The organism is Kitasatospora phosalacinea (genome assembly GCF_000716545.1).
Lineage (GTDB): Bacteria > Actinomycetota > Actinomycetes > Streptomycetales > Streptomycetaceae > Kitasatospora > Kitasatospora phosalacinea.
In genome coordinates this window covers 1-115,343 of record NZ_JNWZ01000044.1, presented here as the reverse complement: position 1 = coordinate 115,343, position 115,343 = coordinate 1, and the positions used below count along the sequence as shown (strand labels likewise).

Sequence of the window (115,343 nt, the reverse complement as noted above, 5' to 3'; positions counted from 1 at the left end):
ACCCGGATGATGGCCGAGAAGTGGCGCGAGGGCCTCAAGGACACCGACGCGGTGATCATCGCCAACGCGGACGACCCGCTGGTGACCTGGGCCGCCTCGTCCTGCAAGAAGGTGGTCTGGGTGGCCGCCGGGCAGGCGTGGAAGGAGGACGCCTGGTCGTGCCCGTCCTGCGGCGGCGTGATGCAGCGCCCCGGTGACGACTGGTTCTGCGGCGAGTGCGGTTTCCGCCGGCCGAACCCGCACTGGGCGCTCCAGGGCACCCACGTGATCGACCCGCACCGCGGTGCCTGGCCGATCCAGCTGCAGCTGCCGGGCCGCGCCAACCTGGCGAACGCCACCAGCTCGGCCGCCGTCGCGGCGGTCTTCGGGGTGGCCCCGCAGGTCGCGCTGCAGCGGATGCAGTCGGTGGCCGCGGTGGCGGGCCGCTACGACGTGGTGCAGTACCGCGGCCGGGACGTCCGGCTGCTGCTGGCGAAGAACCCGGCCGGCTGGCTGGAGACCTTCTCGCTGATCGACGGCCCGCCCGCGCCGGTGGTCCTCTCGGTGAACGCGATGGACGCCGACGGCACCGACACCTCCTGGCTGTGGGACGTCGACTACGAGCGCCTGGCCGGGCACCCGATCTTCGTGATGGGCCAGCGCAAGCTGGACCTCGCGGTCCGCCTGGAGGTCGCCAACCTGCAGTTCCAGGTGGTCGACTCGCTGGCCCAGGCGGTGGACGCCGCCCCGGCCGGCCGGATCGAGGCCATCGCCAACTACACCGCCTTCCAGCAGCTGCGCAAGGCCGTGGTGGCCTGATGAGCGACCAGTACTACGGCGGGCAGCAGTACGGCGACCCGCAGCAGCACCAGCAGTACGGGCAGCAGCCGTACGAGCAGCAGTCGTACGAGCAGTACGGCCAGCAGTACGAGCAGCAGCCCCAGCAGCCCCAACCGCCCCAACCGCCCCAGCAGCACCAGCAGTACGAGCAGCAGGCGTACGGCGACCAGCAGCACCAGCAGTACGGCGGGGACGCTCCGCAGCAGCCCGCGCCCCAGCAGCAGTTCGGGAGGTCTTCGAGGATGAGCGAGAGCAGCCTGCGGGTGGTCTGGGTGTACCCGGACCTGCTGTCGACGTACGGCGACCGCGGCAACGCGCTGGTGGTGGAGCGGCGGGCGCGGCAGCGCGGCCTCGGGGTGCAGCGGATCGACGTGCGTTCCGACCAGTCGGTGCCGACCAGCGGCGACATCTACCTGATCGGCGGCGGTGAGGACCGTCCGCAGCGGCTGGCGGCGGAGCGGCTGCGCAACGACGGCGGGCTGGTCCGGGCGGCCGAGAACGGCGCGATCATCTTCTCGGTCTGCGCGGGTTTCCAGATCCTGGGCCACGAGTTCGTCAACGACCTGGGCGAGCGCGAGCCGGGCCTGGGCCTGCTGGACGTGTGGACCGTCCGCGGCGAGGGCGCGCGCTGCGTCGGCGACGTGCTGGCGGACGTGAGCCCGCGGCTGAACCTGCCGCAGCTGACCGGCTTCGAGAACCACCAGGGCGTGACCCACCTCGGCGAGGGCGTCACCCCGTTCGCCACCGTGCAGGTCGGCCGGGGCAACGGCACCGGTGACGGCACCGAGGGCGCCTGGCGCGACACGGTGTTCGGCACCTACCTGCACGGCCCGGTGATGGCCCGCAACCCCGCCGTCGCCGACATGCTGATCAAGCTGGCGCTGGACGTGAACGCGCTGCCGCCGGCCGACACCACGTGGTACGACGCGCTGCGCGCGGAGCGGATCGCCGCGGCCCGCCCCGCGTAGCCGCCGGAACGGTCCCGCCCGGCCCGGCCGCGCGTTCATCCGCGCGTAAGCCGAGGTCACGGTGGTGGACGGCTGACCGCCATGTGGTCAGCCGTCCCGCCGCCGGACAACTTCATAGGAGAATAGGAGAGCCCGGACGCAACACCCTCCTCGGCGGTCGGGTCGCAGTTACGTGTGGTGCGTCGAGGAAGCCGCCCCCGCGTCGGTTTCGGCTCGGCCGGACGCAGGAACCGTATGCTGTGCAGCAGGTCAGTTTCGGGCGTTTCGTCCGATTCCCACCCACCAGTCCGGCCGTCCGATCCTGCTCGGGAGTTGGCAAAGCAATGCGTATTGGTGTCCTGACCAGCGGCGGTGACTGCCCCGGCCTGAACGCCGTCATCCGTTCCGTGGTCCACCGGGGGGTGGTCGACCACGGCGACGAGATCATCGGCTTCGAGGACGGCTGGCGCGGTCTCCTGGAGGGCGTGCACCGTCCGCTGACGCTCGACTCGGTGGGCGGCATCCTCGCCCAGGGCGGCACGATCCTCGGCTCGTCCCGGGTGCAGCCCAGCCACCTGCGCGACGGCGTGGAGCGGGCCAAGCAGTACTGCGCGGACCTGGGCATCGACGCGGTGATCCCGATCGGCGGCGAGGGCACCCTGAAGGCCGCGAAGCTGATGAGCGACGCCGGCCTGCCGGTGGTCGGCGTGCCGAAGACCATCGACAACGACATCGCCTGCACCGACGTCACCTTCGGCTTCGACACCGCCGTCTCGGTGGCCACCGAGGCGCTGGACCGGCTGAAGACCACCGCCGAGTCGCACCAGCGCGTCATGGTGGTCGAGGTGATGGGCCGGCACACCGGCTGGATCGCGCTGAACGCGGGCATGGCCGCCGGTGCGCACGCCATCGTGGTGCCGGAGCGCCCGTTCCACATCGACAAGCTGACCGAGGTCGTGCGCGAGCGCTTCGACCGGCAGAAGAAGTTCGCGATCGTGGTCTGCGCCGAGGGCGCGAAGCCCGAGCCCGGCACCATGCCGTGGGAGGAGGGCACCAAGGACATGTACGGCCACGAGCGGTTCACCGGCATCGCCACCCAGCTCTCCCGCGAGCTGGAGCACCGCCTCGGCAAGGAGGCGCGTCCGGTGATCCTGGGCCACACCCAGCGCGGCGGCACCCCGACCGCGTACGACCGCGTCCTGGCCACCCGCTTCGGCTGGCACGCGGTGGAGGCCGCCCACAAGGGCGCGTTCGGCCACATCACGGCGCTGCAGGGCACCGAGATCAAGCTGGTGCCGCTGGGCGAGGCCGTGGCCGAGCTGAAGACCGTTCCGGCGGAGCGCTACCGGGAGGCCGAGACCGTCATCTGACGGTCGGTCAGCGGCGCCCGGAGCGGCGCCACTTGAAGCGAATGATCCGATCATCACAAGATGATCAGCCGATGAGTCAGCGCGAGATCATCGGACCATCGTCTTGCGATGATCGGATCATCCCCCGGGGCGCGTCGCGGCCCGCCGCCCGGTCCCCCCGGCGCTAGCCTCACCGCATGGAGATCCTCGCCTACGGCGTCCAAGCAGACGAACAGCCGCTCCTGGAAAAGGCCTTCGCAGACCGGCACTCCCTGCGCACCCTGGCCGTGTTCCTCAACCGCGACACCGCCCCGCTCGCCGCCGGCTACCCCGCCGTCAGCACCAGCGTCAACGACGAGCTCGACGCCGAAGTGCTCGCCGTCCTCGCCGCGGGCGGCACCGGGGTGATCGCCCAGCGCTCCACGGGCTTCAACAACATCGACCTGGACGCCGCCGCCGAACTCGGCCTCACCATCGCCCGGGTCTCCCACTACAGCCCGTACGCCGTCGCCGAACACGCCTGGGCCCTCGCCCTCGCCGTCAACCGCCGGCTCACCCGCGCCGCCAACCGCTCCCGCGAGTTCGACTTCCGGCTCGACGGCCTCCTCGGCCGGGACATCCACGGCATGACCGTCGGCGTCATCGGCACCGGCAAGATCGGCGAGTGCTTCGCCCGCATCGCCGCCGGCTTCGGCACCCACCTGCTCGGCTGGGACATCGCCGAGAACCCCGCCTGCCGGGAGCTCGGCATGACCTACACCGAACTCCCCGAACTCCTCTCCCGGTCCGACCTCGTCAGCCTCCACGTGCCCCTCCTCCCCGCCACCCACCACCTCATCGACACCGCCGCGCTCGCCCGGATGAAGGACGACGCCATCCTGGTCAACTCCAGCCGCGGCGGCCTCGTCGACAGCACCGCCCTCGTCGAGACCCTGCGCACCGGGCGCCTGGCCGGTGTCGGCCTCGACGTCTACGAGGAGGAGACCGGCGTCTTCTTCACCGACCAGTCCATCCAGGGCATCACCGACGACACCCTCGCCCGCCTCGTCACCTTCCCCCAGGTCCTCGTCACCAGCCACCAGGCGTACTACACCCGCACCGCCGTCGACCAGATCATCGACACCACCGTCCGCAACGTCGACGACTACGCCGCCGGCCGCACCAACGAGAACACCCTCGTCCCGAAGGGCTGACCCCGGTCCGGCGCGGTGCGGCGAGGCGGCGGCCGCTCAGGCCGATTCGCGGCGGATGAGGGTGGTGGGCAGCAGGGTGCTGCGGCCCGGTCCCGTCCGGTTCTCGATCAGGGCGAGGACGTGGCGGGCCATCGTCGCGCCCTGCTCCTCCACCGGCTGCCGGACCGTGCTGAGCGGGGGGTGGGTGTGCTGGGCCACCGGGTCGTCGTCGAAGCCGATGACCGCGACGTCGTCGGGGACCCGGCGACCCGCCCGGCGCAGGGCGCGTAAGGCTCCGGCCGCCATCAGGTCGGAGGCGACGAAGACCGCGTCGAGGTCGGGGCGGCGCCTGAGCAGCCTGGTCATGGCGCGTTCGCCGGATTCGAGGGAGAAGTCCCCGAGGTCGGCGACGGGCTCCAGGCCGGTGGCCGTCAGGGCCTCCGTGAAACCCCTGAGCCGGTCCTGGCTGGCGGCCATGTCGCTCGGCCCCGCTATGGTCCCGATCCGCTGCCGGCCGGCCGCGAGCAGGTGGTACACGGCGGCCTGCGCACCGCCGTAGTTGTCGGTGTCCACGTACGGCGCCCCGTGCTCCGCCAGCGGTCGGCCGCACAGCACGGTGGGCACCCTCGCCGTGTCCAGCAGGGGCATCAGCGGGTCCGGGCCGTGGGAGGAGACCAGCAGCACCCCGTCGACACCGCGGCGCACGAAGCGGGCCGCGGCCGCGTACTCGCTGCGGTCCCGCACCGCGACGAACACCAGTTGGTGGCCGGCGGGGGCGAGGGCGCCGGACGCGCCGTGGAACAGCCGGGCGAAGAAGGGGTCCGAGAAGAACCGTTCGCTGGACTCGGTGATGATCGCGGCGATGGACCCGGTCTCCGGCCGGTGCGTCCAGGGCGCTCGGCGGCGCACGTACCCGAGCTTCGAAACCGCCTCCTGGACCCGGCGGTTGGTCTCCTCGCTCACCCGGGCCGAGCCGGTGAGGACGCGGGAGACGGTGGCTGTCGACACTCCGGCCGACCGGGCCACGTCGGCGAGGGTGGGCTGGCTGCCGACGGCATCGGCGAGGGTGGGCACGGACTCCTCCACGGGGTGCCGGGTACCGGGCGCCCGGGAACGGGGACGGGCCGGGACGCCGGGCATGGTCGGGCGTGGTCGGGCATGGGTCGGACCGGAGTTGAGCGGGTCGGAGCGGACGGGCCGGTCGGATCGCGGCGCGCCGGGTCGGGTCACCGGCCGTCGGGGTCGCTCGGCAGGATCCGCGGCAGCCGGGCCGCCTCGTCCGTCAGCAGCGCCGCCGCCCGCTGCTCGCGCTGTCTCAGCTCGGCCAGGCCGCCGCGGATCCGGTCCACCGACAGCGTGGGCGTCCCGGCGTGGAAGGCGTTGACCTGCTCCGAGAGCTCGGTGGCCAGCCGCGCGACGCCCGCGTACGCGGCGCGGACCGGTCCGCCGTGCCGGGTGAGTTCCAGGAAGCGGCTGAACAGGACGCGCGAACCCGCCAGCAGGGCGATGCTGTTGACGCCGGGCGCCCGGTACACGGCGTCGGCCGACGCGCGCTCGGCGGCCAGGTTCTCGCCGATCAGGTCGTAGAGCTGGAACCCGTCGCGGAACCGGGCCAGGAACGCCCGGTACGCGGACTCGAACCCGTCCAGGTCGGGGCCGGGACCGGGCCCGGGCAGCACGGTGGAGCAGTCGACGAACCAGCGCTCCGGCTCCTGGGCGTAGCCCTCGCGCAGCACGTCCCACCCCACCGTGAGCGGGAAGTACTCGTGGTCGTCGGAGGTGTTGTCGAGCAGCACCACTTCGGTCCCGCTCGCCCCGCACACCAGGAACGAGTGCAGCAGCCGGTGCTCCTCCGCGACGGTGCCGACCCGGCGCATGAACTCCACCCAGTGCGGGAAATGGTGCCGGGGCGCGTAGAAGAACACCGGACGCCCCGCGGCGAGTAACCCGGGCAGCTCGGATTCGAAACGGTCGAGGCCCACCGTGCCGGCCGAGAGCGTTTCGAACCCGAGCAGGCGCAGATCTCCGTCGGTCACATAGGGCGTGTCGAACGCCCAGCGGTCCTTTCCGCGCAGGTGGCAGTGGCGGTAGACGGCCGCAGTCGAACCCAGTGCCCGGTACATCAAAAGGTCGGACCACGGGGTGCTGCCCGCGACGTAGGCCAGGAGTTGCGACTTCCGGCAATGCAGGTGGTTGTTCGGGTCCTGAGTGCGGATGCGTTCGACATCCGGGATCAGGACCGTTCGATCGGTGAGCGCCACCGTTTTTCCTTCCCGCACGTGCAGGTCAGGGGCGGTCCTCCGTTTCAGCGCCCGACGGCGATGGCGGACGAAGACAGGCGGCTGTGGGGAAATCTTCGCCTCAGTCGCGGACACCGTCAAGGAGCCCCCGGCTCTCCCCCGGGCCGCCGCCCGGCCCGGCGGCACCGGCGCGAATGTAAGTTTCATCGGCCTTTGACCGGCAATCACGGGCGGTTGCATATTGCTGCTCGAACAGCCGATCACGACTTCAGCCCGCCGCGGGCGGGATTCGCGGCGGTCCGGCGGGCCGGTGTCGCGGACGCCGCTCCGGGCGGCGCGCCTCCTACTACCGGTGAGGACATACCTGTGCGGGTGTTACTCCATTTCGGCGGGCTGGGTGATCCCGGAGGTCCGCCGATGAGCAGGCTCCGCGAACTGTTCCGGCAACAGCAGAATTCCCGTTTCTTCGCCTCGGCTTTCGCGGGCGTCGAGGCGGCCCTGGAGATCGTGGGGCGCGCGGAGTGCGCCCGTTTCCTGCCCGGCGGGCTGCCGGTGCGCGACTGGCTGGCCGGCTCCGACGACCGGCCGGTGCCCGCGGCGGCGCTCGGCTCGGTGGCCGAGGGCGTGCTGCTGCACCTCTACCAGCTGTGCGTCCTCCAGCCGGGGCCCGGCAATCCGCTGGCCCGGGCGGGCGGCCTCCGCCCGGTGGGGGCGGTCGGGCACAGCCTGGGCAGCTACGCGGCCGTGTTCTCGGCCCTGCCCGTCGAGGGCCGGCGGGAGTACGCGGCGGCGGCCGGCCGCTCGATCGCCCAGGTCACCGTGGCGCTGCTGCGCTGCCACCAGGTCGCCCCCGCGGCGCCCCGCCCGGACGGCGAGCTGCTGCGCCGACACGCCGCGCTCGGGCCGGGGGCCGGTGTGCCCGGGGCGATGGCCGCCGTCGTGGGCCCGCGGCGACCGGCGCTCGACGAGGCGATCGGGCGCAGCGGCGACGGCCCGGGCGGGAGGGTCGAGATCGGCCTGGTCAACTCGCCCACCTTCCACGTCCTCACCGGCGGCGCCGAAGCCCTGATGCGACTGCGGCTCGCCGAGGGCGGGCTCTTCGAGCGGCCCGGCACCCGCTGGACGTACCTGGGCGCCACCGCGCCCTTCCACAGCACGGTGCTGGCGTCCGCCATGCCGCTGATCGGCCGGGACGTCGACCGCAACTGGCAGCCCGTCAAGGGCGACGGCCTGACCATGCCGGTCTACGGCACCGGCACGCCCGCCAACCTGCAGTTCTCGCCCCACGTGCTGCACGAGGTGGCCGAGCAGCAGATGTGCCGCACCTTCGACTGGCCCGCCGTGGTCGACGCCGCGACGGCGGATCCGGCTCCGGACCTGGTCCTCGACATCGGCCCCGGCGCCTCCGCCGCCGCGCTGACGCGGTCGCGGCTGCGCGAGAGCGGATCGGCCGCGCGGTTCACCTCGCTCTGACCGACCGCGGGACCGGACGGCGCCGCGGGCGGAGGACCGACCCGCGGCGCGAGACCTTCACACCACGAGAGAGGGAGGGCGCGCCGTGCGCTGCCTCGTTTTCCCCGGCCAGGGCGTCCAACGCCGCGGTATGGGCGCCGAGTTGTTCGACCTGTTCCCGGAGGAGGTCGAGGCGGCCGACGCGGTGCTCGGCTACTCGGTCCGGGAGCTGTGCGTGCACGACCCCGAGGGGCGGCTGGGCGACACCCGCTACGCGCAGCCCGCCGTCTTCCTCGTCAACGCCCTGGACGCGCGGCGGCGCCTGGCCGGGGAGGGCGCGGGGGCCGAGCCCGTCGCCTGCTACGCCGGCCACAGCCTCGGCGAGTACAACGCCCTGGTGGCGGCCGGCTGCCTCGACCTGCTGGACGCCCTGCGCCTGGTGCGGGCGCGGGCGGAGGCCATGGCCGCGGTGCGCGGCGGGGCGATGGCGGCCGTGGCGGGGATCGGCGCCGACGAGGTGGCGTCGGCGCTGCGCCGGGGCCGGGTGCGCGGCGTCTACGTGGCCAACCGGAACTCCGACCGGCAGACCGTCGTCGCCGGCGGCCGGGACGAGGTGACCGGGGCCACCGGTGTGCTGCGGGAGGCGGGCGCCCGGGCGGTGGTGCCGCTGCCGGTCAGCGGCCCCTTCCACACCCCGCTGATGGCGCCGGCGGCCAGGGCGTTCGCGGCGGCCCTGGAGGGCCGGACGTTCCGGTCCCCCGCCGTCCCGGTGTTCTCCGGCGTCACCGCGGCGGCCTTCGACCCGGCCCGCGCCGCCGCGCTGCTCACCGCGCAGATCACCGCGCCCGTGGAGTGGGTGCGCACCGTGCGCGCGCTGCGGGCCGCCGGCGTCACCCGGTTCGACGAGGCCAACGGCACCACGCTCACCTCCCTGCTGCCCGCGATCGCCTGAGCGCCCGGCCGCGCCGCGCCCGCCCGACCGGGCGTCCGCCCGCGCCGCGCCCGCCTGTCTGCTCACCCGTCCCGAAGGAGAAGACCTTGAGCTCGGACATCGCAATCGTCGGGATCTCGGTGGAGGTGCCCGGAGCCCGGGACGTCCACGGATTCTGGGACCTCGTCGTCGAGGGGAGGAACCTCACCGGCCGCTTCCCCGAGCACCGGGCCCGGAGCATCGAGGACTACCTGCGCTACGTCTTCGACACCACCGTCCGCTCCCCCGGGGACGCCGCCATCGCCTACCGCGACGGCGCCTACCTGGAGCACCCGGAGTACTTCGACGCCGAGTTCTTCGGGATGACCCCGAAGCAGGCCGCGACCACCGAACCCCACCTGCGGCACGCGCTGCGCGCCATGTACCTGGCCCTGGAGGACGCGGGCCACCAGCCCTCCCGGCTGCGCGGCAGCCGCACCGGCGTCTTCGTCGGCTTCGCCGTCAACCCCGGTTCGGCCTACCTGGAGTACCTGTCGAAGATCGACCGGTCGCTGATCCAGCCGGCGCTCACCGGCAACGTGCCGACCATGATGGCCAACCGGCTCTCGCACCTGCTGGACCTGCGCGGTCCGAGCATGGTGGTGGACAGCGCCTGCTCCGCCTCGCTGGTCGCCGTCCACCAGGCCAAGAACGCGCTGCTGCTGGGCGACTGCGACACCGCGGTGGTCGCCGGGGCGCGCATCGTCAGCGCGCCGATCGACCACCCGGACACCCGGATCGGCATCGAGTCGTCCGACGGCCGCACCCGCACCCTGGACGAGCGGGCCGACGGGACCGGCTACGGCGAGGGCTCGGGCGCCGTCGTCCTCAAGCGCCTCGACCGCGCCCTCGCCGACGGCGACCGGGTGTACGCCGTCATCAAGGGCAGCGCCGTGAACCACGACGGCGTCGCCGGCGGGGTGACGACGCCCGACTCGGCCTCGCAGGCGGACCTCCTCAACACCGCCTGGGCGAACGCCGGGGTCGACCCGCGCAGCATCGGCTACATCGAACTGCACGGCACCGCGACGAGGTTGGGCGACCCGATCGAGATCGAGGGCCTGCGGCAGGCGTTCGCCCCGCACACCGAGGACCGCCGGTTCTGCGCGGTGGGCACGGTCAAGGCCAACATCGGGCACCTCTTCGAGGGCTCCGGCGTGATGGGCCTGATCAAGGCGGCGCTGGTGCTGCGCAACCGCCGACTGCCGCCGCTGGCGGGCTTCGAACAGCCCAACACCCGGATCGACTTCGACGACTCGCCGGTGCGCGTCCCCACCGGTGCCGAACCGTGGAGCAGCGAGCACGGCCCGCTGCGGTGCGGCGTCAGCGCGTTCGGGCTGGGCGGCACCAACTGCCACGTGGTGCTGGAGGAGTACGCGGCCCCGGCGCCCGTCGGGCCCGGCGAGTCCGCGCCGCAGCTGTTCACGCTCAGCGCGCACAGCGAGGAGTCGCTGCGGCTGCTGCTGCGCGCCTACGCGGAGTGGTTCGACCGCGGCCTGTTCGACGGGGTGGGCCTCGCGGAGCTGTGCGCCACCGTCCGCCGCTCCCGCGCCGGCCACCGCCACCGGATCGCCCTCGTCGTCTCCGACCTCGGCGAGCTGCGCGCCCGCCTGGAGGCGCTGGCCGCGAACCGGCTCGTGGACGCCGCGCCGTTCCACTCCAGCCACCCGGACTGGGCGTTCTGGGCGCCCGACCCCGCCGGGGCGGCCGGTCCGGAGACCGAGGCCCGGGCCGCCGCCTGGGCCGCCGGGGCCGACCTCGAACCGGACGTCCGCCCCGGCGCCGGCCCGGCCCCGCACCTGGTCGACCTGCCGCCCTACCAGTTCGACGAGCGCCGCGCCTGGATCGACTTCCCCGCCGACTGGCGGGAGGCCCTCGCGCTCGGCGCCCCGGCGGCCGGCGGCCCCGCCACCCACCAGGTGGTGTTCCGGCCCGCCGACGGCCCCGCCCCCGCCGCCGACCCCGCGGCCCGGGTGCTCGCCCTGGTCGACGGCTCCACCGGCGCCGAGGAGCTGCTCCGCGAAGCCGGTCTGACGGACGGGCAGCTGGTGCGCCTGCCCGACGCCCTGTCCGGCCCGGACGCCGACGCCTTCTACGAGGACCTGGCCGTCCGCGCCGTGGACGAGGACGTCACCCACCTCGTCCACGCCCTCGGTTTCGAGGCCGACCGGGCCGGGGACACCGCCGCCCTCGACGCCCGCCTGGGCAAGAACCTCCACGGCCTCTTCCGCCTCTCCCGGGCCCTGATCGCCGAAGGCGCCCAGCTGCACCTGGCCGTGCTCACCCGCACCGCCCTGGCCTCCCGCCGCGCCGAGCCCGGCGTCGTCGTCGAGAACTCCACGCTGGCCGGCCTGGCCAAGAGCGTCAGCCGCGAGTACCCCTACCTCACCGTCTCCGTCGTCGACACCGACGGCGCCACGCCCGCCCGCACGGTCCTCGACGAGGTCCTCGGCGCGGAAGCCTCCGTCGTCGCGCTGCGCGGGGGCGTCCGGCTGCGCGAGACGTTCGCCGAACTGCCGGACACCGAGATCGCCGACCGCGGCGACTACCTCAAGCCCGGCGGCACCTACCTGGTCACCGGCGGCACCGCCGGCCTGGGCCTCGCCCTGTGCCGCGAGTTCGCGGCCCGCCGGCCCGGCATCAACCTGGTGCTGCTCAGCCGCTCCGGTGCCGCCGGCGCCGGGCCGGACGAGGGCCCGGCCGGCGACGGCGACTCGCCCGGGGCCCGGCTGCGGACCGCCCTGCGGGAGCTACGCGCCCTGGGGGCGGAGGTGCTGGTGCTGGCCGCCGACGCGGGCGACCCGGCGGCCCTGGAGGCGGCCGTGGCCACCGTCCGGGAGCGCTTCGGCCGGATCGACGGCATCGTGCACGCGGCCGGCATCCCCGGCGGGGAGGTCATCACGCAGCGCTCCCTGGCGGACTTCGAGGCGGTGGTCCGCCCCAAGGTCCACGGCGCGTTCGTCCTCGACCTGCTGACCCGCGACGACCGGCCCGACTTCATCGTGCACTTCTCCTCCGTCGCGGCCGTGTTCCCCGCCATCGGGCAGGCCGACTACGCCGCCGCCAACCAGTTCCTGGACACCCTGGCGGAGTCCGAGACCGACCCCGACTGCCACGTCATCGCCTTCGACTGGGTGTCGTGGAAGGAGACCGGCATGGCCGTCCGCAGCCACGCCAACGTCGACACCACCTTCAAGGCGCTGCCCACCGCGCTCGGCCTCTCGATCGCGGACACCGGCCTGCGCTCGGACCGGGCCCGGGTGTTCGGCGGCGAACTGCACTACGAGGGTGACTACGCCGACGCCCTCCCCGGCTACCACATCGCCCTCGACCCGCCGATCGCCGCGAAGATCGAGGAGGCGGCGCGGCGCCGCGCCGCGCACCGCGAGCGGACCGCCGGGCAGGTGCGCGCGGAGATCGAGCAGCTGCCGGTCGAGCTCACCGGCCGCCCCGACGGCCGGTACACCGACACCGAGCTGACGATCGCCCGCTGCTGGGCCCACGTCTTCGGGTTCACCAGCATCGACGTCGACGCCGACCTCTTCGACCTCGGCATCGACTCGATCACCGGGATGTCGCTGGTGGCCACCGTCGTCTCGGTGCTGGGCATCGAGATGCGCAGCAGCGACCTCCTGGTGGACCGCACGGTCGCCGCCCAGGCCAAGCTCGCCGACGAGCGGGGCCCCGCCACCGGCACCGGCACCGGCACCGACGGCCACGCCGGATGAGCGAGGCGACCCGTACCGGACCGTCCGGGGGCGGACCGCCCCCGGACGCCGCCCCCGCCGCGCAGGGCTCTCCCGCCGCGCAGGCCGCTCCCGCCGAGACCACGGCGGGAGGGGCCGCAGCGGGAGGGGTCGGGGAGCGGGGGCAGCGCGACCTCACCCGCGGCCCCGTCCTGCGTTCCGTGCTCGGCTTCGCCGTGCCCCTCACCCTGTCCAACCTGCTCCAGCAGACCTACCTGCTGGCCGACGGCGCCGTCCTCGGCCACTGGGTGGGGGTCGACGCCCTCGCCGCCGCCGGCGTGGTCCAGCCGGTCTACTTCCTCGCGGACGGCGTCTTCCTCGGCCTGACCACCGGTTTCGCCATCCGGCTCGCCCGCTTCACCGGCGAGCGCTCCCGGCGCGGCCCGGCCACCGTCGCCACCGCCCTGGCGCTGGCCACCGCGGTGTGGGCGGCGCTGTGCTTCCTGGCCGTCCAGACGGCCGGCGGCGCCCTGCTGCGGCTCACCGGGGCGCGCGGCGCGGTCCTGCACGACGCCCAGGTGCTGCTGTCGACGCTCAGCTACGGCTTCCCGGCCGTGTTCGCGGTCTCCGCCGTCTTCGCGCTGCTGCGCGGTCTGGGCGACTCCCGCGCCCAGATGCGGCTCATGATCGGCAGCAGCCTCGGCAACGCCGTCCTGGCCTGGTTCTACGTCGTGGTGCTCCACCTGGGCGTGGCCGGCGCCGGCCTCGCCACGGTCACCGCCGCCACCGGCACCGCCGCCGCCGGGGCGGTCCTGCTGCGCCGCCGGGGCGGTCTGGCGGTGCGCCGCTCCCACGGCTGGGCGGGCGTGCGGGCCGAGGCGGTCGCCGGGCTGCGGCTGGGCCTGCCCGGTGCCGCCCAGCAACTGCTCATCGCCCTCGGCATCGTGGCGCTGATCCGGATCGTCGCCCCGCTCGGCCCGTCGCTGCTCGCGGCGGTCACCGTGGTCGGCCGGCTGGAGTTCTTCGCCGCCACGGCGTTCCTCGACCTGTCGGGCGCGCTCACCGTCTTCACCGCCCAGAACCTCGGCGCCGGCCGACCCGACCGGGTCCGCCGCGCCGTGCGCCGGACGCTGCCCTTCACACTGGCGCTGGCGCTCGCCGTCAGCCTCGCCGTGATCGTGCTGCGCCCGGTCGTCGCCGCGGCCGCCACCACCGATCCGGTCACCCGGCACCTGGTGGAGCGCTACATCCTCGTCACCTACCCCTGCTTCGCGCTCTACGCCGTCATGGCCGTCGTGCACGGCGCGCTCAACGGCATCGGCCGCACCGTCGTGCCGCTGGTGTGCACGCTCGTGTCGTTCGTCGCCGTCCGGCTGCCGCTGTCGTACCTGCTGCGGGTGCGGCACGGCGCCGACGGCGTCATGTGGGCCGTCGACCTCGGCTGGATCGTCGGCGCGCTGTACACCGCGTTCGCCGTCCGCCGCCACCTGGGCCGTCCGGGCCGCCACCCGGCCGGGCGGCCCGCGTTGCCCGGGGTCCCCTGGCGGCGGGTGCTGGCGCCGCTGCTGTGCGCCTGCGCCGTCCTGGTGGCCGCCGCCGGCCGGTACGGCTACTTCCGGGACGAGCTGTACTGGCTCGCCGCCAGCCGCCACCTCGCCGCCGGCTACGACGACCAGCCGCCCCTGGTGCCGCTGATCGTCCGGGTCGAGACCTGGTTCGGCGGCGACTCGGTGCAGGTCGTGCGGATCGCGCCCATGCTGTTCGCGGTCGCCACCGCGCTGATGACGGTCCTGTGCGCCCGGGAGCTCGCCGGGCCGGACGAGCGGCGCTCGCACCGCGCCCAGCAGATCGCCGCTGTCGCCGTCTCGGCCTCCGTGCTGGTCCTCGTCGAGGGGCACCTGTTCACCACCGCCAGCTCCGGCCTCTTCTTCTGGTCGGTGGCGATCTGGCTGGTGCTGCGGATCCTGCGCACCGGCGACCACCGGCTGTGGTACGGCTTCGGCGCCGTGCTGGGCGTCGGGATGCTCAACAACGACACCATCGTGATGGTGCCGCTGTCGCTGCTGGTCGCCGCCCCGCTCACCGGCCGCACCCGGCTGCTGCGCGAGCGCGCCGTCTGGCTGTCCGTGCTCCTGGCGCTCGCCATCGCCTCGCCGGACCTGCTCTGGCAGGCGGCGCACGGCTGGCCGCAGTTCACGATGGCCGGCCACCTGTCCAGCTGGGCCAAGCGGCTCACCGCCCTGCCCCTGCAGGTGGAGGCCGCCACCGCGCTCACCTGGCTGTGGGTGGTGGGCTGGCGGCTGGCCTGGCAGGACACCCGCTACCGGCTGCTGGCCGTCGGCTACGCGGTGACCCTCGCGATCGTGGTCGTCTCCGGCGGCAACTTCTACTACCCCATGGGCTGGTACCCGTTGCTGCTCGGCGCGGGTGCCGTCCGGCTGGCCGACCGCTGGCCGAGCGGGCGGCGCTGGTTCGCCGCGTCCGCCGCGGCCGCCGCCGCCGTCACCCTCGCCCTGGGGCCGCCGCTGCTGCCGGTGTCCGCCTACCGGCACCTGATCGCGGTCAACCCGTTCAACGCGGACTCCATCGGCTGGCCCGAACTCGCCCGGGAGGTGGCCGAGGTGGAGCGCCGGCACCCCGGCGCCACGCTGCTCGCCGTCAACTACGGCGAGGCCGGGGCCCTGGCCCACTACGGCCCCGCCCTCGGCCTGCCCACCGTCTACGCCGACCACAACGGGTACAGCCACTTCGGCCGGCCCACCGGCGTCTCCGCCACCACCATCGCCGTCGGCTACGACCCCCGGGCCCTGCGGCCGTACTGGCGCAGCTGCGTCGTCGCCGGGCACGTCGACAACGGCCAGGGCGTCCCCAACATCGAGCAGGGCCTGCCGATCCTGGTGTGCACCGGGCAGGAGTACACCTGGGAGCAGCTGTGGCCGCTGCTCAAGCACTACAACTGAGGCCGCCCGGCCGCCCGGCGCGGGATCGGTCGACTCCGGTCGGCGCCGGCGGCCGGGGCGCTCGCGCGGGGTGGCCCGGCGGGGCGCGTCCCGGGCCTCGGGCAGGTGCGCGCCCCGGGCCTCGGACGGGGGCGCTCACCGGACCGCGGTAAGCGGCGCCTAGGCTTGGCCCGAACGAAACCGGACCAAACCGGACCGGGCCACACCGGGCCGGTCGGGCCGCCGCTCGCGCGGCCCGGTCGGCATGGACGAAAGCGGGGCCGCCCGATGGGCGACGGCATGACGGGGATGCACCACCACGGAGGCGGGCCACTCCCCCCCTTCTCCTTCTCCCGCGCCCTGGAGTGGTCGCCCGACTGGCCCTACCTGGTGTTCTGCGTGCTCGCCCTCGGCCTGTACCTGGCCGGCGCGGTCCGGCTGTGGCGGCGCGGCGACAAGTGGCCGGCCGGCCGGGTCGTCGCCTGGACGGCCGGTGTCGGCACGGTGCTGCTGGTCACCAACACCGGCCTGAACGACTACGGCATGGTGCTGTTCAGCGCCCACATGATGCAGCACATGGTGCTGTCCATGCTCTCCCCGATCCTGCTGCTGCTCGGCGCCCCGATCACCCTCGCGCTGCGCGCCCTGCGCCCGGCCCGCAAGGGCAGCGGCCGGGGCCCGCGCGAGCTGCTGGTCGCCCTGCTGCACTCCACCTACGTGCGGGTGGTCTCGCACCCGGCGTTCACCATCCCGGCGTTCATCGCCAGCCTGTACGTGCTGTACTTCACGCCGCTGTTCGACTTCCTGATGCAGTACCGGGTCGGGCACCTGGCGATGATGCTGCACTTCCTCGCCGTCGGCATGCTGTTCTTCTGGCCGATCATGGGCGTCGACCCGGGCCCGCACCGCCCCGGCTTCGTGATGCGGATCATCGAGCTGTTCATGGGCATGCCGTTCCACGCCTTCTTCGGCGTCGCGGTGATGATGGCCTCCGGGCAGCTGGTGACCACCTTCACCTCCGAACTGGCGCCGCTGGGCACCAACCTGCACGACGACCAGCAGCTGGCCGGCGGCATCACCTGGGCGTTCGGCGAGATCCCCACCGCGATCGTGCTGATCGCGCTGACCCTGCAGTGGGCCAAGTCCGAGGAGCGCCAGGCCCGGCGCCGCGACCGGGCCGCCGACCGCGACGGCGACGCCGAGCTGGAGGCGTACAACCGGTACCTGGCCTCGCTGGACAAGTCCGCCAACCGCGCCGCCGGGTAGCGCCCCGCACGGCACCGCGAACCGCCCGGGACGGCTTCCGTCCCGGGCGGTTCGTCTCGCTCCGCTCCCCGTTCGTTGCCGCGTCCCCGTTCCCGTGCGCGTCCGACCGAGGTGGTTCGGAGCGGTTCGGAGCGGTCCGGGGCCGGTCAGCCGATGCCCTGGCGGTCGGGGGTGAGGGCGAAGAGGCGGTTGTCCTCGTCGGGGACGGCGGCGGCGACGGTGCGCTCCAGCAGCCGGCGCTGGAGCAGCAGCGGGGGGCGGCGGCGCTCGGGGGTGATCCGCAGCAGGTCGTCGAGGGCGGCGGCGAGGCGGCGGGTGACCTGGGGCTGGGCGGCGGCGCAGATCCGGATCTCGGTGAACGCCAGGTCCACGGTGGCCTCCCAGCCCGGCACCGGCTGGACCAGCCGGACCGCGCCGTCCTTGTCGCGGTGGCGCAGCTCGCCGAGGTGGACGGGGGCGAGGACGGCGAGCAGCTGGTGGATCCGGTCGACGGCCTGCACGGCGGTGGTGGGGTCGTTGACGGCCGGGGACAGCGCGCGGACGGCGATGTCGACGAGCTGGCGGAAGCCGAAGCTGAGGTCCTGGTGCATGGTGCGGTCGACGCCGACGTTCAGCGCGGTGGTGATCCGGCGCGGCCGGGGCGGGGTGCCGCCGACCACGACCACGGTGGGGGTGCCGGGCGCGATGAAGTCGCCGATCCGGGGCACCTGGTACAGCACGGTGCCGTGCCGCCGGGCGACCCGGATCAGCCGGCGGATGTTGACGTCGCGCAGCACGCCGCCGCGGCCCTCGTGCAGCAGGACACGGCCCGGCGGGACGGATCCGGGCGTCGGGCCGAGTTCGGGGGCCAGCCAGCGGTAGGCCTGCAGCACGTGCAGGGACTCCCGGCTGACCCGGTCGATCACGTGCGGCACCCGCAGCAGGCGCAGCGTCGTCTGCACGTACAGCACGAACAGCGCCAGGCTGAGCATCACCATGGCGACCGCGACGATCGTGGAGACGATGGGCACCGAGACCGCGCGGGACGGGTCGGTGGTGTCGTCGTAGCCGAACTGGACGAGCAGGGTGTAGACGAAGGTGGCCAGGCAGGTGGCGAAGGTCGCCTTGATCAGGCGGCTGCGCACGTACAGGCGCAGCACCCGGGGGCTGAACTGGCTGGCGGCCATCTGCAGCGAGACCAGCGAGATGGAGAACACCACGCCGATGAAGGTCAGCATCGCGGAGCTGACGGTGGAGACCACGCTCTCGGCGGCCGAGCTGAAGGACAGCAGGGTGTCGGTGGTCTGGTCGGCGGAGGCCGCGGCGAAGATCTCCCGGTCCAGCAGGTCGGTCAGTCCGGCCAGCAGCACCGCCCCGACGCAGGTCAGCAGCGGGGCGAACCAGAACGCCTCGCGCAGGTGTTCGCGCAGCGGCGAGAGCGCCCGGTAGCGCGGCCGACGGCGCTTGGCGCCGTACTGCGACGTGCCGCGCTCCCACGCGCCCCGTCCGTCGGCCTGCCCGTCGTTCCGCTCGCCGGCCTGCCCGTCGTCCCGCCCGTCGCCGTGCCCGTCGCCGTGTCCGCCGCCGTGTCCGCCGCCTTGCCCGCTGCTCATCGGGCCAGGCTAGCGGCGGGTGCGGGCGGCGCCCGGGAGGGACGCGGGGGCTCCGGAGGGTCTTCCCGGCGGGTGCGGTGATCCGGAAAGGGGTAGATCGCGCGGGAGCGACGGCGGCCGGCCGTCCGCGACGGAGAGGAGCGGGTGTTGGACGCCGAACTGCAGAAGGCCGTCACCGGGCTGGACGAGACGCGGAACAGGCTCCGGGACGAGGTGACCACCCCGTTGCAGGCCGGCCGGGGCCGGTTCCCGGAGGCGGACGAGCACCTCCTGCTGGGGTCGCTGGCGGCCGTGGTGGAGTCGCTGCGGGAGCTCGCGGACATCGCCGTCGAGCGTCGCAGCACCCGGGTCACCAGCGGGCCCGCGCGGGCGGCGTACGTCCACCTGAAGGACGCCGCGGGCCTGCTGCGCGACGCCGAGCAGCAGGCCCGGCGGAACCGCTGACGCCGCTGACGCCGCCCCGGGCGGTCAACGGGTGGTGTGCGCACCGCCGTTGACGTGCAGGGTCTGGCCGGTGAGGTGGCGGGCCCCGGGCGAGGCGAGGAAGTGCGCGGTGGCGGCGATGTCCTCCACGGTGCCCGGGCGGCCGTCGTGGGTCTCCTCGATCAGGGCGCGGCGGCGCTCCTCGGGGATGGCCCCGCCGAAGAAGCCGGTGCCCTCGACGTAGCCCGCCGCGATGACGTTGCAGCTGACCCCGCGCGGCGCCAACTCGGCCGACAGCGCGGCGTTCCAGGCCGCGAGGGCGGCCTTCGCGGCCCCGTACGCGCCGCCGCGCCGCTCCGCGCCGATCGAGCCCAGGCTGATCACCGTGCCGCCCGGGGCCAGGACGGGGCGCACGGCCTCGGTGGTGAGGACGGCGCCGAGCAGGTTCTGCGCGAGGTTGGCCTGCCAGGCGGCCAGCAGGTCGCCGAGCGGGGTGCCGGTGGCGGGCCCGGCGGGCAGGCCGCCGGCGGCGTTGACCAGCACGTCCAGCGTCCGGAAGCGGGCGGCCAGGGCGGCGGTGGCCGCCGGGTCGGTCGCGTCGCAGACCACCCCGTGCGCGCCGAGTTCCGCCGCCGTCCGCTCCACCGCCTCCGCCCGCCGTCCGGTCAGGTGCACCTCGGCCCCGTCGGCGGCGAACCGGGCCGCGACGGCGCGGCCGATGCCGCTGGTTCCTCCGGTGACGAGCACGGTACGGGTCACTGCGTCCTCCTGCGGCCGCGACTGCTACGTTTAGCACTAAACATAGCGCGGGAGCAGCAGGAGGCAAGCCCATGGCCGAGCCGACCGACGGAGCCGGGAGCGCGGACGGGGCGCTCGGCGGGGGTGGACCCGGGGACGGGGACGGGGCGCCCGACGGCCGTTCGGCGGCGGCGATCGCGGCCGCGTGGCAGCGGGAGCGGCCGGGCACGCCGACCGACTCGATCGAGATCGTCACGCCGATCTGGCAGCTCGCCAAGCTCTTCGCGGACGACCGCAACCGGGTGCTGCGCGCGGCCGGGATCGACGCGGCCACGCTCGACCTGCTGGCGGTGCTGCGCCGCGCCGGAGCACCGTACGAGCTGACCACGCGCGAGCTGACCCGGCGGACGCTGGTCACCGCCGGGGCGATCTCGCAGCGGGTGGCCAGGGCGGAACGGGAGGGCCTGGTCCGCCGCTCCCCCGACCCGGCCGGCGGGCGGGCGGTGCTGGTCGCGCTGACACCGGACGGGCACGCGCTGATCGAGCGCTCGGTGGACGCCGTACTGGGCCGGGAGGCCACCCTCGTCACCGGACTGTCGCCCGCCGAACGCGCCGCGCTCGCCGGGCTGCTCGACCGCCTGCTCGCCGACCTGCGCGGACGGATCGGCCCCACCGGCTGACCGCCCGCGCGGGCGGGGCGACGGTGCGCGCGTGGCACCGGGGCCGCCGACGCACGGGGGCGCGGCCCGTCCGCGCGGGGGCAGCGGGGGCAGTGGTGCGGCCCTGTCCGGGGTGCGGGCGGGTCAGGGGCCGACCGGGAGGACGGTGCCGCCGGTGAGGCGGAGCAGTTCTTCGGCGGTGGTGGGGAAGACCGTGTGCGGGGTGCCGGCGGCGGCCCAGACCCGGGGGTAGTCGGAGAGGGCCTGGTCGACGACGGTCGGCAGCGGGCGGGGGTGGCCGGTCGGGGCGACGCCGCCGATGACCTGGCCGGTGGCCTCCCGGACCTGCTCGGGGGTGGCCCGGCGCAGCGGGCCGCGACCCCAGCGGGCGGCGAGGGCGGCGGTGTCCACGCGGTGACGGCCGCTGGTGAGGACGAGCACGGGCTCGCCGTCGGAGACGAACACCAGGCTGTTGGCGATCGCGCCGATCTCGCAGCCGAGCGCGGCGGCGGCCTCGGCGGCGGTGCGGGCGGAGTCGGCCAGCCGACGGACCTCCCCCGGGATCCCGGCGGCCGCCAGGGCGGCGGCGACCTTGGCGCTGCTGGCGTGGAGGGGGGCGGCGGTCGTCACTGGTTCCACGGAGGGCTCCTCGAAGTACCTGTCGTTCCCTATACGGAACGTTCCGTATGTGGAACGATAGACCTCGTGAGAGCAACGGATCAACCGGTTTCGACGAGCACCGCGGTCGTGGCGGCGACCGAGGCGGTGAAGGCGCCGAGGGCGACGGCTACCACCACGGCCACGACCTCGGCCTCGGCTCCGGCGAGTGCCGAGCTCTCGGCGCGGATCGGCCTGCGGCTGCGCGAACTGCGCACGGCCCGCGGCCTCTCGCTCTCGGAGCTGGCACGGCGTTCGGGCGTCGGCAAGGCCACCCTGTCGGGGCTGGAGTCCGGCTCGCGCAATCCCACGCTGGAGACGCTGTACGCGCTGACCACCGCGCTCGGCCTGCCCCTGAGCGCCGCGCTGCAGGCGCCCGAGCAGGCCGCCCGGGAGGGTGCGGCGGGGCGGGCACCAGGCCCGGCGGTGTCCGGGCGGGTGCTGGACGCCGTGCTGCTGGAGCGGTTCGAGGACGCGGCGGCGGTGTCGGAGACCTACCGGGTCCGGATCCGGCCGGACGGGGTGCGGCGCTCGGCGGCGCACCCGCCGGGGACGGTGGAACACCTGGTCGTCCTCTCGGGCACCGCGCTGGTCGGCACCGAGGAGGCGCCCGTCGAGGTCGCCCCCGGCGGGCACCACACCTGGGCGGCGGACGTCCCGCACCGCTACGAGGCGCTGGCGCAGGACGTCGAAGCGCTGCTGGTGGTGCGCCACCCGCACGGCTGACGGCCCGTCGGCCGCCCGCGCGGGCGCCGCGCCGTCAGCCGATCGGCGCCCGCGGCTGGATCACCCGCACGTAGCCGGTGTCGGGGCCCCGGTCGTACCAGGCGGCCCAGCTCTCCGCCTTCGACGTCGGCAGGTACTCCGGGGTCTCCTCCTGGGCCGCGCCTGTCGTCGACCGGGTGGTCGTGGTCGCGGCAGGCGGGCGGCCGGGCCGGAGCGCCGGGTGTGCGGGGCCGGGGCCCTCCAGCACCCAGCGGGCCTCCTCGATCGGCCCGAACCGGTTCATCGGCCGGGCCACCGGTTCGGTGCCGGTGCGCACCCCGGTGGAGACGAAGCTCGAACCGGTCTCCTGGAACTGCCACTCGCTGTCCGCCCGTTCCCGCACGCCGCTGTCGCCCGGCATCACCACCCCGCGAGGGTGGCCCCGATCGCGCGGGACATGACCGCGACGCAGAGCGCCACCGCCGCTCCGAGCCCCGGCGGCGTCCGTCGTCTCATCGTTCCTCCTGCGCACGGCGGTCGGGCCTCCGTGCTGTCGCGCGGGCCGGGCGGCTCCGTACGCCCGCAGGAGGGTCCGGGCCCGGCGGGCGCGCCCCTGGAGGCCGGGGCCGGGGCGGCGTGGGGCCGCCGGCGTTGTTCATGGTCCGGTCCGCGTGCGATCCTCTCCCGTCGAGGCCGCCGCCCCGTGGCGGCCCGGGCCGACGAGGGGGAACGGGTGGCGGGTACGGGTTGGAAGGCGCGGACGGTCGTCGGCGCGGGCGTCGAACTGCACTGCCGGGACTGGGCGGGCGACCCGGCCGGGCGGCCGGTCCTGCTGCTGCACGGGCTGGCCGGGCACGCGGGCGAGTGGGACGCGCTGGCCGGGGCGCTGGCCCCCGCGCACCGGGTGGTGGCGGTCGACCAGCGCGGGCACGGGCGCTCCACCCGCCGTCCGGGGAGCGTGGACCGGGCCGCGTACGTGGCCGACGCGCTCGCCGTCGCGGACCGGCTCGGGCTCGAACGGCCGCTGCTGGTCGGGCAGTCGCTCGGCGGCCACACCGCGCTGCTGGCCGCCGCCGCGCACCCGGACCGGTTCGGCGCCCTGGCCCTGGTGGAGGCCGCCGCCGGACGCTCTCCCGGCCTCCCCGAGCAGGTCGGCGGCATGCTGCGCGGCTGGCCGCTGCCCTTCCCGGACCGGGCCGCCGCCGTCGGGTTCTTCGGCGGCGGCCCGGTCGGCGAGGCGTGGGCGGACGGGCTGGAGCAGCGCCCGGACGGCTGGTGGCCGCGCTTCGACACCGAGGTGATGGTCGAGTCGCTGGCCCCGCTGGCCGCCCGCGACCACTGGGCCGACTGGGCCGCGCTGACCTGCCCGACCCTGCTGGTGCTCGGCCGGCGCGGCATCATCCCGGCCGCCGAGACGGACCGGATGCTGGCGCTGCGCCCGGAGGTCCGCGCGGTCAGCCTGCCGGGCGCGGGCCACGACGTGCACCTGGAACACCCGGCCGAACTGAGCCGCCTGCTCGCCGAGTTGCTGCACGACCTGGACGCCGGAGCGCTCTGAGCGGGCGGAACGTCGGGGCTCGCCGGAACTCTCCGGGGCGGATCGCCAGGGGTGGACGGCAGATTGCGGCCACGGCCGCCCCCTCTCCGAGGACGAAGCCCCGCTCGGCCGACGGATCGGAGAGCCGCCGGCCGAACAGACCGGGGCCGCCCGGCGGGGCCTCGAACGCCCGCACCCGGCGGCCGACGGTAGGTGAACTCCCGTGCGCGGCAGCGCGGTTCACGCCGGGATCGCCAACGACCCGGCGGGGGAAGCACGGTGCTCGGTCGCGAGTGAACTCCCTTGCTCCGCAACGGGTTTCACGCGGTGAGCGTCAGCGTCCCCTGCGGGAAGCGTTCGCCCTCGGCGGGGGCGCGCAGGGTGCGGGCGGTCTCGGTGAAGCCGGCCTCGCGGAAGAGGGCGCCGAGGGCGTCGACCGGCCAGCGGTGAGCGGTGGTGACCTTGTGGTCGAAGGGGACGGGGAAGTCGGTGTCGCCGAGTGCGGGGTCGGCGGCGAAGAAACCGGTGTACAGCTGCCCGCCCGGGGTCAGCACGCGGTGCAACTCGGCTAGCACGGTGGGGAGTTCGGCGGGCGGGAAGTGGATCAGCGAGTAGCGGGCGAGGACCGCCCCGAGGCTGCTGTCGGCGAGCGGGAGCGCCGTCAGCGAGCCCCGCACGAACGGCCGTTCCGGGTGGGCGAGTCGGGCCTGGGCCAGCATGCCGGCCGACAGGTCGAGACCGAAGGTGCGGACGCCGAGCCCGGCGAGCAGTTCGGTCGCCTCTCCCGGTCCGCAGCCGAGGTCGCCCACCGGCAGCCCGCGCTCCGCCACGGCGGGCGTGCCGGCCAGTCGCCGGATCGCCGCCAGGTCGCCCGCCCGGCCGCCGAGTTCGCCGCGGAACAGGTTGGCGTACAGCTCCGCCACCGCGTCGTACGCCGGCCCGACCCCGCCGTCCGGCACCGGCGGCTCCGTCGCTGTCGGTTCCGTGGCAGCCGACTCCGTCACCGTCGGATCCGTCCCCGTCATCGCCGCCCCCGCTCCTGTCGTCCGGAGGCCCCAGCCAACCACAGGTGCGGGTCGGGGTCGAAAACGTGTTGCGGGCGGGGGCGGCGGGGTGCCTAGACTCCGGTCATGGCCGCCGTAGCGATCTCTCGCCGATTTACCGGCCCCCCGGCTCCCGATGGGTGCCGCAGGGGGCGGGTTCCGTTGCGCCGGTAGGGAGTTCGGCGGATCGGTTCGGCCCGGCGGCGGGTCGTGCCCAGGGGCCGGGGGGTGTGGTGCTCCCCCCTGCGTCCCGTCCCGATCCGCTCTTCCGTCCTGGCCTGGAGTCCGCCATGTCCGTCCGTCCTGCCCGTGCCGCCGTCCGCCTGCTCTCCCCCGAGCAGCTCGCCCGTGATCTCGCCGTCCGCGACCTGACCGATCCGGCCGCCGGGCCGCACGCCCTGCAACTGGTCGTCGACCGCGCGGTGGCGGCGCTGGCCGGGCGCTGGGGCTGCCCGGTGCGGGTGCACCGGGGCGAGCGGGTGGTGACCGTCGCCGACAACTACGACCACCTCAACTACCGTGCGGACGACGTCACTCGGGACGCCCGCTACACCCGGTACGTCGACGGGGGGCGGATGCTGCGCAGCCACTCCAGCGCGCTGGTGCCGGGCGCGCTGCGGGCGCTGGCGGCCGAGGGGGCGGACGCGCCGGAGAGCGTGCTGCTGGTCTGCCCCGGCGTGGTGTACCGGCGCGACAGCATCGACCGGCTGCACAGCGGCACCCCGCACCAGCTGGACCTGTGGTACCTGACCCACCGCCCGGTCCCGGCCGGTCCGGCGGACCTGACGGGGATGATCGCCGCGCTCGCGGGCGCGCTGCTGCCGGGCGCCGAGTACCGCACCGAGGAGCGGGTCCACCCGTACACCCTGGCGGGGCGCCAACTGGACGTCGCGGCGGGCGGGAACGAGGGCGGGAGCGGGGGCGGACCCGGCGGCGGGAACAGCGGCGGGGGCGGCGGCGAGTGGGTGGAGATCGCCGAGTGCGGGCTCGCCCACCCCGAGGTGCTGGCCGGGGCCGGGCTGGGGCCGGAGTGGAGCGGGCTGGCGCTCGGCATGGGCCTGGACCGGGTGCTGATGCTGCTCAAGGGCGTCCCGGACATCCGGCTGCTGCGTTCCACGGCGCCCGGCGTCGCCGCCCAACTCACCGACCTGGCCCCGTACCGGCCCGTCTCGGCGCGGCCGGCGGTCCGCCGCGACCTGTCCGTGGCGGTGGACGGCGCCGACCTGGCGGAGGACCTCGGCGACCGCGTCCGGGACGCCCTCGGCGCGGACGCGGACTGCGTGGAGACGGTCGAGATCCTCTCCGCCACCCCCTGCCACGCGCTCCCCCCGCAGGCGCGGGCCCGCCTCGGGGCCCGCCCGGACCAGCACAACCTGCTGGTCAAGGTCGTCCTGCGGCACCTGCACCGCACCCTCACCGACGCGGAGGCCAACGCGCTGCGCGACCGGGTCTACGCGGCCCTGCACCAGGGCGCCGTCCACCAGTGGGCCGCCGGCCCGGCGGGCGGCGCCGCTCAGCCCCGGTAGGGCGGGGCGAGGGCCCCGTCCCGGCGCGGCACCGGCGCGTCGAGGACGGGGGCGGGGTGGGCCCGGCGTACGGGTGCGCGGATCGCGCCCGTGGCCGCACCGCCCGGAGCGTGAGGGCGATCCGTGCGTGCGTGCGACCCGGCGCGTGCGTACGGCCCGATCACCACCCGGCCGGTGTCGGCGGCCGGTGCCCGGCGCACGGATGCACGACCGCATCAGCCGGGCGCACGCGGGGAATCCAGCCGTTGACCGCACCCGCCGGCGGCGGCCCGCTCCGCCACCGCCCGCATCGAGGAGGGGCAACGTGGCACCGCAGAAAGCTCCGTCCGGCAAGCCGACCGGGATCGGCGGCGCGCCCCCGCCGCCGCCCGGGCCGGCCAACCCGCCTCCCCCGCACGGGAAGTGAGCCGGCCGCCGGGTCAGCGGCCGTAGCGGGCGACGCGCTCCCGGAGGGCGGTCTTGGCCCGCGGCCACTCCTCGTCGGTGATCGAGAAGATCGCGGCGTCCCGCAGCCGGCCGTCCTCGCCGGGGGCCCAGGAGCGCGACCACTTGCGCAGGACGCCCTCGAAGCGGGCGCCGACGGCGGCGATGGCGGCGCGGGAGCGCTCGTTGCGGGCGTCGGTCTTGAGGTCGACCCGGCTGACGCTCCACCGCTCGAAGGCGTGCTGGAACAGCAGCAGCTTGGACTCGGCGTTGATGCCGGTGCCCTGGGCGGACGCGGCGAGCCAGGTGAAACCGATCTCGACGGCGTACAGGACGTCGCTGTCCGGCAGGGTGCGCGGCTCCCAGAAGGCGGTGGTGCCGACGGCCCGGCCGGTGGCCAGCGAGATCTGCGCGTACGGGGCGAGCCGGCCGGTGGCGACCCGGGCGTGCTGGGCGTCGATGTAGTCGGCGACGCCGTCCGGCTCCGGCACCCAGGTGAAGCCGTAGCTGTCCCGGCTCTCCCCCGCCGCCCGTGCCAACTCCCCGGCGTGCCGGTGCTCCAGCGGTTCCAGCCGCACCAGTCCGCCCTCCAGCACCGGGCCCTCCAGTCGGTACACCATGTCTGCTCCACCCCTCGGACGCGCGGCCGCCCCGCCCCCTGACGGGAGCGGCCGGGTCGATCGCGTCGATCGCGTCGGTCGCGTCGGTCGTTGGGCAGCAGCGAACCGGGTGCCCGGTGCCGCGTCAACGGAGTTTCGCCCTCGCCCGCACCCGCGACCCGCCCACCGCCTGAAGACGGCCGGGGCCGGGCCGCGACGGCGGAGGGCAGTGCGTCGCGCTCGGCGGTGGCGGGCGTCAAGACCCCCGATGTTTGCACCGCTCACAGCGTCCGTCTAAGGTGGGTAATGTGAGTGCTGTAAACATCCTGGTCGAGAACGAGGAGGGTCTCCCGATGCCGGACGACCTGTTCACGCCGCTGCGCCTGGCCTCCGGCGCGGTGCTGCCCAACCGGATCGCCAAGGCCGCGATGGAGGAGAACCTGGCCGGTCCTGGACAACTCCCCGACCGGCGGCTGTTCGACCTCTACCGCACCTGGTCGGCCGGCGGCAGCGGGCTGCTGATCACCGGCAACGTGATGGTGCACGCCGAGGCGCTCACCGGCCCCGGCGGTGTGGTGCTGGACGGCGCGGCGCCGCTGGAGCCGTTCGCCGAGTGGGCCCGGGCCGCCAAGTCCGGCGGCAGCGCGGCGTGGATGCAGATCAACCACCCGGGGCGCCAGGTCCCGTCCGGGCTCCCCGGCGTGGTCTGGGGCCCCACCGACCGCGGTGTCGACCTCGGCCGGCACAGCGGGCGCTTCGGCCGGCCCACCGCCATGACGCCCGGACAGATCGCCGCCACCGTCGAGCGGTTCGCCACCACCGCCCGGCGCGCCGCCGAGGCCGGGTTCGACGGGGTGGAGGTCCACGCCGCGCACGGCTACCTGCTCTCGCAGTTCCTCTCCCCGCTGGTCAACACCCGCACCGACGCCTGGGGCGGCTCCCCCGCCGGGCGCGCCGGACTGCTGCTGGAGGTGGTGCGCGCCGTCCGGGCCGCCGTCCCGGCCGGTTTCGCCGTCGCGGTCAAGCTGAACTCCGCGGACTTCCAGCGCGGCGGCTTCGACACCGACGACGCCCGCGAGGTGATCGCCCGGCTCGCCCCGCTCGGCGTCGACCTGGTCGAACTCTCCGGCGGCAGCTACGAGAGCCCCGCGATGACCGGCCGCCCGGCCGACGCGCGCACCCGCTCCCGGGAGGCGTACTTCCTGGACCTGGCGGCCGACCTGGTGCGCACCAGCCCGCTGCCGCTGATGCTCACCGGCGGCATCACCCGGCGCGCGAGCGCCGAGCAGGTCCTCGCGGACGGCATCGCCGTGGTCGGCCTGGGCACCGCGCTCGCCGTCACGCCCGACCTCCCGCACCGCTGGAGCGCCCGCACCGAGGCGGTGCACGCCCTGCGCCCGGTCACCTGGTCCGACAAGGCACTGGCCTCCGCCGCGAGCATGGCCCTGGTCCGCCACCAGCTGCGCCGCCTCGCCCACGGCCGCTCCCCCGCACCGCGCACCCGCCCCGCCGTGGCCCTGCTGGCCGAGCAGTTGCAGCAGCGCAAGGCGCTGCGCCGCTACCGCGCCTGGCTGTCCGCCCGCCACGACGCCTGAACCGGACGACCCTTCCGAGCCCGCCCCGCCCGCTCCTCCCGGCCCCGGCGTGCCACGGACCGCACCCGCCCGCCCGGCCGTAGCTTCGACCCGGCAGCCCCTTCACCCCCCTTGGAGCACGGACATGGCAGCACCCGGCCGAGCACTCTTCGTCGTCTCCGCCGCCGACCACTGGACGCTGCGGGACGGGACGCGGCACCCGTCCGGCTTCTGGGGCGAGGAACTCGCCGTCCCGCACCGGGAGTTCGTCTCGGCGGGCTGGCGGATCACGCTGGCCACGCCCGGCGGGACGCCGCCGACGCTGGACCGCCGGAGCATGTCCCGCACCGCCGGGCTGCCCGGCACGCTGCGCGAGGTCGCCACGTACCTCGGCTCGATCCGGGAGGAGCTGGCCCGCCCGGCCGCGCTGGAGGGCGTCGACCCGGACGACTTCGACACCGTCTTCTACCCCGGCGGCCACGGCCCGATGGAGGACCTGTCGCACGACCCGGCCTCCGGCGCCCTGCTGACCCGCGCGCTGCGCTCCGGCAAACCGCTCGGGCTGCTGTGCCACGCCCCGGCCGCGCTGCTGGCCGCCCGCGACGAGGACGGCTCCTGGCCCTTCGCCGGCTACCGGATGACCGCGCTCTCCACCACCGAGGAGAAGCTCAGCGGCTTCGGCCGCAAGGCCCCCTGGTACCTGGAGGACCGGCTGCGCGCCGACGGCGCCCGCTACGTCAAGGGCCGCCTCCCGCTGCTGCCGTTCACCACCTCCGACCGCAACCTGCACACCGGCCAGAACCCCGCGTCCTCGGCCCGCCTGGCCGCCCGGCTGCTGGCCGCGCCCTCCCGCTAGGTGCCCGACCGATAGGTGTCCGACCGATAGCTGTCCGACCGATAGCTGTCCGACCGCTAGGCGTCCGGGCAGCCGGGAGCGGCGGGGCCGCTCCCGTCGGCGGCCCCGCCGCTCGCGGGGTACGGGGTGCCGGTCGTCAGGACCCGTTGGGGAGTTGGGCGAGGGTGGCGAGGAACTCGGTCTCGGCGGCGGTCTTGTCGAGGCCGAGGGAGGTGAGGACGCCGGCGCCGGCCTCGTGCTCGAGGAGGGCGAGCAGCAGGTGCTCGGTGCCGACGTAGTTGTGGCCGAGGCGGAGGGCCTCGCGCACGGTGAGTTCGAGCGCCTTCTTGGATCCGGCGTCGTAGGGGACGAGTTCGGGGACCTCCTCGACGGCGGGCGGGAGGGCGGCCAGGGCGGCGTCCCGGACGGTGTCGAGGGGGATGCCGCTGGTGACGATGTATGCGGCGGCGAGGCCCTCGGGTTCGGCCAGCAGGCCGAGCACCAGGTGTTCGGGGCGGACCTCGTCGTTGCGGGCGTCCTTGGCGGCCTGGTGGGCGGCGATCACCACGTTGCGGGCGCGCGGGGTGAAACGGTTGAAGCCCTGGGCGGTGTCGGCTTCGGCGACCTCGCCCGGGTCCTTGGGGACGAAGCGCTTCTGGGCGGCCTGGCGGGTGACGCCCATGCTGCGGCCGATGTCGGTCCAGGACGCGCCGGAGCGGCGGGCCTGGTCGACGAAGTGGCCGATCAGGTGGTCGGCGACGTCGCCGAGGTGGTCGGCGACCAGCACCGCGTTGGAGAGCTGGTCGAGCGCTTCGGGGTACGACTTCTTGATGCCCTCGATCAGGTCGTCGAGCCGGATGGAGGACTTCGGTCCGGAGGTGTCTGCCATGAGGCAACCCTAGGTTGACAGTCGAGGGGTGTCAACCCTTCGTTGACAGTGCCCGGCGAGGCCGGCTCCTACTCGCCGGTAGGGGGTGTTTCGGCCGAGTTCACCCACCGGCCGCCCGCTGTCTTGTCCGCGTCACGCGGGCCCGAGTTGACTGCACAACATCGACCGGCCCTCACTCACCGGAGACCTGATGACCGCGCCCCGCACCGCCCGCACCACCGCCGTACTCGCCGTTGCCGCAACCCTGTTGACGGGCACGCAGGGCGCCGCGCACGCCGAGAGCGGGCCCGTCGCCACCGTCGCCCCGCTGGACGTGCTCAGCTACAACACCTTCCTGATGAGCACCTCGCTGTACCCGAACTGGGGCCAGGCGCAGCGCGCGCAGGCCATCGCGGGCGCGGACTTCTTCGCGGGCCACGACGTGGTGGTGCTGCAGGAGGCGTTCGACAACGCCGCCTCGGACGCGCTGGCGGCGAAGGCCGCGGCCGCCTACCCGTACCGCACCCCGGTGGTGGGCCGTTCGACCTCGGGCTGGGACGCGACGTCCGGCGCCTACAGCGGCGCGACGCCGGAGGACGGCGGGGTGCTGCTGCTGAGCCGGTGGCCGATCCTGCGCAAGGAGCAGTACGTGTTCAAGGACGCGTGCGGCTCGGACCGGTGGTCCAACAAGGGGTTCGTCCACGCGCAGATCAACGTGAACGGGCAGCTCACCCACGTGGTCGGCACGCACCTGCAGTCCACCGACTCCGGCTGCGCGAGCGGGCAGGCCGCGGACGTCCGGGCGAAGCAGCTGCGGGCGGTGCGGGAGTTCCTGGACGCCGAGCGGATCCCGGCGAGCGAGCCGGTGGTGCTGGCCGGTGACCTGAACATCGACTCGCACGGCGGCGAGTACCCGGCGCTGCTGGCCGAGGGCGGCCTGGCCCCGGCGACGGCGCGCACCGGCTGGGCGTACTCCTTCGACACGGCCGACAACTCGATCGCGTCCTACCGGTACCCGGGCGAGCCGAAGGAGGACCTGGACTACGTGCTGTACCGGGCCGACCACGCCCGCCCGCAGCAGTACGCGAACACGGTGCACCGGTTCCACTCCGCGCCGTGGACGGTGAGCAGTTGGGGCACCTCGTACACGTACACCGACCTGTCGGACCACTACCCGCTGCTGGCGGGCTGAGGCGGGGACGGACGCGGACGAGCGCCGCCCGTTCGGGAGTTCCCCGGGCGGGCGGCGCTCGTCGGACTGCACTCGTCGGACTGCGCTCGGCGGGCGAACGGCGCTCGGCGGGCGAACGGCGCTCGGCGGGCGAACGGCGCTCGGCGGGCGAGCGCGCGGGCCTACTGGCGGGGCTGGGCGAAGCGGACCATGTTGCCGGCCGGGTCGCGGAAGGCGCAGTCGCGGACGCCGTAGGGCTGGTCCATCGGCTCCTGGAGGACGTCCGCGCCGGTGGCCCGGATCTTCTCGAAGGTGGCGTCGCAGTCGGGGGTGCGGAAGTTGACGGCGCGCAGCAGGCCCTTGGCCAGCAGTTCGGCGGCGGCCTGGCGGTCGGCGTCGGTGGCGCCCGGGTCGGCGACCGGGGGTTCGAGCACGACCTCGACCTCGGGCTGGGCGGTGGAGCCGAGGGTGACCCAGCGCATCCCCTCGAAGCCGACGTCGTTGCGCACCTCCAGGCCGAGGGCGTCGCGGTAGAAGCCGAGGGCGGCGTCGTGGTCGTCGACGGCGATGAAGCACTGCGAGAGCTTGATGTCCATGCCCCCGACGCTACTGATCCGCTGCGGCTTCCGCTTCTCCGTTCCTGACCGGCTCGGGACCGGGCCGCCGCGGCCGGCCGGTGTCGGTGCCGCGGATCGGGCGGGTGAGGTACATCGCCACGCAGGCGGTGATGTGTTCGGCGGCGCTGTGGTCGCGGGCCCGGTACGCGCTGGGGCTCTCCCCGACGAGTTCGGTGAACCGGGTGCTGAACGACCCCAGCGACGTACAGCCGACGGCCATGCACACCTCGGTGACCGACAGGTCGCCGCGGCGCAGCAGGGTCTTGGCGCGCTCGATCCGGCGGGTCATCAGGTAGCTGTACGGGGTTTCGCCGTACGCGGCGCGGAAACTGCGCTGGAAGTGGCCGACGGACATCAGGGCGACCTTGGCGAGGGCTGCGACGTCCAGCGGTTCGGCGTAGTCGCGGTCCATGGTGTCGCGGGCCCTGCGGAGGCGTTTGAGGTCGTCGATCTGCACGGGCCCAGGGTAGCCGCGGGGTCGGACACCGGGTGGGGGGGAATGTGCGGATGACTCGATGATCTGCCGACCGTTCGTCATATTCCGGAAAGGAAACGGCATCCGGGTGAGTCCGGGGCGGGTCGGATTCCCGTTCCGGCTTTTCCCGCTGCTAGCTTTTGAGTCACGCGAGGGGGCCTGGTGGAGCGGCCGAGCGGCGAGGCAACGGCTTGCAGGGCCGTTCACATGGGTTCGATTCCTGTCTCCACCTCCTCGCTTCCCTCGGTGTCCGCCCCCGCCCGGTTGGCCGGGCGGCAGTCGAGGAAGGAATGGCCCGATGGCCATCGCCACCATCAATCCGGCCGACGGCCGTACCGTCGAGGTCTTCGATCCGCTGGACGAGGCCGCCGTGGAGCGCCGACTGGCCCGGGCGCAGTCCGCGTTCGAGTCCTGGCGGCTCACCACGTTCGCGCAGCGCGCCGAGTTGATGCACCGGGCGGCCGAGCTGCTGGACCAGACCAACGAGCAGGTCGCCCGGACGATGACGCTGGAGATGGGCAAGCCGCTGGCGCAGGCCCGGGCCGAGGCGGCGAAGTGCGCGAAGGCGATGCGCTGGTACGCGGACCGGGCCGAGGCGCTGCTCGCCGACGAGCACCCGGCGCAGGAGGACGTGCGGGACTCGGGCGGGGCGTCGGCGTACGTGCGCTACCGCCCGCTGGGGCCGGTGCTGGCCGTGATGCCGTGGAACTTCCCGTTCTGGCAGGTGGTGCGGTTCGCCGCGCCGGCCCTGATGGCGGGCAACGTGGGCCTGCTGAAGCACGCATCGAACGTGCCGCGCACGGCGCTCGCGCTGGAGGACCTGTTCGCCCGCGCCGGGTTCCCGCAGGGCTGTTTCCAGACCCTGCTGATCTCCTCGTCCGCGGTGGAGGCGGTGATCCGGGACGAGCGGGTGGTGGCGGTGACGCTGACCGGCAGCGAGGGCGCGGGCCGTTCGGTGGCGGCGGTGGCCGGCGACGAGATCAAGAAGACGGTGCTGGAGCTGGGCGGCAGCGACCCGTTCCTGGTGCTGCCCTCGGCGGACGTGGCGGCCGCGGCGGAGCGGGCGGTGACCGCGCGGGTGCAGAACAACGGGCAGTCCTGCATCGCCGCGAAGCGCTTCATCGTGCATACGGACGTGTACGAGGAGTTCCTGTCCGCCTTCACGGAGCGGATGCGGGCACTGACGGTCGGCGACCCGGCGGCGGAGGGCACCGACGTCGGCCCGCTGGCCACCGAGCAGGGCCGCACCGACCTGGAAGTGCTGGTCGGGGACGCGATCGGGCACGGCGCCTCGGTCGCCTGCGGCGGCGCCCGGCCGGACGACCCGGCGCTGGCGGACGGCTGGTACTACCTGCCGACGGTGCTGACCGGGGTGACGCCCCGGATGCGGATCCACCGCGAGGAGGCGTTCGGTCCGGTCGCCACCGTGTACCGGGTCGCCGACCTGGACGAGGCCGTCGCGGTCGCCAACGACTCGCCGTTCGGCCTGAGTTCGAACGTCTGGACCACGGACGACGCGGACCGCGAGCGGTGCGTGCGCGACCTGCGGGCGGGCGGCGTCTTCTTCAACGGGATGACCGCCTCGCACCCGGCCTTCCCGTTCGGCGGGGTCCGGCGCTCCGGCTACGGGCGGGAGCTGTCCGGCCACGGCATCCGCGAGTTCTGCAACGTCACGACGGTGTGGTCCGGGAGCTGACGGCGGGGCCGGAGCGGTCCGGAGAGCCGGGCGGGTCAGGCGGTTCGCACGGGCCGGGCGACCCGGGCGGGTCAGGCGGTCCGGGCAGGTCAGGCGGTCCGGGCCGCGTGCGGGTGGGCGCGTTCGTGGCGGCCGAGGAACTGGACGGCGAACGCGACGATGGTGGCGGCCCAGATCACCGAGAACACGATCAGCAGCCAGAGCTGGTCGATCTGCGGCGCGACCAGGCCGAGGCCGAGCGACAGCCCGAGCAGGAAGACCAGCGAGGTGTTGTGCTTGGCCGCCAGCCAGGCGGTGAATCGGTGGACCGGGCCGGGCCCCGGCCCTCGGGTAGCGGTCGCGGGCATCGCGCTCACCTCCGAAGAGTTCGGCTTCTGTTCGAGTATCCCGCTGGTCAGCGCCCCCGGCAGCCCGGGTAGCATCGCGGCTGGTACCGGCGGAGGGGGACGGATGTCGATGCGCGGGGGGCTGCGGGAGCTGGAACGGCTGGCTTCCGGGCTGCCGGACGGCGCGGAGCTGTACCGGCTGCGCCCGGACGGGCGGGTGCTGCGCGCGGACCGGGCCGGCGCGCGGGAGCTCGGCCCGCACGACCCGGACAGCGGGCTGCTGCGCTTCATCGACGACCGGCAGTGGGCGCACTACTTCATCGGGGACGCCGCGACCTCCCCGGAGCGCCCGTCGAACGCCACCTACAAGCTGGGCCTGGTCGCCCCGCACAGTGCGTTCACCCCGCACGCGCACGGCGGCGAGCACCTGGTGCTGGCGCTCGGCCCGGCCTCCTGCGGCCTGTACGACGCGCGCCGGCGGCGGGTGGTGGAGGTGCGGCTCACGCCGGGCACGCTGATCCGGATCCCCGAGCTGATGCCGCACTCGTTCGGCAACCGGGGCGGCGACCGGCTGGCGATCCTGGCGGCCAACACCGGCTACGGCATCGACCACGAGGACTACGCGATCACCGCGGAGGCCGCCGAGCGGCGCGGCGACCCCGAACTCGCCGCCGCGCTGCGGGAGGTGACGGCGGCACGGCGCGCGGGCGCGCTCTCGCTCCGGGAGCGGCTGGCGCACCGGCTGCGGCTGGCGGCCGCCGCGCTGGAGGACGGCCGGTGAGGGCGGCCGGTGAGGGCGGCGCCGGGCCGAACCCGGCCGCGTCCGGTGCAACGTCCGGGCTGTCGGCGGCGTCTGATGGGGTGTCCGGTGGTGCGTGCGGTGACGGCGCGCCCTGATCCCTGACGACACGCCCCGATTCCCGCCCCGACCGAGGACGCCCGTCGACCTGGGAGGACGCCCGATGATCTGCCCGCACTGCCGCCGCGACCGCCGCCAACGGGAACGCGCCGGCCACACCTGCTCCAACTGCCGGAGGGTGTTCGCGCTCGACCCCAAGATCGATCCGGGGCGCCTGCACGACCTGAAGTTCCGCGAGCTGGTGGAGAAGTCCACCCCCGACGGGCTGCGGATCACCGTCGAGCAGCTGTACTGGATGAACGAGCGCCGCCTGTACCGCTTCCCGACCGGCCTGCAGCGGCGCGGCACCGTGACGGCCGGGACGCTGCTCGCGGTGGTCACGGTCATCACCGCCTCGCTGTCCGTCGGCATCGGCGGCCCGGCCCTCCTGCTGCTCGGCCCGCTCGCGCTGCTCTTCGGCTCGCTGTCCTACCGGCAGTTCCGGGGCACGGGCCGCTACCACCCGCCGCAGCCGTTCCGGCCCCGGATCGCGCTCAACGACTTCGAACAGCGGGTCGTCCCCCGCTGGCGCCAGGTGTACGGGTCGCTGCCGAACGGGCTGGTGGACGGTGCCCCGGCGGCGGCCGTCCCCGTCCGGCCGGAGGATCCCCGGGCCGTGGTGCTGTGCGAACTGCCGGGCGTGGTCGCGTTCCTGCGGGCCAACGGCTTCGCCGAGCGCCACGGGGTGCTGCTGCTGCAGGAGCCCGGACAGGTCCCGGCCGGGCTGCCCGTGGTGCTGGTGCGCGACCTGTCGCTGGCGGCGCTGGCCCGGGCGACGGAGCTGCGCGCGGGGCTCACCGGCCGCCGGGTGGTGGACTGCGGGCTGCTGCCGCGCTCCGTCGAGATGCCCGCGCGGATGGTCCGGCTGCGCAAGGAGGGCTCGCCGTGGCTGCGGCCGCCCGGCGTCCTGGCCGACTCCCGCGCGTGGCGGCGCCTGCCCGAGCAGGAGCGGAACTGGCTGTGCGGCAACTGGTCCTCGCCGCTGATCGCCCTGCCGCCGGTGAAGCTGATGGCCCTGGTGACGAAGGCGGTCGAGCGCGCCGTCGCCGCCCCGGCGGTGCCGCTCGCGAAGGCTCCGGCCGAGCGCGTCGAGAGCGCCGCCGAGACCAGGCGGCGGGCCGAGCGGATCGGCTTCCTCACCTGGCCGCAGCCGCTTCCGGCACCCCGCGCCGGGGCCGACGCCCCGGCGGCCGCCCCGCGCCGGACGGAGGGCGGCCGGTGATCGCGATACCCGACCGGCTGCTCGACCGGGCCCTGCGCCGGGCCGCCGAGCACTGCGGCCGCCCAGGGCGACTCGCCTTCACGGAGCGGCAGTTGTACTACGAGACGGACCGGGTGCTGTTCCCGCTGCACCGGGGGCCGCGCAGGTTGCGGTACACCGCCCGGCCGCTGCTCGCGGAGGCCCGGTTCGCCGCCGCGCTGGCCCGGCACCCGGAGCTGGACGTCCTGCCGGACCGGCCCGCGCCGCCCGCGCACCGGCCGGGGCCGGAGGGCGACCTGTACGACTACGCCTTCCCCCGGCTGCTGGTCTGCCAGGACGCGGGGATCGCCGGGATGCTGCGCGCCAACCGCCTGCACCTGGAGGGGGCCTGCCCGGTCCTCACGCCCGACCGGCTGCCGCTGGACGAGCGGCTGCTGGCGGCGGTGCGGCGGGCCGACGGGGCGGTGGTGCACGTCCTGCACGACGCCTCCCCCGCCGGCCTCGACCTCTTCGTCCGGGTGCGCGCGCACGCCGGGCCCCGGCTGCGGGTGCGCACCGCCGGGCTGCTGCCCCGGCACGCCGCCGCCCTGCACCTGGCCGCGCCGAGCGGCCGGCCCCGGTGCGAGGCCGAGGAGTTGCCCGCCGGGCTGCCCGCCGCCGAACGGGCCTGGCTGGCGGGCGGGCGGGTCGCCGAGCTGGCCGCCGTCCGCCCGGCCCGGCTGCTGCGGGCCGTCCTGCGGACCGTCCGGGGCGGCGGTTTCGCCCCGCCCGCCCGACCGGCCGCGCCCACCCGGGCCCGTGACACCGGCTTCCTGACCTGGCCGACGCCCTGACCCCCCGAGGACGAGGACGATGACCCAGCCACCCGAAATCACTTACAGCGACGAGCTGTTGGCCGACGGCACGGTGCACCGCAGGTACTCCGACGGCCGCAGCGAATGGCGCGCCCGGGGCGGTGACGGCCGGATCCACTGGCGGGACGACCGGGGCGACTCGGGCACCGACGAGCGCCTGGGCCGCGACCTGGTCAAGCGCGTCCACGCGGACGGCCGGGTCGGCTACGGGCGCGACATCGGCTACGGGCGCACGGTGTGGGGCCGGGGCCGGTACGTGCTGGTCAACCGCAGCTCCTTCCCCGGCCGGGTCGGCGTGGTGCTCGGCGCGCTCGGCCTGGGCGCGGGCATAGCGGCCGCGCACTGCGCGCCCGAGCTGCTCTCCGACGACGAGGAGGAGGAACTGCGCCGCCAGGAGGCCGAGCGGGCCCGTTCCGGGGGCGACGGCGGGGGCGGCGACGGCGGGGGTGACGGCGGTTCCGACGGGGGCTTCGACGACGGGACGGACGGGCACCGGGACGGCGACGGGTTCGACTCGGACGGGTTCGGCAGCGCCGGGGACGGCGGCGACGGCGGCGACCCGTCGGCCGACGACGGCTGGGACGGGGACGACTTTGGCTGAGCCGCTCCGGGGCGCGACCGTCCGCCCCGCACCGCAGCACCGCCCGGCCCGCTACGCGGTCAGCTCGCTGCCCGCCCCGGCCCGCGGCCCCGAACCGGGGCTGGTGGCCGGCCCGTTCGAGGCGGCGGGGCGACGGCTGTCGGCCGCGCTGCTGACGGGCGTGCCCGGCTTCGCGGACGGCCCGTTCACGGTGGACGGGCGCACCGCGGTCGGCGAGGTGACGCTGCACAACCGGGACGAGCTGCTGGCCGTGCTGGCCACCGCCGGGCGCCCGGCCGAACCCGACTGCCCGGACGGGGAGTTGCTGCTGCACTGCTGGCTGGCGCTGGGCGCGGACGGGCTGCGGGCCGCGGACGGCATGTTCACCCTGGCGGTGCTGGACGGCCCCGACCTGGTGCTGGTGCGCGACCACGCGGGTGCCCGCACCGCGTTCCACTGCCGGACGGCGGACGGCGGCTGGGCGGCGTCCAGCTCGCTGCGGGCGCTGCGGACCCGCCCCGACGTGGACACCGGGTTGGACCTGGCGGCGGTCCGCTCCTTCCTGACCTTCGCCTACCTGCCGGGCGAGGAGACGCTGCTGCGCGGCGTCCGCGAACTGCTGCCCGGCCGGGTGACCAGGCTGCGGCCGGACGGGCGGGTGGACGTCGAGGTGTTCTGGGAGCCGCGAGCCGGGGCGGACTTCCCCGAGCTGACAGAGCGTCACTATGCGGGCGTACTGCGGGAGTTGCTGGAGCAGGCGGTGGCGCGGCGGTTGCCCGGCGGCGGGCAGGAGGTGGCGGTGCTGCTGTCCGGCGGGGTGGACAGCTCGCTGGTGACGGCGCTGGCGGCGCGGCTGCACGGGCCGACGGTGCGCACGTACTCGATCAGCTTCGGCTCCGAACTGCCCAACGAGCTGGGCTACTCGGGGCTGGTGGCCGCGCACTGCGGGACGGCGCACCGGGTGCTGACGGTGCCCGGGGAGCAGGTCGCGGCGCGGCTGGCGGACACCGTGGCGCTGCTGGACGGCCCGGTCGGGGATCCGCTGACGGTGCCGAACCTGATGCTGGCGGAGGCGGTGGCGGGCGACGGGATCGCGGTGTCGCTGAACGGCGAGGGCGGCGACCCGGTGTTCGGCGGGCCGAAGAACCTGGCGATGCTGGTGTTCGAGCTGATGCGGGAGGACGGTTCGGCGCGGGCCCGGGCCGACGCCTACCTGCACACGTACCGCAAGTGCTGGGAGGACCTGCCGGTGCTGCTCACCGGCGAGGCGCTGGCCGCGCTGGAGCCGGCCCCGCACCCGCGCCGGCACGTCGAACCGTACCTGGACGACCGCCGGATGCCTTCGCTGCTCGACCAGTTGCTGCACTGCAACCTGCGGACCAAGGGCGCGCACCACATCCTCACCAAGGTGGAGCGGCTGACCGCCTCGCAGGGCGTGCAGGGGCGTTCGCCGCTGTTCGACCGGCGGGTGGTGGACCACGCGTTCACGACCCCGCCGGCGCTCAAGCTCCGTGGCACGGAGGAGAAGTGGATCCTCAAGGAGGCGGTGCGCGACCTGCTGCCGGACACCGTCACCTACCGGCCCAAGAGCGGCATGCGGGTGCCCGTGCAGCAGTGGCTGCGCGGCCCGCTCAGCGAGTTGGCGGCGGACCTGCTGCTCGGTCCGACCGCCCGGGCCAGGGGCCTGTTCCGGGCCGACACGGTGGAGACCTGGATGCGCGGCGGCGGGCTGCTGCTGCCCCGGCAGGGCGGCAAGCTGTGGCTGCTGCTCACCCTCGAACTGTGGCTGCGCGCCTACGACCTGTGAGAGCGACGGAGAGAAGCCGATGGAACTGATCGATCCCCGCACCGGAGACGTCCGCGGCGTGCGGCCCCCGGGCCGGGAGGCCGAGGTGGCGGCGGCGGTGGCCGGTGCCCGCGCCGCCCGGGCCGGGTGGGCGGCGCTGCCGCCGCGCGAGCGGCAGCGGCGGCTGGGCGTGCTGGCCGAGCTGATCGAGCGGCACGCCGAGCGGTACGCGGCGGCCGAGTGCGCGGGCACCGGGAAGCCGGTGGCGGAGGCGGCGGGCGAGGTCGCCGAGGTGGCCGACCTGTTCCGGTTCTACGGGGGTGCGGTGCGGGCCGCGACCGCGCCGGCCGCCGGTGACTACCTTCCCGGGCACCAGAGTTGGGTGCGCTGGGAGCCGGTCGGGGTGGTGGCGGCCGTGGTGCCGTGGAACTACCCGCTGCTGATGGCGGGTTGGCGCTGCGCGCCCGCGCTGGCGGCGGGCAACCCGGTGGTCCTCAAGCCCGCCGAGACCACCCCCGACAGTGCCCTGCTGCTCGCCGAGCACGCCGAACAGGCCCTCGGTCCGGGCGTGTTGACCGCCCTGCCGGGCGACCGGGAGACCGGTCGGCTGCTGGTCGGCGCGGGCTGCGACCTGGTCGCCTTCACCGGCAGCCCGGCGGGCGGCGCGGACGTGGCGGCCCGGGCCGGGCTCACCCCCGTCAGTCTCGAACTCGGCGGCAACAGCCCGGTGCTGGTGCTGCCGGACGCCCCCGCCGACACCTGGCGGCAGCTCGCCGCCGCGTGCACGTACAACGCCGGACAGAGCTGCGCGGCGCCCGCCCGGGTGATCGTGCTGGAGCCGGCGTACGAGGAGGCGGTGGCCGCGCTGGCCGCGGCGATGGCCGAGCGGTGGGCCGGGCGGGACTTCGGGCCGCTCAACAACGCCGACCAGGCGGCCCGTTACGACCGGATCCTGGCCTCCTCCGGCGCGAAGGCCGTGCACACCGCGCCCGGCCGCACCGACGGGCTGTGGCGGCCGGCCACCGTGCTGGCCGAACTGCCGGACGACGACCCGGCCGTGGTGCAGGAGGTGTTCGGCCCGCTGCTGACCGTCCAGCGCGCCGCGAGCCTCGACGCGGCGGTGGCCCTGGCCGAGGCCGTCCCGCAGGCCCTGGCCGCCTCGGTCTGGACCTGCGACCTGTCCACCGGCCTGGCCCTCACCGACCGGATCTCGGCCGGCGAGGTCTGGCTGAACTGCCACCTCGCCCAGTCCGCCGAGCTCCCGCACAGCGGCCGCCGCTCCTCCGGCGCGGGCACCGACCTGTCGGTGCTGGCGCTGCGCGAGTACCAGCGGGCGAAGACGGTGACGGCCCGGCTGGTCTGAGCCGCCCCCGGAAGGAGCGCCGGAGGGGGATGATCGGAGGATGGACGACGAGGAGCGGCTGACCGGCGGGCTGGCGAACGCGGGCGCGGTGGTGCGGCGCGGCGCGGTGGTGGAGCGGCCGGCGCCGCCGCACGCCGCCGCACTGCACGGGTTCCTGGCGGGGCTGCGGGCGGGCGGGTTCGCGGGGGCGCCGGTGGCCGTGGGGGCGGACTGGCCGACGGAGTTCGCCGATCCGGAGGGCGGGCCGCTGCTGTGCCACAACGACGTGTGCGCGGAGAACGTGGTGTTCCGGGCGGGCGGGGCGGCCGCGCTGATCGACTTCGACTTCGCCGCGCCGGGCCGCCCGGTGTGGGACGTCGCGCTGGCGGCCCGCTACTGGGTGCCGGTGCTCGACCCGGCGACGGCCGCCGAGACCGGCCGGGCGCACCTCGAAGTGCCGCGCCGGCTGGCCCTGTTCGCCGACGCGTACGGCCTCTCCCCCGCCGACCGCCTGGCCCTGCCGTCCGTCCTGGAGCAGGCCACCGCGGTCTGCCTGGGCTTCGTCGCCCGCAAGGTGGCCGCCGGGGACGCCGTGTTCGTCCGCCACTTCGACGGGTACGGCGGCTGGGACCGGTGGGACCGGCTGCGGTCCTGGCTGTCCGGGCAACGGCCGCTGCTGGAAAGGAAGTTGAAGGGCTGACGGTGGCGGGCCGCAGAAGGTGGCGGTTCGAAGGCGTTCCGGGGTGGGCGCCCCTCACGCCAAGGTCTTGCGCATCAGCGTGCAGACCGTCTCGTAGCGCCGGAGCGTGCCGTCCGCGTCCTCCACGTCCCAGCCGTCGGGGGCGCGGCCGTAGGGGCGGTAGCCGAGGCGTTCGTAGAGGGCGCGGGCGCGCGGGTTGGACTCCTCGACGCCGAGTTCGGCGACGGCCAGGCCGCGGGCGGTGATGCGCTGTTCGGCGGCGCGGATCAGTACCGTGCCGATGCCGCAGGACTGCAGGGCCGGGTGGACGCCGAGCTGCCAGAGCGTGCCGGCGCCGGGGGCGGTGGTGTAGTCGACGCCGCCGACGGCGACCGGGTGGTCGGCCGGGGTGCAGACCGCGAGGTAGTCGACCTCGCCGGCCTCGGCGCGGCGGATCTGGTGGACGAGTTGGCGCACGTGCCCGGGCGAGCCGGCCCAGCCGCAGGACGGCAGGTCGGCCTCGGTGAGGTCGCGCACCGCCAGGCGCAGCCTGATCTCCGTCGTCATCGTGTTCCCTCCGTCTCGGACCGGCCCCCATTGCAGCAGGCCGGCACCCGTGCCGTCGAAGGGGTTTCAGGGCCGGTCGGCCGGGAGCAGGCGGCCGGTGAGGTGGTCGACGGCGAGGTGGGCGTGCAGGCGGACGCCGGTGGGCAGGGTGTCGTCGTCGAGGTAGAAGTGCGGGTTGTGGTTGGGGACGATGCCGCGGCCGCCGGGGGTGGGGACGGGGTTGCCGGCGGCGTCGAGTTCGGTGTCCTGGGCGCCGAGCATGACGTAGAGGCCGCCGTAGGCGTTGACGAACTCGGAGACGTCGTCGTAGCCGAGGGTGGCGGAGGTCTCCAGGACGCGGTCGTCGCCGACCACCCGGCGCAGGGTGGGGAGGGCGGCGTCCAGCCATTCGGGTCGGTTGTCGACGGCGGGGACGTCCTGGAGGTGTTCGACGGCGGCGGTGCAGCCGTACGCCTCGGCGGTGTGCTCGGCGAGGCGGGTCAGGCGCTGCTGCACGTCGGCCATGTCGGTCTCGACGGCGCAGCGGACGGTGCCCCAGAGGGTGACGTGCTCGCCGATGATGTTGAAGCGGCCGATGTCCTCGACGTGGCCGATGGTGACGGTGACGGGGTGGTAGGCGTCGAGCTGGCGGTAGAGCTGGCCGATGCCGGTGACGATGGCGGCGGCGGGCGGCATCGGGTCGACGCCCTGCCAGGGGGTGGAGCCGTGCACCTGGCGGCCGGTCACGGTGATCTTGACCAGGCAGGAGGCGGCGTACTGGTTGCCGGCTCGGTAGCCGACGTGGCCCTTGGGGTGGGGGGTGAGGTGCATGCCGAAGACCATGGTGGGTTCGGGGTCGGCGAGGGCGCCCTCGGCGAGCATCCGGCGGGCCCCTCCGGTCTCGCTGACGGGCGGGCCCTCCTCGGCCGGCTGGAACACGAACAGCACGGTGCCGGGGAGCCGTTCGCGCACCCCGGCGAGGACGGTGGCGGCGCCGAGCAGCATCGCGGTGTGGCCGTCGTGGCCGCAGGCGTGCGAGACCGGGAACGGGCCGCCCGGGTAGTCGTGGTCGACCGCGCTGGAGGCGAAGTCGGCGCCGCACAGGTCGGCGACCGGCAGCGCGTCGGTGTCGGCCCGCAGCGCGACCACCCGTTCGCCGCCCCGGCCGCCGCGCAGCACCCCGACCACGCCGTGTCCGGCGATGCCGGTGCGGACTTCGTCCAGGCCGAGCGAGGCCAGGTGCCCGGCGATCAGCTCGGCGGTGGCGCTCTCCCGGTTGGAGAGTTCGGGGTGGCGGTGCAGGTGCCGCCGCCAGGCGATCACCTGGTCGGCCACGTCCGCGCTGCGGCGGTCCAGTTCGGCGTACAGGCTCGTCGCGTCCATGGGCGTCCTCCGGTCGGTGTCCCCCCGTTTCGGCCAGGGTCGAGCGTACGACGCGGCCGCCCGGCGGGGGCGGCGGCGCGGGCGGCGGCGCGGCGCGGGCGGCGGAGGAGGCGGCGGCGGCCGGAAACCACGGGGATGCCGAAGACCCGCCCCACCGGTCCGGGGGCGGTCCCGCGCGAGTCGGACCGCGCCGACCGGGTCGAGGGCTCCGCCGTCGGGACGAACCGGGAGCGGACGCTGTCGGCACCCTGCCGGGACGTCCTGCTCGACGGCTTCACGGCTTCACGGCTTCACGGCTTCACGGCTTCACGGCTTCACGGCCGTCCGGGCGCTGCGGCGGCGCGGGCAGTGGCCGGTGGAGGAACCGGAAGCCCGCTGCGACGACCTGCGCGAACTGCTGGTGACCGCCTGCACCCGGCACGGCCCGGTGGCGCCGGAGTTCGAACGCCGGGCCCCCCGGCGCGAGCCGGATCGGCTCGGTCCAGGGCCGGGGCCGGCGGTCGGGTTCAGGCGGCGCGGGGCGGGAGGTCCACCGGGTAGGGCTCGGCGAAGTCGGCCGAGCGGCTGACCCGCTCCCAGGCTCCGGCCTCCTCCAGCTGGCGGCGGGAGTGGCCGAGCGCCATGGTCACCGCGTCGGTGCCGAGCAGCAGGTGGCCGGGGGCACCGCCGCGGCGGACGGTGCGCACGATGATCTCCGCGGCCCGCACCGGGTCGCCGGCGGCGCCGGACTCCCCCTGGCGGACCCGGCGGTTCATCGCGCCGACGGTCTGCTCGTAGGGCTCGGGGACGGGGTGGACGGTCATCGAGTCGCCCGCCCAGTCGGTGGCGAAACCGCTCGGTTCGACGACCGTGAACCGGATGCCGAACGGCGCGGTCTCGGCGGCCAGCGACCGGGTGAACCCGTCGACGGCGAACTTGGCGGCCTGGTAGGAGGCGATGCCCGGGGAGCCGCCGACCCGCCCGCCGACGGAGGAGAACTGGACGACGGTGCCCGAGCCCTGGCGGCGCAGCGCGGGCAGCGCGGCCTTGGTGACGTGGTAGACGCCCCAGAAGTTGGTCTCGAACTGGGCGCGGAAGTCCGCGTCGTCGGCGCTCTCCACGGGCGACACGTTGGCGTACCCGGCGTTGTTGACCAGGACGTCGATGCGCCCGAAGCGGGCGAGCGCGGCGTCGACGGCCGCGCGGGCCTGCTCGGGGCTGGTGACGTCCAGCGGCAGGGTGAGCGCCCGCTCGCCGTACCGCGCGAGTTCGGCGCGGAGGGCTTCGGGGCGACGGGCGGTGGCGACGACGAGGTCCCCCGCGTCGAGGGCTGCGGTGACCAGGGCGCGGCCGAGGCCGCGGGAGGAGCCGGTGACGAACCAGACCTGCTGCGCGGTGCGCGCTTCTTCGCTCATGCATTTAGTACAACACCGTTCTCTTAATAACGCAACACCGTTCTCTTAGAACTTCCTATCATGGGGCCATGACTCAGCCAGCCTTCCGACGGGCCCGCAGCACCGAGGCCAAGCAGGCGCGGGAGACCGCGATCCTGGACGCGGCCCGCGACCTGCTCCGGGCCCGCGGCGTCCGCGACGTCTCCCTGGGCGACATCGCCGCCGAGGTCGGCATGCACAAGTCCGCGCTGCTGCGCTACTTCGAGACCCGGGAGCAGATCTTCCTCGAACTGACCGCCGAGGGCTGGCGGGAGTGGTCGGCGGCGCTGCGCGCCGACCTGGCGGCCCGCACCGCCGCCACCCCCGCCGAGGTCGCCGGGGACTTCGCCGCGACGCTGGCGGCCCGCCCGGTCTTCTGCGACCTGCTCGCGCAGGCCCCGCTCAACCTGGAGCGCAACGTCTCGCTGGAGGCGGTGCGCGCGTTCAAGCTCCTCACGCTGCACGAAGTGGCACTGATCGGCGAGGAGTTGGGGCGTCTGCTCGGCCTGGACGAGGCCCAGGTGCTCGACACGCTCGCCACCGCCACCGGGATGGCCGGCGCCCTGTGGCAGATCGCCAGCCCCGGCCCCCGGCTGCGGGAGCTCTACACCGGCGACCCCCGCCTCGCCCATGCCGTCGTCGAGGTGGAGCCCCGGCTGCACCGCGTCCTCACCGCCCTGCTGACGGGGCTACGCACCCCGCAACGGCACGTCCCGTAACGGCGCGTCCCGCAACGGCACGTCCCGTAACGGCGCACCCACGATCGCGGCAAGCCGCGCGGTGCAGGTCCTCGCCGCCGGCCGGGCCCGGGGCGGACCTCTTCCTGACCGTCGGCGCGGGCACCGGCCTGGACACCGGGGCCGTCGCGGAGCTCCCGCAGCCCTCCCACGGCCCGCGCGTCCGGTCGGTGGCCGGAGCGGCGACGGCCGCCGACGCGGGGACGAACCCGCCGACCCGCTGCACCGGCCTCCGCGTGGCCGTCCGGCGGCCCGACCCGCGTTCCTCCCTCCGTGCCGGGCTCGGTCCCGGTCGACACCGGCGTCCCGGCCGCGCACCGAGCGGCGGTGGTGCGCGGGCCCTCCCGCGCCTACGGCGAGCTGGACCTCTCCGGTGCCTCGGCGCTGACGCCGTTCGCCGAACCACGGGGCCGCACGGCACAGCGGACCGGCGTCTTCGCGCCCGGCCCCGCCTGACCACGCTTTGGGGGACGACCGTCCTGCGGGTGTTCAAGTGGTGCGGGGTGTGACCCGCGCGCGCACCGGCCGGGGCACCCGCCAGGACGTCGAACCGGCGCCGGCCGCTCCCCCGGCCGGCCGCTGACGCCGGGGAGCCGGAGGCGATCTCGGTTCTTCTCCGCCGGCCTGGTGAGTTTCGAGGAGACGGGTAAGCGCGGTGGCGCCCGGTGCGAACCGGGCCGACCGTGAGGAGGATCGCTCGTGAGTGACACAACGAGTTCGGCCAGTCCGGACCAGAACACCGCGGCGACAGCCGCCCGGACAGCACAGGAGAAGGCGGCGGAAGGAGCCGCCACCGTCGGGCAGCAGGCTTCGGAGGTGGCCGGCACCGTCAAGGAACAGGCCGCGAAGGTCGCGCAGGAAGCGGGCGGACAGGCCCAGCAGCTGGCCGGAGGACTGCGCGACCAGCTCAGGGAGCAGTCCCGGCTCCAGAGCCGCCGCCTCGCCGACAACGTCCGCACCCTGGCGCAGGAGCTGGGGCGGATGGGCGAGCACGGGGAGGCGGACTCGGTCGCGACTTCGGTGGTGCGGCGCCTGGCGGACGGCGGGCAGCAGGCCGCCGACCGGATCGAGGCGCGCGGGCCGGAGGGCCTGCTGGACGAGTTGCAGGGCTTCGCCCGCCGCAGGCCGGGGCTGTTCCTGGCCGGGGCGGTGCTGGCCGGCTTCGCCGTCGGCCGGGCGGGCAAGGGCGTCGGCGCGGCCTCCGGCTCCGGCGGCGACGAGGCGGCCAAGGCTCCGGCCGCGCCCGCGGCGGGCACCGGCGCCGGGTCGTCGCCGAGCCGCGCCTGGACGCCGCCGGCCTCGAAGCGACCCGTGCCGCAGACGGGCGGGGTCACGGACCCGTACGGCGCGTACGGTCAGTCCCAGCCACCGCACGTCACTCCCGGTTACGGCCAGGCTGCCCCGGGCGGTCCGCCGCCCCCCGGGCCCAGCGGCCAGTGGCAGCAGCCCGGCGCGGGGAGGTGAGCCATGGCCACCCTCTACGAGAGGCCGCGCGCTCCGGGCCCCGAGGACCTCGCCGGCACCCGGAGCCCGATGGGCCCGCCCACGGGCGCGCACCGGTCTCCGGAACCGCGGTCGGAGTCGGTCGGCGACGTGATCGGAGAGATCGCCGAGGACCTGACCGGGCTGGTGCGCGACGAGATCAACCTGGCGAAGGCCGAGCTGAAGGAGGAGGCCGCCAAGGCGGGCAAGGCCGGCGGGATGCTCGCCGGCGCCGGCTACGCAGGCCACCTGCTCGTCCTGTTCGTCAGCCTGACGGTGATGTTCGCCCTCGCCCACGTGGTCGACATCGCCTGGGCGGCACTGATCGTCACCGCCCTGTGGGCCGCCGTCGCGGCCGTGCTCTACGTCCTGGGCCGCAAGCGGCTCAAGGACGTGAACCTCAAGCCCGAACGGACCGTCGAGACGCTGAAGGAGGACGCTGCATGGGCACGACACCCGATGAACTGAGGAACGACGTGGAGGCACGCCGGGCGCACCTCGCCCACAACGTCGACCTCCTCGCCGACCGGATGGCACCGCGGAGGATCGCCCAGCGCCGCGTGGGCGCCGTGCGCCGTCGGTTGACCAGTGCGAAGGAGCACGTGATGGGATCGGTGAACGACACCGGCCACGGGGTGCAGCAGAGCGCCCAGGACCTGGCCGGACGAGTCGGCGACAGCGCCGGACAGGTGGCCGGCCGGATCGGCGACACGGCCGGCGAAAGCGCCGGACAGGTGGCCGAGGCCGTGCAGCAGGCCCCCGCGCAGGTGCGCCGCCAGACCCGGGGCAACCCGATCGCGGCGGGCATCATCGCCTTCGGGGCGGGCATGCTGGCCGCGACGCTGTTGCCGGTCTCCGAGACCGAGCAGCGCGCCGGCGCGCAACTGCGCGAGCACGCCGACGAGTTGGTCCAGCCCTTGAAGCAGGCCGCCACCGAGGCGGCGCAGGAGGTCAAGGACGAACTGCGCGAACCGGCCCAGGATGCCGTGGAATCCGTCAAGGCCACCGCCCAGGAGGCGGTCCACACCACCACGGACACCGGTCGGCAGGCCGCGCAGACCACGGCCGAGGAGCTCAAGCAGACCGGGCAGGAGGCCGCGCAGCAGGCCCGCGGCCAGGCTCGGGAGTGACGCCCGAGGGCCGGTACGTCCGAGGGCCGGTACGGACGGATCCCGTCCGGACCGGCCCTCGCCGCGCTCTCCGGCTCGGCGGTCAGTGCCGAGCGACCGCCAGGGCCAGGAGCGCCCAGGCGGCCCCCGTGGTCAGCAGGCCCGCGAGCACGCACCGGTTGCGGAGCCGTAGGTAGCGGTCGTGGTACTGCGCCCGCAGGCGGTCGCGCTCCTCCCTGAACTGTTCGAGCCGCTGACGGGTCGCGGCCGTGTGGATCCGGGTGAAGTGCTCTTCCACGTCCGCGCGCTGGCCGTCCGTCAGCCACGGCAGCAGCTCGGTGAAGTCCTTGGCCGCCTGCCGGGCCAGCCGGCTCTGGGTCTGCCAGTACAGGTAGCCCTCGAGTCTGCGCAGGCCCGCCTCCGCATCGGGTGCGGCCTCGCCGGGCAGGCGCCGCGTCCTGCCGGTGACGGGTCGGTCGCTCATCGCTGCGCGCTCTCCCCGCCGTGGCCGCCTTGGTGGACGGCGTCCTGGAGTTCGTCGGGAACCTCGGGGTGGTGCAGGTTGAAGGCCGGGGACTCGGAGCGGATCCGCGGCAGGGTGGTGAAGTTGTGCCGGGGCGGCGGGCAGGAGGTGGCCCACTCCAGCGAGCGGCCGTAGCCCCACGGGTCGTCGACGGCGACCTTCTCGCCGTACTTGGCGGTCTTCCAGACGTTGTACAGGAACGGCAGGATGGAGAGGCCGAGCAGGAACGAGCCGATGGTCGAGACCGTGTTGAGGGTGGTGAAGCCGTCGCTCGCCAGGTAGTCGGCGTAGCGGCGCGGCATGCCCTCGGCGCCGGAAGCCGGCCAGGAAGGTCATGAACGAGAAGAACGGCAGCAGCACCTGCCCGGTGACGAACATGTGGTGCGCCCAGACGGTGACCGACAGGCCCGCGATGGCGATGGTCGCGGCGATCAGGCCGGAGTAGCCGAACATCGGCTTGCGGCTGAACACCGGCAGGACCTCGGAGACGATGCCGAAGAACGGCAGCGCGATGATGTACACCTCGGGGTGGCCGAAGAACCAGAACAGGTGCTGCCACAGGATCGGCCCGCCGTTCGTCGGGTCGAAGACGTGCGCGCCGAACTTGCGGTCCACCTCCAGGGCGAACAGTGCGGCCGCCAGCACCGGGAAGGCCAGCAGGACGAGGACCGAGGTCAGCAGGACGTTCCAGGTGAAGATCGACATCCGGAACATCGTCATGCCGGGCGCGCGCATGCAGATGATCGTGGTGATGAAGTTGACCGAGCCGAGGATGGTGCCGAAGCCGGAGAAGGCCGAACATCAGCAGCATGATCGTGCCGTGCATGGTGAACGCCTGGTTGAACTGCTCGTTGGAGAGGATCTGCGTCCCCGGACGGGCCAGCTCGGCCCGCATGACCAGGGCGAGCACGCCGCCGATCAGGAAGAAGGCGAACGACGTCCCGAGGTACAGGCTGCCGATCGTCTTGTGGTCGGTGGTGGTGATCCACCGGATGATCGCGTGCCCGGGACGGGCGGGCGGCCGCGGCGCGGGGAAGGACGCGGGCGGCGGGTTGCCCTCGGTGAGGATGGTCATCGGAACTCCTAGTCGGGACGAACCCGCCATCCCTACCAGCGCCCCCGCCGCCGTCCCCGGTCGTGCACCGGCGCGTCGGCGAGATCGTCGCCGAACGCGTCGAAGTCTTCGTTTCGTGGCCGTACCGGTCGGTCGGCAGCCGCCCCCGCAGGCCACTCCGCTTCCGCTCCCCGACCGGTCCGCCCACCGGCGACACCACTCCTGCGGGTGACGGAAGCCGCCAACGGCCGTCCGGGGACAGTAGGTTGGATCACCCCGCCGGTCCGCGACCCTCGCCGCCCGCACGGCGGGAACGGCACGTGGTGCGCATCGGAACGAGGTGGTTGGGATGACCGGATCAGGTGCGGCCAGGACGTCCGTTCCCGAGCCCGTGGCCCACCGCGCGCAGGGCCCGGCCCGGAACGCCCTGACCACCACCGATCCCGACCGCTGGCGCGAGGCCGCGCGCGCCGCCTTCCGCACCACCCTGCGACTCGCCCACGACCGCGACCGGACGGAGGAGCGCCCGCACGGCCGCACGTTCCGCCTGCACCACGTCCGCGCCGTCGACTTCGACGTCTGCGACACCTACCTCCCCGGGCTCTGCACCCTGGAGGGCGTCCCCGAGCACCTGGTCGTCACCCACCTGGTCGACGGGCGGGCCCGGGCCGTCGGCCGGACCGCTCCGCACGCGGGCACCGGCTGGTGCGGCGCGGGCGACGTCGTCCTCACCGCCCTTCCCGGCGCCCCCTTCGTCCACCGGACCCGTCGGCTGCGTGCCCGGTCCTTCGTCCTGCCCCTGTCCCTGCTGCTCAAGGCCGCGCCCTCCCACCGCCCCGGCCCGCTGCACTTCCACCGCGCCCGGGCCGATGCCGCGGGCCGCGTCCAGTGGCAGGCGGCCACCTCCTTCCTCAGCACGCTCCTGCTCACCCGGGCCGCCACGCCGCTCGTCGCCGCCAGTGCCGCCCAACTCCTCGCCGCCACCGTCCTCGCCCTGTTCCCCAGCACCCTCACCGATCCCGCCGTCGACGCCCGGCCCGGCGCCCTCCCGCACTCGGTGCGCCGCGCCACCGCCTTCATCGACGACAACGCGCACCGGCCGATCGCCCTCGCCGACATCGCCGCGCACGTCCACCTCACCCCCCGCGCCCTGCAGTACGCGTTCCGCCGCCACCTCGGCACCACGCCGCTCGGCTACCTGCGCGAGGTCCGCCTGCACCACGCCCACCGCGAACTCCTCGACGCCACCCCGGACAGCGACTCCGTCAGCCGCATCGCCGCCCGCTGGGGATTCCTCCACCCCGGCCGCTTCGCCGCCCACTACCGCGCCGCCTACCGCTGTGCGCCCAGCACCACGCTCCGCACCTGACCCCCCGCGCGCCCCGGGCGTTCCGTCACCGGGTCCCGCGGGCCCGGACGGGGTGCGGGAGGCCGAAGCGCACCTGGTGCACGCCGTCCGAGAAGTGCGCCAGCGGCGGCCCGGCGGGAGCGGGCAGGCAGGCCGCGGCGGTGAGGTCCTGGGTGACCTCCTCGCAGGCGGCGGCGCGCAGCGGCCACGGCTCGTGCTCCACGGGGGTCTCCCAGAGCAGACCCGCGTGCCGGGTGTAGGCCCGCCACCTGGAGGTCAGCCAGAGCTCCGGCTCGGAGGGGCGGAGGGGCGGAGGGGCGGCCCGGGACGCAGCCGCACCCGGTAGCCGGTGGTGCCGCCGACGCGGCGTCCGGTGAAGTCGATCCGTCCGGCGTCCTCGTCGACCCGCAGCCGGCCGAGCCGGTACGGGGCGCCCAGCAGGGTGTTCGCGGCGGCGACGACCAGGGGGTGGGTCGCCTCCAGGGAGAAGAACCACAGCCCGTCGCGTCCGTGCGGCCCGCGGACGTAGGTGCGCAGGTTGGTCTCGGCGAACCGGGCCGGGCCGGGCAGCGGCAGGCGGCCCGCCAGGCGGACGTCCGCCATGGTGAACGGGGTCAGGCTCACACAGGCCCGGCCCTCCCACTCGTCGACGGTCAGCCCGGCGGGCAGCAGCCGCTGGACCGCGTGCGGCGGGTAGGACCAGTGGACGAACGCCAGCCGCAGCCAGCGCATGCGCAGCGCGGGGACGGCGATGTGCTGTTCAGCGGTTCTCGCCACCATGCCCGGCGCCTACCCGGTCCCCGGGATCCCACCGGCGTCCTCCCGCCCCGCACTGCCAGGGAGGATCTGACGGCTTCCACCCACCGCGCGCCGATCGAGGACCACCCGACCCCGTCGAACCGCGCGAACGCCACGACCGCGCCGCCGTCACCCCGCAGGCACGGATGGTCGAGGCCCCCGCCCTGCACCTGGCGGTGTCCCGGGTCCCTCGCGACGACCCGGGGGACGTCCTCACCCGGCGCCGGCTGTCAGCAGCGGGAAACTCCCGCAGGGCCGATCGGGTGACGGAGACCGTGTCCGGCCGCGATCGGCGGCGGCGGGGCCCGTCGACGCGGTTGAATCCCACGGGCCCGGAAAACAACAGCGTGAGGACGAACGCGATGACCGGCGAAGACATCCTCCTCGGCATCGCTCTGACCGTCGCCCTGGCGACCGGTTCGCAGATCCTGGCGAACAAGCTGCACGTGCCCGCCCTGATCATCCTCCTGCCCGTCGGCTTCACGGTCGGCGCCCTGACCGACGTCATCCACCCGGGGCAGCTCATCGGCCCGGACTTCCCCGCGCTGGTCTCGCTGTCGGTCGCGGTGATCCTCTACGACGCCGGCCTCGGGTTGAACCTGCGCAACCTCAAGGGCGAGACCCGTTCGATCGTCGTGCGGCTGCTGGTCATCGGCATCCTGATCACGTTCTTCGCCGTCTGCGCCGTCGGGCCGGCGCTCTTCGGGATCCCGCTGCGGGTGGCGGCGATGATCGGCGTGATCCTGGTCGTCTCCGGCCCCACCGTGGTCGGCCCCCTGCTCGAGTACGTGCGGCCGACGGACAAGCTGCGGCGCATCCTCATCTGGGAGGGGACGCTGACCGACCCGATCGGCGGCATCCTCGGCGCCGTGGTCTTCCACGCCGTGGCGACCTCCGGCCGGATCGACATCGGCCGGGGCTACCAGATCGGGCAGTTCCTCATCAGCATGGGCGTCGGCCTCGCGGGCGGCGCCGTCGGCACCGCCGTCCTCTGGCTGGCCCTGCGCAAGCTGCGGCTCGGCGAGACGCTCGGCACCCTCGCCCAGCTGGCCACGGTGGTCGTCGTCTCCGCGGGCTGTGACATCGCCCGCGACGACACCGGTCTCATCGCCGCCATCGTCACCGGACTGGCCGTCACCAACCTCCCCGGCCTGGACATGCCGGCCCGCAGGCCCTTCCTCGAGACGCTCGTCCAGCTGATCATCGGCCTGCTGTTCGTCTCCATCTCCTCCGCCGTCACCCCCGCCTCCGTCGTGCCCGTGCTGCTCCCCTCGCTGATCCTCGTCGCGGTCCTCGTCCTCGTCGTCCGGCCGCTCGTCGCCTTCGCCTCCTCCCGCCGATCCAACCTGACGGCGGGCGAGTGGGGCTTCCTCGGGTGGATGGCGCCGCGCGGCATCGTCGCCGCGTCGACCGCGTCCGCCTTCGCCGCCACCCTCGTGGCGAAGGGGCTGCCCGGCGCCTCCAAGATCCTGCCGATCACCTTCCTCGTGATCGTGGGAACGGTCCTGCTCTACGCCCTGACCGCCGCACCCGTGGCCCGCAGGCTCAAGGTCGTCCGGCCGACCCGGACCCGCCCGCTGCTCGTCGGCGGCGACCCCTGGGTGGTCGGCCTCGGGAAGGCCCTGCAGTCGGCCGGGCTCGACGTGCTGATGTGGGCCGGCCTCGACGAGGAGCGCGAACGGATCAGGGCGGCCGGCATCGAACTCGCGCACGGGGAGATGCTCGCCACGGCGACCAACCCCCGGGCCCGCCTGGAGGGCGTCACCGCCGTGTTCCTGCTCACCGACGACGACGACTTCAACGCCCTCGCCTCCGTCGTCGTCAAGGACAACGTCCAGGGCCCCGTCTACCGGGTGGGACCGCCACGGGACAGCCACGGCGTGGTCGCCCCGTACACCGGGGGCGACATCCTCTTCGGACTGCCCCTCGTCCGCCACCTCCTGGCGGCGCGCTACCGGCGGGGCGCGCGCTTCCTGCTCCAGTCCGGCTCCGTGCCCGTCCCGCCGGGCCACGACGTCCTCTTCGTCATCAGCCCCGACGGCCGGCTCGCCCCGGCCACCGGGACCAGGGCGATCACCCCGATGCCGGACGACACCGCCGTCCTGCTGGGCCCCGCGTGATGTCCTGGGCCACCCGCTTCCAGCTGCGGCAGTACGCCAAGGCGAGCCTGTGGATCGTCCCCCTGCTCGGGCTCGTGCTCGGCGTCGCGCTGGCCGAGGCCGCGACCGCGGCGGACGGCGCGTCCTGGCTGCCGAAGACCTGGGACTACTCCGCGACGACCGCGAGCAGCGTCCTGAGCTCGGTGGTCGGCTCGATGATCGCGCTGCTCGGCTTCGTCGTCACCATCGGCGTCCTCGTCATCCAACAGGCCACCGGCACGCTCTCCCCGCGCTACATGAGGCTCTGGTACCGCGACCGCCTGCAGAAGGCCGTGCTCGCCACCTTCACGGGCACCTTCGCCTTCGCCTACACGCTGCTGCGGAGCATCGAGACCGACTCCGTGCCCAACCTCGGCGTGACCCTGGCGGGCATCGCCGTCTCCGTGAGCCTCCTGCTCCTGCTGGTCTACCTCAACAGGTTCACCCACAACCTGCGGCCGGTGGCCATCGCCGACCTCGTCGGCCGCCAGGGCGAACGGGTCCTCGGCCGCGCGGCAGCACGCGTCCGGAACAACGCGGCGCCCGGCGGGGTGCCGGCCCTCGGTGCCCCGGCGGTCCTCGTCCGGTCGGAACGCGGCGGTGTCATCCAGGCGTTCGACGCGCCCGGCATGGTCGCGTTCGCGGTCCGGCACGACTGCGTCCTCGTCCTGACCGCCGCCGTCGGCGACTTCGTGCCGCCCGGCGGCGCCGTGGTCGCGGTCCACGGCACCGGAACCGCGCCCGGTCACGGCCGGGTGGCCGGTCTGCTCGCCCTCGGCGCGGAGCGGACGATCGAGCAGGATCCGGCCTTCGCCCTGCGCATCCTCGTCGACATCGCCATCCGCGCCCTGTCCCCGGCCGTCAACGACCCCACCACCGCCGTTCAGGTGCTGAACCACATCGAGGCGTTCCTGCACGCCGTCGGCCGCGTCGGACTGCGCGACCACTACGTGCTCGCCGACGACCGCGGCCGGCCGCGTCTGGTGGTCCCCGGCCGGTCGTGGGAGGAGTACCTGGAACTCGCCGTCACGGAGATCCGCGACTACGGCGCGACCTCCGTCCAGGTGTGCAGGCGCCTGCGGGCCCTCCTCCAGGGTCTCCTCGCCGAGTTGCCACAGGCGTGCGGGCCCGCCGTCCGCGCGGAACTCGTCCTCCTCGACGAAGCGGTCGACAGGGGGTTCGGTGACGCCCCCCGCCGTGCCCGCGCCCGGACCGCGGACCCGCAGGGCATCGGCGGACGGCGCCCCCGGGGTGCGGCCCCGGACGCCCCGACGACCGGCGGGGGCGGCCCGTGACCGACCGCCGTCCCGCGGCCGGGGCGCGTTCAACTAGGCTCGCGGGCCTCGAAGTCCGCGAGGGCGGCCTCGGCCGCCGCCAGGACGGCCTCGGTGCCGACGGCGGCGTCGACCGTCAGCCCCGGTTCGTCCGCCCGCAACGGCTCCAACGCCTCGTACTGGGAGTCGAGGAGGGCGGCGGGCATGAAGTGCCCGGTGCGCCCGGCGATCCGGGCCCGGGCGACCGCCGGGTCCAGGGCCAGGTGGAGGAACCACACGGCAGGTGCGGCCGCGCGGAACAGCCGCCGGTAGCGGTACTTGAGCGCGGAACACGAGATCACCAGGCCCTCGCCGCGCTCCCCGGCCGCCCGGATCCGGGCGGCCACGGCGTCGAGCCAGGGCCCGCGGTCCTCGTCGTCGAGCGCCTCGCCGGCCGACATCCGCGCGATGTTCGCGGTCGGATGGAGGCCGTCGCCCTCCACGAACGGCACTCCCCGACGGTGCGCGAGCACGCGCCCCAGGGTGCTCTTGCCCGAGGCGGCGACGCCCATCACCACCACGACCGTCGGCGACGGCACCGGTGTCCTCATCCTGCTCCTCACGGTCCTCACCCGGGCGGCTCCCCCGCAGCACCCTCCCGCAGCCAGGCCGCGTACGGCCCGTCCGCCGCCCCACGGAGGGACGCGATGCACCCGGACGGCCCAGGACCGGCCCGGTCGGAACCTTCTCGGGGAGGAGGGACGACGGGCCGCGGCTGATTGCGGCGACGCCCGGCAGCTGTTGGGATCGCCCCATGAGCCGCACCCCTGCCGCCTCCGCCCGGCCACCGGCCGTCCTCCTCCCCTACCCGCCCGAGCAGGTGGGCGTGGCCGGCCTGGTGGCCACCGTCTGGGACGGCCTGGGCGCGCCGCCTCCCGAACCGGTGCTCCGCGCGGCGGAGTTCTTCGTCGTCCCCTACACCCGGACGGCTGCGGCGCTGCCGCTGCTGGAGCGGATGCCCCGGCTGCGGGTCGTGCAGAGCCTGTCGGCCGGCGTCGACGACCTGCTGCCCGTCGTACCCCCCGGGGTGACGCTCTGCAACGCCCGCGGCGTCCACGACGCGAGCACCGCCGAGCTCGCGGTGACGCTGCTCCTCGCCGCGCTGCGCGGCGTGCCCGGCTTCGTCCGGGCGCAGGACCGCGAGGCGTGGGAGAGCCGCTCCGCCCCCGCGCTCGCCGACCGCACCGTCCTGCTGGTCGGCTACGGGTCCATCGGCGCGGCCGTGGAGGAGCGGCTCGCCCCCTTCGAGTGCGAGGTCGTGCGGGTGGCGCGCAGCGCGCGCACCGCCGCCCGCGGCCCCGTCCGGCCGCTGGACGAGCTGATGGACCTGGTGCCGCGCGCGGACGTGGTGGTGCTGACCCTGCCGCTGACCGCGCGGACCCGGGGGCTGGTCGACGCCCGGTTCCTGGCCGCGATGAAGGACGACGCGCTGCTGGTCAACGTGGCGAGGGGGCCGGTGGTGGACACCGCCGCCCTGCTCGCGGAGCTGGGGCGCGGGCGCATCGCCGCCGCCCTGGACGTCACCGATCCGGAGCCGCTGCCCGCCGGCCATCCGCTCTGGCGCGCGCCCCGCACCCTGATCAGCCCGCACGTGGGGGGCAACAGCTCCGCGTTCCTGCCGCGGGCGCTGCGCCTGGTCCGCGGGCAGTTGGAACGCTTCCTCGCGGGCGAGCCCCTGGACAACGTGGTCGCCGGCCCCGGCAGCTGAACCGTCGGCCGGCCGGTACTCCGCGAGGGGGACACCGCTGGACCGGACGGCCCAACGACCGGCGGGCCGCATCCCGTCCCGCGGGCCGTGCGCGGCAGCGTGGCGCCGTACCGAACGGGGCCGACGAACGGGAGAAGACCGTGACCTCACCAGCGGGCCAGCCGCATCCGGGACTGCCGCCCATCCTCCGGGGCCAGAAGGCCCTGGTCACCGGCGCGAACTCGGGGATCGGCAAGGCGACGGCGATCGGGCTGGGCCGGGCCGGAGCGGACGTGGTGGTGAACTACGTCTTCGGCCGCGAGGCCGCCGAGGAGGTGGTCGAGGAGATCAAGTCGTACGGCGTGCGGGCGTACGCCCACGAGGCGGACGTCTCCGACGAGGGCCAGGTCACCGCCATGGTCGGCCGGATGGTGGAGGAGTTCGGCACGATCGACGTCCTGGTGGCCAACGCCGGTCTGCAACGCGACGCCGCCGCCACCGAGATGACGCTCGACCAGTGGAACAAGGTGCTGGACGTCAACCTCACCGGCCAGTTCCTGTGCGCGCGCGAGGCCGCGAAGGAGTTCGTGCGCCGGGGCGTCGTCCCCGAGGTGTCCCGCTCGGCCGGGAAGATCGTCTGCATGAGCTCGGTCCACCAGGTCATCCCCTGGGCGGGCCACGTCAACTACGCGGCCTCCAAGGGCGGCGTCCTGATGATGATGCAGACCCTGGCGCAGGAGCTCGCCCCGAAGGGCATCAGGGTCAACGCGGTCGCCCCCGGCGCCATCCGGACCCCGATCAACCGCAGCGCCTGGGAGACCCCGGAGGCGGAGGCCGAGCTGCTCAAGCTGATCCCCTACCGCCGGGTCGGCGACCCCGAGGACATCGCCCGCGCGGTGGCCGTGCTGGCCTCCGACCTGATGGACTACGTGGTCGGCACCACGGTGTACGTCGACGGCGGCATGACGCTGTTCCCCGGCTTCGCGACCGGAGGCTGACCCGCAGGTGGACACCGCGACCCGGCTGCTCGCCGACGCCCCGGCGCAGCTCCTGCCCGCCCGCGAGCTGATGGCGTTCACCCTCGCCTCGCACATCATGCTGGTGCCGTTCGGCGTGGCGCTGCCGTTCATCACCCTGGTGATGCACCACCGGGGCCTGCGCCGAAACGACCCGACGGCCCTGCTGCTGGCCCGCCGCTGGTCCGCGGTGATGGCCGTGCAGTTCGCCGTCGGCGTCGTCACCGGCACCGTCCTGTCCTTCGAGTTCGGCCTGCTGTGGCCGGGCATGATGGGCCGCTGGGGAGACGTGTTCGGCCTCGGGTTCGGCGTCGAGGCCTGGGCGTTCTTCCTGGAGGCGATCCTCATCGCGATCTACCTCTACGGCTGGCGGCGGCTCAAGCCGTGGACGCACTTCTGGCTCGCCGTGCCGCTGCCGCTGGCCGCCCTGCTGGGCGCGTTCGGCATCATCGCCGCCAACTCGTGGATGAACACCCCCCGGGGCTTCACCCTCGACGCGGCCGGCAACCCCGTGGACGTCGACGTCCGCAAGGCGGTCTTCACCCCGATCTTCGGCCCGGAGTACTGGCACTTCACCGTCGCGATGTTCCTCACCGCCGGCTACGTCGTCGCCGGGGTCTACGCGGTCGGCTGGCTGCGCGGGCGCCGCGACCGCTACCACCGCCTCGGCTTCACCGTGCCGTTCACCGTCGCCGCGGTCCTCACCCCCGTGCAGTTCTTCCTCGGCGACAACATCGCGCGGCAGATCTTCCACAAGCAGCCGGTCAAGTTCGCCGCCGCGGAGCTGGTCTGGGACACCGACACCCACGTGCCGGAGTACCTCTTCGGCCGCCTCCAGGAGGACGGCAGCGTCAAGGGCGGCCTGAAGATCCCCCAACTCGACTCCATCCTCGCCGGGTTCAAGCCGGACACCCAGGTCACCGGCCTGACCTCGGTGGCCGCCGACGACCGCCCCACCGCGCTCCAGGCCACCATCGTGCACTGGGCGTTCGACATCATGGCGACCGTCGGCAGCGTCCTGATCCTGCTCGCGCTCTGGTACGCCTGGTGCTGGTGGCGCCGCCGCGACCTGCCCCGGTCGAAGTGGTTCTTCCGCTGCGCCGCCCTCGCCGGCGCCGCGAGCGTGCTCTGCGTGGAGTGCGGCTGGATCACCACCGAGGTCGGCCGGCAGCCCTGGATCGTCTACCAGAACATGCGCGTCTCGGAGGCGGTCACACCGACCGGCGCGGCCTCCCTGTGGACCATGTTCGGCATCGTCGTGGCGGTCTACGTCCTCGTCTTCGGCGCGTTCCTCACCGTGCTGCTGAAGATGCGCACCCGCTGGCGGGCGGCCGGCGACGGCACCGCCGCGGCCGAGCACCCGGAGACCGACACCCCGTACGGCCCGCGCCACGAACTCGCCGCCACCGCAGCCCCGCCCCCTTCCGCGGACCCCGGTGCCGACCGCCCCCGCGGGGGCGCCGAGTGACCGCCGACGTCCTCTCCTGGGTGCTCCTGCTGGTGATCGCCGCCTACGCGTGCGGCGGGGGCGTCGACTACGGCGCCGGGTTCTGGGACCTGCTGGCCGGCGGCGCCGGACGGGGGCGGCGCCCCCGGTGGCTGATCGACCACGCGATGGCCCCCGTCTGGGAGGTCAACAACGTCTGGCTGGTCTTCGTCCTGGTCCTCATGTGGACGGGCTTCCCCGAGTTCTTCCAGACCGTCTTCACCGCCCTGTGGCTGCCCCTGGCGCTCGCCGCCGTCGGCATGGTCCTGCGCGGCGCCGGGTTCGCCCTGCGCAAGCCCACCCGCCGCCTCGCCGCCCGCCGCGTCTACGGCGCCGCCTTCGCCGTCTCCTCCCTGCTCACTCCGTTCTTCTTCGGCACCGTCATCGGCAGCGTCGCCTCCGGCCGGGTCAAGCCCGGCACCACCGCCTCCGCCGACGCCTGGGCCAACCCCACCTCGGTGATCGCCGGGCTGCTCGCCGTCTGCGCGACCGCCGTGCTCGGCGCGGTCTTCCTCACTGCCGACGCCCGCCGCTTCGGCGCCGTCGACCTGGTCGGCTACTTCCGGCTGCGCGCCTGGGCGGCCATCGCGGCCCTGCTGGTCGTGGCCGCCGTCGGGCTCGCGGTGACCGGCGACGACGCCTCGTACGTCCACCACGGGCTCACCCACGGCTGGGGGCTGCTGCTCGTCCTGCTGTCGGCGGCCGCCGGAGCCGTCACGGCCGCACTGGTCGCCGGCCCCGCCCTCGGCTGGGCCCGGTACGGCGCGGTGGCGGCCGTCGCCCTGGCGGTCGCCGCCTGGGGCGTCGCCCAGCGGCCCTACCTGGTGCCGACCTCGCTCACCGTCCAGGACGCGGCGGGAGCGAGCGCCACCCTGCAGTGGATGCTGATCGTCGCCGTCGTGGCACTCGTCCTCATCGGTCCGGCCGTGACCGTGCTCTACCGGCTCGACACCCGGGGCGTCCTGGAGCCGCTGGCCGACGAGGACGTCGCGCGCTGACCCGTCCGCTCCGCCGCCGCCGGGCGGCGGCAGAGCGGACGGGGCTCAGGCGAGGCGTTCCGCGATGCGGTCGCCGACCCGCAGCGCGTTGGCGATGGCCGTCAGCGACGGGTTCACCGCGCCGATGCTCGGGAAGAAGCTCGTGTCGACGACGTAGAGGTTGTCGAGGTCGTGGGCCTTGCAGTCGACGTCGAGGGCCGAGGTCCGCGGGTCGGTGCCGAAGCGCACGGTGCCGGCCTGGTGGGCGGTGGCGCCGATCGGCATCCCCTTGTGCAGGTAGAGGCTGTGCGGCAGCAGGTGGTGCTCGTGCATGCCCAGGCGGCCGAGCATCTTCCGGAGCTTGTGCTGCAGCCGCTTCAGCCCTTCGACGTTGTTCTTCTCGTCGAGGGCGAGGTGGATGTCACCGTCGCTGTCGAGGGTGACGCGGTTGTCGGGGTGCGGGAGGTCCTCACCGCACAGCCAGAAGTCCACCGCGTGGTGGGCCAGCACCTCGAACGGCACGTCGGGCGAGGCGAGTCCGGCCCAGCGGGGCGCCTCGCCCTTGATCTGCTCCGAGTCCGACTTGCCGAGCATCTGGATCCCTCCGAGCGGGTAGTCCCAGTCGTCCGCGCCGAGGTACCAGTCGTTCAGCGCCAGGGTCTTCTGGAACTGGGTGTCGTTGGGCTCCTTGGAGACCGCCATCAGCGCCAGGTTGTTGTGCCGCATGTAGTGCCGTCCCACCACGCCGGAGCTGTTGGCCAGGCCGTCGGGGTGCCGGTCGTTCGCCGAACGCAGCAGCAGGGCGGCGGTGTTGACGGCCCCGCAGGCCACCGCGACGATGTCGGCGGAGTACTCGGCGACCGTCCCGTCCGCGAGTTCGGCGACCACCTTGTCGACGCTGCGGCCGCTCGGACCGGTCTCCAGCCGGCGGACGTTCGCCCCGGTCACCATCGTGACGTTCTCGTACTCCAGCGCCGGGTCGACGCAGATGACCTGGGCGTCGGCCTTGCCCTGCACCAGGCAGGGGAACCCGTCGACCCGGTTGCAGCGGATGCACACGCTCCCGTGGGCCGCGCCGCCCTCGGCGTCCTGGGTGAGGTTCACCCCGATCGGCAGGTGGAAGGGGCGCAGGCCCTGCTTCTCCAGGTCGTCGCTGAGCTGTTGGATGCGCGGTTCGTGCCGCACCGGCGGGTACTTGTACTGGGCGCTGACCGGGCCCTCGCTGGGGTCCTCGCCGTGCCGGCCGTGGACGAGGTAGAGGTGCTCGGCCTGCGTGTAGTAGGGCTCCAGGTCCTCGTAGCGGATCGGCCAGGCCGGGGAGACGCCGCCGTGGTGGCGCAGTTCGCCGAAGTCCTCGGGGCGCAGCCGGAACAGCGCGGCGCCGTAGAACTTGGTGTTCCCGCCGACGTAGTAGTTGACCTCGGGCGGGAACCGGTCGCCGTGTTTGTCGTACCAGAACTCGGGGGCCCGGTACTTGCCCTTGACGAAGACGGCGGTGGACTCCCAGTTGTCCCGCTCGCGGGGGAGGTAGCCGCCGCGTTCGAGGATGAGGACGCGCTTGCCGGTGGGGGCGAGGCGGTGGGCGAGGGTGCCGCCGCCCGCTCCGGTGCCGATGACGATGACGTCGTAGTGCTCGGTTCCTGCCATGGGGTCGCCTCGATCGTGGGTGGGTGCTGCGGACGGGCCGGTGCCGGCGGGTCCGCGGGTCAGAGGATGGCCAGGGGGTTGACGGGGGAGCCGGTGGCCGCGGGGAGTCGCAGGGGCGCGACGACGCAGAGGAACGACCAGCGGTCCGCCTCCTCGCAGAGCGGCACCAGGTCCTCGAACCGCAGGTAGTCCATGAAGTGCAGTCCCAGGGCGTGGATCCCCAGGACGTGCACGGGGAAGCCGACGCCCTCGGTGGGGCTGGGGGCGGTGTCGTTGTTGCCGTCGCCGCCCAGCACCGACACCCGGCGCTCGGCCAGGAACTCCACCGCTTCCGGGTGCAGGCCGACCCGGCTGTGCGCGGCGTCCCACGGGCCCAGTTCCTCGCGCCGGCGGCGGTGGCCGACCCGTACCAGGAGGATGTCCCCGGTGCCGACCCGCACGCGCTGCGCGGCCTCGGCGGCCCGCAGGTCGTCGGCGGTGACGTGGTCGCCGGGTTCCAGCCACGGCACGCCCCGCAGCCGGGGGACGTCGAGCAGCACACCACGGCCGACGATCCCGTTCCGCACGAGGTCGACGGAGAGGGCGGTGGCGCCCTCCTCGGTGACGGTGCTCGCGGGGACGCCCCCGTGCAGGGTCCCGTCGTAGAGGACGTGGCACAGGGCGTCGAGGTGGCTGTCCGCGTCACCGTGCACGTTCATGCCGAAGCGGTCGGTGGCGAAGTGCAGACCGCTCTCCCCGGCCGCCGCCCCGGGCGGGCCGGTGAGCCGGTGGTCGGCGGGGTGCGGGTTGTCGGGGGCGGGCCTGGTCTCGATCGGCGCGGCCATCGTCACCGTCCGGCCGAGGCGGACCTCGCCCACCGCCGCCCGGACCGACTCCGGGGTGAGGAAGGCCGTCGCGCCGCGGGAGCCGTCGGCGGCCGACCGCGCGAGGCGCCGGTAGAGCGCCGCGAACTCGGCCCGGCTCTGGAGCGGGCGCGGCGGGCGCCCGTCGTCCGGCTCGTTCCCTGCTGCTCCCATGCGCACTGCTCCCGGGCTGTGTCGGCCGCGTCGCCGGTCGAGGGGATTCGGCGGGGTGCGCCCCCGCCGTGACGGAGTCCTCCGGGACCGGGGCGGCCCCCGGTCCACTATCGGCCAGGGGCGGCGCGGGCGCCCGCCGTGCCGGAGGCCGCCGCGCACGGGCGGGTGCGGCGGGGGTCCGTCCTCGTCCGTGCCGTCCGTGCGCTGCCGTCCGTGCGGCCCGGGCCGTCACTGGGCCGTGGGAGTGACGTTCGACGGTGCCCCGGACCAGCGCGGACCGGGGCGGCGAAACGCCGGGTCGATCGTGGTACCACGGCGGGGAAGCCTGTCGACCGGCGCGTGTCGGACGCCGTCCGGGAGCGAGGAGCCGCCGAGCATGCAGACCGAGCCCGTCGAACCGCCCGCAGCCGGGCCGTCCGATCCGTTCGCCCTGGTCCGCACGCGCGGATACACGGTGCTGCTGGTGGCCACCGCGCTGCTCGGCGTTCCGATCTCGGCCGCGGCGTTCGGTTTCCTCGCCCTCGTCTCCGAGCTCCAGTCGCTGGCCTACACGGATCTTCCCCGGGGCCTGGGCTTCCACGGGACGCCGTCCTGGTGGCCGGTTCCGCTGCTCGCCGTGGCCGGGCTGCTGGTGGCGCTGGCCATCCGCCGCCTCCCCGGGTCGGGCGGGCACAAGCCGGCCGAGGGCCTGGTCACGAACAGGGCGCCGACCGCGGTGCAGCTGCCCGGGATCGCGCTCGCGGCGGTGGCGACCCTCGCCGGCGGGGCGGTGCTCGGGCCGGAGGCCCCGCTCATCGCCCTCGGCGGGGGCCTGGCGGTGTTCGCCGTCCGCGCGGCGAAACGGGACCTGCGGCCGAACGCGAGCGCCGTCCTGGGCGCCGCGGGCAGCTTCGCGGCGGTCAGCACACTGCTCGGCTCCCCGCTGATCGGCGCGTTCCTGCTGATGGAGGCGGCCGGCCTCGGCGGTGCCACGATGGGCGTCGTCCTGGTGCCCGGCCTGCTCGCCGCCGGTGTCGGCGCCCTGATCTTCACCGGCCTCGGGTCCTGGACCGGTCTGGGCACGTACTCGCTGGTCCTGCCGCAGGTTCCGCACGCCGACCGCCCCGACCTGGCCGGGTTCGGCTGGGCCCTCGTCGTCGGAGCGGCCTCGGCCCTCCTGGGAGCGGGGATCCACCGGGCGGCCCTCTTCCTGCAGGTCCGGGTCGAGCGGCGACGGGTGACGGCCACCGTCCTGACCGGCGCGCTCGTGGGGGTGGCCGCGCTGGTGTACGCCGAGTGGACGGGCCACGAGGCGTCCGAGGTGCTCTACTCGGGCCAGAGCGCCCTCGGCCCGCTCCTGGACGGCCGGTCCGGCTACACGGTCGCCGCGCTGATCGTGCTCGTGTGCTGCAAGTCGCTCGCCTACGGCCTGTCGCTCAGTGCCTTCCGCGGCGGCCCGGTCTTCCCCTCGCTGTTCGTGGGCGCGGCCGGCGGCCTGGCCTTCGCGCACCTGCCCGGCCTGGACGTGACGTCCGGCTTCGCGATGGGCGTCGGAGCGATGTGCGTCGCGATGCTGAGGCTGCCGATGACCGCCGTCCTGCTGGCGACCCTGCTCCTGGGGCTGGAGGGCCTCACCGTGATGCCGCTCGTGATCGTGGCGGTGGCGGTCTCCTACGTCCTGTCGCTCCGGCTCGCCCCCGCCCCCGCGCCGGAGGAGGCTCCGCCCCCGGCCTCCCCGTGAGCGGTGGCCGCAGGTCCGTCCGCGCTCCCGCCCGGCACGGCGGTCACACCCGCATGCCCCGGGTGCGGTGCGGTTCGACCAGCAGTCCGAAGATCACCAGGACGGACATCAGCATGGTGAACAGCGACCAGTAGGGGAAGGCCGAGATGAACATCATCTGGCCCACCAGGCACAGGGCGGCCAGCACGATGCCGGTGATCCGCGCCGCCCTGACCCCGAGCAGTACACCGAGGCTGGCGAGTACCTGCGTGATCCCCACGACGACCCAGATCCAGCCCCAGGCGGTGTAGTTGAAGATCAGCAGGCGGTTCCCGTGGTTGGCGGTCGTCTCGTAGTAACCGTGGTCGAGGATCGCGACGAACCCGTTGACGATGTCGAACAGTCCGCTCAGCATCAGGAGGATTCCGGCGAAGGCCACCCAGTGCGAACGCTCCAGCGGCGGCACGTCGGCGGTTGAGGTCGAGGGTGATGGCTGCATGGGTCCATCAGAGGCCGCTCGCACGCCGCCCTGCAAGGCGCCGTGGGCCGATGGTGTCACGGCCCCGGCCCGGCCCAGCCCGCCACGGCTCGTGGCCGTGGCCGCCGCCCGGGGGTGTGCCCGGGCGGCGGCCGCACCGCAGCGTCGTCTCAGCCCAGCGCGTGCTGCTTCTCGATGGCCTCGTCCAGGGTCGTCGCCGCCATGATGAGCGACAGGTGGGTGAACGCCTGCGGGAAGTTGCCGAGTTGCTCGCCGCTCGGGCCGATCTCCTCGGCGAAGAGGCCGACGTGGTTCGCGTAGGTGTGCATCTTCTCGAAGGTGTAGCGCGCCGTGCGGATGCGACCGGCCCGCGCCAGGGCGTCGACGTACAGGTAGGTGCAGAGGCTGAAGGTTCCCTCCGAGCCGCGCAGGCCGTCCGGCGAGGCGGCCGGGTCGTACCGGTACACGAGGCTGTCCGAGACGAGCTTGCGCTCCATCGCGTCCAGGGTGGAGAGCCAGCCCGGGCTCTTCGCGGCGAGGAAGCCCACGCGGGGGATCAGCAGCAGCGAGGCGTCCAGGACGTCGCCGCCGTAGTGCTGCACCAGGGCCTGCTCCGACTTGCTCCAGCCCTTGTCCATCACCTGGTCGAGGATGCTGTCGCGGGCGCTGCGCCAGCGCGGGATGTCGGCGGGCCGGCTGAGTTCGGTCGCCATCCGCATGCCCCGGTCGAAGGCGACCCAGCACATCACCCGGCTGAAGGTGAAGTCGTTGCGCCCGCCGCGGGTCTCCCAGATGCCCTCGTCCGGGCGGTCCCAGTTGTCGGCGAGCCAGTCCAGCGTCCGGGCGAGGCCCTTCCAGCCGTGGTAGCCCAGCTCCGTGCCGACGTCCAGACCCTCGGCCAGTGCGTAGAGGGACTCGCCGTAGATGTCGAGCTGGAGCTGGTCGGCGGCGGCGTTGCCCGCCCGCACCGGCCGCGATCCGCGGTAGCCCTCCCAGTGCTCCAGGATCTCCTCGGTCAGGTGCGGGTCGCCGTCGACCCGGTACATGATCTGCAGCCGCTCGCCGGGCAGGTCGGCCCGGTCGCGCATCCGGTCGCCCAGCCACTTCGTGAACGAGGTCGCCTCCTCGACGAACCCGAGGTCGAGCAGCGCGCGGACCGAGAGGGAGCCGTCCCGGACCCACGAGTAGCGGTAGTCCCAGTTGCGCTCGCCCCCGACCTGCTCCGGCAGCCCCATGGTGGCGGCGGCGACCGGCGCTCCGGAGGGGTGGTAGGTCAGGAGCTTGAGCGTGATGGCGGAGCGGTTCACCATCTCGGCCCACCGGCCCCGGTAGCGGGAGGTGTGCAGCCACTTCTGCCAGAAGTCCACCTCGCCCCACAGCTTGGCCGTGACCCCCTCCACGGTGAGCGGGGGCGGTGCCTCACCGTCGGCCGCGCAGGTGGTGAACACCGCGGCGGCGGACTCCCCGATGCTCAGGGTGACCGCGCCGCGGACGTCGTCCCCGTCGCGCTCCAGCGGGAAGCTGGTCTGGAGGTGCCCGGTGGTCCCGGGGGCGCGGAAGACGGCCCCCCCGCCGTGCAGTTCGAGCTCGTGCCCGGCCCGGCCGTAGTCGAACCGGGGCCTGCACTCCAGGACGAAGCGCACCGTGCCGCGCACCGCCCGGACCACCCGCATCAGGCTGTGGCGGTCGGTCGGAGTGCGGTTGGTGTTCGCCGGCATCCAGTCGACGACCTCGCCGACCCCGTCCGGCGACATGAACCGCGTGACCAGCACGCCCGTGTCCGGGTAGTACAACTGCTTGCACGACACGTCCGAGTGTTCCGGCGCCAGCCGGAAGTAGCCTCCGCCGTCGTGGTCGAGCAGCGAAGCGAAGACGCTCGGCGAGTCGAACCTCGGTGAGCAGAACCAGTTGACCACGCCCTGGGACGTCACCAGGGCGGCGGTCTGCAGGTCGCCCACCAGGCCGTGTTCAGCGATCGGAGGATAGCGGTGCATGTGCGTCCAATCCCGGGAGGGTTCCGACGCCGTCCACTATCCGGCAGGCCCCGGGAGTACGCCCGTTGGAACTTCGCCGCCCCGGCCGGAGGCGGGACGGCGCCCGCCGGGGTTCCTGCCCGCAGTGCGTCCGGGCCGCGCGTCGACCGGTCCTCCCGGGAGGACCGCGGAACCGGCGGGCGGACGAACGCTCCGGCCCGCGGACGGCCCGTCAGGACAGGACGTTGACCGCGCGCGCGACGACCAGTCCGAGCAGGAGCAGGGAGACCAGGGACTGGACCCCCATCACGACCTTGGCCCAGGGCGCGAGCGGCATCACGTCGGTGGGGCTGAGGGCGGTGGAGTTGGTGAGCGCCAGGTACAGGTAGTCGATGTACCGGGGTCGCCAATGGGGGGCGGCCACCGTGGGATTGAGCTGCTGCGGGAAGGCCAGCCCCGGCACGGGGGGCATGCCGTGCGCGCGGGCCGCGGACCCGCCGCAGTCGAGTTCGAAGTAGAGCAGGGAGAACGCCAGCACGGTGCCGCCCCAGACGCTGCCCCCGCTGCGCAACAACTCGGAGGCGGAGTTCGTCTCGGGGCCGCCGCGCACCAGGTCGTCGATCAGCTGGCCGGTCGACCAGACGGCCCCGCACGCCAGTACTCCCACGAGCGTGACGGACACCGCCCGCAGCAGGGCCGAGCGGCGGCTGATCCGGGAGGGGTCGGCCGCGACCAGCGCCAGCAGCAGCAGGCCCTCCACCGTGGGCAGCACCCAGCGCGGCGCCAGCCGCAGGTCGTCGGGCAGCAGCAGGGTCAGCAGGATCGCGGCGAGCACGGCCCCGGCCATCGGCCACCGGGTGTCGCCGTAGGGCTCCTGTTCCGCGAGTCCGGACGGCTCCTCCGGGGGGTGCGCGGTGCGGCGCCCGGTCACCGGGTCCGTCCGCCCGGTCGGTGGCGGCGGGCCGGGCCGCACCCGCGTTCCCGCCGCACGGCTCGCGGAGCGGTCACGGTCATGTCCTTTCACGGAGCGCATCCGCCTGGCGGCATCGTGCCCATTGTCCGGGCGCGCCCGGCCGGTCGGTCGGCGACACGCGCGGGCGGGTTGCCGGTACGTCCCGGACGGCTCCCGCGCCTCGCCCGCGAACGGGACCGGCGGACCGGCGGACCGGCGGACCGGCGGACCGGCGGACCGGCGGACCGGCGGACCGGCCGGGGACTCCGACGGGCTGTCGGCGGAGTGCTCCCCCAGCGGGGCGCGGCCGATCGGATCCGTACGTGCGCCGACGGCGCCCGGGTCCCCGGCCCTCGACGACGGCGTGGCCGCCCGCCGTCCGTCCGGTCGAGGCGTCGCAGCCCCCGGCGTCGTCCGGACACGTCCGACCCGCCCCGTGCCCGAACCGATCCGTCCGTCCCGGCGCACCCGCCGGCCCCCTGGCCGAGCCGCTGCCCGACGACGCCCGCGGGCAACGGGACGGTGCGGCCACGACCCTTGGGGGACACCCGGTCCAGGCTCCGCCGATACCGCCCCCGGCCTGGTCCGGGACCCGCCCTCCAGCCTGCTCGGCGGCGAGGACCACCTCAACACCGCCCTGCTCGTCACCTTCGACGAACACGGCGGCACCTACGACCACGCAGAGCCGAAGCACCGCCTACTGACGACGTGCCGCCGCCGCGTGGCCCTCTCGCCTCGGTGTGCAATGAACGTGGAACGGGGCGGCGGACGGCGCTCGACCAGCGTGCCCCCACGGGTCCGGCTCGGTACTCGGATGGCACACCCGGGAGGCGCGGAACGGGAGTTGAGCCTACGTTGACTGCCGGGGGGCCGTCCGAACGAGAGGTGTGCATTTCCATGGCTGGGAAGTTCGAGCTGTACGTGGACGAGTCGGGCAACCACCGCTTCCGCCTCAAGGCGAGCAACGGCTCGGTCGTGGTGACCGGCGAGCCGGAGGAGTCCCGCGAGCAGTGCCTGAAGAACATCGAGTCGATCCGCAAGCTCGCGCCGTACGCGCAGCTGCTGGAGGCTCCGGCCAACGCCTGACGGCGGCGCCGCACCGGCCGCGCCGGAAGTGCGAGCCCGTGCCGGACCGGTCGGTCCGGCACGGGCTCGTCGCCGTCGGGGTGCGGCGGGCCGGAGCCGGGGCATGCTGGGCGGGGACGGCCGGGCGCGAGCGAGGGGGTTGCGGTGAGCGGGCAGGAGATCATGGCGGCGGCGGGGGTGCTGTTCCCGGACCGGGACGGGCGGGTGCTGGTGGTGCGGGCCTCGTACCGGGCCAAGCACCCGATCGCGGTGCCCGGCGGCGGCTGGGAGCGGGCGGACGCCTCGCCCCGGCACACCGCCGTCCGGGAGGTCCGCGAGGAGCTGGGCGTCACGCCCGTCCTGCGCGAACTCGCGTGCCTGGACTGGTCGCGGGACCACGACCGGCCCCCGGTCGCGGCCTTCCTGTACTGGGCCGAGCCGCTGACCGCCGGGCAACTGGCGGCGGTCCGGCTGGAGGCGGCCGAACTGGACGCGATGGTGCACCTGCCGCCCGACCTGCTGCTGTCGGCCGTGCCGCCGCTGCTGTCGCGCCGGATGGGCGCCTGCCTGCGGGCGCCGCGCTCGGCCGCGCCGCTGGAGCTCGCGGACGGCCTCCCCGCCGGCCACTCCGCCCTGCACCTGCCGCCCCGCCCGGCGCCCGCGTACCTCGGCGCGGCCGCGCTGGAGGGCCTGCTGCCGCCCGGCGGCGGACGGGAAGCCCCGGCGCCGCCGATGGACAAGCAGGCGTACTACGCCAGCCGCCCCCGGATCCGGGCCAAGGCCAGGATGCTGTTCACCGACCCGGACGGGCGGGTGCTGCTGGTGCGGCTGACGCCCTGGCGGGACGAATCGCCGTGGGTGCTGCCCGGCGGGTCGGTCGAGGCGGACCGGGAGCTGCCCCGGGAGGGCGCCCGGCGGGAGGCCCTGGAGGAACTGGGCTGGCGGCGCGAGCCCGGACGGCTGCTGGCCGTCGACTGGGTGGGCGGCCACCCGTGGGACCCGCCGCACCTGACCCTGGTGTACGACGGCGGGGCGGTGGGGCCGGAGCTGCTGGCGGCGGTCCGCGTCCAGGAGGAGGAGATCGCCGAGTGGCGGCTGTTCACCCCGCAGGAGGCCGCGCGGGTGCTGGCCCCGCCCGCGGCCCGGCGGCTGGCGGCCTGCCTGGCGGTGCGCGCGCTGCCCCCGGCCGCCGGGCCGGCCGAACTGGTGGACGGCGCACCGCCGGTCGCCGTCCCCTGACCGGGGCCTTCGCTGCCTGGGCCGCTCCCCCGGCCGGCCGTCGGGGCCCGGCTCCCGTTCTCCCGGCCCCGCCCGGCGGTTCGCGGCGGGTGCCGGGGCCCCGGCCGGGTATGAATAGGCAGGTCGGAACGGTGCCCGCCGGTCCGGCACGGAGACCGGGAGGTACGGAATGGCGCGGTCGATCGACTCCGAACTCGACGGCCGCGCGGTGCGCTCGCTCGGCGGCGGCAACCGGTTGGTGCTGCACCTGGACGACGGGCTGCTGCTGACCATCGAGAACGACTTCCGGCTGCGGCACGGCACGGAGGTCGAGCACTTCTACCCCGCGCTCGGCCTCTCCCCCACCGGTGCGCTGGGCCGGCTCGCGGACGCCGCCATCACCGCGGCGGTGGTCACCCCGGCGGGCGGCCTGCAACTCGCCTTCGACACCGGCCACGTCCTCGCCGTCGCCCCCGACCCGGCTCCCGGCGGCCCGGCCCACCCCTGGCAGCTCTCCTCCCCCACCGGTCTGCTGGGCACCGGCGGCCCGGACGGCTCGTTCGCCTCCTGAGCCCGGCCGGCCCGCCCGGCACCCGGTGCGGCGGCCCTCCGATATCGGGTGCGGCGGCCGTCCGGCGCGGGGAACAATGACCGGATGGAACTGCTCGCGAGAGACGTGGACGTCCCAAGTCAGGCCCTGTTCCGAGACGTTGAGCCGCTGATCCGGGCCCTGCGGCCGGCCCTGAGCGGCCCGGGGTTCGCCGCGTTCGCCACCGAAGCGGCGGGCCAGGGGCTGGTGTTCACCGCCGCGTACGACGACTCGCCCTCCGGGAAGGGGCGTTGCGCGGCCGTGGCGACGCACCGGACGCTGGCGACCAGCCGGGGGCGGATACTCTTCGTCGACGACCTGGTGACCGATCCGGCGCTCCGCTCGAGTGGCGTCGGAGCCTGGCTGATGGGCGAGTTGGAACAACGGGCGGCCGGATCCGGCTGCGTGCGGGTGGAGTTGGACTCCGGCGTGGTCAACCAGGGCGCGCACCGCTTCTACCACGCGCGGCGGATGTCGGTGGTGGCCTTCCACTTCTCGCTGGACCTGCCGGACCACCGCTGAGCCGAGGGGGGTGGAACCCCGTCCCCGGTACCCGCGTCACTAGGATGACCGGGGATATCGGCAGGAACGGGGCGGGGCGTGTTCGGAATCATCAGGCCGTGTCGGCATCGGCTGTCGGAGCGGCTGCACGCCTCCTGGATGGCGCACCTGTGCGGCCTGTGCCTCGCGTTGCGCGACGACCACGGGCAGTTGGCGCGGACGGCGACGAACTACGACGGGCTGGTGATCTCCGTCCTGGTCGAGGCCCAGTCCCCGCGGGAAGCCGAGCGGCGCACCGCCGGGCCGTGCCCGCTGCGCGGCATGCGCAGCGCGTCAGTGGCGCGGGGCGAGGGCGCCAGGTTGGCGGCGGCCGTGTCGTTGGCGCTCGCGTCGGTGAAGGTCCGCGACCACGTCCAGGACGGTGACGGCGTCTTCGCCCGCCGCCCGATCGCCGCCGGCGCCCGCCGCGTCACCCGGCGCTGGGACCGCCAGAGCGCCGGCACCGCCGCCGCCGTCGGCTTCGACACCGCCGTGTTGTTGGCCGCCGCCGAACGCCAGCAGGCCGCCGAAACCGCCGTCACCGCCGGCGGGCCCCTCCTCCTGGCCACCGCACCGACCGAAGAGGCCACCGCCGCCGCCTTCGCCCACACCGCCGCCCTCGCCGGCCGCCCGGGCAACGCCGCCGCGCTCGCCGAAGCCGGACGACTCTTCGGACGGCTCGCCCACCTCCTCGACGCCGCCGAAGACCGCCAGGACGACGAGGCCCGCGGACTGTGGAACCCGCTCACCGTCACCGGCACCCCCCGGGCCGAAGCCGAACGACTCTGCCGCGACGCCGTCCACGGCATCCGACTCGCGCTCAAGGAGGTGGAGTTCACCGATCGCGCCCTGGCGCACCTGCTCCTCGCGCACGAGACCGGCGAGGCGGTGGACCGGGTCTTCGGACGGCGCGGCCACCAGCCGTCCTGCGCCAACGCGAGCGCGCACGGCTCCCCGCACCGCACCGACCCCGGGGCCCCGTCGGCGCCGGAGCGCTTCGACGACCCGGGGCGGCCGAAGCGTCCGCGTTCGCTGATCCCGGGCTGCGCGGTGTGGATGGCGATGGCCTGCACCTGCCAGTTGCTGTGCTGCGCCCATGACGACCCGTTCAGCCGCGAGCGGCGCGAGGGCTTCTGCCAGCGCCACGACTGCGACTGCGGCGACGGGTGCGACGGCTGCGGCAACTGCTGTGACTGCTGCGGCGACGACGGGTGCTGCAGCAGCTGCGGCTGCGACGGGTGCGACTGCGGCTGCGACTGCTGAACCCGCACCGGATCGGCCCCCCCGGGGCGGGAAGCGAAACGGCGGTTCGCGCAGGAAGCGTTCTCCGATGATCCTCGGATCACGAGAATGCCCGAGGATCACACCCGAAGACCACGACGGAACGGGTGGGCGGGGACAACGCCCGCCTCGGCTCCCGCGCCGGACCGGACGGAACCGAACGGAGGGACAGATCGAGTGACGGAACGTCAGGAGTTCACCAGGGCAGTCGAGTTGGACGACTGGGGCGGCTGGCCGGCGCTCCAGGAGCTCGGCGAGTCGGAGGACCCGTTCGAGGTCGCGGCGGTCGGGGGCATCTGGCGGCCGAAGGACCGGCACTTCGGGGTGCTGCTGGACGGCCGGGTGGTCGCGCACTCCGGGTCCGTGGTGGCGCCGGTGGAGGTCGGCGGGCGGCGTTTCGAGGTGGCCGGGATCGGCGGGGTGCTGGTCTCGCCGCGCCGGCGCGGCCACGGGCTGGCGCGGGCCGTCGTCACGGCGGCGCTGGACGCGGCACGGGCCGACGGGCTGGAGTTGGCGATGCTGTTCTGCCTGCCGGACCGGGCCCCGCTGTACGCGCGCCTGGGGTGGACGGCGCTGCCCGGCCCGGTGACGGCCGAGCAGCCGACGGGGCCGGAGGCGGTCCGGCTCGGGGCGATGTGGACCGGGCTGGTGCCGGGGGCGGTCTGGCCGGAGGGCGGGGAGGTCCGGCTGCACTCGCTGCCGTTCTGAGCGGGGCCGGCGCGCCCCGGGCGCTGTCGCCGGGGCGTCCTGTCGGCGCGCGGCTGACGGGGGGACAGCTCGGAACCGTTGCAGGGCTGTTGCGCCGTGAGTGAGCCGGATCACAGCCGCCGGAGGCGGTTCGTGGTCGACTCTCCGGATGGTTCTGATGCGGGCGGTTCGGGCGGGTGTGGGCGTCGTGGTGGCGGCGGGGGCGGTTGTGGGCTGCGGGTCGGTCGCGGCGGGGCCCGGGGCGGGGACGGCGGCGGCCTCGGGGAGCGCCGGGCCCTGCGGGGCGGCTCCGACGGCGGCGCCGGAGGGCTGGTCGCGGGACGGGGTGCGGATCCTGTCCGTGAGCGCGGAGTGCCTGGAGTACGAGGTGACCAACCGGGGGGCCGAGCCGGTCGACGTGTCGGTGTCGTTCGGCTGGTCGGGCAGCGGGGCCAGGCCGTCGTTCGACCCCGGGGCGACGCAGTCGGCGGTGGCGCCCGGGGCGTCCGTGCGGGGCCGGATCTCCCGGCAGGAGGGCGGCGGGATGCCCTCCTTCCCGCCGCTCTCGGCCTCGCCGACGCCCTCGGGACGGGTCGGGCCGGCTCCGGGGGTGAAGGTCGTGAAGGTGCGCAGCGTGCCGACGGCCGAGGCGCCGTCGACGGGCGGGGCGTGTCCGGCGTCGGGGGTGCGGGTCTACGCGGACCAGGGGGACGCGGCGATGGGGCTGCGGGCGGTGGGGCTGCACCTGGAGAACTGCGGGACGCGGGACGTGGTGCTGGACGGGTTCCCGCAGGTGCAGGTGCTGGACGAGGCGCACGCCCCGGTGCCGTCGGTGCGGGTGCTGGAGGGCGGTTCGGCGATCTCGACCGGGACGAGCACCGAGCGGTCGCCGCGCCGCTTCACCGTCCCGCCGGGTGGGAAGGCGAACGCGGGCCTGGTGTGGCGCAACACCAACGACGCCTCGTCCGACCCGGTGAACGCCCCGTACGTGCGGGTGCGGGCGGTGCCGGACGCGGCGCCGGTGATGGTGACGCCGGAGCTGGACCTGGGCACGACGGGGCAGCTCGGCGTCGGGGCCTGGGCACCGGAGGGGTCCTGACGCCCGGGCCCCGCGGGCGCGTCAGCCGACGTGGACGCGGGGGCGGCGGCCCCGGTCGGGTTCGGCCTCGCGGAGCACCTCGCGGGTGACGGGGGCGACTTCGCCCTGCCCGAACAGGAAGAAGCGCAGGAACTGGGCGAACGGGCTGCCCTCGGTCCACTCGAAGTAGATGTGCGGGAGTTCGCCGGTGGTGTCGCGCACGTGCAGCAGTATCGCGGCGAGCGCGTTGGGGATGCTGGAGTGCTCCAGGGTGAGGACCCGGTAGCGGCCGTGCAGGACTTCGCCGCGCACGTGCAGTTCGGCCTCGAAGTCCGACGGGTCGAGGACGGTGACCTCGACGAAGACCAGGTCGTCCTCGGCGGGGATGTCGTTGTCGGCGCGGATCTGGTGCACCTTGTCGCGGTACTCGGCGAGGTCGCGCCCGGCCGGTTCGTTGGCGATGAAGCGGATCGTGCGGTGCGCGGTGTCACGCACGAAGCGCTCCGCGACCTCGTCCAACCGCACGTCGGTGACCCGGAGTTCGAAGGCGCGGGCGAGCCGGGAGGCGAGCGAGACCAGCACGATCGCGGCGATGAAGCAGGCGCCGATCTTCACGCCGTCGGGGCGTTCGGCGATGTTGATCGCGGTGGTGTAGAGGAAGACCGCGGCGATCACCGCGAAGCCGACGGTCCAGCCGCGCTGGCGGGCGGCGCGGGCGGCGATGGTGACGGCGATCGCGGCGGAGGTGATCAGGACCAGGACGCCGGTGGCGTACGCGCCGCCCTGCTTGTCGACGTTCGCGTCGAACAGCCAGGTGATCAGGAAGGCGATGCCGGTGAGCACCAGCACCATCGGGCGCACCGCGCGGGCCCAGTGCGGGGCCATGCCGTAGCGGGGCAGGTAGCGGGGCATCAGGTTGAGCAGGCCGGCCATCGCGGAGGCGCCGGCGAACCACAGGATGGCGATGGTGGAGAGGTCGTAGACGGAGCCGAAGGCGCCGCCCAGGTAGTGGTGGGCGAGGTAGGCGAGGGCGCGGCCGTTGGCCGGGCCGCCGGGCTCGAAGTCCTGGGCGGGGATGAGCAGCGTGGTGATGAAGCTGGTGGTGATCAGGAAGCAGCTCATGATGACGGCGGCGGTGGTGAGCAGCTTGCGGGCGCCGCGGATGCGTCCGGTGGGGCGCTGCTCGGTGTCGTCCGGGTCGCCCTCGATGTGCGGCATGACGGCGACGCCGGTCTCGAAGCCGGACAGGCCGAGGGCGAGCTTGGGGAAGACCACCAGGGCGACGCCGACCATCGCGACCGGGTTTCCGTGCTCCAGGCTGAGCGCGTGCGTCCAGTCGGTGATCAGGGACGGCGCGGTGGCCACGTGCCACAGGCCGACGGCGACCACCACCACGTTCAGCACCAGGTAGACGGCGACCAGGACGACGGCCACGCCGATGGCCTCGCTGAAGCCCTTGAGGAAGACCGCGCCGAGGCCGGCGACCAGCAGCAGCGTGATCAGCACCTGGTGGCCGCCGAGCGCGCCGCTCAGGTGCGGGTTCTCCACCAGGTGGGCGGTGGCGTCGGCGGCGGACAGCGTGATGGTGATCACGAAGTCGGTGGCGGCGAAGCCGAGCAGGGCGAGGACGAACAGCTTGCCCTTCCAGAACGAGAGCAGGCGTTCCAGCATGGCGATCGAGCCCTCGCCGTGCGGGCTCTCCCGGGCGACCCGGCGGTAGACCGGCAGCGCGCCGAACAGGGTGACCAGCACCAGCACGATGGTGGCGACCGGGGAGAGCAGGCCGGCCGCGAGGGCGGCGATGCCGGGCTGGTAGCCGAGGGTGGAGAAGTAGTCCAGGCCGGTCAGGCACATCACCCTCCACCAGCGCTGGCCGTGCTGCTGGTCGGTGGCCTGGGCGTGCGGGCCCGGGTGCTGCTTGGCCATGTCGGCGAGGCCTTCGAGCAGCCAGGCGCGCAGCCGCTGCCGGACCGTTCCGGCGTCCTCGGGGGCGGGGTCGACCACTGTGCCGGCTCCTGTTCAGGGGTGGGGGCCCCGGGCCGCCGGACGCTCCGGCCCGCCGGGCGAACTCCCACGTCAATGTAGGTCACGTCCGCCGCCGTCCGGGGCAGGCTGGAGCGTAGCCCCACCCTTCGGCGCAGCCGACCACCAGACCCGGGGCGTTGACGGGTCCTTGGCGCGGGGTTGGCGTACGGTTTGCCCCCGTGCCGGGATTCGTGCCGGTTCGTCCGGTTCGGGACCATCGGACCCGCGGGCGGGACCGGCCGGCCCTGTCCGCGCGCCGCGCGGCTTCGAGACGCTGCCGGCGGCGCGACCGCCCACGGGGGGCCGGTCGCGCCGCCGAGGAGAGGAATCCGCGCGTGCCCCACCCGCGCCGCCCGTCCGTGCGCCTGCTGACCCGCCGCCGGCTCGACCGACGTCAGGACGCGCACCACCGGCGGGGCCGGGGTGCGCGGTGCAACCCGCTCCGCCGCGGGGTGGACCGTGCCCGGCGGCGGGCGGTCGCCCTGGCGTGCTGTGCGCTCGGCGCGGCCGTGGCGGCCGGTGCGGCGGCCTGGCTGTTCCCGGCCCGGCTGCTGCCGGTGGAGCTGGCGCCCGCCCCGTACGGGGTGGCGGGCCGGGCGCTGTCGGGGGTGCTGGTGTTCGGGGCGGTGGCGGGCGGCGCGGCGGTCGGGCTGCGCCGGCGGCTGCGGGGGCTGGAGCGGCGGGCGGCGGACTCCTGGGAGCGCGGCTGGCGGCGGGTGGAGCCGCTCTGGTCGGGGCGGGCGCTGCCCTGGTCGGACGGGAGCGGGGACGGGAACGACGGCGGGGGCGGGGGCGGCTGAGCGGACGGCGCCGGGCGGTTCGAGCACGTTCGGGCGGAGGGTGTCAAGGGCCGGTCGGGAGCGTGTCCGGGGCCGGGTCGGGGGCGGGTGGCCCTGTCGGCGGGCGGGCGGGGTTTGACAGACTGCCCCGGGTAGGGGGTCCGCGAGGAGGAGTTGCTGCGATGTCCGAGGGTTCGGCGCCGATCAGGGTGTTCCTGCTGGACGACCACGAGGTGGTCCGTCGCGGGGTGCACGACCTGCTGGATTCCGAACCGGACCTCCAGGTCGTCGGCGAGGCCGGGACGGTCGAGCAGGCGCTGGCCCGGGTGCCGGCGCTGCGCCCGGACGTCGCGGTGCTGGACATGCGGCTGCCGGACGGCGACGGCGTGACCGTCTGCCGCGAACTGCGCTCGCGCATGCCCGACCTCGCCTGCCTGATGCTCACCTCCTTCGACGACGAGGAGGCGCTGCTCGACTCGGTCATGGCGGGCGCGGCGGGCTACGTGCTCAAGCAGATCAGCGGCACCGACCTGGTCACCGCGGTCCGCACGGTCGCCGCCGGAAGACGGTGAAGAACCACATCTCCCGGCTGCTCGCCAAGCTCGGCGTGGAGCGCCGGGTGCAGGCCGCCGTCATCGCCACCCAGACCCTGGCCGCCCAGACCCCGACCGCCCGGGCCGGCGGCGCCGAGCGGGGGCGGTGACCCCGCCGGGTGTCCTTGCCGCTGACTAGGGTTCCCCCAGGTGGTCGGCCGGTTCGTGGCCGGTCGGTTCGGGTCTGGAGGGGCGAGTGCGGCGCTGGGAGCTGGTCGGCGGCGGTTCGGCGAAGTTCTGGGAGGCCGGGGCCGACGGCGCCTCGGTGCGGGTGCGGTACGGGCGGATCGGCACCGAAGGGCGGCTCCAGGTCAAGGAGTTGGCCGATGCGGCGGCGGCCGGGGCGCACCTGGCGAAGCTGGTCGCGGAGAAGGAGCGCAAGGGGTACCTGGCGGTGGGCGAAGGCGCTCCCGCGGCTGTCGCACCCGTCGGGACCGCGCCCGTCGCGGACGTACCCGCTGTGGACGTGCCCGCTGTGGACGTGCCTGCTGTGGACGTACCGGCCGCGGCCGCGTCCGTCGCGCCTCCCGCGCTCCCGGACGAGGACGTGTTCGTGCTGCCCGAGGTCTGGCGTCCGCTGGTGCTGCCGCGCCGCCGTGGCGGGGTGCCGGTGCCGCTGCCCGGGGCGTGGCCGGTGGTGGACGCGGCGGAGGTGGCCGCGCTGGAGGCCCGGCGGGTGGCCGAGCGGCGCGAGGCGATCGAGCAGGTGCTGACCGCCCCGGAGTCCGAACCGGGGCCGGTGGCCGCCGTCCGGGCGTACCTGGGCGGGGCACCGGACGCGGCGGGCCTGGCGGCCGTCAGCGCGATGATCCGGCAGCCGGGCGAACGGGACTGGCTGGAGCGGGAGTTCGAGGGCTGGCGGGCGCGCTTCGGCCTGGGCACCGCGGTGCGGGCCGCGCTGGCCTCCATGGAGGTGAACACCGAGTGGGTGCAGCCGGACCGGTGGCGCGCCAGGCTGGTCGCACTCGATCTGGAAGGGGCGGGCTACCACTCTGTGGCGCACCAGTTCCGGCTGCTGGCGGTCGCCCGGCGGGCCCTGGCCGCCGCGGACGGGGCCGAATACGCGTCCGTGCTGGAGGAGTTGGCCCAGCTGCGAGCCACCACGCCGCTGCGTCGGGCGGTGACCGCGTACCTGGTGCCGGAGCGGCCGGACTGGGTGGACGAGTGCCTGGCCGAGGCGTCGGTGTACGGGCCGAGGAGCGCCCAGGTGCTGCGCACGCTGCTGCTGTCCGCGCTCGGCAGCGCGGAGCAGGTGGAGCGGTTCGGGCCGACGGACATCAGGTCGTACCTGCACTGGGACCACCAGGTGGTGGCCACCCTCGCCGACGGGGTGGGGCCGGCCGCCGGACGGCTGGTGGCGGGTGCGCTGGACTGGCAGACGGTGGGCGAGGCGATGCGCCGGTACGCCGATTACCTGGCCGAGTTCCCGACCGACGAGGCGATGGCCGGGCTGGTCGGCCGGGTCACCGACAAGCACGTCCGTCCGGCGCTGCTGGTGGCGGCGGAGCGCTACCCGGTGCGGGCGGTGCGCGTCCTGTCGGAGGCCGCGCGGCGACCGGGGGCCGACGCCCGTGCGGCCCGGCAGTTCCTCAACGGGCAGGTGGCGGGGTTGCGTTCGCGGCTGCCCGAACTCCTCCCCCGACTGGACGAGGAGACCGCGGCGTTCGTGCTCTCCCTGGACGGCGCGCGGGAGCCGCTGCCCGAGGCCGGGCCCGAACTGCTGCCCGCGCTGCTGGTCGACCCGCCGTGGGAGCGGGCGCGCAGCGCCCGCGAGCCCAGGACGCTGACCGGCGCCACCGCCGACGACGGCCCGGAACTTCACTGGCTGGAAGGTGAGTTGGAGCGTTTCGCGGACGACTCCGCCCGCCGCTGGGAGTTCCCGGCGGACATCGACTGGGTCGCGGTGGCGAACCGGGCCCGGTCGGAGCCCTCGGTCTGGCAGCGCTGCCGGGTCCTGGCGCAGGGGCCGGCCGAGGTGGTGGCCCCGCTCCTGGAGTCCTGGCACCCCCAGGCGCTGGTGGACGGCGACGAGTCACTGCTGCGGCCGGTGCTGGCGAAGTACGGCACGGCCGCGCTGCGGCTGCTGCACGGCCCGGCGCTGGCCCGCCCGGCGCAGACCGCGCCCGTGCTGCTGCCGGTGCGGGACGCGACCGTGGCGGGCGTGATGGCGGATGCCCTGCTGCGGCTCAAGTCCGTTCAGCCGGTGGCCCGTTCGTGGTTCGCCCGGCACGGGGTGGCAGGCGCGCTGCTGCTGGTGCCGGCGGCGGTCGGCAAGGCCGGGCGGGCCCGGTCGGCGGCGGAGAACGCGCTGCGGCTGGTCGCGGCGGAGCAGGGTGCGCGGGCGCTGCTCGCAGCGGTGGCCGAGCGCCACGGCGACGAGGTCGCCGGGGCGGTCGCGGACGTGCTCGGCGCGGACCCGCTGGAGGCCGCGCTGCCGCCGAAGCTGCCCGCGTTCCCGGCCTGGCTGCGGGTCGGGGCGCTGCCGCAGGTGCTGCTGGCGGACGGGGGCGGCGCGCTGCCCCAGCCGGCCGTGCGCAACCTGGTGACGATGCTCCAGGTGGGCAAGGTGCACGAGCCGTACCCGGGCCTGGCGGCGGTCGCGCCGGCGCTGCGGGCCGACACGCTGACGGCGTTCGCCTGGGCGGTGTTCGAGGAGTGGTGGCAGGCCGGGATGCCCTCGCCGGACGGCTGGGCCCTGCACGCGCTCGGCGTGCTCGGCGACGACGGCACCGCCCGCCGGCTGGCCCCGATGGTGCGCGAGTGGCCGGGCCAGAGCGCCCACCAGCGGGCGGTGGAGGGCCTGGAGGTGCTGGCCGCGATCGGCACCGACACCGCCCTGGTGCAGTTGCACGGCATCGCCCAGCGGGTGAAGTTCAAGGCGCTGAAGGCCCGGGCCCAGGAGAAGATCGCCGAGATCGCCGGGACGCTGGGCCTGACGGCCGAGCAGTTGGCCGACCGCCTGGTGCCCGACCTGGGCCTGGACGCCGACGGCAGCACCGTCGTCGACTACGGCTCCCGGACGTTCACCGTCGGCTTCGACGAGCAACTGCGCCCGTACGTGCGGGATCAGGACGGCAAGCGGCGCAAGGACCTGCCCGCGCCCGGCGCCAAGGACGACCCGGAGCTGGCCCCGGCCGAACGCAAGCGGTTCGCCGCGCTGAAGAAGGACGTCCGCGCCCTGGCGGCCGACCGGATCACCCGCCTGGAGACCGCCATGGTCACCGAACGGACTTGGAGCGCGGGCGAGTTCACCGAGCTGCTGCTCGGCCACCCGCTGCTGGTCCACCTGGTGCGCCGGCTGGTCTGGACGGCCGACGGCACCGCCTTCCGGGTCGCCGAGGACAACACCCTCGCCGACCTCGACGACAAGGCGTACGCCCTGCCCGGGGACGCCACCGTCCGGCTGCCCCATCCGCTGCGCCTGGGCGCGGACCTGGCGGCCTGGGCGGAGCTGTTCGCGGACTACGAGATCGTCCAGCCGTTCCCGCAACTGAGCCGCCCGGTGGCCGCGTTCACCGAGGAGGAGGCCGGCGGGCACCGGCTGCGCCGGTTCGAGGGGCACACCGTCCCGGTCGGGCGGCTGCTCGGGATGACCGGGCGGGGCTGGCTTCGCGGCCAGCCGCAGGACGCGGGCGTGGAGCGCTGGTTCCACAAGCCGCTGCCGGACGGCCGACACCTGGTGCTCGCGCTCGACCCGGGCATCGCGGTGGGCATGGTCAACGAGTTCGGCGAGCAGACCTTCACCACGGTGTGGCTGGACGACGCGCCGGGCGACTACTGGCCGAACCGCCGCCGGAGCCGCGGGCCGCTGGCCGACCTGGACGCCGTCACCGCCTCCGAACTGCTGAGGGAACTCCAGGAGTTGACCGCGCACTGAACCGCGCACCGAACCGCGCGGGGGCGGGCCGCCGGTCGGCGGCCCGCCCCGCGGGCCGGTCTCAGGGCACCAGCGGCCCGGCCAGCACGCCCAGGCCCGCAGCGCGGTCCCCCGTCCAGGTCAGCGCCTCGGTCTCGCGCGGCTTGCGGCCCCACAGCACCAGCAGCAGGTCCTCGGCGGTGCCGGAGACCTCCGCGACCGGTTCGCCGGGCCCGTACGTCCAGGAACGGCCGCAGTCGGTGGCGGTGAGCCGGACGGCCCGCTCGGGGGCGGTGGCCGCGCCCCGGGCTATCATGCGGGCCGCCATGGTGTCGAAGACCTCGGCGACGCCGTCGGCGGCGAGTTCCGCGTCGATCGGCTTCGCCGCACCGAGCGCGTGGCCGGCGTCCCAGCGGTGCACCAGCGTCTCCTGGGTGCGGCGGCGGCGCCAGAAGCCGACCGTGTGCGGCGGGGCGATCGTCCACGCCTCGGTGGCGGGGTCGACCGACAGGGCCTCCACCAGCGCGTCCGCCGTCTCGGCGTACCAGGCCCTGATCGCGGCCGGGTCGCCGGGCGCGGCGCTCTCGTCGTACCTGTCGCCGCGCCCCTCCCGGACCGCCGAGACGACCCACAGGTTGCCCGCGCCCATGTGCCCGGCCAGGTCCGCCAGCGTCCAGTCGCCGCAGTGCTCGACCGGGGCCGTCAGGTCGCCGTCCAGCAGTGCGCCGAACTCGTCGAGTTCGCGCCTGAGTTCCACCAAGTAATCCGTGTAGTCCACCGCGCCAAGATACCTCCCCGGGCGGCGTTGTCCCCGGGCCTGGCTAAGGTCGGGCCCGGCCGGTACCGGCCGTTCGAGGATGCGGAGGAACGAGTGCGACACGGGGGACGATTCGACGGAACCGGCGGGCCGGGCGGGCTCGACGGACCGGGCGGGCTCGACGGGCCCGCCGAGCTGCCGGACGAGGACGCCTTCGTCCTGCCGGAGGCCTGGCGCCCGCTGGTGGCGCCGCTCCGCCGGGGCGGGGTGCCCGTACCGGCGGCGGCGGACCGGCCCGCGGTGGATCCGGAGGAGGCGTACCAGCGGGAGGTGCGGGCGGTGGACGAGCGGGCGGAGGGCATCGAACGGGTGCTGGCCGACGAGCTGTCCGACCCCGGGGCGGTGGCCGCCGCCTGCACGTACCTGAACGGGGAGGGGTGGGACGCGCTCGGGGCGGCGCTGACCGCCCGGATGCTCCGGCGGTCGGCGGAACCGGACTGCCTGCGGCGGGAGTTCGAGGACCGGGTGGCCTGGGCCGGACTGTCGTTCCAGGTCCGGGCCGTCCTGGCCGGCTTCGAGGCGGACCTCGCCTGGAACGGCGACCACCACCGGCTGGCCGTCCTGGACCTGGAGAGCGACGACTACTTCGACCTGAGCGCCCAGTACGGTCTGCTGGCGCTCGCCCGGCAGGCCCTGGCCGAGGCGCCCGAGGACGAATACGCCTGCCTCGTCGATGAGTTGGCGCAGCTGCGGACCACGCCGGTGCTGCGCGCGGCCGTCGCGCAGCTGGTGCCGGAGCGGGTCGACTGGGTGGACGAGTGCCTGGCCGAACTGCCCGCCGACCACAGCCGGACGGCCCGCGTGCTGCGCACGCTGCTGCTGCCCGCGCTCGGCAGCGCCGAGCAGGTGGCGCGGTTCGGGCCCGGGAACGACGGTTCGCTGCACCACTGGTCGCCCGGGCTGGTGGCCACCCTCGCTGACCGGGCCGGTCCGGCGGCGGCGCCGCTGCTGGCGGGCGTGCTGAACCGGTACGCCTACGGCGAGCGGGAGCGCGAATTCGCCGAGATGCTGGCCGAGTTCCCGACCGACGAGGCGATGGCCGGACTGGTCGGGCTGCTCGGCCGGCCGTACGTCCGCGGCATCCTGCTGGCCGCGGCGCAGCGCTTCCCCGTGCGAGCGGCGCGCGTGCTGTCGGCGGCCGCGCGGGTCGGCGGCGAGAAGGGGGCGGCGCCCCGGGAGCTGCTCAACCAGCACGCCGCGCTGTGGCGTTCGCGGCTGCCGGAGATCCTGGACCGGTTGGACGCGCAGAGCGCGGCGTACGTCCGCTCGCTGGAGGGCGCGCGGGAGCTGCTGCCCGAGGCGCCGCCGCGGGCACTGCCCGCGCTGCTGGCCGACCCGCCGTGGGAACTCCCTCGCACCGCCCGCAAGCCGGTGGCGCTGACCGGCCTCACCGCCGACCGGACTCCCCGACTGGTCTGGCGGGAAGGCGAGTCGGAGTCGTTCGCGGCCGATGACGACCCGTACTGGCGGTACCCGGCGGACACCGACTGGACGAAGGCCGCCGAACAGCTGCCGCCCGAACGCTTCGACTGGCAGGCGGCCCGGCTGCTGGCCTGGGGTCCGGCCGAGCTGGTGACGGGCCTGCTGGAGAGCTGGCAGCCGCCGGAGTACCTGAGCGGCGGCGCCCACCTGAGGCAGGTGCTGGGCAAGTACGGGACGGCGGCGCTGCGGCTGCTGCACCTCGCCGCCCGGGACAGGCCGGCGGACGTCGCCCCGGTCCTGCTGCCGGTGCTGGACGCGCGGACGGCGGCCCTGATGGCGCGCGCCCTGCTGCGGTTGAAGCCCGTCCAGCCGGTGGCCCGGTCGTGGTTCGCCCGGCACGGGGTGGCGGGCGCGCTGCTGCTCGTCCCGGACGCGGTCGGCAAGGCCGGTCCGGAGCGGCGGGCCGGGGAGCACGCGCTGCGCCGGGTCGCGGCCCGCGAGGGGGCGGAGGTGCTGCTCGCGACGGTGGCCGAGCGCTACGGCGAGCGGGCCGGGGCGGCGGTCGCGGACGTGCTCGGCACCGGCGGCCTGGTGCGCGCGCTGCCCGCCCGGATGCCGGAACCACCGGCGTGGCTGCGGCCGGAGGTGCTGCCGCAGGTGCTGCTGGCGGACGGCGGCGGCGCGCTGCCGCCGGCGGCGGTGCGCAACCTGCTGGCCATGCTGCAGCTGGGCAAGCCGCGCGAGCCCTACCCGGGCCTGCCGCTGGTCGTGCGGGCGCTGCGGGCCGACACGGCGGCCGCGTTCGCCTGGGCGGTGTTCGAGGAGTGGCGGCACGCGGGGACACCGCCCAGGGACAGTTGGGCGCTGCACGCGCTCGGCGAGCTCGGCGACGACGGCACCGCCCGCCGGCTGCCCCCGGTGCTGCCCCGGCTCTCCCACCAGCGCGCGGTGGACGGCCTGGACGCGCTGGTGTCCATCGGCAGCGTCGACGCCCTGGCCCAGTTGCACGGCGTCGCCCGGACCGCGGGATCCGAGGCGCTCCGGATCCGGGCGTGGGAGCGGGTCGACGCGATCGCCGAGTCGATGGGCCTGACGTCCGAGCAGCTCGCCGACCGCCTGGTGCCCGACCTGGGCCTGGACGCCGACGGCACCGCCGTCGTCGACTACGGCGCACGGACGTTCACCGTCGGCTTCGACGAGCAGCTGCGGCCGTACGTGCTGGACGCGGCGGGCAAGCGGCGCGCGAACCTGCCCCCGGCCGCGGCCAAGGACGACCCGGAGCTGGCGGCCGCCGGGCGCAGGCGGTTCACCGCGTTGAAGAAGGACGTCCGGGTCTTCGCCGCCGAGCGGACCGCCCGGCTGGAGGCCGCGATGGTCGCCGAACGGTCCTGGAGCGCGGCCGAGTTCACCGAGCTGCTGGCCGGTCACCCGCTGCTCGGCCCGCTGGCCCGCCGACTGCTCTGGACGGCCGACGGCACCGCGTTCCGGATCGCCGAGGACCGCAGCCACGCCGACGTCCACGACGCGCCGTTCGCGCTGCCCGGGGGCGCCGCCGTCCGACTGGCCCACCCGCTGCACCTGGGTGCGGACCTGGCGGTCTGGACGGAACTGTTCGCGGACTACGAGATCATCCAACCGTTCCCGCAACTCGCCCGCCGGGTGTGCGCGTTGACGGAGCAGGAGGCGGCCGGGAACCGGTTGCGCCGGTTCGAGGAGCGCACCGTCTCCGTCTGGCGGCTGCTCGCGCTGGCCCGGCGCGACTGGCAGCACGACGACCCGGGGTTCAGCCGTGGCGGCGTGGCGGGCTGGTTCTCCAAGCCGCTACCGGACGGCCGTCACCTGGTGCTGGAACTCGACCCCGGCGTCCAGGTGCACTCCCCCGCCGAGGCGGTCGAGCAGCGGCTCACCGCGGTGTGGCTCGACACCTGCCCCGGCCCCCGTTCCTCGGTGGAGGAGCCGGACGGCGAACGGTTCGGCACGCTGACCCCCGTCGTCGCCTCCGAACTCCTGGCCGACCTGGAGGAGTTGACGTCCCACTGACCGCACTGACCACACTGGTCACGCTGGTCGCGCGGCCGGAGACGGCGGGCACCGGGCACCCCGCCGTGCTCCGGGAGCCGGCCCGGCCGCGGACGCCCGCCGCGCCGGGCGGTCGGTTCCGGCCGCCCCGGCCGCGCGGCTCCGGCGGCCTGCCGGGGCGGGGCGCGGCGGGTGGGGCGGCCGGTGGGGGCGCCGGGGCGGGACGGGGTGGCGGGCTCCGTGGGGCGGGTGCGGGATCGGCCGGGATCCGCCGGGTCCGGACCCGCCGGGGGGCTGGGCGGCCGGGGTCCGGCGCTCCTACCATGTGAGTCGCCGCCGGGCCCGGACCCGGGGCAGCGGCCGCCCGCGGCCGGGCGCCGTTGCAGCCGGCGTCGATCGGACCGCACCGGGCGCCTCGGGTTCCAGTGACCGCGCCCGGGTTCCACCGCGCACCGCGGCGTCCTCGCGGTGACGTCGGGCTCCCCGCTCCGAACCGTTCGACCCGCCCGGCCCCGGACCCGGCACGCACCGGGCCCGGCACCCGTCAGCACGGCACGCACCGGCACGGCACGCACCGGCACGGCGGACAGCCGGCCCGGCGCGGGCCCGGTGCGGGTGCGGCCGGGCGGGAGTTCCCAGCGCACGCCCAGCACCCAGTCGGCACCCGTCCTCACCACCCTGGGGGTCACGCCCATGCCCGTCCGCTCCGCCGCGCCCCCGCGCGGCTCCTTCCGTCTCGTCCCGCTCGTCCTGGCCCTGCTGGCCGCCCTGCTGGCGGTGGCCGTCCCGGCGGCCGCCCCGGCGCACGCCGCGGTGCCCGACCGGTGGGGCTTCGCCTACCTGGACAACCCGACACCGCCGCCGGGCTACGCCCCCGATCCCTCGCGCCAGTGGGGCAGTTGGGCCTCCCCGGCGTCCAACCCGGTCAAGGTCGACCAGACCGGCGCGGGCACGTACACGGTGCACTTCCCGCTGATCGGCGGCGGCTCGGGCGGGGTCGCGCACGTCACCGCCGTCAACCGCACCGGCACCTGGTGCCAGGTTCAGGGCTGGGGTGCCGTCGGCACCGGGCTGGACGTCAAGGTGGCCTGCTACAACCCGGCCGGGGCGCCCGCGAGTTCGCCGTTCACGGTGCTGTTCAGCAGCAGCACCGGCACGCCCCCGCCGCCCGGCGGCGACTACGGCTACCTGTACTCGCTGCCCTCCGGCGCGCTGCTCTCGCAGTACAACTCCGCCGGCGGGGCGAACCTGTCCAGCCACGGTTCGACCGGCCTGTGGAAGGCCTGGCTGCCCGGCCTGGGCTCCTCGGTCGAGGTCGGCGACGTGCAGGTCACGGCGGTCGACGCGGTGCAGGGCGCCCGCTGCAAGGTCGCGGGCTGGTACCCGTCGAGCACCGGGCAGACCTTCCTGGTGGCCTGCTTCGACGCGGCCAACGCGCCGTACGACACCGCCTGGACGCTCAGCTACTCGGTGAAGCGGGCCGTGCACGGGCCCGCGTACCCGCCGAAGTCCTTCGGGTACCTCTGGTACAACGGCGCGGTGCCGGCCGGGACGAACTTCAACTCGGCGGGCGGCACCAACACGCTGAGCGTCGGCGTCCCGTCCGCGGTGCTGATGCCGGGCGTGGCCGTCCCGTCCGACCACGCGCAGGTCACCGCGTACGGCAACGGCCCCGGCTGGTGCCAGCTGGCGCTGCCCTGGACGCGCAGCTCGGGCACGGTGAAACTCGCCCCGCTGTGCTTCAACCCCGGCGGCTCGCCGGTGTCGGCGCCGTTCCTGCTGGCGTACACCTCGGCGTTCTGACGCACCGTCACCATCCGCCCCGACCCTGCCGGTTCCGGCGGTGTCGGGGCACCTGGCTAGGGTGGGGCGGTGATCGTCCATCGGGGTGCGGGAGGCGCGGTGCGGCAGGGGGAACCGGTCGGCGGGGGGTCGGAGGAGGACGCGTTCGCGTGGCCGGCGGCCTGGCACTCGCTGGTGCTGCCGCGGCGCGGCGGCGGCGCGTCCTCGCCGGCGGCGTGGCCGGGCCCGGCGGCGGTGGCCGCCGAGGACGCGCTGATCGACGGGCACCGGGACTGGTTCGACCGGGTCTGCGCGGCCGGCGACTCGGCCCCGGAGCTGGTCCGGGCCGCCCGGGCGTACCTGGGCGGCGCTCCGGACGCGCTGGGCGCGGCCGCCGTCGCCGCGATGCTGCCCCCGCTGTACGAGGAGGGCGCCGCGGGCGGGGCGGTGCTGGTGGACGCCTGGACGGCACGGCACGGCCTGGCGTTCGCCGCCCGCGCCGCCGTCGCGACGCTGGAGGTCGACTTCTGGCGCTCCGCGCCCGGCTACGCCGCCCCGTGCCTGATGGCGGCCAACTCCGGCTCGCACGGCTACGGCGCCGAACAGGCCAAGGCGCTGTGCCGGGCCCGGCACCTGCTGTCGGTCGCCGACGAACCCGCCCACCTGGAGGCCCTGGCGGCGGTCGGGGCGGAGCGGTCGGGCGGGTTCCTGCGGCGGGTGGGCGGCGCGTACCTGTTCCCGACGGCGCCCGGCTGGGTGGACGCCTGGATCGACGAACTGCCGCGCTGGCAGAGCGGGCCGCTGCGGTCGCTGCTGGTGGCCTCGCTGGGCAGCCGGGCGCAGGTCGAGCGGCTGGTGCCCGTCCTGGATTCGTACCAGTGGTCGGCGGAGTCGGCGGCGACCGCCGCGGACGGTCTCGGGACGGACGCGGTGCCGCTGCTGGCCGGGGCGCTGCGCCGGCTCGACAGCGGTGAGGCGGCGCACCGGCTGGCCGAGCTGATCCTGGAGTTCCCCGGCGACGAGGCGTTCGGGGCGCTGCTGGGGCGGGTGGACGACAGGTCGGTGGCGCCGGTGCTGTGGCGGGCGGCGGAGCGCTACCCGGTGCGGGCGCTGCGCCTGTTGGCGGCGGCCGCCCGGGACGACGGGGTCACCGCGCGCCACCTGCTGGACCGCCTCCTGCGCTCGTTCGCCGGCAAGTCGGAGGAGGTGCTGTCCCGGCTCGACCCGGCGACGGCCGCCTTCGTGCGCGCGCTGCCCGCCGCGGGCCCGGCCGCCCCGGAGGCCGGGGAGCGGGAGTGGCCCGCCGTGCTGGCGTCCCCGCCGTGGGAGCGGCCCCGCCCGACCGGGCGGCCGGTGGTGCTGGAGCTGCCCGCCGACGAGTCGTCCGCGCTGTGCTGGCAGGAGGGCGAGCGGGAGTCCTGGACGGCGGAGGCGCGCGAGTCCCACGACTGGCGGGTCCACCCCGAGGACACCGACTGGGCCGTGTTCGCGCCGGAGGCGTTCCGGACCGCCCGGAGCTTCGTGACGGCCTGCCGGCTGCTGTGGCAGGCCCCGGTGGAGGTGATGTCCCCGCTGCTGCCGGAGTGGCGGCCGCCGGAGCTGTACCACGGGCTGGACGTGCTGCGCCCGGTCGTCGCCAAGTACGGCCCGGCGGCCGTGCCGGTGGCGCTGCACACCGCCCGGATGCGGCCCGCGCAGCTGGCGCCGCTGCTGCTGCCGGTGCTGGACGTGGCGGCGGCCCGGCTGATGGCGCAGGGCCTGTCCACCCGCAAGTCCGTCCGTGCCACGGCCCGTTCGTGGTTCGCCCGGCACGGGGTGGCGGGCGCGCTGCTGCTCGTCCCGGACGCGGTCGGCAAGGCGGGCCCGGCCCGGACGGCGGCCGGGCAGGCGCTGCGGCTGGCCGCCGGGCGGCACGGGGCCGGGGCGGTGACGGCGGCGGCCGCCGGGCGGTACGGGGAGCGGGCGGCGGAGGCCGTCGCGGCGGTGCTGGCCGTCGATCCGCTGGTGGAGGCGCTGCCCGCGCGGCTGCCGCGGCCGCCGTCGTGGCCGGCCGTCGAGCTGCTGCCGCCGCTGCCGCTGCGCTCCGGGGCGGTGCTGCCGGAGCCGGCGGTGCGCCGGGTGCTGACCATGATGGCGTTGGCGAAGGCGGGCACCCCGTACCCGGGGCTGGCGCTGGTCGCCGAGGAGTGCGCGCCCGGCGCGTGGGCGGCGTTCTGCTGGGCGGTGTTCGAGGAGTGGCGGCTGGCCGGGATGCCCGCCGAGGAGAGCTGGGCGCTGACCCAGCTCGGCGTTTTCGGCGACGACGGGACGGCGCGCCGGCTGGCCCCGCTGCTGCGGCAGTGGCCGCGCCAGAAGGCCGCCCGGTGGGCGAACGAGGGCCTGGACGTGCTGGCGGCGATCGGCACGGACGTCGCGCTGGGGCAGTTGCACGGCATCGCGCAGCGGGTGCGCCAGCACGCGGTCCGGGTCCGCGCTCAGGAGAAGATCGCCGAGATCGCCCTCGAACTGCGCCTGACACCGGAGCAGTTGGCCGACCGCCTGGTGCCCGACCTCGGGCTGGACGCCGACGGGACCACCCGGCTCGACTACGGCCCGCGCTCGTTCACCGTCGCCCTGGACCCGCAGCTGCGGCCGTACCTGGTGGACGGGTCGGGCAAGCGCCGGACGGCCGTGCCCGCGCCCACCGCGAAGGACGACCCGGAGCTGGCGCCCGCCGCCCGCAAGCGCTACGCCGCGCTGAAGAAGGAGCTGCACGCCGTCGGGGCCGAGCAGATCGCCCGGCTGGAGACCGCCATGGTCGCTCAACGCGCCTGGAGTGCGGCCGAGTTCACGTCGCTGTTGCTGGCGCACCCGCTGCTCGGGCAGCTCACCCGCCGGCTGCTGTGGACGGCCGAGCAGAACAGCGGCCCGGACGCCGACGGCCGCACCGCCTTCCGGGTCGCCGAGGACCGCACCTTCGCCGACGTCCGCGACGAGCCTTTCGCCCTGCCCGCGGACGCGGTCGTCCGGCTCGCCCACCCGGCCCTGCTGGGCGGCGACCTGGCACCCTGGGCGGAGCTGTTCACCGACTACCTGGTCATCCAGCCGTTCCCGCAACTCGGCCGTCCGGTATGCGCGTTGACGCCCGGCGAGCGGGCCGTGGACCGTCTGGAGCGGTTCGAGGGACGCACCGCCGGGGCCGAGGCGCTGCGGGCCCTGGTCCGGCGCGGGAGCGGCTGGGCGATCAGCGACCCGGACCAGGACGGGCTCCGGCGGTTCGTCTACCGGCGCCTGCCGGGCGGCCTGCGGCTGAGCGCCACGCTCGACCCGGGCCTGCACGACGACCCGGGCAGCACGCGGCCCGAACAGGCCGTGCGGGAGGTCTGGCTGGGCACCCGCCCGGGCGAGTACCGCCCGGGCGGCAGCCACCGCCGCTCCTTCGCCGAGCTGGACGCCGTCACCGCCTGCGAACTCCTCGCCGACCTGGGGGAGTTGACTGGCGCCGCCTGACCTCCGCCGCCCGCCGCCGCCGACGCCGACCGTCGCGCCTCCCGCGTACCGGCCGGCCGCTCAGCCCAACGGGAGCGCGTAGACCGGCTCCTGCCCGTAGACCGCGAACCCGGCCTTCCGCAAGGTCGGCCCCGAGGTGCGCGGATTGCCCTTCACCAGGGCCATCCGCGCGCCGTGCGCCACCGCGTAGCGCAGCCGCGCCTCCAGCAGCGCCCGGTACACCCCGCACCCCCGCCGGGCCGGGACGACCACACCGCCGGTCAGCCGGGCCACCCCGTCCACCACCTGCACCCCGCCCGTCCCGGCCGGTTCGCCGTCCACGTAGGCGATCAGCCGCCCGCCCCGGCCCGCCGGGACGTCCCGCGCGCCCCGGGCCGCGACGTCCTCGATCCGCGCGGCGGGCGGGAGCGCACCGCCGAAACCGGTCACCTCGACCTCCGCGCCGTCCCGCGCCGTCGCACCGTCCACCGCCCAGCGCAACTCCGTCCCCACCGCCGGCGGACGCAGCGCCGGCGCGCCGCCGGACAGGTCCGCGGCCAGGATCTCCAACCCGATCTTGACCCGCCCGCCCCGCGCCGCCAGCTCCTCCCCCAGCCCTTCCGGGTCCCCCAGCAGCACCTGCCAGTCCAACACCGGCGCCCCGAGCGTCCGGGCCCGCGCCAGCACCGCCTCCACGGCCCCGCCTAACGGCCCCACCGCCCGGAAGGACACCACCGACAGGTCGAACGGGTAGTAGTCGGGCAGCCGCAGGATCGTGTACCCCTCCCCCGCGACGACCTCCGCGTCGTCCGGCATCCACACCCAGGCCGCCCCGGCGGCGGCGACCTCGTCGATCGATAGGCTCATCCGCCCAACCTAGCCACCGCCGGGACGCGGTTCGCCCGCCGTTGCAGAACCATGACGGTCTTCACGCCCCCTCCACCGGCGCCACCGCCCGCCCCGCCGGTCAGCCGGGGTGTCGGTGGGGCGAGCTACGTTGCGGGGGCGGTGGGACGGTCGGCCGGGGCGGGAGCCCGGGCACGGGTGGTCCGTGGGGGGTTGAGAGGATCGCTCCCGTCGGCCGCGAGCGTGCCGATGCCAGTGCCCCGTCTGCCCCGAGGATTGTGCGATGTCCGTTTCGACCCCCGTCCGTACCGACATGCAGCGGCCGCCCGCCGAGGTGCGTTTCGCGGGGGAGCTGGCGGTGTTGCGGGAGGGGGACACCGATCCGCGGCCGCCGGGGTGGGAGTTGAGCCTGCGAGCGGCGCGGCGGTTCGTGGTGGGGGACGAACGGGCCGGGATCAGCCGGAAGTTCGTGGGGAACGCGGCGCTGGTGGAGCGGGCGCTGGTGACGTTGGCGACGGACCGCGGGCTGATGCTGGTGGGTGAGCCGGGGACGGCGAAGTCGCTGCTGTCGGAGCTGATCGCGGCGGCGGTCAGCGGCACGTCCACGCTGACGGTGCAGGGCGGGGCGGCGACCACCGAGGACCAGATCAAGTACGGCTGGAACTACGCGCTGCTGGTCTCGGAGGGCCCCTCCACGCGTTCGCTGGTGCCCGCGCCGATGCTGAAGGGCATGGCGCGGGGGAAGGTCGTCCGGTTCGAGGAGATCACCCGCTGCCCGCTGGAGGTGCAGGACTGCCTGCTCTCGCTGCTGTCCGAACGGGTGCTGGCGGTGCCGGAGTTGGAGGGACCGGAGGGCATGGTCTTCGCGGCCGCCGGGTTCAACGTGATCGCCACCGCGAACACCAGGGACCGCGGCGTCAACGAGATGAGCGCCGCGCTCAAGCGCCGCTTCAACTTCGAGACGGTCTTCCCGATCGCCGACTTCGACACCGAAGTCGCCCTGGTGGAGGCCGAGTCGGCGGCACTGCTGCGCCGCTCGGGCGTCGAGCCGGCCCCGGACCGGGACCTGCTGGAGGTGCTGGTGGCGACCTTCCGGGCGCTGCGCTCGCCGGACGGCGCGGGGCGGGGCGCGTCCTCGGCGGTGCTGAGCACCGCCGAGGCGGTGTCGGTGGCGCACGCGGTCGGGGTGCGCGGCTGGTTCCTGCGCCAGGAGCCGGGCAGCGCGGCCGACCTGGTGACCTGCCTGGCCGGCACCGCCGCCAAGGACGACCCGGAGGACCTGGCCCGGCTGCGGCGCTTCCTGGAGCAGCAGGCCGAGCGCCGCAAGGGCGGCCGCTGGCGCGAACTGTACGACGCCCGCCACCTGTTGGCCGACTGATGGCACGGACCGCACCGCATCCGGAGGCGGTGTTCCTGGGCGTGCGGCACCACTCGCCGGCCTGCGCGGCGCTGGTGGCGCGCACCATCGCGGAGTTGCGGCCCGCGCACGTGCTGGTCGAGGGCCCGGCCGACCTGAACCCGCGGCTGGACGAGCTGCTGCTCGGCCACGAGCTGCCGGTCGCGGTGTTCAGCCACTACCGGGACGAGGAGCGGACGGCGACGTCCTGGGCGCCGCTGTGCGAGTACTCGCCGGAGTGGGTGGCGCTGACCGAGGGCCGGGCGGCGGGCGCGCAGGTGCGCTTCGTCGACCTCCCGGCCTGGCACCCGGCGTTCACCGACCGGGCCCGCCCGCTGGCCAACCGGTTCGCGGACGCGGAGGCCCGGTACGCGCGGGCCACCGATCGGCTGTGCGAGGCGTTCGGGACGGACTCGCCGGACACCCTGTGGGACGGCCTGGTCGAGCTGCCCGACCCGGAGGGCCTGGCCGAACGGCTGGACGCCTACTTCGCGTTGGTGCGCGGCGACGCGGCCGCGGACGAGGGCGACGCGGCCCGCGAGGCGTACATGGCGCGCTGGGTGCGGGCCGCGCTGGCGCGGGGCGACGGACCGGTGCTGGTGGTCACCGGCGGCTTCCACGCGCCCGCGCTGCGCGCCCTGACCGCGTCCCGCTCGCCCGAGCACGGCTCGCCCGAGGGCGGCCGGCCCGAGGGCGGTTCACCCGAGCACGGCTGGCCCGAGGTCCCGCAGCCGCCGGCGGGCTCGGTCGGCGGGAGCCACCTGGTGCCGTACTCCTTCCGGCAGTTGGACGCGTTCGGCGGCTACCAGTCCGGCATGCCCTCCCCCGGCTACTACCAACTGCTGTGGGAGCGCGGCGCGCAGGGCGCGGCGGACGGCCTGACCGAGGAGGTGGTGCGGCGGCTGCGAGCGGCCTCGGTGCGGGTGTCGACGGCCGACCTGATCGCGGCCCGCACCCTCGCCGAGGGCCTGGCGGCGATGCGCGGGCACCGGACGCGTTCGCGCGCCGACGTGCTGGACGGCCTGGTCTCGGCGCTGGTCGGCGAGGCGCTGGAGGAGCCACTGCCGTGGCAGGTGCGCGGGCGGCCGACGACCGGCACCGACCCGCTGGTGCGGGCACTGGTCGAGGCGGGCACCGGCGACCGGCTCGGCCGGCTGCACCCGGACACGCCCGCGCCGCCGCTGGTCCACGACGTGGCGGCCGAACAGGCCCTCTGCGGTGTCGAGTCGGACTCCCGGGCGACGGCCGACCTGACCGATCCGGCGGGGCTGCGGCGCAGCCGCTTCCTGCACCGGCTGCGGGTGCTGGACGTGCCCGGGCACGTCCGGGAGAGCGGGCCGACCGGTGGTGGCGACCCGGTGTTCACCGAACGCTGGGTCCCGTCACCGCCCGGTCGGGCGCACCGGCGCGACGCCGCGCTGATCGAGGCCGGCGCGTACGGGGCCCGGCTGTCCGACGCGGCGGCCGCGGCCCTGGCCGAGCGGGCCCGGGACGCGGGCACCGACCCGGCGGCGCTGGCCGGGTTGCTGTTCGACGCCGTCCTGTGCGGGGTCGGCGCGCTGGCCGACGAACTCCTCGACACGCTCACCGAGCGGATCGGCCGCGTCCCCGAACTCGGCGCGGTCGGCGAGGTGCTGGCCACCACCCTGGACCTGTGGCGGCACGACCGGGTGTACGGCGTGGCGGCCGATCCGCGACTGGCCCGCCTGGTCGACGCCGCCCTGCACCGCGTCCTGTGGCTGGCCGAGGGCCTGCACGGCGGGGGCGGCGTCGACCACGCCCGCCTGCGCGCCGCCGTCGCGGCCCGCGACGCCCTGCGCCACGCCGCCCCCGTCCTCACCCTCCCCCGCCCCGCCGCCCTCGCCACCGCCGCCCGCGTCGCCGGCGACCCCGCCGCGCCCCCGGACCTGCGCGGCGCCGCCCTCGGCCTGCACTGGTCGCTGACCGCGGGCGACGCCCCGACGGCGGCGCCCCGCCACGGATCCGGACACGGACCCGGACACGGACCCGGGGCCGGGAGCGAGGCGGCCGCCCGACAGGCGGGGGCGTTGGCCGGGGAGCCGGAGCGGTTGGGTGACTGGCTGGCGGGGCTGTTCGTGCTGGCCCGCGAGCAGTTGACCGGACCGGCTCTCGACACCGTCGGTGACACGTCGCTGTTCGACGCGCTGGACTCGATCGTCATCGGTCTGCCGCCCGCCGAGTTCCTGCACGGGCTGCCCGCGCTGCGCCAGGCGTTCGGCTACTTCCCGCCGCGCGAGCGCGAACGGATCGCCCAGCGCCTGCTGGCCCGTCGCGGCCGCACCGGCTCGGCCCGCGGCCTGCTGCGCACCACCGCCGACCCGGCCCTGCTGGCCCGGGCCGCCGGCCTGGAGCTCGCCGTCACCGACCTGCTGGACCGCCACGGCCTCGCCCCGGCGCCCCCGGCACCCCCGACTCCAACGTCCCCCGCCGCAACCGACGCCACCTCGGCCGACACCGACCCGTCCGACGCCGACCCGTCCGACGCCGTCCCGGCCGCCACCGCACCCGGCGGAGCCCCGGACCTCGCGCCGCTCCCCGACGAGGGCCTGGAACGCTGGCGGCTGATCCTCGGCGCGGCCGCCGAGCGCTGCACCGGCGGGCTCGGGAGGCGCGCTGCCGCGCAGGACGCCGCGCTGGAGTGGCTGTACGGGCGCGACCCGGGCGCGAGCCGGCGCGGGGTGCGCCGAACGGGCGGCAGCGGCTCGCGCGGCGGCAGCGAGGCGTCCCGGGTGACGCCGGTGGACTGGCTGGAGGACGTGCACCGGCTGTTCCCGAAGGAGACCGTGGAACGGCTGGAGCGGGACGCGGTGGAGCGGTACGGCATCGACGAGATCGTCACCGATCCGGAGGTGCTGTCCCGGGTGGAGCCGAGCCCGGCGCTGCTGCGCGCCGTGCTGCGCACCAAGCACCTGATGAACACCGAACTCCTCGCCCTCGCCCGCAGGTTGGTCGAGTCGGTGGTGCGCGACCTGCTGTCCCGGCTGCGCCCCGAGGTGCGCCGGGCGTTCACCGGCGCGCGGGCACCGGGCCGCAGCCGGTTCGCGCTGGCCCGGAACTTCGACTTCCGTTCCACCGTGCGGGCCAACCTGGCGCACTACCAGCCGGAGCGGCGGCGGCTGCTGATCGAGCGCCCGTACTTCCACACCCGGACGCGGCGCAGCCTCCAGCAGTGGCAACTGGTGCTGCTGGTCGACCAGTCGGGCTCGATGCTCGGATCGGTGATCCACTCGGCGGTGACGGCGGCCTGCCTGTGGAACCTGCCGGGGCTGCGCACCCACCTGGTGGCGTTCGACACCTCGGTGGTGGACCTGACCGAGGACGTGTCGGACCCGGTCGAGCTGCTGATGCGGGTGCAGCTCGGCGGCGGCACCGACATCGCCAAGGCGGTGGACTACGGGGCCGGCCTGTTGGACAACCCGCGGCGCAGCATCGTGGTGCTGGTGTCGGACTTCTACGAGGGCGGCGACGCCGGGCGACTGCTGCGCGGGGTACGGAAGTTGGTGGAGCAGGGCGTCACGGTGCTCGGGCTGGCGGCGTTGGACGAGGAGGCTGATCCGGTGTACGACCGCGAACTGGCGGGCCTGCTGGTCGGGTTGGGCGCGCACGTGGGTGCGATGACGCCGGGCGAGCTGGCGGCGTTCGTGGCGGAGAAGGTGGGTCGGTGAGCGCGCCCCGGGCGGACCTGCTGGCGCTGGACGCCGACACGCTGGCGGCGCTGGCCAACCGCGGTCTGGTGAAGCGGGCCGCCCGCGAACTGGAGTCGGGCGCCGGTGCGTCGGTGGCGCTCGGCGCGGACGGCGAGGTGTCGGCGTCGTTCCCGGACGGCAGCCGGACGGCGCTGCCCGTCGGCGTGCCGCTGGAGGCGGGGACGTGCAGCTGCCCGGCGTCCGGGGTGTGCCGGCACCTGGTGGGCCTGGTCCTCGCCTACCAGGCCGAGGCCCGTTCGCAGGCCCCGGACCCGGAGCAGTCAGGCCCGGAGCAGTCGGACCCGGAGCGGCCGGGCCCGGCCCAGGGCCCGCGGGACCCGGCCGGACAGGCTCCGGAGGCGGCCCGACTCCCCTGGTCCCCGGCCGAGTTCGACGACGACGCGCTGCTGGCCGCGTTCGGCCGGCCGGCCCTGGCGGCGGCCCGGCGGGCGTGGGAGCGGGGGATGCGGGCGTCGGTGCAGCGGATGGACCCGGAGCACCCGGCGCCGTCGGTGGAGCTGCCGAGCTGCACCGTCCGCTTCCCCGTCCCGCACAGCCTGAACTTCGCGTTGAGCGGGGCGACTTCGGCCCGGCACGGCGAGCTGGTGACGCTCGCGGCCTGGGCGTTCCGGGCGGCCGACCAGGACGGCACCCCGTCGGGCGCGGTCCGCACGGTGGGCGGGGCCCGCACCCCCGGGAAGGCCGGAGCACCGGAGCGAGCCGGAGCGCCCGGGGAGGCCGGAGCGCCCGGGGAGGCCCGGGAGGCCGAACCGTCCGGCGGGACGCGGGTCGGGGCCGCGGATCCGATGGCGGCGGTGACGGCGCTCGTGGACGAGCTGCTGCGCACCGGCACGGCCCGCACCGGCCCGGTGCTGCTGGCACAACTGGCGCGCGTGGAGGCCGAGTTGGTCTCCGCCTCGGCGCACTGGCCGGCCGCCGCGGCCGCCGAGCTGCGGGCCCAGGCGGAGGCGTACGCGGCCCGGGACACCCGCTACGACCCGGACCGGGTCGCCGAGTTGCTGGCCGAACTGCTGGCCCGGGGGCGGGCGGCGGACCGGGCGCTGGCGCTCGGCAGCGGCGAGAGCGCCGTCACGCAGCTGCGCCGCACCCGGCTGGTCGCGCTGGGCTGCCGGATGTCCGGCCGGGGCGGGCGGGGGCGGAGCGCGGAGGTCTTCCTCGCCCAGCCGGACGCCGGGATCGCCCTGGTGCTGCGCAAGCAGTGGACCCTGGCCGAGGGCCAGGAGGCGACGGGCGCCGAGCTGGCGGGCCGGCGGCTGCTCGGGCACTCGGTGCGGGCGCTGGCGGGGGCGAACCTGGTCAGCGAGTCGGTCTCGCGCAGCGCGGGGCGCACCGTCACGGTGGAGCGCGGCCGGATCGCCTCGACCAGTGTCACGCCGCTCGGCGACGCCTGGGCGTCGCTGCCCGGGCCGCTGCTGCTGCACGACGCGGCGGCCCGGCTGCGCGCGCTGGGCGGGCGGCCGCCGCGGCTGGTGCGGCCGCGGATCGAGGCGGAGAACGCGCACGTACTGGCCGTCGCGGAGGTCGGCCCGCTGGGCTACGACCCGGCCCGGCAGCGGTTGGAGGCCACGGTGCGGGACGCGGCGGGGACGGCGGTGATGGTGTCCGCCGAGCACGACGTGCTCTGCCCGGGCCGGATCGACGCGCTGGCGGCGGCCCTGGAGTCCGGCACGGTGACCCACGTCAGCGGTCTGCTGGGTCAGGTGGCGGGCCGCCCGGCGCTCGACCCGCTGGCGGTGCGCACCGCCGCCGGGCTGGTCCACCCGGACTTGGCGGCCGAGGGCGACCCGCACCCGTTCGACGCCCTGCCGCCCGTCGCCACCGACCCGCTGACGGAGGCGCTGACCGCCGCCCGCACCGCCCTCGCCGAGCTGGCCCGCACCGGCCTGGAGTCCGCCCTGCCCCGGCAACTCGCCCCGACCGCCGCGCACGTGCGCCGCACCGGGCTGCGCACCGCGGCCGCCCTGCTGGACGCGCTGGGCGCCGACCCGACCCCGGCCCGCTGGGCGGACGCCGCGATCCACCTGCTGACCGCCCTCGACCTGCACCGGGAGGAGACCGGGCGGTCCTGAGACCGGACGGTCCTGAGCACCGGCGTCCCCGTCGGACGGGCGCGTAGTACAGGCCGCCCGAACGGTCACGGGAGGGGACCGGATGGCACTGCGCCCCGGAACGACGGCTCAGTACCGGGTGGCGGCCGGGGCGTGGCAGCGGGCGGCGGCGCCGTCGACCGAGTGGCCGACCTCGACCCGGTAGCCGCCGCTGTCGGGGGCGTAGCCGGTGAAGTCGACGGTCAGCAGGCTGGGGTGGCCGTCGATGGTGCGGGTGAAGCACAGGCCGCCGTCCGGCCCGTCCGCGCCGGGCCCCTGCTGCCAGCCGTCGGCGACGGCGGCGCGGTAGTGCTCCCGCACCTGCTCGCGCGCGCCGGGGTCGGCGTAGGAGCCGGTGTAGGTGCCGGCCGCGTACGCCCAGGGGACGCCGGAGTGGTCGTCGAAGCAGCCGGAGTCGGTGACCGGGCCGTGCGGTTCGCCCCGGACGTCGGGCTCGGGAGCGGGCACCGCGCCGGTGGGCGGGCGCAGGGCGGTGAGCGCCGCGTCCATGCTGCGCACCCGTTCGCCGGCGCCCCGGCAGCTGTGCCCGGGGGTGAGCCCGTCGAAGGCTCCGAAGGCGCACCTGCCGGAATGACCATCTGCCAGGAGTCCACCGACCGGCCGGACGCGCCCGCCCGACCGGTGTCCGGAAAAAAAGAGGCGAACATTTCCGTTCTCCGTGTCGATCCGGGCCCGCGCCGTTCGTCCTTGGGATAGAGAGGGTCGAGAGAAGGCCCCCGGAACGAGGAGCAGGGCGATGGCGAAGTACATGTTGATCATGCGGGCGACGGACGAGACGCTGGCGAAGATGATGGAGACGCCCTTCGAGGAGATGCTCGAAACCGTGGGCCGGTTCAACGAGGAACTGATCCGGGCGGGCGTGCTGATCGCCGCCGAGGGCCTGGACGACGCCTCCCAGGGCGTGGTGGTCGACTTCGCCGGCGAGACGCCGGTGGTCACCGACGGCCCGTACGGGGAGACCAAGGAGCTGTTCGGCGGGTTCTACCTGATCGACGTCGCCTCGAAGGAGGAGGCCGTGGAGTGGGCCAAGCGCCTTCCCGCGCTGCCGGGTTCGAAGTGCGAGGTGCGCCGGGTGCCGAGCATCGACGAGTTCCCGCAGGACAACGAGTGGATCGTCAAGGAGCGGGCCTGGCGCGAGCGGACCGGTCAGCTCTGATGCCGCCGACCGACGGCGACGGCCCGCCGGACCCCGGGGCGGTCACCGAACCGGCCCGGCGGGCCGTCGCGGCGGTCTGGCGGATCGAGTCCGCCCGGATCGTCGGGGCGCTGGCCCGCTACACCGGCGACTTCGCGCTGGCCGAGGACGTCGCGCAGGAGGCGCTGGCGCAGGCCCTGGTGGCCTGGTCGCGCGAGGGCGCGCCCGCCGATCCGGTGGGCTGGCTGCTGACGGCGGCCCGGCGGCGGGCGATCGACGCCTTCCGCCGCCGGGCGGCGCTGGACGAGCGCTACGCGCTGCTGGCGAACCGGCTGTCCGAGGGCGAGGCCGACGCGGGCGCGCCGCCCGGACCGACCGGGCCGGACGACCTGCCGTGGGACCCGGACCGGATCGACGACGACGTGCTGGCGCTGGTGTTCACCGCCTGCCACCCGGTGCTCTCGCCCGAGGCCCGGGTGGCGCTGACGCTGCGCGTGGTGAGCGGCCTGTCCAGCGAGGAGGTCGCCCGCGCCTTCCTGGTGCCGGTGCCGACCGTGCAGGCCAGGATCACCCGGGCGAAGAAGACCCTCGCCGCGGCCCGCGTCCCGTTCGAACTGCCGCCCGCCGAGGAGCGGCGGGCCCGGCTGGGCGCGGTGCTGAGCGTGCTGTACGTGGTGTTCACGGAGGGTTCGACGGCGACGGCGGGCGAGGACCTGCTGCGCCCCGACCTCGCCTACGAGGCGCTCCGGCTGGCCCGGACGCTGGCCGCGCTGCTGCCCGGCGAGCCCGAACCGCACGGTCTGCTGGCGCTGTTCGAGCTGACCGCCGCCCGCTTCCCGGCCCGCACCGGCCCGGACGGGGAGGCGGTGCTGCTGGAGGACCAGGACCGCGGCCGCTGGGACCGCCCGGCCATCCGCCGCGGCCTGGCGGCACTGGGCCGGGCCACCGCGGCGGGGCGCGGCCTGGGCCCGTACGGTCTCCAGGCGGCGATCGCGGCCTGCCACGCGGTGGCGCCCTCGGTGGCGGAGACCGACTGGGAGCGCGTCGTGCTGCTGTACGAGGCGCTGGGCCGGGTGGCGCCGTCCCCGGTGGTCGAGCTCAACCGGGCGGTGGCGGTCGCGATGGCGGGCGCCCCGGCCGAGGCGCTGGCCGTCGTCGACGAGCTGGTCGCCACCGACCGCCTGCCCGGCTCCCACCTGCTGCCGGGCGTCCGGGGCGAACTCCTCACCCGCCTGGGCCGCACCGCCGAGGCCCGCACCGAGCTCGAACTCGCCGCCCGCCTGTGCCGCAACGCCCGCGAACGCGCCGTCCTGCTCCGCAAGGCGGCCGCGCTGGGCTGACGGACCGCCCCCGCCGTCCGGAACACCGGTTCGAATGCGGAGCGTAGCGGAACGGCCGGTCGGCGCGTCAGTGGCCGAGCGGGGCCGTCCAGTTGAGGACGGTGCCGCCGGCGGGCGGGGCGGTGACGGTGAGGGCGCCGCCGAGGGTGCGGGCGCGCTCCTCGAGGTTGCGCAGGCCGCTGCGGCGGCCCTGTGCGGGGATGCCGGTGCCGTCGTCCTGGACGGTGAGGGCGACCTGGCCGCCGGCCGCCTGGAGGGTGACCTCGACCCGGCCGGCCCGGGCGTGGCGGGCGGCGTTGCTGAGCGCCTCGCCGAGGACGGCGACCAGGTGGTCGGCGACGGCGGGCGGCACGTCGGTGTCGAGCAGTCCCTCCATGCTGAGGCGGGGCGCGAAGCCGAGGGCGGCCTGCGCCTCCTCGACCACGTGCACGGCGCGGGCCCGCAGGCCCTGTCCGGCCCCGGCCTCGCGGACCCGCAGCCCGAAGATCGTCGAGCGGATGATCTTGATGGTCTCGTCCAGGTCGCCGACGGCCCGCAGCACGCGGTCGGCGGCCCCGGGGTGGTCGATGAACCGGGAGGCGCTCTGCAGCGTCATGCCGGTCGCGAACAGCCGCTGGATGGCCAGGTCGTGCAGGTCGCGGGCGATCCGGTCGCGGTCCTCCAGCACGGCCAACTGCTCGGCGTCGCGCCGCCGTTCGGCCAGTTCCAAGGCCAGCGCGGCCTGGTCGGCGAAGCCCAGCAGCGGGTCGATCTCACGCTCGGTGAACTCGGCCTCGCCGCTGCCGCGCACCAGCAGCAGCACGCCCTCGGTGTGGCCCTCGGCCCGCCCCAGCGGCACCGCGACGGCCGGGCCCGTGCCCTCGAAGCGCGGCACGCCGACGGGGTGGCGCGGGTCCCCCGCCAGGTCGGGCGAGGTCACCGGGAAGCCCGCCGCGCAGGCCGCGCCGGAGAGGGTGCCCTCCAGCGGCACCTCCACCCCGACCCGCCCGTCGGCGTCGCCGCCGAGCGCCAGCTCGACCCGCAGCCCGGCCCCGTCGGGCAGCGCGGTCAGCACGTCGGCCAGCTCCGCGCCGGAGATGTCGCAGGCCCGCTGGGCGATCAGCTCCACCACCTGGGTGCGTGAACTGCCGGACAGCAGGCGGTGGTTGATCTCGGCGGTGGCGGTCAGCCAGCGCTGCCGGCGCTGCGCCTCCTCGTACAGCCGGGCGTTGTCGATGGCCACGCCCGCGGCGACCGCCAGGGTGGCGATCACCGATTCGTCGTCGTCGTCGAACCCGGCCGCGCCGCGCTTGCCGGTCAAGTAGATGTTGCCGAACACCTCGTCGCGCACCCGCACCGGCAGACCCAGGAAGGTCCGCATCTCGGGGTGGTGGGCGGGGCAGCCGGTGGACGCCGGGTGCTCCTCGAGGTTCTCCAGGCGCAGCGGCCGCGGGTGCCGGATGAGCTCGCCGAGCAGGCCCTTGCCGGTGGGGTAGGGGCCGATCCGGGCGATCTCCTCCTCGTCCAGGCCGACGGTGAGGAACTGGGAGAGCGTGTCGCCGTCCGGGCCGATGATGCCGAGCGCCGCGTACCTGGCGTCGGCGAGGAAGGCCGCGGCCTCCACGATCCGGCGCAGCACCTGGGTCAGCTCCAGCTCCCGGCCGACCGACAGCACGGCCTCCAGCAGGCTGTGCACCCGGTCCCGGGTGCCCCGGGCCACGTCGATCCGGGCCTGCAACTCGGCCAGCAGCTCGTCCAGCCTCAGCCGCGGAAGCCGCGACCGCGGTTCCCCCTCGCGCACCGCGCTCCTCCTCGTCCGTGGCTCCGGCGCCGATTCTCGCAGACGCCCGGGGGGCGGGTGGACCCACGGGGTGCGCGTGCGGTAGGCGCGGCCCGCACCGGGAAGCAGCAGGTCACGGCGGACGGCAGCGGGCAGCGGGCAGCGGCGGACGGGAGCGGACGCGGACGGTGGCGCTCAGCGGCCTGCGGTGCTCAGCGGCCTGCGGTGCGCAGCACGAGCGCGGCGAGCGCCTCGGGGGCGCCCGGCTGGTGGCGGACGCCGGGGAAGGCGTTGACGTCGACGGCGACCGGGCCGTCCGGGCCCGGCAGCAGGTCGACGCCGTACACCTGGAGGCCGAAGGCCGGGCCGGCGGCGAGGGCGAGGGCGCGCTCCCGGTCGTCGGGCGTCCAGGGGCGGCGTTCGGGGGCGCCCGGCACCAGCTCGGAGCGGCGCCGTTCGGCGAAGACCTCCCCGCCGACCACCCACACCTTGCGGTCCCAGCCGTCACCGTCCACCGGCCGCTGGGTGAGCACCGGTTCGCCGGGCCACCGCCCGGCGAGCTCCCGCCACCGCTCGGGGGTGTCGGCGCGGGCCACCAGGTCCTCCTTGCGGCTGCGCAGGCTCTTCACCACCACCGGCCCGTGCCAGGGGAGTTCGCCGAGGACGCCGCGCCCCGCGGTGGGCGCGAACGGCAGCCCGGCGGCCCGGGCGGTGCGCTCCATCCAGTCCCGGTCCTGGCAACGGGCGGTGGCGGCGGCGGAGTTGAGCACCGGCACGCCCGCCTCCTCGTACCGCTCGGCCCGGCGCAGCGACCGCGCGTCGCGCGCCTTGAGCAGCACCACGTCCGCAGGCTCGTCCTGACGGACCGTCAGATGTCCGTCCCGCTCCAGGAGTCGGCGCGCCCCGGCGAGCAGCGGGTGGTCCGGTTCGCGGGCGACGAGGGCGAGCCGCAGCGGTGGCCGGTCCGCCGTCACCTGGCGGCCCGGGCGTCGGGCAGCGCGGCGTCGGTGAGCAGCGGGGCCGCGCCGGGGGTGGGCCAGGAGGAGCCGGTGCGGGCCAGCCGGACCACCGCGTCGGCCACCCGCTCGACGGCGCGCGGCACTTGGCGGAAGCTCGGGAAGTCGTTGATGTCGACGACCACCGGGCCGTCCGGTCCGAGCAGCACGTCCAGGCCGTACAGGTCGAGGCCGAACACCTCGCCGACCTGCGCGGCCAGCGCGGCGACCTCGCGCGGCAGCGGGACGGGCCGCTCCACGGCGGGGTGGTGCGGGTGCAGCGGCGAGGTGCGCCGGGTGGCGAAGAACTCGCCGCCCGCGCAGTACACCTTCAGGTCGCAGCCGTCGTTGGGCACGTACGGCTGGGCGATCAGCAGGCCGCCGTCCGCGGGCGCGGTCAACCCGGCGAGCTGCTCGGGCCGTTCGACCAGGTGGACGGCGCGCCCCGAGGACCCGTCGGCGGGCTTGACCACCAGCGGGTAGCGGCGGGCCGCGATCGCGGCGAACGCGGCCGGGTCGGCGGCGGCCCACGTCCGCGGCATCGGCAGGCCGTGCAGCGCGGCGACCACCGCGGCCTGCGCCTTGTCGCGGACCGGACGGATCGCCCGGGCGTCGTTGACGGTGGTCAGGCCCGCCGCGGCGGCGGACTCCAGCAGGCCCAGGCCCGGGCCGCCGGAGACGGTCTTCAGCACCCACGCGTCGTGCTTGCCGCCGCGCACCAGCTTCGCGAGGTCGAGCAGGTCGGCGCCGGGCCGCAGCACGTCCACCCGGTGGCCGGTGGCCCGCAGGTGCTCCACCACCGCCAGCGGCATCCCGTCGTTGCGGTAGTGCTCCTCGACCAGGAAGCAGAACCTCATGTGCCCCCACCCCTACTTTCCCACTGTTGCCGCCCCCGTCGGTCTCCCCCGGGGCGAATGCATCCGACCACCCTGCCATGGATCATCCGCCGCATTTCACCCAGGGTGTCCGGGAACGGATACAGCCGGGTCACAGCTGCACCGCCGCAGGCCTGGAACCGACTCCCCCGGGCATGACGTTCACATGACGCCCCCTTGGCACACTCTTTGAGGAGGACCGTGTGCACCCGCAGCTGCGCCCGCACGCCCGGCACGACCTGACCGACCGTCCCGCCCCGGCCCGGCTGGCCTACCCGGCGGACGACGTGCTGGTGGTCTCCGGCCTGCCCGGCAGCGGCAAGAGCACCCTGATGCGGCGCTGCGCCCGCGCCGCGGTGATCGACTCCCAGCACACCCGGGCCCGCTTCGCCCGCGCCCTGCCCGGCCTCCCGTACGCGCTCTACCGGCCGCTGGTCCGGCTCGCCCACTACCGGCGGCTGCGCGCGGCGGTCCGGGCCGGCGGCCCCCTGGTCGTCCACGACTGCGGCACCCTGCCGTGGGTGCGCCGCGCCCTGGCCCGCACCACCGCCCGCCAGGGCCGCCGGCTGCACCTGCTCCTGCTGGACGCCGACCCCGCCCAGGCCGCCGACGGCCAGCGCCGCCGCGGCCGCCGCGTCTCCCGCTACGCCTTCGCGCGCCACCGCCGCGCCTGGACCGCCCTGCGCGCCCTGGCCACCACCGACGGCCCGCTGCCCCCCGGCCTGGCGTCCGCCGTCCTGCTCCCCCGCGAGTCCGCCGCCCGCCTCACCGCGATCGAGTTCACCACCTCCGAACTCCCCGCCCCGCACCTCCTCCCCCTCCCGGCACCTCTCCCGGCACCCCTCCCGTCCTCCCGCCGCGAACCCCTGCCCGTCACCGCCAACTGACCGCCCGGAGGCGGCACCGCCCGCCCGCGCGGGCGCGGGCGCGGCCCCGCGCAACGGGTTGCGGCGAACGGCTGAGCCGCCCCGCGCGTCGCCGGTCGGCGAGGTCCGGCGTGGCTAGTCTCCGGGCATGGGCACCCCCGAACGCACTCCGGAGCACGCCGTCCCGTCCGCGCCCGTGTCCGCTCCGCCGTCCTCCCGGCCGCTGCGCGGCCCGCAGGCCCGGCGGATCGCCGACCGGTTGTCGGTGCGGTTCCGCGTCCCGTTCGAGCCGCAGTACGAGCCGGTCGGGCACCGGTGGACGCTGCGCTGGTACGACGGGCCGACGGTGGACGCGGTGCGGTGCGCGCTGGAACGGCTGGTCCCGGACGGGGCGGCCGCCGCGTTCGCGGTGCGGCGGGACTTCACCACCCGGGCACTGGCGCTGGCCGCGATCCGGGAGACCAGGGCCGGCGCGATGCACCGCTCGGTGGGCAGCTGGGGGCAGCGCTACCACCTGGAGCAACTGCTCGCCGGGCAGGAGCACCCGGACCGGCCGGACGACCCGCGCGAAGCGGCCATGCTGGAGCGGCTGTTGGCGGCGGCGACGACCGAATCGGTGCGCGGCCCGGCGACCCCGGACCTGTCCCGGGCGTTCGACCTGGTGGCGCGGGACGGGGTGGCCTGGCTGCTGCCCGAGCACCGCCTCGCCGGCCCCGGCGACCGGGACGCGGCGGCGCTCTCCCCGCTGGAGTACCTGACGGCCCGTTACGCCACCGACGTGCACCGCACCGCGTGGGAGACCGCGCTGGCCGTGCTGCCGCTGCGCACCGCCGTCCTCGCCGCCCACCGGGACCAGCGGCCCGACCCGGAGGCCGCCCGCGCGGCCCTCACCCTGCTGCCCGCGCTGCGCGCCCAACTCTCGGCGGAGATCGACGCGATCGGCGAACGCCTGGCCGCCGCGGCCGACGCCGACCCGGCCGACACCGACGCCGACGCCGATCCGATTGACGCCGATCCGATTGACGCCGACACCGTCACCATCACCGCGACCGTCTGAGCCCCCTCTTCGGAACAGGGCCGGGATTCTCGCCAACTCCCTTTCTAGCAAAGGTTGATGACGCGCCGTCAGAGTTCCGCGTCGCGAGCCAGCAGAGCGGCCTGGACCCGGTTGTCGCAGTCCAGTTTGGCGAGGATCCGGCTGACGTAGGTCTTCACCGTCGCCTCGCTCATGTGCAGCCGGGCGCCGGTGTCCGCGTTCGACAGGCCCTCCCCCAGCAGGTCGACCACGGCGCGTTCGCGTGCGGTGAGCACGGCCAGCCGCCGCCTGGCCTGTTCGCCGCGCGCGACGGCCGGGCCGTCGGCCAGGCTGTCGACGATGTGCCGGGTGGCGGCCGGGGAGAGGAAGGCGTGGCCGGTGGCGGCGGCCCGGACGGCCTGGATGAGTTCGCCGGGGGCGGTGTCCTTGAGCAGGAAGCCGGCGCCGCCGGAGGTGACCGCCCGGAGCACGTTCTCGCGTTCGCCGAAGGTGGTGAGCACGATGGCCCGGGTGCCGGGCGCGGCCCGGGGCAGTTCGGCGAGCGCGCTGAGGCCGTCCATGACGGGCATCCGGATGTCCAGCAGCAGGACGTCCGCGGCGAGTTCAGCGGCCAGCCGGAGGGCCTGGGCGCCGTCGGCGGCCTCGCCGACCACCTCGATGTCCTCGGCGGAGGTGAGGATCATCCGGATCCCGGCCCGGATCAGCGGCTCGTCGTCGGCCACCAGCACGCGGATCACCGCACGCCCCCTCTTCTTCTCTTCCCGGGTACGGCTACACCCTGCCATGGAAGTGCTGTTTCTCCACCAGCAGGCCGTCCTTGAAGCAGAACCGCAGCACGTCCTGGCCGTCCACCCCGCTGCCGCGGTCGCTGGCGAACCAGCGGCAGTGCGCGCCCTCCGGCACCGGCGGGCCGATCTTGCGGAAGTCGCCGGTCAGGAAGTCGCTGCCGACCGGCAGCCGTTCGTTGACCGACTCCTCGCTCTGGCCGACCTCGATCGAGTCGTACAGCTTCATCGCCACGGTGGCGTCCCGCAGCGAGCTGACGAACACGATGGCGCCGACCACGGCGACCGCGGCCACCACGCCGAGCACCCCGAGCGCGCCGAACGCGCAGCCCACCGCGGGGCTGCGGCGCTTGCCCGACTCCTCCGGGTCGCCCGCCGGCAGGGCGAGTTCCTCGTCGTCGGGGACGGCGGCTCGGGCCCCCTCGGGGGTGTACGGCAGCACCCCGGCCAGTCGGAAGCCGCCGTCGGGCCGCGGTCCGCTGTGCACCATCCCGCCCAGCAGCCGGGCCCGTTCGCGCAGCCCGGTCAGGCCCTGGCCGCCGGAGACCGCCGCCGCGCCGTCCCCGCCGGGGCCGTTGGCCACCTCCACCACCAGGGCGTCGGGTTCGTACCGGACGGTCAGCGTGATCGGCGCGCCGGGGGCGTGCTTGTGCGCGTTGGTCAGGCCCTCCTGGGCGATCCGGTACGCGGCGTGGCCGGTGGCGGCGGCCAGCGGGCGGGGGGTGCCCTGGTGGCGCAGTTCGATCCGGGCGCCGGGCGCGCCGGAGGTCTCGGCGAGGCGGTCGATGGCGTCGACGCCGCCGGGGGCGGTCGCGGTGTCCTCGCGCAGCAGGCCGACCACCTCGCGCAGTTCGCGCATCGCGCCGGTGGCGGCCTGGCGCAGCACGGCGACGGCCTCGCGCTGCCGCTCGCCGAGGGTGCGGTCGACCTCCAGGGCGCCGGTGTGCACGGCGATCAGGGCGAGTTGGTGGCCGAGGCTGTCGTGCATGTCCTGGGCGATCCGGTGGCGTTCGCGCAGCCGGGCCTGGTGGGCGATCATCACGCGTTCGCGCAGCAGTTGCGCGTTGCGTTCGCGCAGGCTGTCGAGCAGGGCGACGCGCTGCGCCCGGTAGCGCCCGATGACGGCGGGCAGCACGCCGGCCAGCAGGTAGCCGGCGACGCACAGGCCGAGCAGGACGGGCAGCGGGAAGTGGTCGCGCCGGTTCTGCAGGAGGCCGACGCCGACGATGCCCAGGAAGCCGAGCGCCAGCACCGCCGGGGCCCGCCAGGGCCGGTTCAGCCGGCGGCCCGCCGAGTACCCGGCGGTGACCAGCACCGGCAGGAACCCGGCCGGCCCGCCCACCCCGGCGGCCGACACCACCAGCACCGGCCCGGGCAGCCCGCGCCGCAGCACGTACAGCACCGCGCTGCCGCCCACCACCAGCCCCGAGGGCCACCCGCCGCTGTCCCCGGCCTGGATCAGCGCCGCCAGCGCGCACACCAGCAGCCCGCCCAGCACCTCGCCGACGACCGTCCACCACCGCCAGGGCCCCGGGAACAGCCGCCCCCACCACGTCCGCATCACGGCCCCGACCCTAGCCACCCCGCGCCCCGCCCCGCTGCCCCCGAAAGTCGACACCGCGCACCGACGTTCGTCGTCGTGCGGCCCGCCCGGCACCGGCGACGGGACCGTCCGGGTGCCGTGCCCCGGCACCCGGACCGACGCCCCGACCCGGCCGCGCCGGGCGACCGCGCCGTCCTACCGGAAGGCGTCCGCGTGGCGGGCGCACCAGGCGGCGAAGGTGCGCGGGGGGCGGCCGAGGAGGCGGGGCACGGTGTCGGTGCGAAGGCCGGTGGTGTCGGCGCGGAGGAGGGCGAAGGCTTCGGTGATCGCCTCGGCGAGGGCGGCGGGGGCTCCGGCGGGGAAGCGGGCCCGGACGGCCTCCTCCGGGGTGGCGGTGGGGCGGACCTCGATCGGGCGGCCGGTCGCGGCGGCGAGCAGGGCGACCTGTTCGGCGACGGTGAGCGCCTCGCCGCCGGTGAGGGTGTAGTGGCGGCCCAGGTGGCCGTCCTCGGTGAGGACGAGGGCGGCGACGTCGGCGATGTCGGCGGGGTCGATCGGGGCGAGGCGGCCGGGGCCGACCGGGTCGAGGACGTAGCCGCCGGCGCGGACGGTGTCGGCCCATTCGAGGGCGTTGGTCATGAAGCCGCCGGGCCGCAGGACGGTGTACGGGGTGCCGCCGGCCCGGACGGTCTCCTCGCGGGCGTGGTGCCAGCGGCCCATCGCGGGCATCGGGTCGCCGAGCACGTTCGCGGAGGAGAGGTGCACCAGGTGGCGCACCCCGGCGGCCCGGGCGGCGGCGACGGCGTGGGCGGTGTGTTCGGTGCCGAGGCCCGGGGTGAGCAGGAAGAGCCGTTCGACGCCCTCGAAGGCCGGTGCCAGGGTGGCGGGTTCGCCCAGGTCGCCGACGGCGCGTTCGATCCGGTCGGGCAGGGCGGCGGCCCGGGCCGGGTCGCGCACCAGGACGCGGACGCGGGCGCCCTTCTCGTCCAGCGCCCGGACCAGTTCGCGGCCGACGTTCCCCGTCGCGCCGGTGAGAAGTATCATCGTTCCCCCTGAAGACATTAGCCGTCTATCGACTTCCGGCAGGAACGCTAGCCGGGAAATGATTAGCCGTCAATCGACCTGTCCCGCCCGCCTACCACCCACCGGAGGCCCCGCCATGCCCGAATTCCTGGACCTGCACGGCCGGACGTCGAAGGCGCTGCGGGCCGCCGCCGACGCGGGCATGCGCCGGCACGGCCTGCACCTCGGCCAGAACCTGCTGCTCGCCGCCCTGTGGGAGCGGGACGGCCGCACCCCCGGCGAGATCGCCGCCGCCCTCGACGTCACCACCCCCACCGTCGTCAAGATGGCCACCCGGATGGCCACCGCGGGCCTGCTCACCCGCGCCCGCGACGAGCGCGACCAGCGCCTGGTGCGCCTGTGGCTCACCGACGCCGGCCGCGCCCTGCGCGAACCGGTGGAGGCCGAGCGCCGGCTGCTGGAGGAGCGGGTCACCGCCGGGCTCACCCCCGACGAGCGCCGCCGCCTGCTGAGCGCCCTCGCCGAGGTCCACCGGGCGACCGCGGCCCTGCTCGCCGAACAGGTCTGAACCGACGGCCGGTCAGCCCCCGTCCGGCCGGTGGGTGGTGACGGTGAGGCTGCCGTGGGCCGCCAGGGCGCCGGCCGGGTCGCCGGGGGCGGAGCGCAGGGTGGCGTCCAGGAAGGCGAGGGTGGCCGCGGCGACCAGTCGCGGGGCCCCGGCGCGGCCCAGGGAGCCGGTCAGCGAGGGGACCGGCGGCAGGTACAGGGGCGCGTCGGTGAAGCTGAGGTGGGCCGCGCCGGGGACGGTGAGCCGGTAGGACGTCGCGGTGCCGGCGGCGAGCGCCTCGGTGAGGCGGGGCAGGTAGCGCGGGTCGGTGTCCGGGGTGACGGCCTGGGTGAGCGCCAGCACCGGCTGGTGCAGGTCGGGGGCGGCGGGGCCGTGCGGGTAGCCGTCCAGGTCGATGACGGCGGTGATCCGGGCGTCCTGCCGGGCCGCCTGGAGCGCGGCGGCGCCGCCCATCGAGTGCCCGGCCGCCGCGACCCGGCCGGTGTCCAGGCGCCCGGCCAGCGGGTCGGTGCCGTCCCGGTCCAGGCCCTCCAGCCGGGTGAGGGCGAACCGCAGGTCGGCGGCCCGGATCGCCGTCCAGTCGGCGGCCAGCCGCTCGTCCGCGTCCCGGTCGCCGGTGGAGGCGGTCGCGGCCCGGACCGTCCGCCCGTCGTCGAGGACCACGGCGGCGCTGTCGTACGGGTGGTCCAGGGCCGCCACCAGGTAGCCGCGGCTCGCCAACTCCTCGGCCCAGGCGGTGTTCTGGGTGCGCGCCCCGCCCGATCCGGGCGAGAACAGCACCACCGGGAAACGCCCGCCCCCGTCCGCCACCGGCGCGTCGGCCACCGCGCGGGTGCGGGCCCGGGCCGCGTCGTCGAACAGGAACCCGGGCAGGCCGGCCCCGTCCGCGAGCGCCCCGGCGACGGTGCGCGCCTCCCGCTCGGTGCGCCCCAGGTACGGGGCCCGCGGCGCGCCCGCCGGGGTCCGCCCCGCCGGGTACCAGAGCTGGACGACGACGGTGCGCCGGTCGTCCGGATCGGCGGTGAAGGTCTCCGGGCGGTCCGGGTCGGTCCACTGCACCACCCGGGTGCCGACCGCGAACGGCCCCGACGGCGCGGGGAACACCGGCACCGGGAACGCCCAGGCGGCCACCGGCCCGGCCGCGACCAGCCCGAGGCAGGCCGCCGTCCCCGGCAGCGCCAGCCACCACGGCGCCCGCCGCGACCGCCGCTCCCGCCGCAGCAGCGGCACGAGGGCGAACGGCAGCGCCAGGGCGGCACCCGCCAGCACCGGCAGCAACTGCCAGCGGACGCCCACCACCCCCAGCACCGCCGCGGACAGCACGGACACCGCCCCCGCCGCCACGGTCACCCCCGGCCGGGCGGCGGCGGGCAGCCAGCGCGCCGCCACCAGGGCGAGGGCGGCCAGTACGGCGAGGAACTCCGGAGGGGACATCGACAGCCCCGTGATGGTCTCGGTCACCCGGCCCATCCTCGGAGCGCGCCCCCCTCCGCCGCATCGGCCCCCGGTCGCCTCCCCGGACCGCCCCCGGTCGCAACCCCGGCCGCCCGGCGGGCCGCCGCGTTGCGCCCCCGGGAGGTACCCGGCCTCCTCCTGCGGTCGTACCCCGGCCCGGCCCGCTCCGACGACGGGCGCATGCGCCGCGCCGCCCCCGCCGCCTACCGTGGCAGCACCGGGGCGGGCCGGAGACCGCGGCGCGCACCGCCACCCGCCGCGGCAGCACCACGGCGGGGACCGCCGTGACGACCGACAGGAACAGCCGATGACCGAGGCGGCCGCCCGGCCCGACACCCGCCCACCGCACCGGTTCTTCCAGCAACTCCCGCCCGCCGCACGGGAAGTGCTGCCACCGGTACTGCTCCTGCTCCCGCTGCTGGCGCACGCCGCGGCCACCTGGCCGCCCGCGCGGCTCCCGGCGGCCGCGGTGCTCACCGCCGCCCTGGTGCTGCCCCTGGCGTGGCGGCGCCGGGCCCCGCGCGCGGTGTTCGGCGCGGTCGCGGCGGCGGCCGGCGTCCAGTGGCTGGTGGACGTCCAACTGCCCGCGGACGCCGCCCTGCTGGTGGCCCTGTACGCGGTGGCCGGGTACGCCGGGCGGCGGGACGCGCTGATCGCCGGCGCCGTCGCGGAGGCCGGGGCGCTGCTGGCCTGCCTGCGCTGGGCGGCGCCGGGCGCGTTCCTCGCCCCCTTCATCGCGCTGAGCGCGACCGTCCTCGCCGCCGCCACCCTGGGGGTGAACGCCCGGACCGCCCGGGCCCACCTCGTGCTGGCCGAGCAGCGGCAGGAGCAGCGGGCCCGGCTGGCCGTCGCCGAGGAGCGGGCCAGGATCGCCCGGGAGGTGCACGACATCGTCAGCCACAGCCTGTCCGTCATGGTGGCGCTCACCGACGCCGCCGTCCACGCGCAGCACCGGGCGCCGGAGAAGGCCACCACCGCGATGCTCCGGGCCGCCGAGACCGGCCGGCAGGCGCTCACCGACATGCGGCGCTCGCTCGGCCTGCTGCGCGCCGGGGCCGCCGGCGACCAGGACGGGCCCGACGCCCCTGACGGCCGCTCCGGCCCGGACGGCCCGGACGGCCCGGACGGCCCGGACGACGCTGACGCGCCGCGCCACCCGCTGCCCGGCGTCGCCGAACTGGCCGCGCTGGCCGAGCGGATGCGCGCCGCCGGGCTGCCGACCCGGATCGAGGTCGCCGGCGACCACGCCCACCTGCCCGCCACCGTCCAGCTGACCGTCCACCGCCTGGTGCAGGAGGCCCTGACCAACACCTTCAAGCACGCCCCCGCCGGCACCCGCGCCGAGGTCCGGATCCGCTGCTCGGCGACGGCCGTCACCGTGGACGCCACCGACGACGGTCCCGGCCCGCCCCCGCCCGCCGCCCCCGCCGGTCGGGGCCTCACCGGCATGCGCGAACGCGCGGCCGCCCACGGGGGCACCCTGCGGGCCGGACCGCAGCCGGGCGGCGGCTGGGCGGTGCACGCCCGCCTCCCGCTCGACGACCACGGCGCCCGGGCGGTGTCCGCATGACGATCCGGGTCCTGGTCGTCGACGACGAGGCGCTGCTCCGGATGGCCTTCGGCACCGTCCTGGAGGCCCAGCCCGACCTGACCCCGGTCGGCGAGGCCGCGGACGGCGACCAAGCGGTGCGCCTCGCCCTGGAGTTGCAGCCCGACGTGGTCCTGATGGACGTCCGGATGCCCGGCACGGACGGGATCGAGGCGACCCGGCAGATCACCCGGCTGTGCCCGCGCAGCCGGGTACTGATCCTCACCACCTTCGACCTGGACGAGTACGCCTTCGCCGGGCTGGCCGCCGGCGCCTCGGGCTTCCTGCTGAAGAACACCCGGCCCGAGGAGCTGCTCACCGCCATCCGCGACGTGGCGGCGGGCGACGCCGTGCTCTCCCCCCGGATCACCCGCCGCCTGCTGGAGGACTTCCGGCCCCGGCTCCCCGACCACCGCGACACCGCCCGCCGCGAACGGCTGGCCCGGCTCAGCGCCCGCGAACGCGAGGTCCTCGTCGAGGTCGGCCGCGGCCGCTCCAACGCCGAGATCGCGGCCGCCCTGCACCTCGCCGAGGCGACCGTCAAGTCCCACCTGGGCCGGATCCTGCCGAAGCTCGACCTCCGCGACCGCGTCCAGGCCGTGGTCTTCGCCCACACCTGCCACCTCGTCCCCCCGGAGTGACCCCCCGCACCCCCAACTC

The 115,343-nt window shown here is 75.6% G+C and carries 94 protein-coding genes, 1 tRNA gene and 3 pseudogenes (1 of these 98 running past the window's edge); 62 read left to right on the top strand and 36 right to left on the bottom strand.

Annotation, left to right across the window (positions count from 1 at the left end; genetic code table 11):
* From OO48_RS22105 to OO48_RS22090, 4 genes are all read left to right on the top strand, one after another.
* On the top strand, positions 1-798 hold the 3' portion of the coding sequence (locus OO48_RS22105) for a MurT ligase domain-containing protein (protein WP_051732462.1). It extends 459 nt beyond the left edge of the window; 798 of the gene's 1,257 nt are visible here — the last part of the coding sequence; the start codon falls outside the window, past its left edge; the stop codon is at positions 796-798.
* Positions 799-1,061: 263 nt separating this feature from the next.
* Entirely contained in the window at positions 1,062-1,787 is a 726-nt protein-coding gene (locus OO48_RS22100) for a type 1 glutamine amidotransferase (RefSeq protein WP_033218986.1), read from the top strand.
* Positions 1,788-2,110: 323 nt separating this feature from the next.
* Positions 2,111-3,136: a 6-phosphofructokinase gene (locus OO48_RS22095; RefSeq protein ID WP_033218933.1), complete on the top strand. Its 1,026-nt coding sequence runs from the start codon at positions 2,111-2,113 to the stop codon at positions 3,134-3,136.
* Positions 3,137-3,312: 176 nt separating this feature from the next.
* Positions 3,313-4,308: a 2-hydroxyacid dehydrogenase gene (locus OO48_RS22090; RefSeq protein ID WP_033218931.1), complete on the top strand. Its 996-nt coding sequence runs from the start codon at positions 3,313-3,315 to the stop codon at positions 4,306-4,308.
* Positions 4,309-4,344: 36 nt separating this feature from the next.
* Here OO48_RS22090 and OO48_RS22085 read toward each other — a convergent pair whose 3' ends face one another.
* Both OO48_RS22085 and OO48_RS22080 read right to left on the bottom strand, forming a co-directional pair.
* Positions 4,345-5,373 (bottom strand): LacI family DNA-binding transcriptional regulator, encoded by a 1,029-nt coding sequence (locus tag OO48_RS22085; protein WP_245194753.1) that lies wholly within the window; start codon positions 5,371-5,373, stop codon positions 4,345-4,347.
* Between the two features lie 140 nt (positions 5,374-5,513).
* Positions 5,514-6,548, bottom strand: coding sequence for a hypothetical protein (locus OO48_RS22080; RefSeq protein ID WP_033218929.1), 1,035 nt, complete (start codon positions 6,546-6,548; stop codon positions 5,514-5,516).
* 396 nt (positions 6,549-6,944) lie between these two features.
* Here OO48_RS22080 and OO48_RS22075 point away from each other — a divergent pair, with 396 nt between their 5' ends.
* The 5 genes from OO48_RS22075 to OO48_RS22055 all read left to right on the top strand — a co-directional run bounded on the left by OO48_RS22075 (position 6,945) and on the right by OO48_RS22055 (position 16,840).
* Positions 6,945-8,000 carry an ACP S-malonyltransferase gene (locus OO48_RS22075; RefSeq protein WP_033218927.1) on the top strand — a complete coding sequence of 352 codons (1,056 nt, stop codon included), beginning with the start codon at positions 6,945-6,947 and terminating at the stop codon, positions 7,998-8,000.
* Between the two features lie 85 nt (positions 8,001-8,085).
* Entirely contained in the window at positions 8,086-8,931 is an 846-nt protein-coding gene (locus OO48_RS22070) for an ACP S-malonyltransferase (protein WP_033218925.1), read from the top strand.
* Between the two features lie 86 nt (positions 8,932-9,017).
* Positions 9,018-12,677 (top strand): type I polyketide synthase, encoded by a 3,660-nt coding sequence (locus OO48_RS40765; RefSeq protein ID WP_051732459.1) that lies wholly within the window; start codon positions 9,018-9,020, stop codon positions 12,675-12,677.
* Entirely contained in the window at positions 12,674-15,595 is a 2,922-nt protein-coding gene (locus OO48_RS36515) for an MATE family efflux transporter (protein WP_081952284.1), read from the top strand. Before OO48_RS40765 ends, OO48_RS36515 begins: the two co-directional genes overlap by 4 nt.
* 288 nt (positions 15,596-15,883) lie before the next feature.
* Positions 15,884-16,840, top strand: coding sequence for a cytochrome c oxidase assembly protein (locus tag OO48_RS22055; protein ID WP_033218978.1), 957 nt, complete (start codon positions 15,884-15,886; stop codon positions 16,838-16,840).
* 146 nt (positions 16,841-16,986) lie between these two features.
* Here OO48_RS22055 and OO48_RS22050 read toward each other — a convergent pair whose 3' ends face one another.
* Positions 16,987-18,432, bottom strand: a complete 1,446-nt coding sequence (locus tag OO48_RS22050; RefSeq protein ID WP_033218923.1) for a DUF2254 domain-containing protein — start codon at positions 18,430-18,432, stop codon at positions 16,987-16,989.
* 147 nt (positions 18,433-18,579) lie between these two features.
* On the opposite strand from OO48_RS22050, the gene OO48_RS22045 reads away from it, so the two are divergent.
* Positions 18,580-18,876, top strand: a complete 297-nt coding sequence (locus tag OO48_RS22045; protein WP_033218921.1) for a hypothetical protein — start codon at positions 18,580-18,582, stop codon at positions 18,874-18,876.
* 24 nt (positions 18,877-18,900) lie between these two features.
* Here OO48_RS22045 and OO48_RS22040 read toward each other — a convergent pair whose 3' ends face one another.
* The gene (locus OO48_RS22040) at positions 18,901-19,614 is read right to left on the bottom strand and encodes an SDR family NAD(P)-dependent oxidoreductase (RefSeq protein ID WP_033218919.1); all 714 of its coding nucleotides are present in this window, start codon (positions 19,612-19,614) and stop codon (positions 18,901-18,903) included.
* Between the two features lie 71 nt (positions 19,615-19,685).
* Here OO48_RS22040 and OO48_RS22035 point away from each other — a divergent pair, with 71 nt between their 5' ends.
* On the top strand, positions 19,686-20,273 hold the full coding sequence (locus OO48_RS22035) for a MarR family winged helix-turn-helix transcriptional regulator (protein ID WP_033218917.1): 588 nt from the start codon (positions 19,686-19,688) through the stop codon (positions 20,271-20,273).
* A 123-nt stretch (positions 20,274-20,396) separates the two neighbouring features.
* Here the strand turns inward: OO48_RS22035 and OO48_RS22030 are convergent, their stop codons facing one another.
* The gene (locus OO48_RS22030; RefSeq protein WP_033218916.1) at positions 20,397-20,891 is read right to left on the bottom strand and encodes a YbaK/EbsC family protein; all 495 of its coding nucleotides are present in this window, start codon (positions 20,889-20,891) and stop codon (positions 20,397-20,399) included.
* A gap of 207 nt (positions 20,892-21,098) precedes the next feature.
* Between OO48_RS22030 and OO48_RS22025 the strand changes: the two genes are divergently transcribed.
* Positions 21,099-21,635 carry a helix-turn-helix domain-containing protein gene (locus OO48_RS22025; RefSeq protein ID WP_033218976.1) on the top strand — a complete coding sequence of 179 codons (537 nt, stop codon included), beginning with the start codon at positions 21,099-21,101 and terminating at the stop codon, positions 21,633-21,635.
* Positions 21,636-21,669: 34 nt separating this feature from the next.
* Here the strand turns inward: OO48_RS22025 and OO48_RS22020 are convergent, their stop codons facing one another.
* Complete coding sequence (locus OO48_RS22020) at positions 21,670-22,041, bottom strand: hypothetical protein (RefSeq protein WP_157845506.1); 372 nt, start codon at positions 22,039-22,041, stop codon at positions 21,670-21,672.
* A gap of 306 nt (positions 22,042-22,347) precedes the next feature.
* On the opposite strand from OO48_RS22020, the gene OO48_RS22015 reads away from it, so the two are divergent.
* Entirely contained in the window at positions 22,348-23,172 is an 825-nt protein-coding gene (locus OO48_RS22015) for an alpha/beta fold hydrolase (protein WP_033218974.1), read from the top strand.
* A 299-nt stretch (positions 23,173-23,471) separates the two neighbouring features.
* On the opposite strand, the gene OO48_RS22010 is transcribed toward OO48_RS22015, so the two are convergent.
* Entirely contained in the window at positions 23,472-24,110 is a 639-nt protein-coding gene (locus OO48_RS22010) for a class I SAM-dependent methyltransferase (RefSeq protein WP_033218914.1), read from the bottom strand.
* A 374-nt stretch (positions 24,111-24,484) separates the two neighbouring features.
* Between OO48_RS22010 and OO48_RS22005 the strand changes: the two genes are divergently transcribed.
* A complete protein-coding gene (locus tag OO48_RS22005; RefSeq protein ID WP_033218912.1) occupies positions 24,485-25,720 on the top strand; it encodes a tRNA ligase subunit PheS family protein in 1,236 nt (411 codons plus the stop codon).
* Positions 25,721-26,139: 419 nt separating this feature from the next.
* On the opposite strand, the gene OO48_RS22000 is transcribed toward OO48_RS22005, so the two are convergent.
* A complete protein-coding gene (locus tag OO48_RS22000; protein ID WP_033218910.1) occupies positions 26,140-26,763 on the bottom strand; it encodes a GNAT family N-acetyltransferase in 624 nt (207 codons plus the stop codon).
* A gap of 332 nt (positions 26,764-27,095) precedes the next feature.
* Here OO48_RS22000 and OO48_RS21995 point away from each other — a divergent pair, with 332 nt between their 5' ends.
* Together OO48_RS21995 and OO48_RS21990 are read left to right on the top strand one after the other, a co-directional pair.
* The gene (locus OO48_RS21995) at positions 27,096-28,337 is read left to right on the top strand and encodes an NADH:flavin oxidoreductase/NADH oxidase family protein (protein ID WP_033218908.1); all 1,242 of its coding nucleotides are present in this window, start codon (positions 27,096-27,098) and stop codon (positions 28,335-28,337) included.
* Positions 28,338-28,461: 124 nt separating this feature from the next.
* Positions 28,462-29,172, top strand: coding sequence for a type 1 glutamine amidotransferase domain-containing protein (locus OO48_RS21990; protein WP_033218906.1), 711 nt, complete (start codon positions 28,462-28,464; stop codon positions 29,170-29,172).
* 136 nt (positions 29,173-29,308) lie between these two features.
* On the opposite strand, the gene OO48_RS21985 is transcribed toward OO48_RS21990, so the two are convergent.
* Positions 29,309-30,040 (bottom strand): Clp protease N-terminal domain-containing protein, encoded by a 732-nt coding sequence (locus OO48_RS21985; protein WP_033218905.1) that lies wholly within the window; start codon positions 30,038-30,040, stop codon positions 29,309-29,311.
* A gap of 190 nt (positions 30,041-30,230) precedes the next feature.
* On the opposite strand from OO48_RS21985, the gene sph reads away from it, so the two are divergent.
* The gene (gene sph, locus OO48_RS21980) at positions 30,231-31,211 is read left to right on the top strand and encodes a sphingomyelin phosphodiesterase (protein ID WP_033218902.1); all 981 of its coding nucleotides are present in this window, start codon (positions 30,231-30,233) and stop codon (positions 31,209-31,211) included.
* Between the two features lie 161 nt (positions 31,212-31,372).
* Here sph and OO48_RS21975 read toward each other — a convergent pair whose 3' ends face one another.
* Positions 31,373-31,786 (bottom strand): VOC family protein, encoded by a 414-nt coding sequence (locus OO48_RS21975; RefSeq protein WP_033218900.1) that lies wholly within the window; start codon positions 31,784-31,786, stop codon positions 31,373-31,375.
* A 10-nt stretch (positions 31,787-31,796) separates the two neighbouring features.
* Entirely contained in the window at positions 31,797-32,264 is a 468-nt protein-coding gene (locus OO48_RS21970) for a helix-turn-helix domain-containing protein (protein ID WP_033218898.1), read from the bottom strand.
* A 179-nt stretch (positions 32,265-32,443) separates the two neighbouring features.
* Here OO48_RS21970 and OO48_RS21965 point away from each other — a divergent pair.
* Together OO48_RS21965 and OO48_RS21960 are read left to right on the top strand one after the other, a co-directional pair.
* A tRNA-Cys gene (locus OO48_RS21965) sits at positions 32,444-32,514 on the top strand.
* Positions 32,515-32,580: 66 nt separating this feature from the next.
* On the top strand, positions 32,581-33,978 hold the full coding sequence (locus OO48_RS21960; protein ID WP_033218896.1) for an NADP-dependent succinic semialdehyde dehydrogenase: 1,398 nt from the start codon (positions 32,581-32,583) through the stop codon (positions 33,976-33,978).
* Between the two features lie 89 nt (positions 33,979-34,067).
* Here the strand turns inward: OO48_RS21960 and OO48_RS21955 are convergent, their stop codons facing one another.
* A complete protein-coding gene (locus OO48_RS21955; protein WP_033218894.1) occupies positions 34,068-34,325 on the bottom strand; it encodes a hypothetical protein in 258 nt (85 codons plus the stop codon).
* A 103-nt stretch (positions 34,326-34,428) separates the two neighbouring features.
* Here OO48_RS21955 and OO48_RS21950 point away from each other — a divergent pair, with 103 nt between their 5' ends.
* The 7 genes from OO48_RS21950 (at position 34,429) to OO48_RS21920 (ending at position 41,665) form a co-directional block, all read left to right on the top strand.
* On the top strand, positions 34,429-35,085 hold the full coding sequence (locus OO48_RS21950) for a hypothetical protein (RefSeq protein WP_033218892.1): 657 nt from the start codon (positions 34,429-34,431) through the stop codon (positions 35,083-35,085).
* A 181-nt stretch (positions 35,086-35,266) separates the two neighbouring features.
* Positions 35,267-36,424, top strand: a complete 1,158-nt coding sequence (locus OO48_RS21945; protein WP_033218890.1) for a hypothetical protein — start codon at positions 35,267-35,269, stop codon at positions 36,422-36,424.
* The gene (locus tag OO48_RS21940) at positions 36,421-37,236 is read left to right on the top strand and encodes a hypothetical protein (protein WP_245194751.1); all 816 of its coding nucleotides are present in this window, start codon (positions 36,421-36,423) and stop codon (positions 37,234-37,236) included. The genes OO48_RS21945 and OO48_RS21940 overlap by 4 nt, the downstream gene beginning before the upstream one ends.
* A 19-nt stretch (positions 37,237-37,255) precedes the next feature.
* Positions 37,256-37,858 (top strand): hypothetical protein, encoded by a 603-nt coding sequence (locus OO48_RS21935; protein ID WP_033218888.1) that lies wholly within the window; start codon positions 37,256-37,258, stop codon positions 37,856-37,858.
* Entirely contained in the window at positions 37,851-39,644 is a 1,794-nt protein-coding gene (locus OO48_RS21930) for an asparagine synthetase B family protein (RefSeq protein ID WP_033218887.1), read from the top strand. The genes OO48_RS21935 and OO48_RS21930 overlap by 8 nt, the downstream gene beginning before the upstream one ends.
* Before the next feature lie 19 nt (positions 39,645-39,663).
* Positions 39,664-40,986, top strand: a complete 1,323-nt coding sequence (locus tag OO48_RS21925) for an aldehyde dehydrogenase family protein (RefSeq protein ID WP_033218885.1) — start codon at positions 39,664-39,666, stop codon at positions 40,984-40,986.
* 40 nt (positions 40,987-41,026) lie between these two features.
* Positions 41,027-41,665 (top strand): phosphotransferase, encoded by a 639-nt coding sequence (locus OO48_RS21920; protein WP_033218883.1) that lies wholly within the window; start codon positions 41,027-41,029, stop codon positions 41,663-41,665.
* A 54-nt stretch (positions 41,666-41,719) separates the two neighbouring features.
* On the opposite strand, the gene OO48_RS21915 is transcribed toward OO48_RS21920, so the two are convergent.
* From OO48_RS21915 to OO48_RS21905, 3 genes are all read right to left on the bottom strand, one after another.
* A complete protein-coding gene (locus OO48_RS21915; RefSeq protein WP_033218881.1) occupies positions 41,720-42,211 on the bottom strand; it encodes a GNAT family N-acetyltransferase in 492 nt (163 codons plus the stop codon).
* A 66-nt stretch (positions 42,212-42,277) separates the two neighbouring features.
* Positions 42,278-43,573, bottom strand: a complete 1,296-nt coding sequence (locus OO48_RS21910; RefSeq protein ID WP_033218879.1) for an amidohydrolase — start codon at positions 43,571-43,573, stop codon at positions 42,278-42,280.
* A 506-nt stretch (positions 43,574-44,079) separates the two neighbouring features.
* On the bottom strand, positions 44,080-44,967 hold the full coding sequence (locus tag OO48_RS21905; protein ID WP_033218876.1) for an SDR family NAD(P)-dependent oxidoreductase: 888 nt from the start codon (positions 44,965-44,967) through the stop codon (positions 44,080-44,082).
* A 68-nt stretch (positions 44,968-45,035) separates the two neighbouring features.
* Here OO48_RS21905 and OO48_RS21900 point away from each other — a divergent pair, with 68 nt between their 5' ends.
* The 5 genes from OO48_RS21900 (at position 45,036) to OO48_RS21880 (ending at position 48,334) form a co-directional block, all read left to right on the top strand.
* Positions 45,036-45,704 (top strand): TetR/AcrR family transcriptional regulator, encoded by a 669-nt coding sequence (locus OO48_RS21900; RefSeq protein ID WP_033218875.1) that lies wholly within the window; start codon positions 45,036-45,038, stop codon positions 45,702-45,704.
* Between the two features lie 291 nt (positions 45,705-45,995).
* On the top strand, positions 45,996-46,178 hold the full coding sequence (locus tag OO48_RS21895; protein ID WP_033218874.1) for a hypothetical protein: 183 nt from the start codon (positions 45,996-45,998) through the stop codon (positions 46,176-46,178).
* A 243-nt stretch (positions 46,179-46,421) separates the two neighbouring features.
* Positions 46,422-47,186 carry a hypothetical protein gene (locus OO48_RS21890; RefSeq protein ID WP_157845505.1) on the top strand — a complete coding sequence of 255 codons (765 nt, stop codon included), beginning with the start codon at positions 46,422-46,424 and terminating at the stop codon, positions 47,184-47,186.
* 129 nt (positions 47,187-47,315) lie between these two features.
* Entirely contained in the window at positions 47,316-47,672 is a 357-nt protein-coding gene (locus OO48_RS21885) for a phage holin family protein (protein ID WP_245194750.1), read from the top strand.
* Entirely contained in the window at positions 47,648-48,334 is a 687-nt protein-coding gene (locus OO48_RS21880; RefSeq protein ID WP_033218873.1) for a DUF3618 domain-containing protein, read from the top strand. Before OO48_RS21885 ends, OO48_RS21880 begins: the two co-directional genes overlap by 25 nt.
* A gap of 82 nt (positions 48,335-48,416) precedes the next feature.
* Here OO48_RS21880 and OO48_RS21875 read toward each other — a convergent pair whose 3' ends face one another.
* Entirely contained in the window at positions 48,417-48,797 is a 381-nt protein-coding gene (locus OO48_RS21875; protein ID WP_051732452.1) for a hypothetical protein, read from the bottom strand.
* A pseudogene (locus OO48_RS34525) lies at positions 48,794-49,911 on the bottom strand (cytochrome c oxidase subunit I). The gene OO48_RS21875 and the pseudogene OO48_RS34525 overlap by 4 nt, the downstream one beginning before the upstream one ends.
* 328 nt (positions 49,912-50,239) lie before the next feature.
* On the opposite strand from OO48_RS34525, the gene OO48_RS35310 reads away from it, so the two are divergent.
* Positions 50,240-51,259, top strand: coding sequence for a helix-turn-helix transcriptional regulator (locus OO48_RS35310; RefSeq protein ID WP_106970381.1), 1,020 nt, complete (start codon positions 50,240-50,242; stop codon positions 51,257-51,259).
* Positions 51,260-51,284: 25 nt separating this feature from the next.
* Here OO48_RS35310 and OO48_RS41215 read toward each other — a convergent pair whose 3' ends face one another.
* A complete protein-coding gene (locus tag OO48_RS41215; RefSeq protein WP_245194749.1) occupies positions 51,285-51,461 on the bottom strand; it encodes a YqjF family protein in 177 nt (58 codons plus the stop codon).
* 53 nt (positions 51,462-51,514) lie between these two features.
* A complete protein-coding gene (locus OO48_RS34520) occupies positions 51,515-52,018 on the bottom strand; it encodes a YqjF family protein (protein ID WP_245194748.1) in 504 nt (167 codons plus the stop codon).
* Positions 52,019-52,398: 380 nt separating this feature from the next.
* Here OO48_RS34520 and OO48_RS21855 point away from each other — a divergent pair, with 380 nt between their 5' ends.
* Positions 52,399-54,156 carry a cation:proton antiporter gene (locus OO48_RS21855; RefSeq protein WP_033218871.1) on the top strand — a complete coding sequence of 586 codons (1,758 nt, stop codon included), beginning with the start codon at positions 52,399-52,401 and terminating at the stop codon, positions 54,154-54,156.
* Positions 54,156-55,469, top strand: coding sequence for a DUF2254 domain-containing protein (locus OO48_RS21850; RefSeq protein WP_051732449.1), 1,314 nt, complete (start codon positions 54,156-54,158; stop codon positions 55,467-55,469). Before OO48_RS21855 ends, OO48_RS21850 begins: the two co-directional genes overlap by 1 nt.
* Positions 55,470-55,498: 29 nt before the next feature.
* On the opposite strand, the gene OO48_RS21845 is transcribed toward OO48_RS21850, so the two are convergent.
* A complete protein-coding gene (locus OO48_RS21845) occupies positions 55,499-56,038 on the bottom strand; it encodes a gluconokinase (RefSeq protein ID WP_051732447.1) in 540 nt (179 codons plus the stop codon).
* A gap of 203 nt (positions 56,039-56,241) precedes the next feature.
* Here OO48_RS21845 and OO48_RS21840 point away from each other — a divergent pair, with 203 nt between their 5' ends.
* The 4 genes from OO48_RS21840 (at position 56,242) to OO48_RS21825 (ending at position 60,674) form a co-directional block, all read left to right on the top strand.
* The gene (locus tag OO48_RS21840) at positions 56,242-57,195 is read left to right on the top strand and encodes a 2-hydroxyacid dehydrogenase (protein ID WP_033218867.1); all 954 of its coding nucleotides are present in this window, start codon (positions 56,242-56,244) and stop codon (positions 57,193-57,195) included.
* A gap of 182 nt (positions 57,196-57,377) precedes the next feature.
* Positions 57,378-58,172, top strand: a complete 795-nt coding sequence (locus tag OO48_RS21835; protein WP_033218961.1) for an SDR family oxidoreductase — start codon at positions 57,378-57,380, stop codon at positions 58,170-58,172.
* Between the two features lie 70 nt (positions 58,173-58,242).
* Positions 58,243-59,658: a cytochrome ubiquinol oxidase subunit I gene (locus tag OO48_RS21830; RefSeq protein WP_081952287.1), complete on the top strand. Its 1,416-nt coding sequence runs from the start codon at positions 58,243-58,245 to the stop codon at positions 59,656-59,658.
* Positions 59,655-60,674, top strand: coding sequence for a cytochrome d ubiquinol oxidase subunit II (locus tag OO48_RS21825; protein WP_033218863.1), 1,020 nt, complete (start codon positions 59,655-59,657; stop codon positions 60,672-60,674). Before OO48_RS21830 ends, OO48_RS21825 begins: the two co-directional genes overlap by 4 nt.
* Positions 60,675-60,719: 45 nt before the next feature.
* Here the strand turns inward: OO48_RS21825 and OO48_RS21820 are convergent, their stop codons facing one another.
* Positions 60,720-62,300 (bottom strand): GMC oxidoreductase, encoded by a 1,581-nt coding sequence (locus tag OO48_RS21820; protein ID WP_033218861.1) that lies wholly within the window; start codon positions 62,298-62,300, stop codon positions 60,720-60,722.
* 59 nt (positions 62,301-62,359) lie between these two features.
* Positions 62,360-63,316 (bottom strand): cyclase family protein, encoded by a 957-nt coding sequence (locus OO48_RS21815; RefSeq protein WP_033218860.1) that lies wholly within the window; start codon positions 63,314-63,316, stop codon positions 62,360-62,362.
* A gap of 376 nt (positions 63,317-63,692) precedes the next feature.
* On the opposite strand from OO48_RS21815, the gene OO48_RS21810 reads away from it, so the two are divergent.
* Entirely contained in the window at positions 63,693-65,036 is a 1,344-nt protein-coding gene (locus tag OO48_RS21810) for a chloride channel protein (RefSeq protein WP_033218859.1), read from the top strand.
* 43 nt (positions 65,037-65,079) lie between these two features.
* On the opposite strand, the gene OO48_RS21805 is transcribed toward OO48_RS21810, so the two are convergent.
* The 3 genes and pseudogenes from OO48_RS21805 to OO48_RS21795 all read right to left on the bottom strand — a co-directional run bounded on the left by OO48_RS21805 (position 65,080) and on the right by OO48_RS21795 (position 68,397).
* On the bottom strand, positions 65,080-65,514 hold the full coding sequence (locus OO48_RS21805; protein ID WP_033218857.1) for a DUF7144 family membrane protein: 435 nt from the start codon (positions 65,512-65,514) through the stop codon (positions 65,080-65,082).
* 149 nt (positions 65,515-65,663) lie between these two features.
* Positions 65,664-67,493 (bottom strand): annotated as a pseudogene (locus tag OO48_RS21800) (glycoside hydrolase family 15 protein); the annotation flags it as partial.
* Between the two features lie 205 nt (positions 67,494-67,698).
* Complete coding sequence (locus OO48_RS21795) at positions 67,699-68,397, bottom strand: hypothetical protein (protein WP_033218854.1); 699 nt, start codon at positions 68,395-68,397, stop codon at positions 67,699-67,701.
* A 918-nt stretch (positions 68,398-69,315) separates the two neighbouring features.
* Here OO48_RS21795 and OO48_RS21790 point away from each other — a divergent pair.
* The 7 genes from OO48_RS21790 (at position 69,316) to OO48_RS21760 (ending at position 74,897) form a co-directional block, all read left to right on the top strand.
* Positions 69,316-69,504, top strand: a complete 189-nt coding sequence (locus OO48_RS21790) for a YegP family protein (RefSeq protein WP_033218853.1) — start codon at positions 69,316-69,318, stop codon at positions 69,502-69,504.
* A 144-nt stretch (positions 69,505-69,648) separates the two neighbouring features.
* On the top strand, positions 69,649-70,722 hold the full coding sequence (locus tag OO48_RS36505; protein ID WP_157845504.1) for an NUDIX hydrolase: 1,074 nt from the start codon (positions 69,649-69,651) through the stop codon (positions 70,720-70,722).
* A 169-nt stretch (positions 70,723-70,891) separates the two neighbouring features.
* Positions 70,892-71,272, top strand: coding sequence for a DUF6188 family protein (locus tag OO48_RS21780; RefSeq protein WP_033218850.1), 381 nt, complete (start codon positions 70,892-70,894; stop codon positions 71,270-71,272).
* An 84-nt stretch (positions 71,273-71,356) separates the two neighbouring features.
* Positions 71,357-71,812: a GNAT family N-acetyltransferase gene (locus OO48_RS21775; protein WP_033218848.1), complete on the top strand. Its 456-nt coding sequence runs from the start codon at positions 71,357-71,359 to the stop codon at positions 71,810-71,812.
* A 78-nt stretch (positions 71,813-71,890) separates the two neighbouring features.
* Entirely contained in the window at positions 71,891-73,093 is a 1,203-nt protein-coding gene (locus OO48_RS21770) for a DUF5685 family protein (RefSeq protein ID WP_033218846.1), read from the top strand.
* Between the two features lie 195 nt (positions 73,094-73,288).
* A complete protein-coding gene (locus tag OO48_RS21765) occupies positions 73,289-73,819 on the top strand; it encodes a GNAT family N-acetyltransferase (protein WP_033218844.1) in 531 nt (176 codons plus the stop codon).
* 340 nt (positions 73,820-74,159) lie between these two features.
* Positions 74,160-74,897: a DUF4232 domain-containing protein gene (locus OO48_RS21760; RefSeq protein ID WP_245194747.1), complete on the top strand. Its 738-nt coding sequence runs from the start codon at positions 74,160-74,162 to the stop codon at positions 74,895-74,897.
* A gap of 21 nt (positions 74,898-74,918) precedes the next feature.
* Here the strand turns inward: OO48_RS21760 and OO48_RS21755 are convergent, their stop codons facing one another.
* On the bottom strand, positions 74,919-76,802 hold the full coding sequence (locus tag OO48_RS21755; RefSeq protein WP_245194754.1) for an APC family permease: 1,884 nt from the start codon (positions 76,800-76,802) through the stop codon (positions 74,919-74,921).
* 434 nt (positions 76,803-77,236) lie between these two features.
* On the opposite strand from OO48_RS21755, the gene OO48_RS21750 reads away from it, so the two are divergent.
* The 3 genes and pseudogenes from OO48_RS21750 to OO48_RS21740 all read left to right on the top strand — a co-directional run bounded on the left by OO48_RS21750 (position 77,237) and on the right by OO48_RS21740 (position 82,150).
* Positions 77,237-77,701: a hypothetical protein gene (locus OO48_RS21750; RefSeq protein ID WP_033218839.1), complete on the top strand. Its 465-nt coding sequence runs from the start codon at positions 77,237-77,239 to the stop codon at positions 77,699-77,701.
* 161 nt (positions 77,702-77,862) lie between these two features.
* Positions 77,863-78,383: pseudogene (locus OO48_RS34515) on the top strand (response regulator).
* Between the two features lie 86 nt (positions 78,384-78,469).
* Complete coding sequence (locus OO48_RS21740; RefSeq protein ID WP_033218837.1) at positions 78,470-82,150, top strand: DUF4132 domain-containing protein; 3,681 nt, start codon at positions 78,470-78,472, stop codon at positions 82,148-82,150.
* A 61-nt stretch (positions 82,151-82,211) separates the two neighbouring features.
* On the opposite strand, the gene OO48_RS21735 is transcribed toward OO48_RS21740, so the two are convergent.
* Positions 82,212-82,907, bottom strand: a complete 696-nt coding sequence (locus OO48_RS21735) for a maleylpyruvate isomerase family mycothiol-dependent enzyme (protein WP_033218836.1) — start codon at positions 82,905-82,907, stop codon at positions 82,212-82,214.
* Positions 82,908-83,000: 93 nt separating this feature from the next.
* Between OO48_RS21735 and OO48_RS21730 the strand changes: the two genes are divergently transcribed.
* The 3 genes from OO48_RS21730 to OO48_RS21720 all read left to right on the top strand — a co-directional run bounded on the left by OO48_RS21730 (position 83,001) and on the right by OO48_RS21720 (position 91,658).
* Positions 83,001-86,408, top strand: coding sequence for a DUF4132 domain-containing protein (locus OO48_RS21730; RefSeq protein WP_051732440.1), 3,408 nt, complete (start codon positions 83,001-83,003; stop codon positions 86,406-86,408).
* A gap of 672 nt (positions 86,409-87,080) precedes the next feature.
* On the top strand, positions 87,081-88,190 hold the full coding sequence (locus tag OO48_RS21725; protein WP_033218835.1) for a hypothetical protein: 1,110 nt from the start codon (positions 87,081-87,083) through the stop codon (positions 88,188-88,190).
* A gap of 99 nt (positions 88,191-88,289) precedes the next feature.
* Positions 88,290-91,658, top strand: coding sequence for a DUF4132 domain-containing protein (locus OO48_RS21720; RefSeq protein ID WP_033218834.1), 3,369 nt, complete (start codon positions 88,290-88,292; stop codon positions 91,656-91,658).
* A gap of 60 nt (positions 91,659-91,718) precedes the next feature.
* Here the strand turns inward: OO48_RS21720 and OO48_RS39300 are convergent, their stop codons facing one another.
* A complete protein-coding gene (locus tag OO48_RS39300) occupies positions 91,719-92,504 on the bottom strand; it encodes a GNAT family N-acetyltransferase (protein WP_033218832.1) in 786 nt (261 codons plus the stop codon).
* A gap of 262 nt (positions 92,505-92,766) precedes the next feature.
* On the opposite strand from OO48_RS39300, the gene OO48_RS21710 reads away from it, so the two are divergent.
* The 3 genes from OO48_RS21710 to OO48_RS21700 are packed head-to-tail and all read left to right on the top strand — an operon-like array spanning position 92,767 to position 99,676.
* Entirely contained in the window at positions 92,767-93,861 is a 1,095-nt protein-coding gene (locus tag OO48_RS21710) for an AAA family ATPase (RefSeq protein WP_033218830.1), read from the top strand.
* The gene (locus OO48_RS40025) at positions 93,861-97,565 is read left to right on the top strand and encodes a DUF5682 family protein (protein ID WP_245194746.1); all 3,705 of its coding nucleotides are present in this window, start codon (positions 93,861-93,863) and stop codon (positions 97,563-97,565) included. Before OO48_RS21710 ends, OO48_RS40025 begins: the two co-directional genes overlap by 1 nt.
* Complete coding sequence (locus tag OO48_RS21700; protein WP_033218828.1) at positions 97,562-99,676, top strand: hypothetical protein; 2,115 nt, start codon at positions 97,562-97,564, stop codon at positions 99,674-99,676. The genes OO48_RS40025 and OO48_RS21700 overlap by 4 nt, the downstream gene beginning before the upstream one ends.
* A gap of 108 nt (positions 99,677-99,784) precedes the next feature.
* On the opposite strand, the gene OO48_RS35305 is transcribed toward OO48_RS21700, so the two are convergent.
* The gene (locus tag OO48_RS35305; protein ID WP_051732437.1) at positions 99,785-100,204 is read right to left on the bottom strand and encodes a hypothetical protein; all 420 of its coding nucleotides are present in this window, start codon (positions 100,202-100,204) and stop codon (positions 99,785-99,787) included.
* 247 nt (positions 100,205-100,451) lie between these two features.
* Between OO48_RS35305 and OO48_RS21690 the strand changes: the two genes are divergently transcribed.
* Together OO48_RS21690 and OO48_RS21685 are read left to right on the top strand one after the other, a co-directional pair.
* Complete coding sequence (locus tag OO48_RS21690) at positions 100,452-100,871, top strand: YciI family protein (RefSeq protein ID WP_033218827.1); 420 nt, start codon at positions 100,452-100,454, stop codon at positions 100,869-100,871.
* A complete protein-coding gene (locus tag OO48_RS21685; protein WP_106970380.1) occupies positions 100,871-102,190 on the top strand; it encodes an RNA polymerase sigma factor in 1,320 nt (439 codons plus the stop codon). The genes OO48_RS21690 and OO48_RS21685 overlap by 1 nt, the downstream gene beginning before the upstream one ends.
* A gap of 67 nt (positions 102,191-102,257) precedes the next feature.
* Here the strand turns inward: OO48_RS21685 and OO48_RS21680 are convergent, their stop codons facing one another.
* The 3 genes from OO48_RS21680 to OO48_RS21670 form a co-directional block, all read right to left on the bottom strand.
* Positions 102,258-103,970, bottom strand: a complete 1,713-nt coding sequence (locus OO48_RS21680; protein ID WP_033218825.1) for a sensor histidine kinase — start codon at positions 103,968-103,970, stop codon at positions 102,258-102,260.
* A 191-nt stretch (positions 103,971-104,161) separates the two neighbouring features.
* On the bottom strand, positions 104,162-104,923 hold the full coding sequence (locus OO48_RS21675; protein ID WP_245194745.1) for an ATP-grasp domain-containing protein: 762 nt from the start codon (positions 104,921-104,923) through the stop codon (positions 104,162-104,164).
* Positions 104,920-105,801: an ATP-grasp domain-containing protein gene (locus OO48_RS21670; RefSeq protein ID WP_033218823.1), complete on the bottom strand. Its 882-nt coding sequence runs from the start codon at positions 105,799-105,801 to the stop codon at positions 104,920-104,922. The genes OO48_RS21675 and OO48_RS21670 overlap by 4 nt, the downstream gene beginning before the upstream one ends.
* Before the next feature lie 221 nt (positions 105,802-106,022).
* On the opposite strand from OO48_RS21670, the gene OO48_RS21665 reads away from it, so the two are divergent.
* Positions 106,023-106,706 (top strand): AAA family ATPase, encoded by a 684-nt coding sequence (locus OO48_RS21665; protein WP_033218821.1) that lies wholly within the window; start codon positions 106,023-106,025, stop codon positions 106,704-106,706.
* A 127-nt stretch (positions 106,707-106,833) separates the two neighbouring features.
* A complete protein-coding gene (locus OO48_RS21660) occupies positions 106,834-107,742 on the top strand; it encodes a hypothetical protein (protein ID WP_033218820.1) in 909 nt (302 codons plus the stop codon).
* Positions 107,743-107,810: 68 nt separating this feature from the next.
* Here the strand turns inward: OO48_RS21660 and OO48_RS21655 are convergent, their stop codons facing one another.
* The 3 genes from OO48_RS21655 to OO48_RS21645 all read right to left on the bottom strand — a co-directional run bounded on the left by OO48_RS21655 (position 107,811) and on the right by OO48_RS21645 (position 111,093).
* On the bottom strand, positions 107,811-108,458 hold the full coding sequence (locus OO48_RS21655; protein ID WP_033218815.1) for a response regulator: 648 nt from the start codon (positions 108,456-108,458) through the stop codon (positions 107,811-107,813).
* A gap of 34 nt (positions 108,459-108,492) precedes the next feature.
* Positions 108,493-110,067, bottom strand: a complete 1,575-nt coding sequence (locus tag OO48_RS21650) for a sensor histidine kinase (RefSeq protein WP_051732435.1) — start codon at positions 110,065-110,067, stop codon at positions 108,493-108,495.
* 177 nt (positions 110,068-110,244) lie between these two features.
* Complete coding sequence (locus OO48_RS21645; RefSeq protein WP_033218813.1) at positions 110,245-111,093, bottom strand: NAD(P)H-binding protein; 849 nt, start codon at positions 111,091-111,093, stop codon at positions 110,245-110,247.
* A 115-nt stretch (positions 111,094-111,208) separates the two neighbouring features.
* Between OO48_RS21645 and OO48_RS21640 the strand changes: the two genes are divergently transcribed.
* Complete coding sequence (locus OO48_RS21640; protein WP_033218811.1) at positions 111,209-111,640, top strand: MarR family winged helix-turn-helix transcriptional regulator; 432 nt, start codon at positions 111,209-111,211, stop codon at positions 111,638-111,640.
* Between the two features lie 12 nt (positions 111,641-111,652).
* Here the strand turns inward: OO48_RS21640 and OO48_RS21635 are convergent, their stop codons facing one another.
* The gene (locus OO48_RS21635; protein WP_033218809.1) at positions 111,653-113,110 is read right to left on the bottom strand and encodes an alpha/beta hydrolase family protein; all 1,458 of its coding nucleotides are present in this window, start codon (positions 113,108-113,110) and stop codon (positions 111,653-111,655) included.
* A gap of 292 nt (positions 113,111-113,402) precedes the next feature.
* Between OO48_RS21635 and OO48_RS21630 the strand changes: the two genes are divergently transcribed.
* Together OO48_RS21630 and OO48_RS21625 are read left to right on the top strand one after the other, a co-directional pair.
* Positions 113,403-114,665 (top strand): sensor histidine kinase, encoded by a 1,263-nt coding sequence (locus tag OO48_RS21630; RefSeq protein WP_051732432.1) that lies wholly within the window; start codon positions 113,403-113,405, stop codon positions 114,663-114,665.
* Complete coding sequence (locus tag OO48_RS21625) at positions 114,662-115,324, top strand: response regulator (RefSeq protein ID WP_033218807.1); 663 nt, start codon at positions 114,662-114,664, stop codon at positions 115,322-115,324. The genes OO48_RS21630 and OO48_RS21625 overlap by 4 nt, the downstream gene beginning before the upstream one ends.
* Positions 115,325-115,343 lie beyond the last annotated feature (19 nt).

Coding starts and splice junctions, on each gene's coding strand:
- OO48_RS22100 (WP_033218986.1), top strand. CDS start 1,062: ATGAGCGAGAGCAGCCTGCGGGTGGTCTGGGTGTACCCGGACCTGCTG.
- OO48_RS22095 (WP_033218933.1), top strand. CDS start 2,111: ATGCGTATTGGTGTCCTGACCAGCGGCGGTGACTGCCCCGGCCTGAAC.
- OO48_RS22090 (WP_033218931.1), top strand. CDS start 3,313: ATGGAGATCCTCGCCTACGGCGTCCAAGCAGACGAACAGCCGCTCCTG.
- OO48_RS22075 (WP_033218927.1), top strand. CDS start 6,945: ATGAGCAGGCTCCGCGAACTGTTCCGGCAACAGCAGAATTCCCGTTTC.
- OO48_RS36515 (WP_081952284.1), top strand. CDS start 12,674: ATGAGCGAGGCGACCCGTACCGGACCGTCCGGGGGCGGACCGCCCCCG.
- OO48_RS22055 (WP_033218978.1), top strand. CDS start 15,884: ATGCACCACCACGGAGGCGGGCCACTCCCCCCCTTCTCCTTCTCCCGC.
- OO48_RS22050 (WP_033218923.1), bottom strand. CDS start 18,432: ATGAGCAGCGGGCAAGGCGGCGGACACGGCGGCGGACACGGCGACGGG.
- OO48_RS22035 (WP_033218917.1), top strand. CDS start 19,686: ATGGCCGAGCCGACCGACGGAGCCGGGAGCGCGGACGGGGCGCTCGGC.
- OO48_RS22005 (WP_033218912.1), top strand. CDS start 24,485: ATGTCCGTCCGTCCTGCCCGTGCCGCCGTCCGCCTGCTCTCCCCCGAG.
- OO48_RS22000 (WP_033218910.1), bottom strand. CDS start 26,763: ATGGTGTACCGACTGGAGGGCCCGGTGCTGGAGGGCGGACTGGTGCGG.
- OO48_RS21995 (WP_033218908.1), top strand. CDS start 27,096: ATGCCGGACGACCTGTTCACGCCGCTGCGCCTGGCCTCCGGCGCGGTG.
- OO48_RS21990 (WP_033218906.1), top strand. CDS start 28,462: ATGGCAGCACCCGGCCGAGCACTCTTCGTCGTCTCCGCCGCCGACCAC.
- OO48_RS21985 (WP_033218905.1), bottom strand. CDS start 30,040: ATGGCAGACACCTCCGGACCGAAGTCCTCCATCCGGCTCGACGACCTG.
- sph (WP_033218902.1), top strand. CDS start 30,231: ATGACCGCGCCCCGCACCGCCCGCACCACCGCCGTACTCGCCGTTGCC.
- OO48_RS21975 (WP_033218900.1), bottom strand. CDS start 31,786: ATGGACATCAAGCTCTCGCAGTGCTTCATCGCCGTCGACGACCACGAC.
- OO48_RS21960 (WP_033218896.1), top strand. CDS start 32,581: ATGGCCATCGCCACCATCAATCCGGCCGACGGCCGTACCGTCGAGGTC.
- OO48_RS21955 (WP_033218894.1), bottom strand. CDS start 34,325: ATGCCCGCGACCGCTACCCGAGGGCCGGGGCCCGGCCCGGTCCACCGA.
- OO48_RS21950 (WP_033218892.1), top strand. CDS start 34,429: ATGTCGATGCGCGGGGGGCTGCGGGAGCTGGAACGGCTGGCTTCCGGG.
- OO48_RS21945 (WP_033218890.1), top strand. CDS start 35,267: ATGATCTGCCCGCACTGCCGCCGCGACCGCCGCCAACGGGAACGCGCC.
- OO48_RS21935 (WP_033218888.1), top strand. CDS start 37,256: ATGACCCAGCCACCCGAAATCACTTACAGCGACGAGCTGTTGGCCGAC.
- OO48_RS21925 (WP_033218885.1), top strand. CDS start 39,664: ATGGAACTGATCGATCCCCGCACCGGAGACGTCCGCGGCGTGCGGCCC.
- OO48_RS21920 (WP_033218883.1), top strand. CDS start 41,027: ATGGACGACGAGGAGCGGCTGACCGGCGGGCTGGCGAACGCGGGCGCG.
- OO48_RS21915 (WP_033218881.1), bottom strand. CDS start 42,211: ATGACGACGGAGATCAGGCTGCGCCTGGCGGTGCGCGACCTCACCGAG.
- OO48_RS21910 (WP_033218879.1), bottom strand. CDS start 43,573: ATGGACGCGACGAGCCTGTACGCCGAACTGGACCGCCGCAGCGCGGAC.
- OO48_RS21905 (WP_033218876.1), bottom strand. CDS start 44,967: ATGAGCGAAGAAGCGCGCACCGCGCAGCAGGTCTGGTTCGTCACCGGC.
- OO48_RS21900 (WP_033218875.1), top strand. CDS start 45,036: ATGACTCAGCCAGCCTTCCGACGGGCCCGCAGCACCGAGGCCAAGCAG.
- OO48_RS21880 (WP_033218873.1), top strand. CDS start 47,648: ATGGGCACGACACCCGATGAACTGAGGAACGACGTGGAGGCACGCCGG.
- OO48_RS21875 (WP_051732452.1), bottom strand. CDS start 48,797: ATGAGCGACCGACCCGTCACCGGCAGGACGCGGCGCCTGCCCGGCGAG.
- OO48_RS35310 (WP_106970381.1), top strand. CDS start 50,240: ATGACCGGATCAGGTGCGGCCAGGACGTCCGTTCCCGAGCCCGTGGCC.
- OO48_RS34520 (WP_245194748.1), bottom strand. CDS start 52,018: ATGGTGGCGAGAACCGCTGAACAGCACATCGCCGTCCCCGCGCTGCGC.
- OO48_RS21855 (WP_033218871.1), top strand. CDS start 52,399: ATGACCGGCGAAGACATCCTCCTCGGCATCGCTCTGACCGTCGCCCTG.
- OO48_RS21850 (WP_051732449.1), top strand. CDS start 54,156: ATGTCCTGGGCCACCCGCTTCCAGCTGCGGCAGTACGCCAAGGCGAGC.
- OO48_RS21845 (WP_051732447.1), bottom strand. CDS start 56,038: ATGAGGACACCGGTGCCGTCGCCGACGGTCGTGGTGGTGATGGGCGTC.
- OO48_RS21840 (WP_033218867.1), top strand. CDS start 56,242: ATGAGCCGCACCCCTGCCGCCTCCGCCCGGCCACCGGCCGTCCTCCTC.
- OO48_RS21830 (WP_081952287.1), top strand. CDS start 58,243: ATGGCGTTCACCCTCGCCTCGCACATCATGCTGGTGCCGTTCGGCGTG.
- OO48_RS21820 (WP_033218861.1), bottom strand. CDS start 62,300: ATGGCAGGAACCGAGCACTACGACGTCATCGTCATCGGCACCGGAGCG.
- OO48_RS21815 (WP_033218860.1), bottom strand. CDS start 63,316: ATGGGAGCAGCAGGGAACGAGCCGGACGACGGGCGCCCGCCGCGCCCG.
- OO48_RS21810 (WP_033218859.1), top strand. CDS start 63,693: ATGCAGACCGAGCCCGTCGAACCGCCCGCAGCCGGGCCGTCCGATCCG.
- OO48_RS21805 (WP_033218857.1), bottom strand. CDS start 65,514: ATGCAGCCATCACCCTCGACCTCAACCGCCGACGTGCCGCCGCTGGAG.
- OO48_RS21790 (WP_033218853.1), top strand. CDS start 69,316: ATGGCTGGGAAGTTCGAGCTGTACGTGGACGAGTCGGGCAACCACCGC.
- OO48_RS21780 (WP_033218850.1), top strand. CDS start 70,892: ATGGCGCGGTCGATCGACTCCGAACTCGACGGCCGCGCGGTGCGCTCG.
- OO48_RS21775 (WP_033218848.1), top strand. CDS start 71,357: ATGGAACTGCTCGCGAGAGACGTGGACGTCCCAAGTCAGGCCCTGTTC.
- OO48_RS21755 (WP_245194754.1), bottom strand. CDS start 76,802: ATGGCCAAGCAGCACCCGGGCCCGCACGCCCAGGCCACCGACCAGCAG.
- OO48_RS21725 (WP_033218835.1), top strand. CDS start 87,081: ATGCCCGTCCGCTCCGCCGCGCCCCCGCGCGGCTCCTTCCGTCTCGTC.
- OO48_RS39300 (WP_033218832.1), bottom strand. CDS start 92,504: ATGAGCCTATCGATCGACGAGGTCGCCGCCGCCGGGGCGGCCTGGGTG.
- OO48_RS21710 (WP_033218830.1), top strand. CDS start 92,767: ATGTCCGTTTCGACCCCCGTCCGTACCGACATGCAGCGGCCGCCCGCC.
- OO48_RS40025 (WP_245194746.1), top strand. CDS start 93,861: ATGGCACGGACCGCACCGCATCCGGAGGCGGTGTTCCTGGGCGTGCGG.
- OO48_RS35305 (WP_051732437.1), bottom strand. CDS start 100,204: ATGGACGCGGCGCTCACCGCCCTGCGCCCGCCCACCGGCGCGGTGCCC.
- OO48_RS21690 (WP_033218827.1), top strand. CDS start 100,452: ATGGCGAAGTACATGTTGATCATGCGGGCGACGGACGAGACGCTGGCG.
- OO48_RS21685 (WP_106970380.1), top strand. CDS start 100,871: ATGCCGCCGACCGACGGCGACGGCCCGCCGGACCCCGGGGCGGTCACC.
- OO48_RS21670 (WP_033218823.1), bottom strand. CDS start 105,801: ATGAGGTTCTGCTTCCTGGTCGAGGAGCACTACCGCAACGACGGGATG.
- OO48_RS21660 (WP_033218820.1), top strand. CDS start 106,834: ATGGGCACCCCCGAACGCACTCCGGAGCACGCCGTCCCGTCCGCGCCC.
- OO48_RS21650 (WP_051732435.1), bottom strand. CDS start 110,067: ATGCGGACGTGGTGGGGGCGGCTGTTCCCGGGGCCCTGGCGGTGGTGG.
- OO48_RS21645 (WP_033218813.1), bottom strand. CDS start 111,093: ATGATACTTCTCACCGGCGCGACGGGGAACGTCGGCCGCGAACTGGTC.
- OO48_RS21640 (WP_033218811.1), top strand. CDS start 111,209: ATGCCCGAATTCCTGGACCTGCACGGCCGGACGTCGAAGGCGCTGCGG.
- OO48_RS21635 (WP_033218809.1), bottom strand. CDS start 113,110: ATGGGCCGGGTGACCGAGACCATCACGGGGCTGTCGATGTCCCCTCCG.
- OO48_RS21630 (WP_051732432.1), top strand. CDS start 113,403: ATGACCGAGGCGGCCGCCCGGCCCGACACCCGCCCACCGCACCGGTTC.
- OO48_RS21625 (WP_033218807.1), top strand. CDS start 114,662: ATGACGATCCGGGTCCTGGTCGTCGACGACGAGGCGCTGCTCCGGATG.